Here is a 113,377-nt window from a genome sequence, read left to right as displayed (position 1 = left end):
CGCCGTACGCGTCCATGGTCTCGGTGTTGCGCTGCACCTGCCGGGCCAGGCCGACCACCGAGCGGTCCGCCTGGAACTGCGCGAACGACGACTCCAGCAGCGCCCGGGCCGGCTCCGCGCCGACGCTGCCGACCAGGTTCACCGCCATGTTGTACGACGGCCGGAAACTCGACCGCAGCGGGTACGTCCGGGTGGAGGCGAGACCGGCCACGTGCCGGGGGTCGGTCTCCGGCGACCAGACCACCACCGCGTGACCCTCGACGTCGATGCCGCGTCGGCCGGCCCGGCCGGTGAGCTGGGTGTACTCCCCCGGCGTGAGGTCGACGTGGGCCTCGCCGTTATACTTGACCAGCCGTTCCAGCACCACGCAGCGGGCCGGCATGTTGATGCCCAGGGCGAGGGTCTCGGTGGCGAACACCGCCTTGACCAGACCCCGGACGAACAGCTCCTCGACGACCTCCTTGAACGCCGGCAGCATGCCCGCGTGGTGCGCGGCGAGGCCGCGCTCCAGCCCGTCGAGCCACTCCCAGTAACCGAGCACGGAGAGGTCCTCGCTGGGGATGGCGGTGACCTTGCTCTCCACCACCCGGCGGATCTCCGCGCGTTCCTCGGGCGAGGTGAGCCGCAGGCCGGCCGCAAGGCATTGCTGCACCGCCGCGTCACAGCCGGCCCGGCTGAAGATGAACAGGATCGCCGGGAGCAGCCCCTCCCGGTCCAACCGGTCGACGATGTCCGGCCGCAGCGGACCCCGCCAGCGGGGTCCGCGCCGGCGGTCCGCGCCGGTGCCGCGTACCTCCCCGAGTTCCAGGCGGCGCAGCGTGTCGCGGGTGTAGCGCAGCAGCTCCGGGTGGACGTCGTGCTTGCGGGCCGCGTCGGCGTCGTGGAACAGGTCGAACATCCGCTTGCCGACGAGCATGTGCTGCCACAGCGGCACCGGCCGGTGCTCGCTGACCACCACGGCGGTCTCGCCCCGGACCGTGACCAGCCAGTCGGCGAACTCCTCGGCGTTGGAGACGGTCGCCGAGAGGGAGACCAGGGTGACCGAGGCGGGCAGGTGGATGATCACCTCTTCCCAGACTCCGCCCCGGAACCGGTCGGCGAGGTAGTGCACCTCGTCCATCACCACGTACGCCAGGCCCTCGAGGGTGGCCGAGCCTGCGTAGAGCATGTTGCGCAGGACCTCGGTGGTCATCACCACCACGGGCGCGTCACCGTTGATCGCGTTGTCGCCGGTGAGCAGGCCGACCTGGTCGGCGCCGTACCGGTCGACCAGGTCGTGGTACTTCTGGTTGGACAGCGCCTTGATCGGGGTGGTGTAGAAGCACTTCCGGCGGGGCTCGTCGGCCGACACCGGTCGGGCCGGGGTGCCGCGCAGCGCCAGGTGCACCGCAAACTCGCCGACCACGGTCTTGCCCGCGCCGGTCGGGGCGCAGACCAGCACCCCGCTGCCCCGCTCCAGGGATTGGCACGCCTCCCGTTGGAAGTCGTCGAGGTCGAACCCCAGGTCGAAGGCGAACTCGTCCAGGGCCGGGAAGAGGGAGGCCTGCGCGGCCCGGCGGCGCGCCGCGGCGTACCGCTCGGCGGGGCTCGACATGCCACCAAGATTAATGCGTCCCCGCCCGGCACACCCGCCAAGGCCGCCCAGCGCACCCGCACGGTCCCCCGGCGGGTCCGGCAAGGCCGTCCGCCGGGCCCGTCGGGGGCGGTCGGTAGGGTGCACCCGTGCCGGATCATGCCCATGCGCCCGACCCCCGTGCCAACCACGCCACCGACCCCGGGGAGGTTCCCCGCCGCCGGATCGAGGCGGTCCTGTTCGATTTCCACGGCACTCTGGCCCAGGTGGAGGACGCTCGGGAGTGGGTGCTGGCCGCCGCGACGAGTTGCGGGGCGACCCTGGAACGGATGCGTGCCACGGTGCTGGCCGACCGGCTGCTCACCGCTGGCCGGGCCGGCGGTCCGCTGCCGCACCGGGTGCCGCCCCGGCTGGCCGAGGTCTGGTCCGAGCGGGATCTCTATCCGCACGCCCACCGGGCGGCGTACACGGGGCTGGCCGCGACGGTCGACGCCGGGATCGAGGGCCTCGCCGACGCCCTCTACGACCGGGTGCTGAGTCCGGACGGATGGGTGCCCTACCCGGACGCCGCCCCCACCATGGCGGCGCTGCGGGCAGCGGGCGTGAAGGTGGCGGTGGTCAGCAACATCGGCTTCGACCTGCGGCCGTTGTTCGACGCGTGGGGGCTCACCGACCTGGTCGACGCCTTCGCGCTGTCGTACGAGGTGGGTCGCTGCAAGCCGGACCCGGGTATCTTCCTGCGCGCCTGCGGCATGGTCGGGGTCGACTCGGAACGGGCGCTGATGGTCGGCGACACCCCGGCGGACGCGGGAGCGGTCGGGGCCGGCTGTGCGGTGCTGGTGCTGCCTCCGGCGGAGGTGGGGCGACCGAACGGGCTCGGTGCCGTACTCGACCTGGTCCTGGGCGGCTGACCCGGCGGTCCTGGTGGACCCGACACGCACCACGGCTGGACGAACGCCGCTAACACGATCATGACAGCGGCGTTACCGAACATCGCTAACAGATCGGCGTTATCGTCGCTGTCATGACCAGCCCCGAGGTCCCGGCCCGTGACCGGATCGTCCGGGCGGCCGCCGCCCTGCTCGCCGAGGGCGGCCGGGAGGCCGTCTCCACCCGGGCGGTAGCCCGGGCCGCCGGAGTGCAGGCCCCGACCATCTACCGGCAGTTCGGCGACATGCGCGGACTGCTCGACGCGGCGGCCAGCTACCGCCTGGCCGCGTACCTGGACGCCCAGGCGTCCCGGGCACCCGCCGCCGACCCGGTCGACGACCTGCGGCGCGGCTGGGACATGCAGGTGGAGTTCGGATTGACCCACCCGGCCGTGCACGGCCTCATGTACGGCGACCCACGTCCCGACCCGGTCCCCACCGCCGCCCGGGTGGCCCGGGACATCCTGCGCCACCTGGTCACCCGGATCGCTGAGGCGGGACGGCTGCGCACCGACGTCGACCGGGCCGCCGACCTCGTCCACTCCGCGTGCTGCGGGGTCACCCTCACGCTGATCCGCACCCCGGTCGCGCAGCGGGATCCGGCCCTGTCCGCGCTGACCCGGGAGGCGGTCGTCGGCGCCGTGGCCACCGACACCGTCGCCGCCCGCGCGCCACGCCGGGTCGACCGGCCGGTACGGCACGCCGTGGCACTGCGGGCGGTCCTGCCCGAGGTGGCGGCCGACCTGACCCCGGCTGAGCGGGACCTGCTGGCCGAGTGGCTGGACCGGATCGTCCGCGCCGCCCCACCACCCTGACCGCCCGGGTGGGAACGTCGGCCACCCGCCGCCGGCGTGGTCGGCCTGACCCCTGCTCGACCTACGGTTTCCCGTCCGGCGGCTGGCCGCTCGCGCCACCGGTGGTGCCGGCCGGCCGTCCCGACGGCGACGTGTCGTGGAGTCCGGTCAGCGCAGCAGCCGCACCGCCGCCGGTACCGCGGTGACCGTCACCGGCAGGGGAAGCGCCCGCTCCCCGTCGGCGTACGTGGTGATGCCCTCGGCCGCCAGTTCGACGGTCCGCGCGCGGTAGGTGCGCACCAGTGGGTGGCGCACGTGGGTGCCCTGGTAGATGCGTGGCTTCACCCGCATCAGGGTGCGCCGGTCGAAACGGCCGCCGACCACCACGTCCAGCAGGCCGTCGGTCGGGTCCGCGTCCGGGCAGATCCGCATCCCGCCGCCGTAGCTGGCGCAGTTGCCGATCGCCACCAGCACCGCCTCGGTCTCCTGCGCCGCCCCGTCGAGGCGCAGCGTGTAACGGCGCGGACGCAGCCGGGCCAGCTCCACCAGGATCGCCAGGTCGTACCGGCGGGGACCCCGCGGCCAGCGCATCCGGTTGGCCCGCTCGTTGACGATCGCGTCGAAGCCGGCGGCCAGAACGGCGCCGTACCAGCGGTGGACCCCGTCGGCACCGGTCATCCGGGCCAGGTCGACCGGATGGCTCCGGCCGTCCCGAAGGGCGGCGACGACCACCTCCACGGCGGCGAGCGGATCGCCCGGGAACCCGGTGTCGACGGCGAAGTCGTTGCCGGTGCCGGCGGGCACCGCACCGAACGGCACCGTCGTCCCGGCCACCGCCTGCAGCGCGCGGTGCACGGTGCCGTCGCCACCGACGGCCAGCAGCGCCGACACGCCCTCGACGACCGCCGCCCGGCACGCCGTTTCGGCCTCCTCCGCGGTACGCGCCTCGAGCAGCCGGACCGGCCGTCCGGCGGTGGCCAACCGGTCCAGCAGTCGGGGCAGCATCCCTCGGTACCGCCCCCGGCCGGCGGTCGGGTTGGTCAGCACAGCGACGGGGCCGCCGGGCGACGGGGCGGCGGGCGGGTGATCGTCTGCGGTCACGGCGAGCACGGTAGCGCGACCGGCCCGTCGCCGGCTGACCCACCGATCAGACGGTGGGCACGGTGTCGGCGGTCTTCACGACCTCCGCTCGGGGTGGTTGCAGGGGTCCCCTGTTACGCAAAAAGCGGTAACAGGGGACCCCTGCTACCGCTTCAGCGTGGTGCGGACGGGTCAGGTCATGTCGTCGTACCGGCGGTCGATCGGTGCCGGAGCGGGGATCTGGTCCGGGGCGGCGATCGGCGCGCTCGCCTCCACGCGCTCACCGGCGGCGACCGGCTCCCGGTCGAACTCCAGCGGGGAGACCTCGTCGTCGTCGATGCCGGCGTAGACCTCCTTGCCCCGTCCCTTGCGCTTGTCGTTGAGGAACGCCACCCCGACCGCGGCGAAGTAGAGCAGGCAGAGGCAGAGCGCCAGCGCGGTCATGCCGAACGGGTCCGGTGTCGGGGTGACCACCGCGGCGAAGGCGAAGAACAGGAAGACCGCGATCCGCCACCAGCCCAGCAGCCGACGCGCGCTGGCCAGTCCGACGAAGTTGAGCATCAACACGATCAACGGGAACTCGAACGCCACCCCGAACAGCAGGATCAGGTTGGTGACGAAGGAGACGTACCGGGTGATGTCCAACGTCGTCTCGATCTCGCTGCCCGCGACGTTGAGCAGGAACTCCAGGCCCTTCGCGGTCACGAAGTACGCCAGCAGCGCGCCGGCCGCGAACAGCGGAGCGGCCAGCCCGGTGAAGACGTACGCGTACCGCCGCTCGTTCCGGTGCAGGCCGGGGGCGATGAACGCCCAGAGCTGGTAGAGCCAGACCGGGGCGGCGATGATCAGGCCGACCCAGAGACCGATCTTCAGGTTGAGCAGGAAGAGGTCCGCCGGACCGAGCTGGACGAAGTCGCAGCTCGCGCCGCTCCCCTGGAATTTCGGCAGGTCGCAGTACGGCTTGCGGAGGATGTTCAGCACCGGCCCGGCCAGCCAGAGACCGAAGCCGAAGCCGACCAGGATCGCCAGCGACGCCCGGAAGAGCCGGTTACGCAGTTCGCGGAAGTGCTCGACCAGCGTCATCGAGCCGTCGGCGGCCCGTTCGAAGTTGCTCGGACCGCGCTTGCGGAGGGCGAAGCGCACGATTGTCCGGCCTTTCGGTCAGTTCTCGCGGACGCGCTGCACCGGGTCGACGACCGGCTGCTGCGGCGGAGCCTGGTGGTACGGCTGGCCGGTGTGGGGCGCCTGCTGCGGGTGCGGGGCGTAGGGCGCCTGCTGGGCGGCCTGCGGCGGCAGCGGCTGGTAGCCGGCCTGGGCGTCCGCCTTCTCGGCGAGATCGCGGTCGTTGTCGTCGTGCAGGCTCTTGGTCTCCGCCTTGATGATGCGCAACGAACGACCCAGCGAACGGGCCGCGTCGGGGAGCCGCTTCGCGCCGAAGAGCAGGATCAGCACGACCACGAGTACGGCGATGTGCCACGGCTTGAGGGCACCCATGGGAAGCTCCAGTCGCTCTGTGTGTCGGGGTGGTGTGTCGCAGCCCATCGTACGTGCGCCGCGAGCTTCCGCCACCCGCCGGGCCACTGGCTGTGCGGTCCGGTCGGTGAAGTCTCGACCAACCCCCGGTGTCCCGTCAACCGTCCCGGGGAACCCTCCCGGCAGCTCACGACCGGACGACGAGTGGACGTCGAGTGTCGGTCAGCCGCCGCGCCGGGCCTTGATCAGCTCAAGTCGCTGCTGGGTGGTGGCGATCTGCCGCTGCAACCCCTCGGCCCGGTCCTGGAGCACCTCGGCGGTCGACTGGAGCGCCTCGGCCTGCGCCTGCCGCTGCTGCAGGGTCAGCGCCGCCCGACGCAGCCGGGGCAGACGGGCCAGCACCGGCCGGACGGCGAGCGCCAGCACGACCAGCGGGACGAGCACCACCGCGAGCACGATCCACTTCACCACGGCGGTCAGCCTACTGCCTGCCCGGGTGGCCCGCCGGGCTGGCCGCGCCCGGCACCCCCGCCACGACCGCCGGCCCGTCGACGGCGGCACCCGGTACTCCGACGGCCGGGTGCGGCACGTCGATGGCCGGGTCAGCGGCCCCGGCTCCGTCGTCCACCGGTCCGGTGGCGTACGCGTCGAGGGCGGCGAGGGCCTGGGCACGCACCTGCTCGGCCAGTTCCGCCGGGGCCACCACGGCCGCCTCCGGACCCAACCCGAGCACGAAACGACGGGCCCAGCCCAGGTCGGTGACGCGCAACGAGACCAGCCAGTGGTCCCCCTCGCCCGCCTCCACCCGCTCACACGGGTAGTACTCGGTGATCCACCGTTCCCGACGGCCGATCCGCAGGGTGATCAGCGGCAGGTCCGCCGTCGGACGGAAGACCCCTCCGGTGAGGTCGTACGGGCGGGCCTGGGGCGGCACCGCCACCGGCTCGTCCAGCTCGGTGACGGCGTCGATGCGGTCGGCCCGGAACAGCCGGACCGCCTCGGCCCGCCGGCACCACGCCTCCACGTACGCCCGACCGCCGACCATCAGCATCCGCAGCGGGTCGACGACCCGCTCGGTGGTCTCGTCCCGGGCCGCCGTGTAGTAGGTGATCCGCAGCGCCCGGCCACCCTCCACCGCCGCGCGCAGCGCCTCGACCCGCTCGCTGTCGCCGGGCAGCCGGACGGCGACCGGCGCGCCGACGGTGTCCCCGGCCGCATTCTCGATCTTGGCGAGGGCCCGCTCGACCGCCTCCCGGTTGGCCACCCCCGGCGTCTCGGCGAGCATCCGCAACGCCACCACCAGCGCCAGCGCCTCGTCCGGCGTCAGCCGCAACGGCCGGTCGATGCCGGCGTCGTAGGTGATGGTCACCCGGTCGCCGTCGAACGCCATGTCGATCAGGTCGCCGGGGCCGTAGCCGGGCAGCCCGCACACCCAGAGCAGCTCCAGGTCCTCCCTGAGCTGCCGCTCGGTCACCCCGAGGTCCCCCGCCGCCTCGGCGATCTCGATGCCCGGCCGGGCCAGAAGATACGGCACCAGGTTCAGCAGCCGGGCCAGCCGGTCGGCCGAGGCCCGCGAACCGGTCGGGCGGGTGGCGGCACGACTCACCGGGCACCTCCGCTCATCGCGACCTCGTCGTGCCGGGCCGCGACCTCCTTCAGTCGTTGGATGACCGCCTCCCGCACCTCCGGCGGGGCCAGCACCCGCACGTCCGGGCCGTACCCGACGAGCTGGCCGGCCAGCGACTCCGGGTCGGCGTACGGCAGGACCAGTCGGTCCCCGTCCGGCCCGGTGCTGCCGCCGACCGCCCAGCGGCGCAGCCCGGCGGCCCGGCCCGGAGTGACCAGGACGGTGGCCCGGCCGGTCCGCTCCACCGGCCCGGACCAGCGGGCGACGTGGCTGATCAGGTCGACCTCCGGCGGGGTGTAGGCACCGGGACGGCCGGTGACCCGGACCGCGCCGACCACCCGGGAGAGCCGGAAGCAGCGGGTGGCCCGCCGCTCCAGGTCATGGCCGACGACATACCACCGGCCCCGCCAGCAGACCACCCCCCACGGCTGGAGGCGGCGGGTGGCGGGCGCGTCACCGTCGGGGGTGCGGTAGTCGAAGCTGACCTCGCGCCGGTCCCGCGCGGCGGCGGTCAGCGGAGCGAACGCCGGATCCACCGTGACCATCGGCTCCAAGCCGAGGGTGGCCTGCGGGTCCACGTCCACGCCGGCGGCGCGCAGTTTCGCCAGCCCCGAGGAGGCGGCGGCGGCCAGACCGGCGTGCTGCCACAGTCGCGCCGCGATGCCCACCGCAGCGGCCTCGTCCGGTTCGAGCGGGATGTCGGGCAGCGCGTACTCACGGTGGGCGATCCGGTAACCCGGCTCGGTGTCGAAGACACTGGCGGTGCCGGTCTCCAGCGGCACGCCCAGCTCCCGCAACTCGGCCTTGTCCCGCTCGAACTTGCGCTGGAAGGCCTCGTGGTCACGGACGTCGTCCGGATCGTGTTCGTAGCCGGGCACCGTCGCGGCGATCTGCGCGGCGGTAAGGAACCGTCGCGTGGACAGCAGGCAGATCACCAGGTTGACCAGGCGCTCGGTACGGGTCCGCGACACGTGCAAGACGCTAGCAGCCCGCCGACCCCCGCAGACCGCGCACCCACACGCGCGGCGCGGCGCCGCCGGTCGCCCCGACCGGGTGCCGGCGGCGGTTCGGTGGTAACAGGGGACCCCTCCTCATCAAAAAGCGGTAACAGGGGACCCTTCCTACCGTCGCCGGCCGGCGACCGACGGCCGCCGATCATAGGGTGAGCCCATGGCGGAAGCCGCAGCCAGGACCGAGAGTGTCGGCACGGTTGTCGTGGCCGGGGCCGCGAACCTCGCCATCGCCGTGGCCAAGCTCGTCGCCGGGCTGCTCTCCGGCTCGGCGGCGATGCTCTCCGAAGCCGTCCACTCGCTCGCCGACACCACCACCGAGGTGCTGCTCTACACCGCGCTGCGGCGGGGCGCACGCCCCGCCGATCCCCGGCACCCCTTCGGGTACGGCAAGGAGAGCTACGTCTGGGCGCTGCTCGCCGCGTTGTTCACCTTCGTGGCCGGCGCCGGTTTCGCCGTCACCCACGGGGTCACCACGATCCTCGTCCACGAGCACCGCGGCAACTACCTCGCGTCGTACGTCGTGCTCGCCGTCTCGTTCGCCATCGAGTCGGTCTCGCTGGCCCGCGCGGCACGTCAGGTCCGCCGGGAGTCGCGCCGCTGGCGCACCAGCCCGCGCCACTTCCTGCGGATGACCGCGGACACCACCGTCAAGGCGGTCTTCCTGGAGGACAGCGCCGCGCTGGTCGGGCTGCTGCTGGCCGCCCTCGGCGTGGGCCTGTCCCAGCTGACCGGTGACGAGATCTACGACGGGATCGCCTCGATCCTGATCGGGCTGCTGCTCCTGGTCGTCGCCACCGTCCTGGCGTACAGCAACGTCTCCCTGCTGGTCGGTCGGGCGGTGCCGGGGCGGATCCGGCGCGAGATCGAGGACGAGCTCGCCGGCCTGCCCACGGTGCAGCGGGTCGACACCCTGCTCACCATGCAGCTCGGTCCGGACGACGTCCTGGTCGCCGCCAAGGTCGACTTCTCCGACGACGCGACCGGCGCGGACATCGAGGCCGCGGCGGACGAGGCCGAGCGGCGACTCACCGGCCGCTACCCCGAGATCCGGTACGTCTTCCTCGACCCGACCCGCTCGCGCCCCGCGACCGGCAGCCCCGCCCCGGACCACGACGACCCACCGCTCGCGACCTGACCAGCGGCGCGCTCGGACGACGGGTACCCGGACGCGGAGCCGGCCGGCCGGGCGATAGCGTGCCCGTCATGGTGCGATGGCGGACGGCGACGGTCACGGCACTGCGGCGCCGGTGGCACGGCGCGACGGAACTCGACGTGGTTCTGCCCGACGGGGCCACCATGCGGGCGCTGGCCTACCCGGAGCTGGTCGGCGATCCCGAGCCCGGCGACCGGGTGCTGCTCAACGTCGGCGCGCTGCTGATGGGGCTCGGCACCGGCGGGTACGCGCTCGTCGTCGCCCTCCCGGACCGGCTGCCCGAGGATCCGCCGCAGGCCGCCACCCGCGACGCCGGGCACCTGGTCAAGGCCCGCTACACCCCGCTGCAACCGATCCTGCTCGGCGTCGACGAGGAGGCCTCCCCGCACCACCCGCTGCTCGCCGACGCCGACGACCTGGCCGGCATGCCGGTGGTCACCGCCGACCTGCACTCCGCGCTCCCGGCGATCCTCGCCGGCGTGCACGCCGACCTTCCCGGCTGCCGGGTCGCCTACCTGCTCACCGACGGCGGGGCGCTGCCCGCCTGGTTCTCCCGCACCCTCGCCGGGCTGCGCGGGCACCTGGCCGGCACGGTCAGCGTCGGGCAGGCCTTCGGCGGCGACCTGGAGGCGAGCACCCTACACACCGGGCTGCTGGCCGCCCGGCACGTCCTGCACGCCGACGTCGCCGTCGTCGCCCAGGGGCCGGGGAACCTCGGCACCGGCACCCGGTGGGGCTACTCCGGGGTGGCCGTCGGCGAGGCGGTCAACGCGGTCGCCGTCCTCGGCGGCCGACCGGTCGGCTCGCTGCGGATCTCCGACGCCGACCCGCGCCCCCGGCACCGGGGGGTGTCCCACCACAGCCTCACCGCGTACGGACGGGTCGCGCTCGCCCCGGCAGAGCTGGTCGTCCCGGACGGCCTCGCCCCCGCCCTGGACGCCGAGGTGGACGCGGCACTGATGCCGCTGGCCGCCCGGCACCGGATCGTCCGGGTCGACACCGACGGGCTGGACGCCGCGCTACGGGCCAGCGTCGTGCCGCTGTCGACGATGGGACGCGGGCTGGACGCCGACCACGCGTACTTCCTGGCCGCCGCCGCGGCCGGCCGGTACGCCGCCCGCCTGGCCGCGTGACCGGCTGACCGTCTGACCGCGTCACCGGCTGGGCGCGTTTGACCGGCTGAGGGGCGGCTCAGGCCAGGAACACCAGGGCCAGCCAGCCGCCCACCATCGCCACCAGGGCGAGGGCGAGCACCCAGGTCGGCACGGTGTACTCGCCGCGCCGGTTCCGCTCGATCTCGTCGCGGATCTTCTGCCGGCGCCGCTCCACCCAGTTGAGGCGTTCGCGATCCGGCGGTGAGGAGTTGACCATAACCCGGCAAGCGTACCGGGGTGTCCCGGCGGCCCTGCGGGACCCGCCGGGACACCCACCCGGTCACATGCTGGCGATCAGACGCTCCACACGCTCGTCGTACGCTCGGAACGGGTCCTTGCACAGCACGGTGCGCTGCGCCTGGTCGTTGAGCTTGAGGTGCACCCAGTCGACGGTGAAGTCCCGCCGCTTCTCCTGGGCGTGCCGGATGAACTCGCCCCGCAGCCGGGCCCGGGTCGTCTGCGGCGGCGTCTCCTTCGCCTCGAAGATCTCCGGATCGGTGGTCACCCGGTCGACCTGGCCCCGCCGCTCCAGCAGGGCGTAGAGGCCCCGGCCGCGCCGCAGGTCGTGGTACGCCAGATCCATCTGCGCGACCCGGGGATGCGACAACGGCAGGTCGTGCTTGCGCTGGTACCGCTCGATCAGCCGGAGCTTGGTCACCCAGTCGATCTCCCGGGCGACCGGCTCCAGGTCACCGGTCTCCACCGCCCGCAGCACCCGGCCCCACAGCTCCACCACCCGCTTGGCGGTCTGGTCGCCGCCGCGCCGCTCGACGAACTCGGTCGCCCGGGCGAGGTACTCCTGCTGGATCTCCAGGGCGCTGACCTCCTTGCCCGAGGAGAGCCGCACCTTGCGCCGACCGGTGATGTCGTGCGAGACCTCCCGGATCGCCCGGATCGGGTTCTCCAGGGTGAGGTCACGCATCACCACACCGGCCTCGATCATCCGCAGCACGATGTCCGCCGACCCGACCTTCAGCAGGGTGGTGACCTCGTTCATGTTCGAGTCGCCGACGATCACGTGCAGCCGCCGGTACCGCTCGGCGTCGGCGTGCGGCTCGTCCCGGGTGTTGATGATCGGCCGGCTCCGGGTGGTCGCCGACGAGACCCCCTCCCAGATGTGCTCCGCCCGCTGGGACAGGCAGTAGACCGCCCCGCGCGGGGTCTGGAGCACCTTCCCCGCCCCGCAGATCAGCTGCCGGGTCACCAGGAACGGGATCAGCACGTCGGCCAGCCGACCGAACTCGCCGTGCCGGGAGACCAGGTAGTTCTCGTGGCAGCCGTACGAGTTGCCGGCCGAGTCGGTGTTGTTCTTGAACAGGTAGATCTCGCCCGCGATGCCCTCGTCGTGCAGCCGCTTCTCCGCGTCGACCAGCAGACCCTCCAGGATCCGCTCGCCGGCCCGGTCGTGGGCGACCAGGTCGACCACCGAGTCGCACTCCGGCGTGGCGTACTCCGGGTGCGAACCGACGTCGAGGTAGAGGCGGGCACCGTTTCGCAGGAAGACGTTGCTCGACCGGCCCCACGACACCACCCGACGGAAGAGGTAACGCGCGACCTCGTCAGGAGAGAGTCGCCGCTGGCCCCGGTAGGTACAGGTGACGCCGTACTCGGTCTCGATACCGAAGATTCGCCGCTCCATGATGAGACATTAGCCCCCCACGGCCCGAATTGGGCAGCGCTCGACGGCGGCGTTGTCGCACCCGGTCGTCGGACCGCCACCATCCGCGCCGATCACACCGGTCCGGTCACACCGGTCCGGTCGGCCCGGCACCGGGGCCGCACCGTCCCCGCCCGCCCGACCACGGTCGCGCGTAGAGTTGGCCGACCGTGAGGATCCTCGTCACCGGCGGCGCCGGCTTCATCGGTTCGGCCTACGTGCGGCGCCTGCTCCGCGGCGGCGAGCCGGAGATCACCCCGACCGCCCTGACCGTCCTGGACAGCTTCACCTACGCCGGTACGCGCGGCGCGCTCGCTTCCGTCCGTACCGACCCCCGCCTGCGGGTGATCCACGGCGACGTCCGGGACGTCGACCTCGTCGGCACCACCGTGGCCGGGCACGACCTGGTCGTGCACTTCGCCGCCGAGTCCCATGTGGACCGTTCCATCGTCGGGGCGGCGACCTTCGTCAGCACCAACGTGCTCGGCACCCAGACCCTGCTCGACGAGGCCCTGCGACACGGGGTCGAGCGGTTCGTGCAGGTCTCCACCGACGAGGTCTACGGCTCCGTCGACACCGGCTCGTGGACCGAGGACGCGCCGCTGGACCCCTCGTCGCCGTACTCCGCCTCCAAGGCCGCGGCGGACCTGCTGGCGCTGGCCTACCACCGCACCCACGGCCTGGACGTGGTGATCACCCGCGGCGCGAACACCTACGGCCCCTACCAGTACCCGGAGAAGCTGATCCCGCTCTTCGTCACCAACCTCGTCGACGGGCAGCCGGTGCCGCTCTACGGCGACGGCCGGAACGTCCGCGACTGGGTGCACGTCGACGACCACTGCCACGGCATCGCCCTGGCCCAGCGGCACGGCCGGGCCGGACGGGTCTACCACCTCGGCGGCGGTACCGAGCTGACCAACCGGGAGATCACCGAGCGGATCCTCGCCGCCTGCGGGGCCGACTGGAGTCGGGTGCGCCAGGTCGCGGACCGCAAGGGCCACGACCGGCGCTACTCGCTCGACACCACCCGCAGCCGCCAGGAGCTGGGGTACGCCCCCCGGGTCGACCTGACGACCGGGCTGGCCGCCACCGTCGACTGGTACCGGTCGAACCGGGCCTGGTGGCGGCCCCTGAAGCTTGCCCGGTGAACTGGTCTCGGCGGTGTGGCGGCTGAACCGCCGTCCCCGGGCGGGCCGTCGCCGGCCCGCCCAACTCGTCGACGACCGTCAGCCGCCGGGCCGGATCACGCCTCCGCCGGCCCGGTCGACCCCTCCGGAGGGGTCTCGGAGGGCTGCCCCTCCAGGTCCGCCGAGCCGGCCGAGGTGGTCGGCTTCCCCGCCGGGGCCGACGGCGGCTTCGGCGTCTCCGCCCGGGCCGACCCCGCCGGTTCCTCGCCACCGTCGAGCAGCGCGGTCAGCGCGGCCCCGGTGATCCGGCGGAAGGTCCGCCCGACCCGGCTGCGGTCCAGCACCGCCACCTCGAGCTGGTTCGCGGCGATGGTCCGTGCCGCGCCCCCCTCGCCACCGACGGTGCCGAGCGCCTTCACCGCGGCCTTGACCGCCTCGCCGAGCGACATGTCCGGGCGGTGCTCCGACTTGAGCACGCCGGAGATCGCCTCGGCCTGGCCACCCATCGCCATCCGGCCCGGCTCGTCGTTCACCGATCCGTCGTAGGTCAGCCGGTAGAGCTCGTCCTGCTCCGCCGTCGCACCCACCTCGGCCACGCAGATCTCCACCTCGAACGGCTTCGACTGCTCGGTGAAGATCGCGCCAAGGGTCTGCGCGAACGCGTTGGCCAGTGCCCGGCCGGTCACGTCCCGCCGGTCGTAGCTGAGGCCGTTGAGGTCGGCCATCCGCACCCCGGCGCGGCGCAGGTTCTCGAACTCGTTGTACCGACCGACCGCGGCGAAGCCGATCCGGTCGTAGATCTCACTGACCTTGTGCAGGGCGCTGGAGATGTTCTCCGCGACGAAGAGCACCCCGCCCGCGTAGCTCAGGACCACCGCGCTACGGCCCCGGGCGATGCCCTTGCGGGCCAGCTCGGAGCGGTCGCGCATGATCTGCTCGGGCGAGGCATAGAACTGCATGGCCACGACGGCGGTTCTCCTTCAGGCGCTGTGCTGACGGCTTCTGGTTGCTGCTGACGGCAAGCGGGGTCAGCCGCCCGGGTTCTCCATCCGGCCCGCCACGACGCTCTCGGCGAGTGCGGCGGTCTCCTCGGCGGTGAGCCGGTGCGTCCCCTCCGCCGTCGCGGTCATCACCACCGGATAGATCCGGCGGGTCAGGTCCGGACCGCCGGTGGCGGTGTCGTCGTCGGCCGCGTCGTAGAGCGCCTCCACCGCGAGCCGGGACGCGTCGGCGATGGAGAGACCGGCGCGGAACCGCTTCTTCAGGGCGGACCGGGCGAAGATCGAGCCCGAGCCGATGGCGTCGTAGCCGGTCTCCTCGTAGGGGCCGCCGGTGACGTCGAAGCTGAAGATCCGACCGGCCCGGGCCGGGTCCGGCGCGGCCAGGTCGAAGCCGGCGAAGAGCGGGATCACCGCGAGGCCCTGCATCGCCGCGCCCAGGTTGCCCCGGATCATCGCGGCGAGCCGGTTGGCCTTGCCGTCGAGCGAGAGCATCGCGCCCTCGATCTTCTCGTAGTGCTCCAGTTCCACCTGGAACAGTCGCATCAGCTCGATGCCGATGCCCGCGGTACCGGCGATGCCCACCAGCGAGTACGGGTCCGCCGGGTGCACCTTTTCGATGTCCCGCTGGGCGATCAGGTTGCCCATGGTGGCCCGCCGGTCGCCGGCCATCACCACGCCACCGTCGGCCACGATGGCCACGATGGTCGTCGCATGCGGCGCGAGGTCGGCGGCCATGCCCGGCGGCAGCGGCCGTCGGCCCGGCAGCAGCTCCGGTGCCACCCGACTCAGGAACTGGGTGAAGGAGGACGTCCCCGCGTTGGTGAACACATCTGGTAGACGCCCGGATGGATCAAAACCCGCTGCCACGTGGTTCCTCTCAGGTACGTGATCGCCCCGGCCAGCCGTGACTGGTCGTCACGGAACTGACCAAGACCACCGTTGCAGTTGAAGCAGAGTATCCCGCGTACCGACCCGTTGCGGTGATCGTGGTCCACATGTTGCGGCTCGGGGCTGCCGCAGATCGCGCAGACCCCACCCTGCTCGGCCAGAAGCTCGTCGAACTCCTTCTGCCCGATGCCGTACCGCCGCCGCAGGTGGTACTCGCGCGTTCCGCCGTAGAGCCGCTGCGCCGGCCGCTGGCCTTGGTAGAGGTGGTGGGAAAATCGTCCAGCGGCCTTGATCTGCTCGCAGTCCGGACACCACCTCAGCCCATCGCCCACCGGCGCGGGCGACCTTCGTTGCGGCGCGATGCCACGCTTGCGACGGCTCGCCACCGACCGGGCCGCCGCACATGCTTTGCAGTAGAAGGCGAGGCCGTCGACCCGGCGGCGATCCCGGTGGAAGTCCGTGAGAGGAAGTACCCGCTCGCACTGCGGGCACGGCTTGTCCGTCGCGCCCGGCGAATCGGACATATACCCTATTCTCCGCCCTTCTGGACGTAACCCCTCACGAACTCCTCGGCGTTCTCCTCCAGGACGGAGTCGATCTCGTCGAGCAGGTCGTCGACGTCCTCGGTGATCTCGGCGTGCCGCTCGGCGACCTCCGGGTTCGCCTCCGTGGTGACGTCCTCGATCTCCTCGCCCTGGCGCCCCTTGCCCGACTGGGACTGGCCGCCGCTGTCACGAGTAGCCATGTGGTGCCTCCTCCACGATCGCTTGCCAGAAACTTACCTCGCGGGAGCGACGAAAACCGGCCACGCGACCGGCTTTCGCCACCGACCGCCGACTCAGCCGCCGGTCAACGTCTCCAGCAGGTCCTTCGCGCTCTCACAGCGGTCGAAGAGTGCGCCGACGTGCCGCCGCGTGCCCCGCTCGGGCTCCATCATCGGCACCCGCACCAGGGACTCCCGGCCGACGTCGAAGATGACCGAGTCCCAGCTCGCCGCGACCACCTCGGAGGGGAACTGGGCCAGGCAGCGACCCCGGAAGTAGGCCCGGGTGTCCTCCGGCGGCTCGGTCATCGCCGCGCGGGTCTCCTCCTCGGTCAGCAGCGTCTTCATCGACCCACGGGACACCAGCCGGTGGTAGAGGCCCTTCTCCGGCCGTACGTCGGAGTACTGGAGGTCGACGAGCTGGAGCTTGTGCGACCCCCAGCCGAGCTTCTCCCGCTCCCGGTAGCCCTCCAGCAGCCGCAGCTTCGCCACCCAGTCCAGCTCGTCGGCGCAGAGCATGACGTCCCGGCCCAGCCGGTCCAGCACGCTCTCCCAGCGCTCCAGCACGTCGAGAGTCTGCGCGTCGGCGTCGGTGCCGTACCGGTCGTCCACGAAGGACCGTACCCGCTCGTAGTACGCCCACTGCAGATCCAGGGCGGTCAGCCGCCGGCCGTCACGCAGCCGCATCCGGTGGGTCAGCGACGGGTCGTGGCTGACCGCGCGCAGCTCGCTCACCGGGTCGGCGATGCCCAGGTCCGGGCCGAGCGCCTTCTCCTCGATCATCGTCAGGATCAGGGCGGTGGTGCCGACCTTCAGGTACGTGGAGGTCTCCGAGAGGTTGGCGTCGCCGATGATGACGTGCAGCCGGCGGTACTTGTCGGCGTCGGCGTGCGGCTCGTCCCGCGTGTTGATGATGGGCCGCTTGAGGGTGGTCTCCAGCCCCACCTCGACCTCGAAGAAGTCGGCCCGCTGGGAGATCTGGAACCCGCTCTGCCCGCCGTCCTGGCCGATGCCGACCCGGCCCGCGCCGCAGACGATCTGCCGGGTGACGAAGAACGGCGTCAGGTACGCCACGATGTCGGCGAAGGGCGTCTGCCGGCGCATGAGGTAGTTCTCGTGCGCGCCGTAGCTGGCGCCCTTGTTGTCGGTGTTGTTCTTGTAGAGGTGGATCGGGTGGGTGCCGGGGATGGTGGCCGCCCGACGGGCCGCCTCGGCCATCACCCGCTCCCCCGCCTTGTCCCAGCGGACAACGTCACGTGGGGTGGTCACCTCGGGGGTGGAGTACTCCGGGTGGGCATGGTCGACGTAGAGGCGGGCGCCGTTGGTCAGGATGACGTTGGCCAGGCCCAGGTCCTCGTCGGCGAGCGCCTCCGCCGGGTCGTAGGCGGCGCCGGAGTAGGTGAAGCCACGGGCGTCGCGCAGTGGCGACTCTTCTTCGTAGTCCCAACGCGCCCGGCCACCCCGGTTCAGTTCGGGGCGCGCGCCGTAGGCGTTGACCACCTGCGACGAGGTGACCATCGGGTTGGCTCCGGCCTGGCCGGGAACGGAGATCCCGTACTCGACCTCGGTGCCCATGATCCGTCGTACGCTCATCGACCTACCCGCTTCGCTCGCCAACGTGCTCCGGTGTCACGTTGAGCGTAGTCGGCGTCACCCGGGAAGTGGGCGTGGCGCATCACCCGGTTGCGGCGTGGTCGATCGTTCCGGAGCGTCGGCCGGGAACAGCGGGAGCCCGCGGCGTGTCGCGCCGCGGGCTCCCCTGGTCGACGGTCAGAGGTACTGACCGGTGTTGCTGGCGGTCTCGATGGAACGGCCGGACTCGGTGCCCTTGCCGCCGGAGACGAGCGTCCGGATGTAGACGATCCGTTCGCCCTTCTTGCCGGAGATGCGGGCCCAGTCGTCCGGGTTGGTGGTGTTGGGCAGGTCCTCGTTCTCCCGGAACTCGTCGACGCAGGCGTCGAGGAGGTGCTGGAGCCGCAGCCCCTTGCGCCCGGAGGTGAGGAACTCCTTGATGGCCATCTTCTTGCCCCGGTCGACGATGTTCTGGATCATCGCGCCGGAGTTGAAGTCCTTGAAGTAGAGGACTTCCTTGTCGCCGTTGGCGTAGGTGACCTCGAGGAAGCGGTTCTCCTCGGTCTCCGAGTACATCCGCAGCACGACCGCGTCGATCATGGCCGCGACGGTGGCCTGGGGGTCGCTGCCGTGCTCGGCCAGGTCGTCCGGGTGCAGGGGCAGCCCGGAGAGGATGTACTTGGAGAAGATGTCCTTGGCCGCCTCGGCGTCCGGACGCTCGATCTTGATCTTCACGTCGAGCCGGCCGGGTCGCAGGATGGCCGGGTCGATCATGTCCTCCCGGTTGGAGGCGCCGATCACGATGACGTTCTCCAGCCCCTCCACACCGTCGATCTCGCTGAGCAGCTGGGGGACGATGGTGTTCTCCACGTCCGAGGAGACGCCGGAGCCCCGGGTCCGGAAGATCGAGTCCATCTCGTCGAAGAACACGATGACGGGGGTGCCCTCGCCGGCCTTCTCGCGCGCCCGCTGGAAGATCAGCCGGATGTGCCGCTCGGTCTCGCCGACGTACTTGTTGAGCAGCTCGGGGCCCTTGATGTTGAGGAAGAAGCTGGTGTGCTTCTCCTTGCCCTCCCGCTCGGCGATCTTCTTCGCCAGCGAGTTGGCCACCGCCTTGGCGATCAGCGTCTTGCCGCAGCCGGGCGGACCGTAGAGCAGGATGCCCTTGGGCGGGCGGAGCTGGTGCTCACGGAACAGGTCGGCGTGCAGGAAGGGCAGCTCGACCGCGTCGCGGATCTGCTCGATCTGCGAGTGCAGGCCGCCGATGTCGGTGTAGCCGACGTCGGGCACCTCCTCGAGGACCAGTTCCTCGACCTCACTCTTCGGAATGCGCTCGTACGCGTACGCCGAACGCGGCTCGATCATGAGCGAGTCGCCGGCCCGGATCGGCGAGCCGATCAGGGTGTCGGCGAGGTGCACGATCCGCTCCTCGTCGGAGTGCGAGACCACCAGCGCCCGGTCGCCCGGTTCGCCCTCGGGGCCCGCCAGCACCTCCTTGAGCATCACGACCTCACCGACCCGCTCGTAGCCGAACGCGTCGACGATGTTCAACGCGTCGTTGAGCAGGACCTCCTGGCCGCGGCGGAGTTCGCTCGCGTCCAGTGAGGGTGAGACGGCCACCCGGAGCTTGCGACCGCCGGTGAAGATATCCACCGTGCCGTCGTCGTGCCGGGCGAGGAAGACACCGTAACCGCTGGGCGGCTGCGCCAGCCGGTCGATCTCCTCCTTGAGCGTCACGATCTGCGCGCGAGCCTCCTTGAGGGTGCTCACGAGCCGTTCGTTGTTCTCGGTCAGCCGCGCCAACTGTGCCTGGGTGGCCGCCAGGCGCTCTTCGAGCTGCCGGACGTGTCGGGGGCTCTCGGTCAACTTGCGCCGCACCAGAGCGAGTTCCTCTTGGAGAAACGCGACCTGCGTGGAGAGATCGTGGGCCTCCTTCTCCCACCGTGCGGCGCGCGAGTCCGCGTCGTCGCTGCGTGCCACGTCCCACCTCCCCGGGGGGCTTGAACGTTCTGCCCTAACACTAGCCGCTATGAGCCCGATTCGGTCCCACGCAACGCCCTGAACCTTGATCGCCGGGACGCGGACGAGGTCGGTCCGGGCGTTCGGGTACCGTCGGGGGCGGGACGCAAGAGCATGGGGGTGCAGCGATGCCGGAGGTCGCGACCGACCAGTTGCAGGTCTGGGTGGACCAGGACCTGTGCACGGGTGACGGGCTCTGCGTGCAGTACGCACCGGAGGTCTTCGAGTTCGACGTCGACGGCCTGGCGTACGTCAAGGGCACCGACGGCGAGTTGCGGATGGCTCCGGGTGACCGGGTGGACGTCCCCGCCCACCTGCGTCTCGAGGTGATCGACTCGGCGAAGGAGTGCCCGGGCGAGTGCATCCACGTCGTCCGGGACGACGGCGTCGAGGTCGCCGGCCCCGACGCCGACTGACCGCGCCCGCCGGCCGGCGCGGGTCGCCGGCCGGGACCAACCGCCGACCGCTTCCGGGAGGCGGACCGGCCGCGTGGCGCGGGGTCGAGCCGGTCTCCAGCGAGCCGCGAGGCGGCCACCAGCGCCCCACGAGCCGGTCACGCGCGACGGCGGACCGCCGGTCGGGCGCGGTCAGAGGACCGGACGACCGACCACCGAGGCGACGAGCCGGGCGAACTCCTCCAGGCGGGCGATCTGCCCCGCCCCGCCGTCGTCGAGCGTCTTGCCGAAGCGCAACGCGTCGTGCCGGGGTGCCCCCGCCACCTCGTCGCCGGGTGGCGCCTCGTCCATCGACGTCAGCAGCAGGTAGACGTCGATGCTGTCGACCCGGATCTCGCCGCTGTCGGAGCGGGTCAGCCGCCGGCGGCAGCCGACCTCGGTGACCGTGGAGACCGGCACCACCCGTAGGGACGACGTCATCGACCCGGGCGGCCCCTCCCCCGGTGGCACGTCCTCGCCGTGCCACAGGATCAGCCGACTGCCGTCGCAGACGACGACCTCCTGCCACACCCCGTTGACCTCGTTGACGAAGCGTTCCAGGGTGAAGCCCAGCACGGACGCGCCCCGCAGCACCCCGCCGAGCGCCTCCAGCGCCACGTCGGGGTCGCGCAGGTAGGCACGCGCCGCCGATTCGAGGTCCTGGTACGGCGACCAGTCCGGGAAGACCGCGGGCAGGTCACCGCCGCCGATGCCGGGCCGGCTCATCCCACCGCCTCCCTCCGCTCGGCGTTTCCGTTCTCCGTGACCGTCACGGGGCGTCCGTCTCCTCCGGGGCGACGCCGTCCGGCTCGGCCGGTCGGGTCGCCGCCAGTCGGGCCGCCTCGGCGTCGCGCAGCAACTGCCGACGCTGTACGTACGCCTCGGTGCCCTTGCTGGGCTTGCGCCGACGGGGCGGCGCGGTGACGCCGGGGGCGAGTTTACGGGCGGAGACCAGGAACGCGGTGTGCGCGATCATCCGATGGTCGGGTCGGACCGCGAGCCCCTCGGCGTGCCAGTCGCGCACCAGCGACTCCCAGGCGCGCGGCTCGGTCCAGCCGCCCCGCTCGCGCAGCGCCTCCACCAGCTCGGAGAGCTGCGGGGTGGTGGCCACGTACCCGATCAGGACCCCGCCGGGCACGAGAGCCCGCTCGACCATGTCGAGCATCTCCCACGGGGCGAGCATGTCCAGGATGATCCGGTCGAAACCCGTCTCCGGGCAGTCTGCGACGTCGCCGACGTGCAGCCGCCAGGCCGGGTGCGGACCGTTGAAGAACGCCTCGACGTTGCGGCGGGCGATCTGGGCGAAGTCGTCGCGCATCTCGTAGGAGTGCAGCTCTCCCCCGGTGCCCACGGCACGCAGCAGCGAGCAGCTCAGCGCACCGGAGCCGGCACCGGCCTCGAGGACCTTCGCGCCGGGGAAGATGTCACCCATCGCGACGATCTGCGCCGAGTCCTTCGGGTAGATGACCTGTGCGCCGCGCGGCATGGAGAGCACGTAGTCCGACAGCAGCGGGCGCAGGGCGAGGAAGGCGGTGCCGCCACCGGAGGTGGTCACCACGCTGCCGTCGGGCAGTCCGATCAGCGCGTCGTGTTCGAGGATGCCCCGGTGGGTGTGGAAGGCCTTGCCGGGTTCCAGGGTGACCGTGTGCATCCGCCCCTTCGGGTCGGTGAGCTGGACCCGGTCACCGGGGCGGAACGGCCCGCGGTGCACGGGGGGCAGCGCCGGCGGTGCGGCGGGCACCGGGGTGCCGTTCTCGGCCGGCAGGGCGGTGGGGTGTGCGGTCACGTGTTCATCTTCCGTTTGGGTTCCAGGAGCTGCGCCAGATCCGCGATGTGCAGAACGCCGACGACATCTTCGCCTGACGTCACGACGTACTGTGCGCCCGGGTGGGTCTGCACGGCCTCCACCACGCGTTCCCCGTCCAGCCCGACCGGCAGGGCGGGCACCCCGGCCAGCGACCGCGCCACCTCGTCCACCGCCAGCCAGGGCCGCCGCTCAGGTGGCACCGCCGCGACGCGGGCCGGGTCCACCAGGGCGACCGGGCGGCCGGCGGAGTCGGTGACGGCGAGCGCGGCACCCGGGGGTCCGTTCTCGGCCCGACGGCGCTGCGCCTCGGCCAGCGGGGTGCCGCTGGGCACCCCGAGCAGCGGGCGGGCCAACCGGGACAGGTCGACCAGCGGGAACCGTCGGCTCATCCGGGCGATCCGGATCGACTGGCCGGCGCCCCGCCAGAGGGTCGCCGCGACCAGCAGGACCAGCGGCAGCGCCAGCGGCGCCAGTACGTCCCACACGGTCAGCAGGGTGACCAGGAGCGCCGTGCCCAGGGCGACGACCCGCCCGACCCAGCCGGCGATCTCGGTGGCGAGGTGCCGGTCGCGGGTGGCCGACCAGATCACCGCCCGCAGCGCCCGTCCGCCGTCCAGGGGCAGGCCGGGCAGGATGTTGAAGATCGCGACGACGACGTTGCTCACCGCGAGCTGGAAGGCGAGCTGGTGCGCCAGGGTGCGGTCCGGCAGGGCGAGGGTGGCCGCCACGGCGGCGACGCCGAGCACCGCCGAGACCGCCGGCCCGGCGAGGGAGATCACCAGGTCGACCCGGGGGGACGGGGCGTCCCGCTCCATCTCGGTGTACCCGCCGAGCAGTTCCAGGGTGATCCCCCGCACGCCGATGCCGTACCGGCGGGCGGTCAGGGCGTGCCCGAGTTCGTGCAGCAGCACCGAGCCGAGCAGGGACACCACGAACCCGAGGCCGATGAGGTAGCCGGCGAACGGGGAGAGGCCGAGCTGTCGGCGGGCGAACACCGCGTACAGGACGGTGACCAGCAGGGCCAGCAGGACCATCGAGGTGTTGAGGTGCAGCGGCACCCCGAACACCCGGCCCACGGCCAGGCCGGGACGCCGGTCGGACCGGGGGCGCGGGCGGGGCTTCTCCTCCATCGGGTCGATGCTACGGACCCGGGGCGGGCCTCTTCTCGGGTCGGTCCGGCGCGGCGGCGACGGCACCGGAGCGGTGGGGGTGCCGGTGTCACACCGGTGCCCTAACCTTCCTGAGCATGACGGCGGAACCGGTGACCACGCAGCAGCAGACGGCTCCGACGCAGGTGCCGGCGACGGTCCGGGCGTCGCTGTCGCCGTCCCGGGCCGCCGACTTCAAGACCTGTCCGCTGCTCTACCGGTTCCGCAGCATCGACCGGCTGCCGGAGCGTCCTTCGGTGGAGCAGGTCCGGGGCACGCTGGTGCACGCGGTGCTGGAGCGGCTGTTCGACCTGCCGGCCGCCGGCCGGACCCCGACCGCCGCCGGCGACCTGGTCGCCCCCCAGTGGGACCGGCTGGTCACCGAGCAGCCGGAGCTGGCCGACCTCTTCCCCGGCGACGATCCGGCCGCCGTGGCCGACTTCCTCCGCTCCGCCACCGCCCTGCTCGACGGCTACTTCGCCGTCGAGGACCCGCAGCGGCTGGAGCCGGCCGAGCGGGAGAGTCTGATCTCGGCGGTGGTCGACGACGAGCTGCTCATCCGGGGCTACCTCGACCGCCTCGACGTGGCGCCCGACGGCGCGCTGCGGGTGGTCGACTACAAGACCGGCGGTGCGCCGCGCGAGGCGTTCGAGGCGCGGGCGCTGTTCCAGCTCAAGTTCTACGCCCTGGTGCTCTGGCGCACCCGGGGGGTGGTGCCTCGGGTGCTGCGCCTGCTCTACCTGCGCGACGCCGAGGTGTGCGACTACACCCCCGACGCCGAGGAGCTGGAGCGGTTCGAGCGCACGGTGGTGGCGCTGTGGCGGGCGATCGAGCAGGCCACCGAGCGGCGGGACTTCCGGCCGAGGCCCAGCCGGCTCTGCGACTGGTGCAGTCACCAGGCGCACTGCCCGACCTTCGGCGGGACCCCGCCGCCGTTCCCGGAGGCGGCGGCGAGCGCCGACCCGCTGCGGGACGCCCGCTCCCGGCCGGCCCCACCGCCGGGCGCGGACGAGTGAGGGGACGAGTCGTCCTCCTCCACGAGGATGAGGCAGGGTTCACCGTCGGCGACGATCACCGCGTCCCGGGGGCGGATAGCGTCGTGGTGTGACCGAGCTCCCCCACTGGCTGCGTCGACGCCCGCTCACCGCGGACGTGCTCTTCACCGTCGGCCTGGTGCTGGTGGATGTGGTGTTCACCCTGCTCACGCCCCGGGAGTTCTGGCCGCAGCAGCTTCCGGTGGCGATCGGGTGGAGCGTGCTCTGCGCCGCGCCGGTGGCGGTCCGTCGGGCGGCGCCCTGGTGGGCGGTCGGCGCGGCCGTGTTGACCCTGCTCCTGCCGGCCCTCGTCGGGTATGCCCCGGCCACGCAGAGCATCGCGTTCGTGGTGTTGACGTACACGATGGCGGCGAACCGCCCGACCCGGCCGGCGATCCTGGCCGCGCTGGCGCTCTGGCTGCCGGTCGCGGCGGTCAACGTGCTTGCACCGCCGACGGGTGTGTTCGAGTTGAACCCCACCTACCTGGTGCTGAACAACCTGCTGGTCGGTCTGGTGTCGTTCTCGGTCGGCCGGGCGGTGCACGCCCGCCGCGCCTCCACCGAGGCCCTGCGGGAGCGGGCCCGGGTGGCGGAGACGAACCAGCGTTCCCTGGCCGAGCAGGCGGTCGCCGACGAGCGACGCCGTATCGCCCGCGAACTGCACGACGTCGTGGCCCACCACGTCAGCGTGATGGGGGTGCTCGCCACCGGCGCCCGGCGGGTGCTGCGCCGGGACCCGGACGCCGCCGACGAGGCCATCGCCACCATCGAGGACACCAGCCGGTCCACGCTGCGGGAGATGCGCCGTCTGCTGGACGTGCTGCGCACCGACGAGCCGGCCGCCGAGTTGGCGCCGCAGCCCGGCCTGGCCGGCATCGAGTCGCTGGTCGAGCAGGTCCGCGAGGCGGGGCTGCCGGTGACACTGACCGTGGAGGGCACCCCCGGTCCGCTGGAGGAGGGGGTGACCCTGACCGTCTACCGGATCGTGCAGGAGGCGCTGACCAACGCGCTCCAGCACGCCGGCCCGGCCACCGCGCAGGTCACGCTGACCTTTGGCGACGTGTCGCTCGACGTGGACGTCACCGACACCGGCCTTGGCCCCGGGGCCGACGCACCCGACCGGATCGGACACGGTCTGGTCGGGATGCGGGAACGGGTCGGCCTCTACGGTGGGGTCCTGCGCACCGGCCGGCGACCCGGCGGCGGTTTCCAGGTCAGTGCGACGTTACCGATGGAGCAGCTCGCGTCCGGCGCGGGCACCCGGCACGGCAGGAGTGTGGCATGACCGAGGGCACGACACGGCCGGTGCGAGTGCTGCTCGCCGACGACCAGCCGCTGCTGCGTACCGGCTTCCGGATGGTGCTGGGGGCGGAGGACGACCTGGACATCGTCGCCGAGGCCGGTGACGGCGTCGAGGCGGTGGACCTGTCCCGCCGGCTCCTGCCGGACGTGGTGCTGATGGACATCCGGATGCCCCGGATGGACGGGGTGGCGGCGACCCGCGCGATCGTCGAGGCCCGACTGCCCGTGCGGGTGCTGATCCTGACCACCTTCGACCTCGACGAGTACGTGGTGGGGGCGTTGCGCGCCGGGGCCAGCGGCTTCCTCGCCAAGGACGTGCCGGCCGAGGACCTGGTCACCGCGATCCGGACGGTCGCGGCGGGCGAGGCGGTGGTGGCGCCCCGGATCCTCAAGCGGCTGCTGGACCGCTTCGCCGACCTGCTGCCCGACCCGTCGTCGACGCCGCCGAAGCGACTGGGCTCGCTGACCGAGCGCGAACGGGAGGTGCTGGTGCAGGTGGCCCGGGGACTGTCCAACGCCGAGATCGCCCGGGCCTTGTCGGTCAGCGAGACGACGATCAAGACGCACGTCGGTCACGTCCTGACCAAGCTGGGCCTGCGGGACCGGGTGCAGGCGGTGGTGCTGGCGTACGAGTCGGGTCTGGTCCGTCCCCGGGGCTGACCGCGCCGACCCACTCCCCGACTTGCCGGGGCCACGTAGCGTGACGCACGGGAACGGGTTGTCCGCTGCGTCGTTTGACCCTGACGTGACGTCAGCTCCTAACGTCAGCCACGCCGATCCGGGGCGGGCCACGCTCAGGGGTCACCCCGAGTACGGATCGGGGCCGACCCGCAGCGGAAAGTCCGCTCCCGTTCCGCCTTTGGGCGGACGGATCGTCCCGGCCGGGGGCCGAGGATGACACCATGCCGCACCGGCCAGCGGGGGCGGTGCGGCGGCAGAGGCTATTCGAGGGGGAACGGTGACCATAATGGTGGACCGCCACGCGCAGGTCGCGGCCCGCGCCAGTGAGGTGTGGAAGGTGTACGGCAGCGGCGAGGCCCAGGTCCTCGCGCTGCGCGGGGTCGACGTGGAGTTCGAACGCGGGCGCTTCACCGCGATCATGGGTCCGTCCGGTTCCGGCAAGTCGACGTTGATGCACTGCCTGGCCGGGTTGGACACGGTCACCCGGGGCAGCGTGTCGATCGGCGACACCACGGTGACCGGCCTGAAGGACGCCGGGCTGACGAAGCTCCGCCGCGACCAGGTCGGTTTCATCTTCCAGCAGTTCAACCTGCTGCCGACGCTGACCGCCAAGGAGAACATCCTGCTGCCGTTGTCGATCGCCGGCCGCAAACCCGACCCGGCCTGGTACGACACGGTGATCGACACGGTCGGCCTGCGGGACCGGCTGAACCACCGGCCGAACCAGCTCTCCGGCGGTCAGCAGCAGCGGGTCGCCTGTGCCCGCGCCCTGGTCTCCCGCCCGGACGTGATCTTCGCCGACGAGCCGACCGGCAACCTGGACTCCCGTTCCGGCGCGGAAGTGCTCCGCTTCCTGCGCGACTCGGTCCGGGAGCACGGGCAGACCATCGTGATGGTCACCCACGACCCGACGGCCGCCGCGTACGCCGACCGGGTGGTGTTCCTCGCCGACGGGCAGATCGTCTCCGAACTGATCGAGCCGACCGCCGACACCGTGCTGGACACCATGAAGAAGCTGGACGCCCCGGTGACCGAGGTGACCAACTGATGCTCCGGGCGACGCTGAAGAGCCTGTTGGCCCGGAAGGTCCGCCTGCTGCTGTCCGGCCTGGCCGTGGTGCTGGGCGTCATGTTCGTCTCCGGCGCGTTCGTGCTCACCGACACGCTCGGCCGCTCCTTCGACGCGATCTTCGCCGACGCGTACGAGGGGATCGACGTCAACGTCACCGCCAAGCCGAAGATCGCGGCCGACGAGACCCAGGGCGAGCAGGTCGCGCCCCCGTTCCCGGCCGCCGCCCTGGAGAAGGTCGACACGGTGCCCGGGGTGGCCGAGGCTACCGGCGTGGTCGCCGGGCAGGGTGCCCGGCTGATCGGCAGCAACGGCAAGGTGGTGCCCACCCTCGGCCCGCCGCAGCTGGGCGGCAACTGGCTCGGCGAGAGCGACCTGGTGCGGCTGCGCGAGGGACGCGAACCCCGCGCCGACGACGAGATCGTGGTCAACGCGGCCCTCGCCGAGGCCGCGAAGGTGTCCGTCGGGGACCGGGTCGGCGTGCTCACCCTCGAACCGAAGCGCGAGTTCACCCTGGTCGGTGTCTTCGGCTACAGCGGTGACCGGGACAGCATCGGCGGCGCGCACGAGGTCATGTTCACCACGCCGGTGGCGCAGCGGCTGATGCTGGGCCAGCCCGGCACGTACAGCAACATCGCCGTCCGCGCGGAGGAAGGCGTGCGCCCCGAGGCGCTGCGCGACGACGTGGCGGGCGTCCTCGGCGCCGAGTACGACGTGAAGACCGGCGAGCAGGCCTCGGAGGCCGCCTCGGCGGGGTTGAAGGAGGGGCTGTCGTTCTTCAACCAGATCCTGCTCGGCTTCGCCGGGGTGGCCCTTCTGGTCGGCACCTTCCTCATCCTCAACACGTTCTCGATCATCGTGGCGCAGCGCACCCGGGAGCTGGCCCTGATGCGGGCGATCGGCGCGAGCGGCCGGCAGATCATCGGCTCGGTGGTCCTGGAGGCGCTCGCGGTGGGGCTGCTCGCCTCGGTGCTCGGCCTCGCCGCCGGCATCGGCATCGGCGCGCTGCTGGCGTACGTCTTCGGGCAGTTCGTCGGCGGGCTCACCCTGGCCGGACTGGCCGTGCCCCCGGCGGCGGTGATCAGCTCCTTCGCGGTGGGCATGCTGATCACGCTGGTGGCGGCGCTGCTGCCGGCGCTGCGGGCGTCCCGGATCCCGCCGATCGCGGCGATGCAGGACGTGGCCACCCCCGACCGGCCGCTGACGAAGGTCACCGTCGCCGGGGCGGTGGTCACCACGCTCGGCGCGGTCCTGCTCGCGCTGGGCCTCACCGACAACGCCGGTGGGAACACCCTGGCCGCCATCCTCGGCGGCGTGCTGTTCGCGTTCGTCGGGGTGGCCCTGCTCACCCCGCTGATCAGCCGGCCGGTGGTCTCCCTGCTGGGCGCGGTCTTCGCCTGGTCCGTGCCGGGCAAGCTGGGCCGGCTCAACTCCGGGCGCAACCCGCGCCGCACCGCCATCACCGCCGCCGCGCTGATGGTCGGCATCGCCCTGGTCACCGGGGTGACCGTGGTGCTCGACTCGGCGAAATCGAGCATCTCCGACCGTGCGGCGGACACCATCAACGCCGAGTTGACGATCTCCGGGGCGCAGACCGGCCCCCGGCAGCCGACCTTCGACCCGGCGGTGGTCGACCGGGCCGCCGCGCTGCCCGGGGTGAGCACCGCCCTCGGGCTGTTCAACGACTTCGCCGAGGTCGACGGCGAACGGCGCTACGTCAACGCCGCCACCGACCTGGCCGCGGTCGAACGGATCTTCCAGGCGAAGGCCACCTCCGGCACCCTCGCCACCCTCCGACCCGACCAGATCGCGCTCAGCGAACCGGTCGCGAAGAACCGTGGCAAGGCGGTCGGCGACACCATCACCATCCAGTTCGCGCGCGGTGCCCGCCACACGTACACGGTCGCCGCGATCGTGCCCGAGGACCGGCTGCCCGGCTCGTACCTGCTGCCCCGGGAGAGCGCGGCGGACTTCACCGTCCCGCAGCCGTACCTGGCACTGGTGCAGCTCTCCGACGGCACCAGCATCGGGCAGGTGCAGCCTCGACTGGAGGAACTGGTCGCCGACAGTCCGGAGGTGTCGGTCGCCGACCGGGCGGCCTTCGTCGAACAGCAGACCGGCGCGTTCGACCAGCTGCTCACGATGATCCAGATCCTGCTCGCCCTGGCGATCGTGATCGCCGTGCTCGGCATCGTCAACACGTTGGCCCTGTCGGTGCTGGAACGCACCCGCGAGCTGGGCCTGCTGCGGGCGATCGGACTGCGGCGGTCGCAGACCATGCGGATGATCACGGTCGAGGCCGTGGTGATCTCGGTGTTCGGCGCGCTGCTCGGCGTGGTGGTCGGCACCGGCCTCGGCGCCGCCGTGGTCCGGGCCCTCGAACAGGAGGGCATCAACAAGCTGGTCCTGCCCTGGTCGCAGATGGGCGTGTTCCTGGGACTCGCCGCGCTGATCGGAGTGATCGCCGCAGCTCTGCCGGCGGCCCGCGCCGCCCGGATCAACGTCCTCGGCGCCATCGCCCACGACTGACGGATCGCGCTGCTTGGTAGGAGGGGACCCCTGTTACCGCTTTTTGCGGAGCAGGGGTCCCCTGCAACCACCTGACGAGCAGCAGGGGACGCCCGCTACCCGGCGGGCGGGACGGACGGTGGGCGGAGCAGGGCCGCCAGCACCGCCAGGTCCACGCCGTCAAGAGTCGTCCGCAGGTGCACCCCGCCGACCGCCTCGACCGGCACCTCCGCCGGCACCGCCAGCACCACCGCACCGGCGGCCAACGCGCTGGCCACCCCGGTCGGCGAGTCCTCGATCGCCACGCACCGGCCGATCGGCACGCCGAGCAGCCGCGCCGCCGTCAGGTACGGCTCGGGGTGCGGCTTCGGCGCCTCCACCTCGTCGCCGCAGACGACCACGTCGAAGCTGTCCCGCCCGAGGGTGTCCAGCGCGATCTCCACCAGCCGCCGACCGCTGGAGGTGACCAGCGCGGTCGGCAGGCCCGCGGCCCGGACCGCGCGGAGCAGATCCGACGCGCCGGGACGCCAGCGCAGGCCGGTCCGGAACAGTTCCACGATCCGGTCGTCGATCCAGGCCGCGCTGGCCGCCGGGTCACGCCACGGTTGCGCCAGGTCGGCGTGCAGGATCTCCATCGAGTCGGGCATGCTGGTGCCCACCATGGCGAGCCGGGCCTCCTCGGAGAGCGTGCCCCCGTACTCGGCGGCCAACTCGTAGAGGGCGACGTCCCAGAGCTTCTCACTGTCGACGAGGGTGCCGTCCATGTCGAAGAGCACGGCGGCGGGCGGCTGGCTGCTCAGCGGATCCTCCCGGGGTGCGGCGGTCCCGGCGATCCTCGCAGCCCCGCCCACCGCCGGCGGCACCGGTCCCCGGCGGGGAGACGTGGGTCAAAGCCGGTCAGCCCAGGCCGCAGGCGGACAGGGACCTCTCGTACCCGGCGAAGAACGCCTCGGTGCGCTGCCGGGCGGTGCCGTGCGCGCCCTCCGCGAACCACGGCTGGCCCGGCGCGTCGCCGACCGCGAGCAGGCCCTCCCGGAACTCCTCCAGGTCGCCCTCCTCCAACCGCAGCACCCCGGCCTGGACCGACCCGCCCAGGTACGCCCCGGCCATGCAGTCGGCCTGGAGTTCCTGCTCGACGGTGTACTGGTGGCGGACCCGGAGCCTGACCTGGACGCCGTGGGCGTACTCGTGGCCGAGCAGGTAGTACAGGAACGCGTCGCCGATCTGCCGGAACGCCGACACCGCCCAGGTCACGTCGTAGGCGATGAAGTCCCCCGCCGGGCAGTACACCGCGTTGTTACGGGGCACCGCCTGCCCACCGCAGGAGACCTCACCCTCCCGCTGGTACGGAACGATCCGCCGGATCGGCTGGAACCTCTGCCCGGAGGCCCGGAACTGGGCCGACCAGTACGTCTCCGCCGAGCCGACCGCGTCGACGATGTCCTCCTGGAACGCCTCGATGCTGGTCGGCGAGTCCGCCCGGGTGGTCCCGTCCCGCGAGGTCGTACCCGGCCCCGGCACCCCCGGCCCGGACCCACCGTCGTCGGCGACCGGACCGACCGCGCAGGCCGTCGCCGCGACCAGCGTCACGACCACGGCGACCAGGCGGCCCCGGGGCCGACCAGCGGTTCACGTCACGGTGCCCTCCCGGTGCCGGCGGTACGCCCAGAAGTACCCCGCCCCGGACACGTTGATGCCTGCCACCGGGCCGATCCCGGCGTGGGGGATACCGCTCACGGTGGCCACTGCGCCACGCTCCGCCACTCAGTCGAGCTGCGCCAGCGTCCGACCGATGTTGTGCTCCACGATCGCCAGCATGCCGGCACGGTCCGGGAAGGGGCCGTCGAGCAACCGCAACGGCCCCTCCACCAGCGACAGGTGAAGGGCCAGCCGGTAGAACCGCAGCCGGTCGACGTCCAATCCACCGACGGCGAGGTGGTGGTACCTCTCGCCGAAGCGCAACTCCAGGAAGGCGTGTTCCCACTCGATGTCGAGGTATCCGGCTCCCTCGACATCGATCAGCACCGGCTCGTCGTGGTCGTCGACGAGCACGTGGTCGGGTCCGAGTTCGCCGTGGATCAGCCCGAACCGAGCACGCGGAGCCAGCACCGCACACCGTTCACGGACCATGCCGGCCAGTCGATCCCGCACCTCGGCGATCCGGTCCACACGGCGGGCGACGACGGCAAGGTGGCGCAGCGCCCGATCCCGCACAACATGCTCGACCGGCCGGTCCGGCGACGACGCCCCGGCCCCGGGACGACCAGCATGGTCCCACGTCCGGCTGTGCATCGCCCGGACGGCCGCACCGAGCCGGCGCAGCACCGGATCGGCCCGGTCCGGATCCCGTACGGTCAGCCGTTCCAGGTTGCCGCCCCGGACGTCCTCGACCACCGCCACGTCGCCGGGAACCAGCCGCCGACTGCGGTCGAGCAGGACGATCCTGGGTACCCGCACCCCGGCCTCGGCGACCTCCCGGTGCGCGGCCACGAAGATATCGATGCCGGCACCGTCGGCGAAGAAGGTGCTCCGGTCCGGGTCCACGGCAGGGGGCCAGTAGCTCTCGTCGTCGTTCCACACGTACCCGATGCCGGTGTTTCCGTCGTCCAGGGTCAACCGGTAGACACCCTTGCGGGTGCCTCCGGTGAGCCGCTGCGCCGACCGTAGCCTCCGTCCGTACGCCTCCCACGCCACCGCGCCCAGACTCTCGGTCGTCAGATGCCTCTGTCCACCGGTCACCGGTGCATTCTGCCGAGGCGGTTCGGGACCGGGGCGCCGGGGCCACCCGCACACCCGCCTCCTGCGACGCGCTTCGCAACGGATAGCCCGGGCAGCCCACAGCGGGACGACGGAACTACCCTCGGCACCGGCACGACGGGACGGCGGCCGGCCGCCAGGAAGGAAGCACCATGACCATCGACCGCATCGGGCCACCGTTGACCGGCGGCGAACGCGAGACGCTGCGCGCCTTCCTCGACTACCAACGGGCGACGCTGGCGATGAAGTGCGAGGGCCTGACCGACGAGGAACTGCGCCGCCGCTCCATGCCGCCGTCGACGCTCACCCTGCTCGGACTGGTCCGGCACATGGCGGAGGTGGAACGCACCTGGTTCCGCCGGGCCATCGCCGCCGAGGACATCCCGCTGGTCTGGTCCGACCGCGGCGACTACCAGGTGGCGTACGACGCGCGCACGGCCGATCGCGTGGAGGCGTTCGACGTGTGGCAGACCGAGGTCGCCCACGCCCGCCGGATCGAACGGGACGCCGAATCGCTCGACGTCACCGGCCACCAGGCGCGCTGGGGCCAGGACGTGTCGCTGCGGCTGGTGATGGTGCACGTGACCCTGGAGTACGCCCGGCACAACGGGCACGCCGACCTGCTCCGCGAGGGCATCGACGGCGTCGTCGGGGCGTGACCGTCCGGCGGCGACCGCTGCTCCGACGGTGTCCGGGATCCGTGGCCTGTCCGGGTACGGATCAGCCGTCGGCGACCCCAGGGCTCGCCCGTACTCCTGCGTCCACTCCGCGTCCTGCTGGTCCGCCGGCAGGCTGCCCAGACCGGCGCGAAGACTGTCCGCCGCCGCCGACGTGTCGCCGAGCGCCAGGTAGGCCAGCCCCAGGTTCATCCGGCAGAAGGTCGGCGTCAGCCAGTACGCGTGTGCTGGCGGAGGCGCGGACCCGGCAGCCGTCGTAAGGTCGCTCGCCTCGCCGAGCAGGCGGTCGGCGGCGGCCCGGTCACCGAGCAGCGCGTACCCGTGGGCGGCCTGCGCCGCATCGCCGACCCGTTGCAAGACGGACGACCCGGGGGTCTGGTATGCGGCGAGGAAGTGCCGGACGATCCCGCGCGGGTTCCCGCGCTGCCGTTCGAGGTAGCCGCGGAAGTTCTCCACCTGCGCGGCGAGCGGGCCGCTGTCGACCGCGACGGCCTGCCCGCCGGCCTCGACCAGCACCCGCACCGCCGCGGCATCGTCACGGGCTTCAGCGTGCAGCCAACCGACGAACTGGGTCCACTCCGCCGCCACGGCGTGCAGCTCAGGCGCGTACGGTCCCCGGGCCCGCACCGCGAGATCCTGCACCGTGCGCCACTGCGGCACCGCCCACGACACCATCACCGACGCAGCGACCACGTCGTCGAGGCGGCGCTGATGAGCCAGCACGTCGGCCAGGAGGCGCACGGCCGGTGCGTCCAGACGCGCGGGGTGGGAGATCACGTACGCGATCCGCTGGTCATCGTCGCGGGTGGTCACGGCCGGGGTGTCGACGACCATGGCGGCGAGCGTCCCACCGGCCCACAAGGCGTCGCCCAGGTGCCGGACCACCTCACCCGTCGGCCGGGTACGACCGGTCTCGAGATCGTGCAGGTAGCTCTTGCCGTAGAAGACGCTCCGGGCCAGACCGCGCAACGACAAGCCACGCTCCCGCCGCAGCCGGGCCAACTCGGCGGCGAACCGTGGATCGACGACGGCACGGACCCGAGCCGGCATGGGTACTCCCAGGTAGCGGACTGGGCGGCGGGCTACCTCGCGACAGTAGCGGGCCCAACGGTGTGTCCGCAGTGACCCAGCCTGGATCGCGGACAGTGTCCGCGTCTGCGGACGCCGACCGCAGACTCGACGGCCGTACCAGACCGGGCGGCTGCGTCGCCCGTCTGAGCCCGTCGCCCGGCCTTACCGGTGGTCCACAGACGGGGCAGCTCCACCGTGTCAGGAAAGGGGAGTCGGGCCGCAGGGTTATCAAGACTCAATGATAAAGGTATCTTGATATGTATGAGCGCACCCGACGTTCCGGCCGAGCTGGTCAACCCAGTGGCGATGCGGGCCTTGGCCCACCCGCTCAGGTTGAAGCTGCTGCGCGAGCTGTCTCTTCATGGACCTGCGACGGCAACCCAGCTTGCCCAGCGGGTGGGGGTGTCGGTCCCGGCGGCCGGCTACCACCTGCAGCAGTTGGCGAAGTACGGCTTCATCGAGGACGCGGAGCGGCCCGAGCGCGGGCGGGACCGGCCGTGGCAGGCTCGGGCACGGGGACTGCGGTGGTCGGCAGGTACTGATCGGTCTCCCGACTTCGTCGCTGCGTCCCGCCTGCTGCGTGAACAGTTCACGGCGGAAGCACTGTCGGCACTGAACAGCTACTGGCAGAGCGAGGACGAACACTCTCCGCAGTGGAGAGAAGCGGCGTTCCTCCTCGGCGACACGGCATACATGGACCCGCACGACGTGCAGGAGTTCAACGAGCAGTTGCGGGCTCTCATCGCTCGGTTCCGTGATCGGCCGGCCCACAAGCAGCCGCCTGGTGCAAAGCCCGTGCGGCTCTTTGGATTCGGCGTACCAGAGCGGTCATGAAGGCGGCCCCGGCGCTGCCGGAGATTCGTCGTCGAACTCATGTCTACTGGGCCTGTCACCTGTTGCGCTGGCTGCCCCTCGGGCTGGTCACGCCGGTCCTGGCCCTGCTTCCCGCACAGAAGGGTCTCGACACCGCCGCGATAGGTCTGATCTTCGGTGTCTACACCGCCACAGCTGCCGTCCTGGAGCTACCTACCGGAACCCTGACTGATCTGGTCGGCTCCCGGCCGGTCCTCGTGATCGCCTCCGTTCTGGAGACCACCTGCTTCGCGGGGCTGCTGTTCGCCGACTCGGTAGGCGAGTTCTGCGTCGCGCTGGCGCTCGGTGGAGTCGGGCGATCCCTCAACTCCGGCGCACTGGAGGCCTGGTACGTCGAGGGTGTCTACGCCGAGCAGCCAAGCGCAAACGTACGACCCGCGATCGGTGTGGCCATGTTCCTGACCAATGCCGCCGTGCTGATCGGCTCCCTCACCGTCGCGGTGCTGCCGACGCTTCCGGACACCCTGACCGACAAGGTCAGCGAACCATCGGTTCTCCCGATCCTGGCCGCGCTTCCATGCGGCACCCTCCAGGTGCTCGCCGTTCTCCTGCTCATCCACGAACCACCACGACGCAGAGACACTCGGTCGGTCCTTCGTGCGCTCGCGTCCTGTCCAGCCGTCGCACGTGACAGCATCCGACTATCCCTGCGGCAGCGAAACCTACGTTGGCTCCTAATGGCGGGCATCGGCGTCGGAGTCGGCATCGGCGCCGTCGAAACCTTCTGGCAACCCGAATTCGCGCGAATGGTCGAGAATCCCGCCGCTGCAACCAGCATGCTGGGTCTCCTCGTCACAGCCTCGACGGTCGCCGGCAGCCTCGGCTCACTGCTCGCCGCCCGCGTTTCCGAGCGACTCCTCCGCCGCAAAGACCTAGTCTGCGCCAGCCTCCTCGTGCTCATCGGCTCCGCGATCGCAGGCATGGCCCTCGCCCCGTCACCACTCGTCGCCGCCGCCTGCTTCGTCGGCGTCTACCTGTTCCTCGAACTACGCGCCCCGCTAGCCCAGACGCTGCTGCACGCAGCCTGCCCGCCCGGACGCCGAGCCAGCATCCTCTCCGCCTACTCCATGAGCACGAACGCCGGCGCTGTCGTGGCATCACTCGGCCTCGGAACCATCCTCGGCGCGCTGGGAACCTCCACCATCTGGCTGGCAGCCGCCGCAATCGTCACCCTCGCCAGCATCGCCTACCTACGACTGCAACCCGAACGTCCCCCGACAGCGGACACCACGCCAGCGGCAACCTCCGCCCTCAGCCAGCCCTGACCATGTCGACACATCCCAGCGGCTGCTCCACGTCGTACGACAGATCAAGATCGTGCGGGGAAGGTTGGCTCTTTCGGCCACGGCCAGACAAGCCCCGACGGCCCGGCGGCGGCCCAACCGTCATCGGGACAGCATCGTGCAGCTCAGGCTATGCGCCCTCGCCGCAGTCTCCAACAGGACTCTCCACCGGCGCGGCCAGTAGCAACTGATCGACGTGCGAGGTCACGTCGGCGCCCGTCGCCGTGAGGCCACCATCGTCCAGACGCCAGGACCGCCCGGTCTCCTCGAACTCCAGCGTCACCGGGGTATATCCCAGCCACTGCTCGCTCGCGACCGCGAAGCGCTCCCCACCGGGCGGGGCGATCCGCATCCGACGGACGACACACGGCGGCACGTCCTCGATGCGCGCCTCTGCGACACGTCCGGACTCCAACGGGACCAGTAGCCGCATCCGCCGGAGCGGAACGGGCGAGCGATTCTGGATGTGCACATCCACGCCGGCCGGTTTGATGCTGCTGAAGTCGGTGCCGATCGTGGCCCAGAGGGCGACCCGCGAGCTGTAGACGCGCCGCTCACGGTCCTGGGTGACCCGGTTGAGCTCGATCTGCTGCTTGTTGAGGGTCTGCTGCCCCTCCCAGGCCTTGGCGGTGTAGAACAGGGCCACCCCGGACCCGATCAGTGCCAGCAGGGACACGACCACACCGGTCAACGCGGCCAGGGTCTGCCGACGCGTGTACTTCAGGCCCTCCTGCTCGTAGGACGAGGAGGCACCGGGGATGTCGTCGCGCTTCGGGACGTACAGCCCGGAGGGAGCTCGCTGCCACCCGGACCTCACCACGTCGGGCATGACCGGATGAAATCGCTGGTCGAGACGTTCTCGTACACGTACGCGCCCGTCGAGTCGACCTGTGACAGTCGCCGCCGGATGAGCCCGTAACGCTGCGCCTTGAGGCGTTGCACGTCGGCCTCGCTCAGCCGGGAGCGCATGCCGGGGCTCGGGCAGAGCGGAGTGGTGACCCGGAAGGGACCGTGCCGACGCCGCACGAGCTGGCTTCGGTTCTCCCCGGCGACCGAGTAGTCGATCGCGATGTCGAACTCGTACGCGAACCGGACCCCGCTCATGTCCATCGAGACGGTGGTCTGGTTCCCGGGCTCGACCTCGATCGCGTCATGGTTGAAGTACGGCTCAGTGCCCACCTCCCCGCTCTCCTTCCTCTCGCGGGCGACGGGGGCTGCGGCGTCGAGCGAGAAGACCAGGTTCACGAACCCGCCGCCCTCGTTGCCCTCCAGGAACAGCAGGCCGTCGGGGGGACACACGATCCGCTTGTTGACGACGCGGATGTCGTGGATGGTGAGACGAACCGACCGCTGGTTATACAGCGAGAGTTCGACGACGGCCCCGTCGTAGGAGAACGCGCCACCTTCATCGAAAACTCTGGCGTGGGAGTCGGAGAAATCTGACGCCTTGCCGTCGCCGGTGAACTCCGGAAAGGACTTGACCGAGGTCGCCGGCAGCGCGAGATCCCAGACCGAGCCGCCACCCTGCTGATGCAGGATCTTCACCTTCAGGTCGTTTCCTCCGCCCTTGGCGGGATTCGACAACACGCCGTCCTCGCAGTGCAGGGGCGGACTCACCGAAGCCGCAGGCGACGCGCTCGCCGCAACAGCCGAAGGCGTGCGTTCCGGAGCCGGGGACGGCGCATCGGCATTACAGGCCGCAGTCAGGACCATGCAGAGCACGGCGGAAACCAGACTGCGCCCGAGGGAAGGAAACCGCATCAGCTGAATGCTAGTGCGCACGCGACTGCGACCAGCGATCCTGTCACAAGCCGGACTGTCGGCCGAGGAGCCGGTCGGTGGCGGCCCGGTCACCGAGCAGCGCGTACCCGTGGGCGGCCTGCGCGGCGAGCGGGCCGCTGTCGACCGCGTCGGCCTGCCCGCCAGCCTCCACCAGCACCCGCACCGCCGCAGCATCGTCACGGGCTTCGGCATGCAGCCAACCGACGAACTGGGTCCACCCCGCCGCCACGGCGTGCGGCCCGGACGCGTGCGGCCCCCGAACGCGCACCGCGAGATCCTGCACCGTGCGCCACTGCGGCACCGCCCACGACACCATCACCGACGCAGCGACCGCGCTGATGAGCCAGCACGTCGGCCAGGAGGCGCACGGCCGGCGCGTCCAGACGCGCCGGGTGGGAGATCACGTACGCGATCCGCTGGTCATCGTCGCGGGTGGTCACGGCCGGGGTGTCGACGACCATGGCGGCGAGCGTCCCACCGGCCCACAAGGCGTCGCCCAGGTACCGGGCCACCTCACCCGTCGGCCGGGTACGACCGGTCTCGAGATCGTGCAGGTAGCTCTTGCCGTAGAAGACGCTCCGGGCCAGACCGCGCAACGACAAGCCACGCTCCCGCCGCAGCCGGGCCAACTCGGCGGCGAACCGTGGATCGACGACGGCACGGGAACGAACTGGCATGGGTACCTCCCCAGATGACGGACCGGCCCACGAGCTGCCACTGTCGACGGCAACGGCACCGACGGCGTGTGTGCAGTGACGGTGCGTCCACGGTCGCCAGCCCGGGTCGCGGACGGTGTCCGAGCTGAGGTCAGGCCGAGGCGGCGTGGAGGGGTGAGCGCCCAGTACGCCCGGCGCCCGCGCCGGCCCAGCGGTCGCACAGACGGGGCAGCTCCACAGTGTTCCCGACCCCCATCCGACCCGCCACGACCGACGTCAGGCTCCACTCGACCGCACGGTCCGCGTCCACACCTGGCCGCTCGGGACCCAGAGGTCAAGGTGACGGGGCGCTGTCCTGACGACAAAACCGCTCGAGACGGAAGCGCCCGCGCTCTAGGCTCGCACGGATGACCACCCTGGTGCGTTACCGATCCGAGGAGGAGGACAGCGGCCGGTGGCTCGCTTTCCCGTTCCGCCACGGTGACATCGTCATCAGTACCCGATCGAAGAGCGGCACCACCTGGATGCAGACGATCTGCGCGCTGCTGATCTTCCAGACCGCCGACCTGCCGGCACCACTGGCGCACCTGTCCCCCTGGCTCGACTGGCTGATCACACCCCAACAGCAGGTGTACGACCAGCTCGCCGCCCAGCAGCATCGACGCTTCATCAAGACCCACACCCCACTGGACGGGGTACCGATCGCGCCCCACGTGTCGTACGTCGTGGTGGCCCGGCACCCGCTGGACATGGCGGTGTCCCTCTACCACCAGGGCGAGAACATCGACCGGAAACGACTGCGCCAGCTCACCGGGGGACCGCCGTCCGACGACGCGCCGCCGGCACCTCCTCCCCTACGCCCCTGGCTGGTGCGCTGGACCGAGAGTCACCGGGACCCACGCGAGGCCATGGACTCGCTGCCCGGTGTGCTCTGGCATCTCACGGACGCCTGGCGACGCCGGCAGGAGCCGAACGTGCTGCTGGTGCACTACGACGACCTCCTGACCGACCTGGAAGGACAGATGCGACACATCGCCGCCTGGCTGGGCATCGAGGTGCCGGCCGAGCGGTGGGCGACGCTGGTGGAGGCCGCCACGTTCGGCGCGATGCGGGAGCGGGCCCAGATCCTGGTGCCCGATGCCGTCGGTGTGCTCAAAGACCGGCACGCCTTCTTCCGGCAGGACCGCTCCGGTGCGGGAGCAGCACTGCTGAGCACCGAGGAACTCCGCCGGTACCACCGACGTGCGGCCGAGCTGGCCCCACCGGACCTCCTGGCCTGGCTGCACCGACGAAGCTAGCCGCCGGACCAGCCTCGTCGTCACTTGGCGTTGAAGTAGTTCGCCTCCGGGTGGTGCACCACAATCGCGTCCGTGGCCTGCTCCGGCTCCAGCTGGAACTCCTCCGACAGCCGCACCCCGATCCGGTCCGCGCCGAGCAGGTCCACGATCTTCGCCCGGTCCTCCAGGTCGGGGCAGGCCGGGTAGCCGAACGCGAACCGGCAGCCCCGGTAGTCGGTGCGCAGCAGCCCGGCCAGGTCCGCCGGGTCGTCGTCGGCGACCGTACGCCCCGACGGCAGCGTCAGCTCGGACCGGACCCGCCGGTGCCAGTACTCCGCCAGCGCCTCGGTGAGCTGCACGGAGAGCCCGTGCACCTCCAGGTAGTCGCGGTACTCGTTACGGGCGAACATCTTCGCCGCGTACTCGCTGATCGGCTGGCCCACGGTGACCAACTGCAACGCCACCACGTCCAACTGCTCGCCACGTGGCCTGAAGTAGTCGGCCAGACAGAGCCGCCGCTCCTGCCGCTGCCGGGGGAAGGAGAACCGGGCCCGCTCGCTGTGCCCGTTCTCGTCCAGCACCACCAGGTCGTTGCCCTCGGAGTACGCCGGGAAGTAGCCGTACACCACCGCCGCCTCGAGGACCTTGTCGGCGGTCAGCCGGTCCAGCCAGTACCGCAGCCGGGGGCGGCCCTCGGTCTCCACCAACTCCTCGTACGACGGCCCGTCGCCGCCCCGCGCACCGCGCAACCCCCACTGGCCGAGGAACGTCGCCCGCTCGTCCAGCAGCGCCGCGTACTCGGCCAACGGCAGACCCTTGACCACCCGGGTGCCGAAGAACGGCGGGGTGGGCACGTCCACGTCGGTCGCCACGTCGGAACGGACCGAGGCGTCGTCCAGCTCCGGCAGCGACTCGTTGACGATCGCCCGCTGCCGCTCCCGCCGCGCCCGCCGGGCCGCCAGCGCCGCCTCCCGCTCCGGGTCCACCACCGGCGCGCCGCCACGCTTGGCCGCCATCACCCGGTCCATCAGGCTAAGCCCCTCGAACGCATCCCGGGCGTAGTGCACCTCGCCGGGGAACATCGCCCGCAGGTCGTCCTCGACGTACGCGCGGGTCAGCGCCGCACCGCCCAACAGCACCGGCCACCGCTCGGCGACGCCACGGGTGGCCATCTCGCCGAGGTTCTCCTTCATGATGACCGTGCTCTTGACCAGCAGCCCGGACATCCCGATCGCGTCCGCCCGGTGCTGCTCGGCGGCCTCCAGGATCGCGTTGATCGGCTGCTTGATGCCGATGTTCACGACCTCGTAGCCGTTGTTCGACAGGATGATGTCGACCAGGTTCTTGCCGATGTCGTGCACGTCGCCCTTGACCGTGGCCAGCACGATCCGGCCCTTGCCGCCGTCGTCGGCCTTCTCCATGTGCGGTTCGAGGTACGCCACCGCGGTCTTCATCACCTCGGCGGACTGGAGCACGAACGGCAGCTGCATCTGGCCGGAGCCGAACAGCTCGCCGACCACCTTCATGCCGTCCAGCAGGATGTCGTTGATGATCAACAGGGGCGCGGTGCCGGCGGCCATCGCCGCCTCCAGGTCGGCCTCCAGGCCGTTGCGCTCACCGTCGATGATCCGCCGCTTGAGCCGCTCGTTCAGCGGCAGCGCGGCCAACTCCTCCGCCCGCGACGCCCGCGCCGAGGCCGCGTCCACCCCCTCGAAGAGGTCGATGAACCGCTGGAGCGGGTCGTAGCCCTCCCGACGGCGGTCGTAGACCATGTCGAGGGCGACCTCGCGGTGCTCGTCCGGGATCTTCGCCATCGGCAGGATCTTGCTCGCGTGCACGATCGCGCTGGTCAGCCCGGCCTGCACGCACTCGTGCAGGAAGACCGAGTTGAGCACCTGCCGGGCCGCCGCGTTCAGCCCGAACGAGACGTTCGAGATGCCCAGCGTGAAGTTGATCCCCGGGTACCGGCGGGTGATCTCCCGGATCGCCTCGATGGTCTCGATCGCGTCCCGGCGGGTCTCCTCCTGACCGGTGGAGATCGGGAAGGTCAGCGTGTCGACCATGATGTCCGGCAGCCGCATGCCCCAGCGGCCGGTCAGGTCGTCGACGATGCGCGAGGCGATGCGGACCTTGTCCGCCGCCGTACGGGCCTGCCCCTCCTCGTCGATGCACATCACCACCACCGCGGCGCCGTGCTCCTTGATGACCGGCATCACCCGGCCGAACCGGGACTCCGGCCCGTCGCCGTCCTCGTAGTTCACCGAGTTGACCACGCACCGACCGCCGAGCATCTCCAGGCCGGCCTCGATGACCTGCGGCTCGGTCGAGTCCAGCATGATCGGCAGCGTGGAGGCGGTGGCGAAGCGCCCGGCCAGCTCCCGCATGTCCTGGGTGCCGTCCCGGCCGACGTAGTCCACGCAGAGGTCCAGCAGGTGCGAGCCGTCCCGGGCCTGCCCCCGGGCGACCTCCACACAGGACTGCCAGTCACCGGCGAGCATCGCCTCCCGGAACGCCTTGGAACCGTTGGCGTTGCTCCGCTCCCCCACCATCAGCACCGACGCGTCCTGCGCGAAGGGCACGTGGTGGTAGATCGAGGAGACGCCCGGCTCCTGCACCGGCTCCCGCGACGCCGGCCGGACACCGTGCAGGCGCTCGGAGACCACCCGGATGTGCTCCGGGGTGGTGCCGCAGCAGCCACCGATCAGCGAGACGCCGTACTCGGTGACGAACCGCTCCAGCGCGTCGGCCAACTCCTCCGGAGTCAGCGGGTAGACGGCCCCGTCGGCGGTCAGCTGCGGCAGGCCGGCGTTCGGCATCACCGACAGCGGCACCCGGGCGTGCTGGGAGAGGTAGCGCAGGTGCTCGCTCATCTCCGCCGGGCCGGTGGCGCAGTTCAGCCCGATCAGGTCGATGCCCAGCGGCTCCAGGGCGGTCAACGCCGCGCCGATCTCGCTGCCCAGCAGCATCGTGCCCGTGGTCTCGACGGTCACGTGACAGATCAGCGGCACGGTCGTCCCGCTCTCGGCCATCGCCCGGCGGGAACCGACCACGGCCGCCTTGACCTGCAACAGGTCCTGGGAGGTCTCCACCAGCAGCGCGTCCGCGCCGCCGGCGATCAGGCCGGCGGCGTTCTGCTGGTAGGCGTCACGAAGGGTCGCGTACGCGGCGTGGCCGAGGGTCGGCAGCTTCGTGCCGGGCCCGATCGAGCCGATCACGAACCGGGGACGCTCCGGGGTGCTCCACGCGTCGGCCGCCTCCCGGGCGATCCGCGCGCCGGCCTCGGAAAGCTCCCAGATCCGGTGCTGGATGTCGTACTCGCCGAGGTTCGCGAGGTTCGCGCCGAAGGTGTTGGTCTCGACGCAGTCGCTCCCGGCGGCGAGGTAGGCCTCGTGGACCGACCGCACGACGTCCGGCCGGGTGACGTTGAGGATCTCGTTGCAGCCCTCGTAGCCCTCGAAGTCGTCGAGGGTCAGGTCAGCCGCCTGGAGCATCGTCCCCATCGCGCCGTCGGCGACGAGGATCCGGTCTGACAGCTCATTCAGCAACGAGGTCCGCACCCGTTCAGGTTAGTGCGGAATCTCGCGTCGTGGTGGAGCGGTACTCGTCGCTCCCACATTCTGCCGGCCACCGCCCGGGTTGCCCCGATCCGCGCCGGACGCCGACCGGTCCCGCTGTGCCCACGCGGCCGGCGACGGCCACCGACCGGCGCGGCCGACGGGCCGCATGCGACGCCGGGACGTAGGCTGGCGACGTGAGGGACAACAGGGACGCCACCGCGCGGGGCCGCCACACCACCACGCATGGTGCCGGCGCCGGCCGGGACGAGCAGGGTGAGGTGACGGCGTGACCGAGTTCGACGGGCTGCCGGTGCTGCGCTCTCCGGTGGCCATCGCCGCCTTCGAGGGCTGGAACGACGCCGCGGACGCCTCCACGGCCGCCGTGGAGCACCTGGAGCAGGTCTGGCAGGCCCGCCAGGTCACCGAACTTGACCCGGAGGACTTCTACGACTTCCAGGTCAGCCGGCCGACGATCACGATGGCCGACGGTGCCACCCGACGGGTCGAGTGGCCCACCACGCGCTTCATGGTGGCCAGCCCGGAGGGGACCGACCGGGACGTGGTGCTGATCCGGGGCATCGAGCCCAGCATGCGCTGGCGCACCTTCTGCGAACAGGTGCTGGAGCTGTGCCACAGCCTGGAGGTCGAGCGGGTGGTGCTGCTCGGCGCGCTGCTGGCCGATGTGCCGTACACCCGGCCCCTGCCGATCAGCGGCAGCGCCTCGGACGCCGAGGCCGCCCAGCGCTACCAGCTCACCCCCACCCGGTACGACGGCCCGACCGGCATCGTCGGGGTGCTCCACGACGCGTGCACCCGGGCCGAGGTCGACGCGGTCTCGTTCTGGGTGCACGTGCCGCACTACGCCAACAACCCGCCCTGCCCGAAGGCCACCCTCGCGCTGCTGCACCGGGTCGAGGAGGTGCTCGACCTGCCGGTGCCGATGGCCGACCTGGCCGAGGAGGCCGCCGAGTGGGAGCAGCGGGTGCGCAGCGCCGCCGAGCAGGACGCCGAACTCGGTGAGTACGTCCGGGAGTTGGAGGAGCGGGTCGGCGACGCCGGCATCACCCCGTTGACCGGGGACGAGATCGCCCAGGAGTTCGAGAAGTACCTGCGTCGGCGGGGTGGTTCCGCCGGACCGACCGCCGGCTCCTGGTAGGCCCCTCCCACCCGACCACTCGCAACGGGCCCGGGACGTCACCTCGACGTCCCGGGCCCGTTGTCGTCCACGCCCTGTCGTCCCCGCGCGCGGATGACGGGTAGCTGGCGAGGGAGGTGGCCTGACGGGAGAGGCATCGAGGAAGGGGCGTGCCGGGGTGGCGGAAAGCACACCCCGTAGGGCATCCTAGGAACCTAGCTGTTCGAGGCCGGGAGGAGCCGCGTCGTGCAGATCAACCCGGGAGCCGCCGAGTTCCCGCACCGCCAGATCGCCGACCAGCTGAAGACGCGGGTCCGGCGCGGGGACTGGGCACCCGGCGAGCGACTACCGTCCATCCCGGCCATCGCCGAGATGTTCGGGGTGGCGAAGCAGACCGTCCAGCGCGCCGTCGACCAGTTGCGGGTCGAGGGCGTCCTGATCACCAAACCCGGCTCGGGTACGTACGTCCGGGGCACCCGGCGGCGACTCAACCGGCTCTCCCGGGGACGCTATGGCGGCTTCCGCGGATACCACGCCGACCTGGCCGCCCGGTACCGGCAGCAGCTGGTCGCGGTGGGCCGTGCCCCCGCCCCGCCCGAGGTGGCCGACGCCTTCGGCGTACCGGACGGCACCGAACTGCTCGTCCGGCGACACCTGGTCCGCACCGAGGACTCCCCGGTCGAGGTGGGGGCGTCCTGGTTCCTGCCGGCCGACACCGCCGGCACCTCGCTGGAGCGGGCCGAGGCGTTCGGCCGTCCGCTCTACCAGGAGGCGGAGGAGGCCACCGGCCGGCGGTACGTGACCGCCGCCGACACGATCAGCGCGCGCCAGCCCAGCCGGGAGGAGGCGGAGACCCTCCAGATCCGGCCGGACACACCGGTGCTGCACCTGCTGCACGTGGCGTACGACGCCGCGCGCAAGCCGATCGAGGTGGCCCAGGCGACCTGGCCGGGGCCGATGACCACGCTGACCGAGGAGTACCGGGTCCCCGGTCCGACGCCGGAGCCCGACCCCGACCCGGGCCTCGTGCTCGGCTGAACCGACAGCGCGTTGAACCGACGGTGCGGGCCGCCGGGCGCGACCGACGGTGGCGACACGCGCGACTCGGCCGGTTTCGGCGACGGCCGACGGGCAGGGCGAGCTGGTCGCGCGGCGGCAGCCGTCAGAGGCGGATACCGAGCAGGGCGTCCACCGTCGCGGTGACCAGTGCCGGGGCGTCCGGGTCGTCCGCCGTACCGGCCAGCGTCTCCTCGGCCCACCGGTCGACCAGCGCCAACGCGCCCGGAGTGTCGAGGTCGTCGGCGAGGTGTCGGCGTACCCCGGCCAGCAGCGCCGCGCCGGACGGCCCGGCGGGGGCGGCGGCGGCCCGACGCCAGCGGGCCAGGCGCTCCCCGGCGGCGGCGAGCAGGTCGTCGGTCCAGGACCGGTCGCTGCGGTAGTGCCCGGCCATCAGGGCGAGCCGCACCGCCATCGGGTCGACCCGGTCGGCCCGCAGCCGGGACACGAAGACCAGGTTCCCCCGGGACTTGGACATCTTCTCGCCGTCCAGGCCGATCATGCCGGCGTGCACGTAGTGGGTGGCGAACGGGGCCTGCCCGGTGAGCCGCTCGGCGTGCGCCGCCGAGCACTCGTGGTGCGGGAAGATCAGGTCGTTGCCGCCACCCTGGACGTCGATCCGCTCACCGAGCAGGTTCAACGCGATCACCGTGCACTCGATGTGCCAGCCGGGACGCCCCGGGCCCAGGTCACCGCCGGGCCAGGACGGCTCCCCCGGCCGTTCGCCACGCCAGAGCAGCGGGTCGAGGGGGTCCCGCTTGCCGGGCCGCTGCGGGTCACCGCCACGCTCCGGGAAGATCTCCAGCATCTCCTCACGGGAGAGGTTGGACTCGTAGCCGAATCGGCCGGTGGCGGCGACGTCGAAGTAGACGTCCCCGGTGCCGTCGTCGAGCCGGTACGCCGCACCGTCCTTGAGTAGCAGCAGCACCCGGTCGGCGATGTCCGGGATCGACTCGACCGCGCCGACGTAGTGCGCCGGCGGGATCATCCGCAGCGCCTCCATGTCCTCGCGGAACAGGGCCGTCTCCCGCATGGCCAGGACCTTCCAGTCCTCGCCGTCGCGCTCGGCCCGTTCCAGCAGCGGATCGTCGATGTCGGTGACGTTCTGCACGTACGCGACCTCGCGGCCGGAGTCCCGCCACATCCGTTGGACGAGGTCAAATGTGATCATGGTCGCGGCGTGCCCGAGGTGGGTGGCGTCGTACGGCGTGATGCCGCAGACGTACATGGTCGCCGTGCCCTCCGGATCACTCCGGTGTGCACCGCGACGCGCCGAGTCGAACAATGTCAGCGGCTCGCCCCTGCCCGGCAGCCGCGGCACCTCGTGCCCCGCCCATGACTCCATGCCGTCAGCCTAACGAGCGTTACGACAGCGGGGACGACCCGTGTTGGTGATCAACCCGACAGCCTCCGGTGGAATCGGGCCACCGGAACGGGCGGCGCACCGCGATCCGGGGCGATGCCGCAGGTCAGATGGGCGGCCAGGGCACCGCCGGCCAGTCCTGCGATGGCAGGGGGAAGCGGCCGGTCTCCCGCAACACGGCGATCCGGTCCGCCAGGCGGCGGATCTCGGTCAGCGTCAGGTGCGCGGAGAGTTCCTCGCCGAGCGGGCCGTCGACCTGACCGGCGAGCGCGTCGAGCATCCGCAGCGCGTCCCCCGGGAGCTGTCGGCCCGACCAGCCCCAGAGCACCGTCCGCAGCTTCTCGTCCACGTGGAAGGTCACCCCGTGGTCCACGCCGTGGATCCGGTCCTCCGGGCCGATCAGGACGTGTCCGCCCTTACGGTCGGCGTTGTTGAGCACCACGTCCAGCACCGCCAGCCGGGCCAGGCGCGGATCGTCGGCGTGCGCCAGGGCGTACGGCGTGCCGTCGTCGTCCCGGGCGGCGGCGATCGGGAACCAGCGGGGTGGCACCGCGTCCGCCGGCACGAAGCCGACCAGCGGTTCGGCGTCGTCCGGCTCGTCGATCCAGAGCTGACACGAGCCGAGGCCGAACGGGCCGTCCCGCAGCACCGTCGGGGGGACCAGGTCCCAGCCGGTGGCCCGGGAGACCAGGTACGCGGCGACCTCCCGGCCGGCGAGCGTGCCGTCGGGAAAGTCCCAGAGCGGACGCTCACCGCGAACCGGCTTGTAGACGCAGCGGACGGTCACCCCGTCCAGGGTGAGCGTCCCGCGCAGGGTCGTGTTGGAGGCGTCCACGAGCCGCCCCTCCAGGGCGAACTCACCCTCGCGGAGCAGCCGCAGTGCGGCGCTCTCCTCCTCGGCGGGACGAGTGTCCGACAACGTCACCGGTGGTAGCCGTTGTGCCGGGGACAGAGGTGACCGGCGGGATCGAGGGGCTGGCCGCAGAGCGGACAGGGCTGCCGGCCGGCGTTGACCACCCGACGGGCCCGCTCGATGAACCGCCGGGTCTCCTGGGGGGTCAGCCGCACCCGGAGCCGGTCCAAGTCCTCGTCCGGCTCGACCACGTCGTCGTCATCGTCGTCGTCGTCATCCTCACCGAGCGCGACCTCGACCTCGGTCTCGCCTGCGGCGATCGCCTCGATCACCACGGTCGACGTGTCGACGTCGAACGCCAGACCGAGCGTGCCGACCCGGAACTCCTCGTCCACCGGAGTGTCCAGGGGGTCGTTGTCGGCGGTGCCGGTGGCCGGTAGCTCGGGCAGCTCGACACCGAAGCGCCGCTGCGCCTCGGTGAGGAGTTCCTCCAGCTTCTCGGCCAGCAGGGAAACCTGGACCTTCTCCAGCGCGACGCTGACCACCCGGCCACCGCCGCGCGCCTGGAGGAAGAACGTCCGCTCCCCCGGCGGCCCCACGGTCCCAGCGACGAACCGCTCCGGCGGTTCGAAGGCGTGCACCTGGTGGGTCATACCCCCGACCCTATCCGGCCGTCGGAACGGACGCGCACCCCACCGACGCAGAATCGTCGTCCTGGCCGCCGGGACCGGGCCGGACGGCCGGGCACGCCGGTCGCCACCGAACCGGGGACGGTCACCGACCGGCTCCCGCGCCGCCGCCCACCGCGGCGTCCGAGTCCGTCGCCCGGGCCGCCCGGCGTCGCCGCTTCCGCGCCGGGGGGACGAGCCCGGCCAGGTCACCGCCGGTGTCGTTGAGCCGCAGCAGGAACGGCCGGATCGGGGTGTACCGGATCGCGGTCACCGACGCCGGGTCCGCCACGATCCGCTGGAACAGGTCCAGGTGCACGCCGAGCGCGTCCGCCACGATGGCCTTGATCACATCGCCGTGGCTGCACGCCAGCCAGACCGCCTCCGGGCCGTGCTCAGCGGTGAGCCGGGCGTCCCAGGAGCGCACCGCCGCGACCGCACGGGCCGCCATCCCGGCCATCGCCTCTCCCCCGGGGAACACCACCGCGCTCGGGTGCTGCTGCACCACCGGCCAGAGGGGGTCCTTCGCCAGCTTCTTGAGCGGCTGCCCCTCCCACTCGCCGTAGCCGCACTCGATCAGCCCGTCCTCGACGACCGGGGCCACCCCGGGCAGGGCCAGGTCCAGGGTCTGCCGGCAGCGGACCAGAGGGCTGGTCACCACGGCGGCCAGTGGCAGGGCACGCAGCCGCTCACCCACCGCGCGGGCCTGGGATCGACCCGTCTCGTCCAGCTCGACCGGTTGCCGACCGGCCAGCCCTCCGTCGGCGTTCGCCGTCGTCCGGCCGTGTCGTAGAAGCAGAAGGGTCGCCACGCTGACCACCCTATGGCCTGACCCGGCGTTCCTCGCTCCCCGCCCGTCCGCGCTCGGCCACCGGTGAGTCGCCGCGCCACCGCCCCGTCGTCCCAGGTCGCCATGGTCGACTCCGTTTCGGCGATGTGGGACGGTCCGGAATGATGGAGGGCGCCGTTTCGGCGTGATGGAGTCGATCAGGGGCCGGATTCGGCTCTGCGCCGCAGTGGGGTGGGTGTCCGGTTCCCGGATGCGTCCGGCCCGGCTGGGCTGCGGCTGGAATGCCGGGCGGCCGGTGGTCGTTACACCCTCTGGACGACCGAGGTAGCAGCCCCGTGCCCCCCGATCCGCTGGCGGAGCGGTCGGGTGGAATGCCGGGCGGCCGGCGGTCGTTACATCTGGACCCGGCGTGGTGGGCCCCGCTCCCCGCCGAGGACCTCCGAACTTCTTTTCCCCCTCCCGGGCGCCGGACGGTGCTCGCACACCCCCACCCCCGGGTGTGCCGACCCCCGAATGGAGTACCCCCATGAACACGAAGCTTCTGCGTAAGACTGTTCTCGGTGTCGCTGGTCTGGCCTTCGCCGGTGGTGTCGTCGGTGGCCCGGTCGGCACGGTGCTGGACAACCCCGCCCACGCCGCCCCGACCACCCCCGTGGCCGCTGTCCAGGCGGAGAAGCCGGACGCCGGCAAGCTGATCCCGAACGGTGTGCAGGGTGACCAGTCGCGGATCCCGCTGGACGCCGAGCAGACCGCGAACGTCAAGGCGATCATCGAGGCGACGAAGAAGGCCGGTATGGACGAGCGGGCCGCCGTGGTGGCGATCGCCACCAGCCTGCAGGAGTCGAAGCTGGAGAACCTGGGTCATCTGGGTGACCGCAACGACCACGACTCGCAGGGTCTGTTCCAGCAGCGTCCGTCGTCGGGTTGGGGCACGGTCGAGCAGATCACCGACCCCGAGTACTCGACGACCGCGTTCCTGAAGGGTCTGAAGCAGGTCGACGGCTGGAAGGACATGCCGCTGACCCAGGCCGCCCAGACGGTGCAGGTGTCGGCGTACCCGGACCACTACGCCCAGTGGGAGAAGCAGGCCGCCGACCTGGTCGCCGAGCACTGGAACAGCTGACCCTGATCACACGTGTGGGCCGGCACCCCCAACCGGGGTGCCGGCCCACACGCATGCCCGGGATCAGGTGGCCGAGATGGTTCCGGTCATCAGCAGCGCCAGCACGAGGGTGCCGAGCGCGACCCGGTAGAGGACGAAGACGTACAGCGTGTGGTGCGCGACGTAGCGGAGCAGCCAGGCGATCGCCGCGTAGCCGATGGCGAAGGCGATCACGGTCGCCACCACCATCTGGGCCACGCTGGGGACCGACGTGCCCGGCGCGGCCGGCTCGAAGACGTCACCCAGGCTGAACACGCCGGACATCACCACGGCCGGGATGGCCAGCAGGAACGAGTAGCGGGCCGCCGCCTCCCGGGTCAGGTTGAGGAAGAGGCCGGCGGTGAGCGTGCCGCCGGAGCGGGACACCCCCGGGATCAGCGCCATCGCCTGGGCGAGACCCATGACGACGCCGTCCTTCATCCGGAAGTTCTCCAGGGTGCGGGTCTGCCGACCCCAGTACTCGGCGAAGGCGAGCACGAACGCGAAGACGATCAGCGTGGTGGCCACCAGCCACAGGTTGCGGGCGGCGGTCTGGATCTGGTCCTTGAACAGGAAGCCGAAGGCACCGATCGGGATCGAGCCGACGATCACGTACCAGCCCATCCGGTAGTCGAGGCTGGCGCGGACCGACTTGTCCCGGATGCCGACCACCCAGACCCGGGTGATCCGCCAGATGTCCTTGGCGAAGTAGAGCAGCACGGCCGCCTCGGTGCCGAGCTGGGTGACCGCGGTGAATGACGCGCCGGCGTCCCGCTCGAAGAAGATCGCGGACGTGATCCGCAGGTGGCCGGACGAGCTGACCGGGAGGAATTCGGTGAGTCCCTGGACGATGCCGAGAACGATCGCCTCGATCCAGCTCACTCGCCCACTCCCGCGAGCTCCAGGGCCTCGGCGCAGGTACGCAGGGTCTCCACACCGCTCTCCCGGTCGGCGACGAAGAGGGTCAGCGACAGCGTGGTGACACCGGCGGCGGCGTACTCGCGCATCCGCTCGGCGATGCGCTCCTTCGGTCCGAGCAGCGAGGTGCGGTCGATGAACTCCATCGGAACCGCGGCGGCGGCGTCCCGCTGCCGCTTGGCGAGGTAGAGGTCCTGCACCTCGCGGGCCGCGTCACCGTAGCCCATCCGGGTGGCGAGCTGGTTGTAGAAGTTCTGCTGGCGGCTGCCCATGCCGCCGACGTAGAGCGCGGCATACCAGCGGACCAGCTCGGCGCAGGCGGCGACGTCGTCGCCGACCACCACCGGCACCGACGGTACGACGTCGAAGCCGGCCAGCTCCCGGCCGGCCTTCGCCCGGCCGGCGCGGACGGCGGCGAGCTGCTCCTCGGCGAACTCGGGCGCGTAGAAGACGGCCAGCCAGCCGTCGGCGATCTCCCCGGCCAGTTCCAGGTTCTTCGGACCCACAGCGGCGAGGTAGATCGGGATGTGCTCGCGCGGCGGGCGGAAGCCGAGCCGGAGCGCCTTGCCCGGGCCGTCGGGCAGCGGAAGTGTGTAGTGGTCGCCGGCGTAGGCGACCTCCTTACGCGCGATGGCGAGCTTGACGATGTCCACGTACTCGCGGGTACGGGCGAGCGGCTTGGCGAACCGGACGCCGTGCCAGCCCTCGGAGACCTGCGGGCCGGAGACGCCCAGCCCGAGCCGGAACCGGCCCCCGGAGAGCGCGTCGATGGTGGCCGCGGTCATCGCGGTCGCCGCCGGGGTCCGCGCCGGGATCTGCATCACCGCGCTGCCCACGTCGATCCGTTCGGTCTGCCCGGCGATCCACGCCAGCATGCTCGGCGAGTCGGAGCCGTAGGCCTCCGCCGCCCACACCACCGAGTAGCCGAGCCGGTCCGCCTCCTGTGCCAGAGCCAGATGGTCGGCCGGCGTGCTCCACGCCGTCTGGTATCCGAGGCTGAGCCCGAGTCGCACTGGTCCTCCCCCATCCCGCACCACGAGTCGCATCAGGTTACGCAATGCCGGTGGCGGGGCCGACCACCGCCTCGCTCCCGCAGGACGGACCACATCGCCGCCCTGGGACGGCCGGATGGTCGGAGAGATGACGGAGGCGAGGATATCGGTCGGGCCTCGGTTCGAAATAAGGTTCACCCATGCAACAGCGACCGCTCGGCCGAAGCGGGCTGGCGGTTTCCCGGCTCGCGCTCGGCACCATGACCTGGGGTCGGGACACCGACGCCGACGACGCGGCCGCCCAGCTGAAGAGCTACCTCGACGCGGGCGGCAACCTGGTCGACACCGCCGACGTCTACGGGGACGGGGACGCCGAGTCGGTGATCGGCTCCCTGCTGGGCACCCTCGTGCCCCGCGACGACCTGCTCATCGCGACCAAGGCAGGGCTGCGACCGGGCACCCGGCGTCGCCGGGACAACTCCCGGGGGCACCTGCTGCGGACCCTGGACGCCTCGCTGCGCCGGCTCGGCACCGACCACGTCGACCTGTGGCAGGTGCACGGATACGACCCGGACACCCCGCTGGAGGAGACCCTGTCGGCGCTCGACCACGCGGTCACCAGCGGCCGGGTCCGGTACGTGGGGGTGTCGAACTTCTCCGGCTGGCAGACCGCCCGGGCCGCCGCCTGGCAGGCGGCCTATCCCGGCCGTGCGCCGGTGGTCGCCGCACAGGTCGAGTACTCGCTGCTCGAGCGGGGGGTCGAGCGGGAGGTGCTGCCGGCCTGCGCGGCCATGGGGCTCGGCGTGCTGCCCTGGTCGCCGCTGGGCCGGGGGGTGCTCACCGGCAAGTACCGGCACGGCCGTCCCGCCGACTCGCGGGCCACCTCGGCGCACTTCGGCCCGTTCGTCGCCACCTACCTGGAGCCGCGCTGCTCCAGCATCGTGGAGGCGGTGGTGATCGCCGCCGGCGGGCTCGGGGTGTCACCGCTGGAGGTGGCACTGGCCTGGGTCCGGGACCGTCCCGGCGTGGTCGCCCCGATCCTCGGCGCCCGTACCGCCGGGCAGCTCCAGGGCGCGTTGCAGGTGGAGCGGATCACCCTGCCGGAGGAGATCACCACCGCCCTCGACGACGTCTCGGCGGTGGAGGTCGGCTACCCGGAACGCGACGGCTGACCACCCCGGGCCGGGAACGGGACGCCGACGCCGGAACCCGGCCGGGGTGGCGCGGGTCTCCCGACGGGGGTGGCGCCACGTCGCCGGGCTGGGCAGCATAGGCCCCATGGACTACGAGTACGCACCGCTGCGGCTACCACCGAACGTCGACCGGGTGACCGCCGCGGTGCAGTTGGCGATCCAGGCCGAGTACGCCGGCTGGGAACTGGCCCGGGTACGGCTGTACCGGGACGGCACCCGACAGGTGGTGCTGCGTCGCCGCCGGGTCAACCAGCCGCAGCCGGGCCTGTCCTACTGACGCCGGCCCCGGGCCGACCGACGGACACCGGGCCGGTTCGGGGCCCGGCGTCCGTCGGGGCGGTCAGTGAGTGTGCCCCAGTTCGTCCTCGTCGAGGTCGAGGAAGGGGTGCTCGTCGAGCCGGCCGACCAGGCGGTCGTCGGCGGCCGGCTGGAACGGGCCGACCGGGTCGTCGTCGTCGAACGACTCCAGGTCGACCGGGGTGCCCACCTCGCTGACCATCACGACCCCGTCGAGCGGCTCCAGCTCGGGGACGTCCAGCGCGCTGAGCGAGCCGTCACCGCTCTGCAGCAGTTCCAGCACCGCCTCGCCGACGCCCTCGACCGGGGCCGGCTCGTCCTCGGCCGGGGTACCCTCCCGACGGGCTGCCTCCGCGGCGCGGATCAGCGCCGACACGCTCGGCACCCGGTAGTCGCGGCGCTGGCGTACGGAGATCACCTGCGGGTGCGGATCGGTGGGCTCGACGCCCTCGCCGCCCGGGCCGAAGTGCGCGTCGGCCTCGTTCGGGTCGATCGACTCCACGTCCCACGGGGTGACCTCGCCGAAGGCGTCGAGGAGCTGCTCGTCGTAGGCGAAGGAGGCGTTGTTCAACTCGACGTACGCCTGCCAGACGTCGTCGTCGTCGACCCGGCCCTGGGCGGCGCGTACCGCGGCCAGGTGCCGGCGGGCCGCGTCGATAACCCGCTCGAGGGCAGCGTCCAGCTCAGCGTGCTGGTCGGTCATGTGAGGAAGTCCCTTTCGCGATGGGGGAAGAAGCCGTACCGGAGGCGCGTCGCGGCGCGGCGCCGGTCAGCAGGTGCGGAGGAACCGGTCGAGAACCCGCACGCCGAACTGTAGTCCGTCCACCGGAACCCGCTCGTCGATGCCGTGGAAGAGCGCCGAGAAATTCAGGTCGGGCGGGAGCCGGAGCGGAGCGAACCCGAAGCAGCGGATGCCGAGCTGGGCGAACGCCTTGGCGTCGGTGCCGCCGGAGAGCATGTACGGCACCGGCCGGGCGCCCGGGTCCTCGGCGCGCAGGGCGGCGGACATCGCCTCCACCAGCGCCCCGTCGAAGGTGGTCTCCAGGGCGGGCTGGCGCTGGACGTACTCGATGTCGATGCCCGGACCGACCAGCTCGCGCAGCTGCTGTTCCAGCATCTCGGACTGGCCGGGCAGGCTGCGGCAGTCGATGGTGGCGGTGGCCCGGCCGGGGATCACGTTGTCCTTGTAGCCGGCGGCCAGCCGGGTCGGGTTGGCGGTGCTGCGGACGGTGGCGCCGATGATGTTGGCGATCGGGCCCAGCCGGGCGATCGCGGTCTCCGGGTCGTCCGGGTCGAGTTCGACGCCGAGCACCTCGGAGACCTCCTCCAGGAAGGCCCGCACGGTGGGGGTGATGGTCAGCGGGAAGCGGTGCCGGCCGATCCGGGCGACCGCCTCGGCGAGCGCGGTGACCGCGTTGTCGTCGTGCACGAACGAGCCGTGCCCGGGACGCCCCTTGGCGTGCAGCCGGAGCCAGTCGATGCCCTTCTCGGCGGTCTCGATGAGGTAGAGCCGGGTGGCGTCGTCGACGGTGTAGGAGAAGCCGCCGACCTCGCCGACCGCCTCGGTGCAGCCGTCGAACAGGTCCCGGTGCTGTTCGGCGAGGAAGTGCGCGCCGTAGTCGCTGCCCGCCTCCTCGTCGGCGGTGTAGCACAGCACGATGTCGCGGGGTGGCCGGACCCCGGTGCGCTGCCAGTGGCGGACCACGGCGAGCACCATCGCGTCGAAGTCCTTCATGTCGATCGCGCCGCGCCCCCACAGGTACCCGTCGCGGATCTCGCCGGAGAAGGGGTGCACCGACCACTCGTCGGCGTCGGCGGGGACGACGTCGAGGTGGCCGTGCACCAGCAGGGCGCCCCGCCCCGGGTCGGCGCCGGGGATCCGGGCGACCAGGTTGGCCCGGCCGGGGGCGGACTCCAGCAGGGTGGCGTCGACGCCGACCTCGGCCAGCTTCTCCGCGACGTACTCGGCCGCCTGCCGTTCCCCGGCGCTGGTGGTGTTGTCGCCGGTGTTGGTGGTGTCGATACGCAGCAGGTCGCGGCAGAGGTCCACGACCTCGTCGGTGGGGTCGGGCACGGCGGGTACGGGGTGGGTCATCGGATTCCTTCCGTGGATACCTCCGCCGACCGGCGGAGAGAAAACGGAACCCCTGGGAAGCAGGACAGGGAGAGCCTAGCCGTCGCCACGATCCGACCCGGACGCTCCACTGCGACTGTTGGCCCCGCCGGACCCGACGGGCCGGTTTCGGCCGACGGGCGGTCGGGTACCGCCGCTGGGGTCCGCACCGTCCGGCGTCGGCGCAGCTCGCCGCCGGACGCGTCCGCCCCCGTGCGAGGAGGCACCCATGAGCGTCCCGCTGCCCCCGTTGCCGCCCGCCGACGGTGACGAGGGGTACCGTCCCGGCGGCCGGAGCGTGGTCGACGTCGTCGGCGAGGAGCACCGGCGGCTCACCGCGCTGGTCGAGGAGCTGGCCGACCCGGCCACCGACGCCGACCGGCGGCGGGCGGTGGCCGACGTGTTCACCGCCGAGGTTTCCCGGCACCTCTCCGGCGAGGAGCAGTATCTCTACCCGGCGCTGCGCGGCGCGCTGCCCGACGGCGCGGAGCTGGCCGACCGGGACGTCGAGACCGACGCGGCGCTGCGGCGGGCGGTCCGGGCGGCCGACCCGGAGCACGTCGCCGAGGTACGCCGCCGCTGGCGGCAGCATGTGGCGGCGGTCGAACCGGCCCTTCACCGGCTGCGCGGGGTGGCCACCGAGGAAGAGCTGATCCGGCTCGGCAACCGGTTCGCCATCGCCGAGGAGGCGGCCCCGACCCGTCCGCACCCCGGGACGCCGACCGCTCCACCGTGGAACCGGATCGTCGAGCCGGCGGTGGGCGTGGTCGACAAGATCCGCGACGCGGTCACCGGTCGCCGGACGTACCCGGCGGACCTCGATCGGGACTGACCTTGGGCCCGCTGTCACATTCCGGCCATCCATCGGCACTCTTCGAAACACGAAAGGTCTTCCGGAAGTCCCGACTCGGTCATACCGTCACGTCATGAACCTGGAGTTGCGACACCTCAGGGTGGTCTGCGCGATCGCGGAGACCGGCAGCGTGACGAAGGCGGCCTCGACCCTCGGACTGGCACAACCGGCGCTCACCGCGCAGCTCCAGCGGATCGAACGGGCGCTCGGTGGTGCGCTGTTCGACCGCGACCGGCGCGGCGCGCGGCCGACGGCACTGGGCGAGCTGGTGCTCGCCCGCGCCCGGGTGCTGCTGCCGGCGATGAAGGGCCTCCAGGACGAGGCGGCCCGGCTGGCCAGTGCCGGGGACGCGCTGAGTCGGTACCGGTTCGGTGGGGTGAACAGCCCGATCCTGGGTCGGCTGGTGCACCGCATCGCCGCCGAGCAGCCCGCCGCGCCGATCAGCACCTACGCCTCGTGGTCCGTCGACGAACTGTCCCAGCTGGTCTTCAACGGCCGGCTGGACTACGTGCTGACCGGGGTGTGCGGCGACGCCGCCCCGTCGGCGGAGTTCGGACTGAGCTGGCGGGAGGTGGCCGTCGACCCGGTCTTCGTGCTGCTGCCCGAGTCCCACTCGCTGGCCGACGGCGACGAGGTCCCGCTGGAGGAACTGCGGCACGAGCAGTGGGTGGCCGCGCCCGGCGACGGCTGCTTCGGCGACTGCTTCGCCGCCGCGTGCGCACGGTCCGGCTTCACCCCCCGCAAGGTGTACGAGACGGACGTACGCGTCTGCATGGACCTGGTCGAGGCGGGCGTGGCGGTGGCGCTGTGCCAGGCCACCTTCCGGCCGGTGCCCGGTCTGGTGACCCGGCGGCTGGCCGGCAATCCGCTGCGCTGGCGCCTGCTGCTCGGCTGGCACCCGGAGTCCCCGGCGGCCCGGTTCGCCGACGGGGTGCTGGCGACGGCGATGGCCGCGTACACCGACTCCCTCGCGCCGCACCCGGCGTACCTGGAGTGGCTGTTGGACCACCCCGAGTTCGGCGCGCGGCGGCGTACCCCGGTGTGAGCCGGCGGCCCGGTCGGGGCCGCCGGAGCCGGGTGTCCGGCCCATCCGGGCCGGCGGGTGCGAAGTCCCGGCGAACGGGTACAGGGTGGACATGACCGACACCGACCGTCCCGGCGACGACCGGGAGACCGCCCGCCGGGCCGCCGCCGCGCACACCGCCGCCGCCCGTGACGTGGAGTCCTTCGTGCGCACCCTGCCGGCCACCCCCGGTCCGGAGCACGTCGCCGAATACGCCACCCTGCTCAGCCGGGAGGAACGCGCCCGCGCCGACCGGCAGGCCGCGGTGGACGCGCTCGGCCTGACCGTGGGCAGCATCGAACCGGAGTGACGCCCGGTCGGGCGGTGCGCCTCAGCGCTCCACGAGCGGGTCGTGTCCCAGGTCGAGCAGGGTGTGCCGCCACCCGTCGTCGGCGTTGCCGCCGGGCGGCTTCTGCGCCGTCAGGGCGTCGATCCGGTCCACGGCGTCCTGCATGATCCGGATGTCCTCACCGGTCAGGTCCACCTTGCGCTTGCGGAGCACCGCGAGGATGTGCCGGCCCGGCTCGGGCAGGTCCAGGTCGGGGTTCGGGCCGAACGCCTCCTCCCCCGAGCCACGGGTGAGCAGCCACTGCCGCAACTGCTCCGAGGGCATGTTCACCCGGGCGTGGAAGTCCTCCCAGAGCAGCTCCACGTCCGCGTCGAGTCTCGCCTCGCGTACCATCACGCCTCCTCTCCGGGTCCGGACTCAGCCGGCCGCACGTCGTCGGTCAGGGCCCCGGGCCCCTCCGGCGGAACCTGGACCCGGGCCGGGTTCGCCGTCGGCGGGGCCTTGATCGGTTCGGTCCGCACCTCGTCGTCCGGGTTCTCCTCGACCTCGCTCACCGCCGGCCTCCGCTCGTCGGGACGGTCATCGGGGATGGGTGGTCGTCGCCGGCCGGTGCCCGCCCCGCTCACCGGCGGCGACGTCGAAGGCGAGCGCGTCGTCGCGGACGTTCACGGTGACCCGCTGGCCGGGCGAGATCTCGCCCTCGAGCAGCATCCGGGACAGCCGGTTGTCCAGCTCGCGCTGGATCGTCCGCCGCAGCGGACGCGCCCCGAACTCGGGCTGGTACCCGTGCTCGGCCAGCCAGTCGACGCCCGCCTCGGTGACCTCGACGGCGATGTCCTGCGCGTGCAGCCGGCGGCGGGTCTCCTCCAGCAGCAGGCCGGTGATCTGCCGCAGCTGCGCGGACTCCAGCCGGCGGAAGATGATGGTCTCGTCGATCCGGTTGAGGAACTCGGGACGGAAGTTCTCCTGGAGTCGGCGCATCAGCCGGTCCCGCAGCTCGTCGGTCTCCTGCGCGGTGCCGGGCTCCCCGGCGCCGAAGCCGACGCTGCGGGCGGCCCCGGTGATCAGCTCGGAGCCGAGGTTGCTGGTCATGATCAGCACGGTGTTGCGGAAGTTCACCGTCCGGCCCTGGCTGTCGGTGAGCCGCCCGTCGTCGAGCACCTGGAGCAGGATGTTGAACACGTCCGGGTGCGCCTTCTCGATCTCGTCCAGCAGCACCACCGCGTACGGGCGACGCCGGACCGCCTCGGTGAGCTGGCCCGCCTCCTCGTACCCGACGTAGCCGGGGGGCGCGCCGACCAGCCGGCTGACCATGTGCCGTTCCTGGAACTCGCTCATGTCCAGCCGGACCATCCGGTCGGCGTCGCCGAACAGCGCCTCCGCCAGGGCCCGACCCAGCTCGGTCTTGCCGACGCCGGTGGGGCCGAGGAAGAGGAAACTGCCCATCGGCCGGTCCGGGTCGGCCAGCCCGGTCCGGGAGCGGCGGACCGCCTCGGCGACCGCGTTGACCGCGTCCTCCTGGCCGACCACCCGCTCGTGCAGGTGCCCCTCCAGGCGCAGCAGCCGGTCCCGCTCCTCCTCGGTGAGCTGACTGACCGGGATGCCGGTGGCGCGGGAGACCACCTCGGCGATCTCCGGCGGCCCGACCTGGGGCACCTGCGGGGCCTCGGTCTCCCCCTTGGCCACCCGGATCTGCTCCTCGACCTCGTGCAGCCGGTCGCGCAACGCGGAGGCGCGCTCGTACTGCTCGTCGGCGACGGCCTGCTCCTTGTCCCGGCGTACCTCGTCGAGCTGGCGTTCCAGCTCCCGCACGTCCGCAGCCGGGGTCCGGGTCCGCAGCCGCACCCGCGCGCCGGCCTGGTCGATCAGGTCGATCGCCTTGTCCGGCAGGAAGCGGTCGGTGACGTACCGGTCGGCGAGTTCGGCGGCGGCGACCAGCGACTCGTCGGTGAACCGCACCTGGTGGTGGGCCTCGTACCGGTCGCGCAGGCCGCGCAGGATGGCGACCGTGTCCTCCACGGTGGGCTCCGGCACGAGCACCGGCTGGAAGCGGCGGGCCAGCGCGGCGTCCTTCTCGATGCTGCGCCGGTACTCGTCCAGCGTGGTCGCGCCGATCACCCGCAGCTCGCCCCGCGCGAGGGCGGGCTTGAGCATGTTGGACGCGTCCATACCGCCCTCGCTGCCGGCCCCGCCGGCACCGACCAGGGTGTGGATCTCGTCCAGGAAGATGATCAGCTCGTCCCGGTGGGCGCGGATCTCGTCGACCACCTTCTTCAGCCGCTCCTCGAAGTCACCCCGGTAGCGGGTGCCGGCCACCAGTCCGGCCAGGTCGAGCTGGATCACCCGCTTGCCGAGCAACGTCTGCGGCACGTCGCCGTCGCAGATCCGCTCCGCCAGCCCCTCGACGATCGCGGTCTTGCCGACCCCGGCCTCGCCGATCAGCACCGGATTGTTCTTGGTACGGCGGGAGAGGATCTCCACGGCCTGTTCGATCTCGTCGCTGCGGCCGATCACCGGGTCGATCCGGTCGGCCTTGGCGAGGTCGGTCAGGTCCTGACCGTACTGGTCCAGGGTGGGTGTGCCCCGGTCCGGTCGCGCTCCCGTCATCGGTCCCCGCTCCGCCCCCGCCGCCTGCAGGGACTCCGGTTGGATCCGCCCGGCCGCCAGCATCCGCCCGGCCGGCGACTCCGGGTTCAGCGGCAGGGCCATGAGGATGTGTTCGGGGCCGATGTAGTTCGCCCCGATCGCCCGGGCGAGCTGGTGGGCGTCGAGCAGCGCCCGCTTGGCCGCCGGGGTCAGCGAGAGGTTCGGTGGCACCTCGCCGCCGGGTGCCCCGTCGCCCCGGCCACCGAGCGCGTTGAGCAGGGTGTCCGGTTCCGCGCCGGCCCGGCTCACCAGGTCGCGCAGCGCCTGGCGTTGCAGGGCGGCCCAGAGCAGGTGGTCGGTGTCCAGGTCGTTGCTGCGCCGCTGGGCGGCCCGGCGGGCCGCGTCGGCCAGCAACTCCCGCGCGTCGGCGGTCATCAGGCGGGTGATGTCGACCCGGTGCGCGGGCCGACCACCGCCCTCCCCCCGGCCGAAGTAGCGGGCCAGGAACTCGTCCCACGGGTCGGCGCCGAAGTCAGCGGGTCCCCACATGAGCAGTCCTCCCGGTTCGGCGGCGACAGGATCGACACGCAGGGCTACCCGAGGGTGGCCCCGACAAACGCGTCCGGATGGCAGGGTGGGGGCATGGAGACGACCCCGCTGCTGATCGTGGACGCCGCCAACGTCGTCGGGAGCCGTCCCGACGGCTGGTGGCGGGACCGGGTCGGCGCGACCACCCGGCTGCGGGACCGGCTGGTGCCGGTCGGCGGTCGGGGCGTACCACCGGAGCTGCCCGCGCCGGCCGAGGTGGTGCTGGTGGTGGAGGGGGTCGCGCGGGACGTGCCGGCCACCGACGGGGTGCGGGTGGTGGCCGCCGCCGGGTCGGGTGACGACGCGATCGTCGACCTGGTGGGAGCCGAGGCCGGACGGCGGCGCCTGGTGGTGACCGCCGACCGGACACTGCGGGACCGCGTCCGGGCGCTCGGCGCGGAGGTCTACGGGCCGCGCTGGCTGCGCGGCGAACGCGACACGCCAGGGCGGGAACCCGCCGCCCCGGTGGTGCCGGATCCGACCCGGCCCTCGTGACCCCGGTCGGCCCGGCCGGTGCCGATGCCCAGGCCGGGACGGCAAGCGGACAGCGGGGCGGTAACACCCACAGGGCGGATGTTCTCTCCCACACCGGAATAGGCTCTAATGGAGTCCTCCCCGCCCCCAGGAGGTTTCGCCGTGGCGAGCGTCGCCGAGCTCAAGGCCGCCATCGATGTCGCGCTCCAGCAGATCGGTGAAGGGCAGACAGCGGTGCAGGCGGCCGGCGAGAAGCTGGCCGAGGCACAGCAGACCCTGGCCGGTGCGCTGGAGGGCAGCGGGCACGAGACCGTCGAGGCCGCCCAGGCGTCGCTGACCCAGGCCAGCCAGGAGCTGGAGGAGTGTCTCGCCGCGACACTGGTCGCGGTGGAGCAGGCGCAGCTCTACGTCTCGACGCTCTGAGCCGATGTCGATCATCGAGGACGTCGGGGCCCAGGTCCGCGCTGCCTCCGACGAACTGCCACTGGCCCCGCTGGCCCAGGCGCTGGAGAAGTTCGCCCTGGCCACCGAGCGGCTGCGCTGGGTCCGGCAGGAATCGTCCAACCCGATGGGGGTGCCGGAGCTGTCGGCCGCCGTCGAGCACGCCGAGTCCGCCGGGCACGCCCTGCGGGTGGCACAGGAGCAGCTCGCCAGCTATCTGGCGGCGATCGGGCTCGGCGCGGACGGCGCTCCGGCCGGGAAGCCGCAGCCCCGCCAGCCGGCGCACGACGCGCCCCGGGACGTCCCGCCGCCGGGTGGTGGCGACGACAGTGGCGAGCCGGAGCCCGCCCCGGCGGTCCGTCGCTGGTGGGCGGTGCGGGTGGCGGAGCTGACCGGCGGTTCGGAGGGCGAGCCGACCGGCCCGGACGAACAGGTCGCCGACGCCCGGGAGCTGCTGCGCCGGGTGGTCGGCGGGGTGAAGGCCGGCGACCGGACCCGACTGCACACCGAGTTGCGCCGGGCGCACGCCGATGTCGGGCTGGGCCTGGCGACGGTGACCCCGCCGCTGCTGCGGGAGCTGGCCGGAGAATTGCTGGGACACCCACCCAAGGCCCCTGACCTGCCGAAACTGCGCAACGAGCTGGACGGGCGGGTGCGTGACCTGCTGCCCGGCCTGCCGCCGCCGGTGCTGGAGACCGTGCTGACCCGGGTCTGCCGGATGCCCCCGCCCCGGCAGCGCTCCGACGACGAGCAACCGCACCCGGCCGACCCGGCGGTGACCGCCGGGGTGGTGACCGGCCTGCTGCTGGCCCGGCTCGGCCGGGACCTGCCGCCCGAGCGCACCGACGACGAGCAGGCACCGGCCGGGGCCGACCGGGCTTCGGACACGCCGCCCCGGACCGACCGGGCTACGGGCGCACCGCCCCGGGCGACCGACCCCACACGCGGCAGGCCCGGTCCGCATGGCTGACCGTCGGGCCCAGTTGGTGGGGCGGGTCCGGGGGATGCTCTCCGAGGCGTTGGGCTCGGCCCGGGGCCGGCTGACCGCCGCGCGGACCGAGTGGGAGAACGGGCAGGACCGGCTCACCCGGGTGCGGCGGGCCGCCGCGACGGTGCCGCAGCGGGTCGGCGCCGAACGGGACCGCCGACTCGCCGAGATCGACTCCCGGTACGCCGCGCGGATCGAGGAACTGGCCCGGCGGGCCGCCGCCGCCGCCGAGCGGGAGGCCCCGGGTGCGGCGTCGGCCGACTGGGCGCGGTGGACGCCCACCCCGGCCGGACGGGCCGAACCGCCCGGCGCGGTCCGGATCGGCACCGTCCGGATCCCCGGCGCGGAGCCGGTGCCGGCGCTGGTGCCGCTGCTGGACGCCGGGCACGTCCACCTCACCGGCGGCCACCATCCCGGAGGCGACGCGGTGGTCTCGGCACTGCTGCTGCGCAGCATCGGCCGGGCCGAGCCGGGCACGGTCCGGTTGATCGGGTACGACCCGGAGCACCTCGGCGGCGGCCTGGCCGGGTTCGCCCCGCTCGGCACCGCCGGACTGCTCACCTTCGTCGGCCCGGGTGGGCTGGCCCGGCTGCTGGACGACCTGGTGGAGCAGATCCGCCGGATCAACGAGACCGTGCTGGCCGGGGAGCACTCCTCGCTGCGGGAACTGGCCGTGGCCACCGGGCGGCGGCCGGAGCCGTGGCGGGTGGCCGTGCTGCTCGGCGGGGACGAGCTCTCCCGGCACGAGCGCGGCCAACTCGACCGGGTGGTCCGCACCGGGGCGGCCTGCGGCGTGCACCTGGTGGTCCGGGGCATTCCGCTGCCGGACGACCCGACCGTGCAGCGGGTGCTGGTCTCCCCGGGCGACGTCCGCATCGGCGGTCCGTCCGGCCTGCCGGTACGCCTCGACCCGCCGCCCCCGGCGACCCTGGTCACCGAGACCTGCCGGCAGGTGGCCGGCACGGTCGCCGCCGGGCCGGCCCCCACCCCGTTCACCGAGCTGCTCCCGCCGCCCGAGCAGATGTGGAAGGAGGACTCGTCGACCGCGCTGGTCGCGCCGATCGGCGAGGGGCCCAGTGGCCGTTCGGTGCTGCTGACCCTCGGCGACTACCCGCCGCACGCCCTGATCGGCGGTCCCTCCGGCACCGGCAAGACCAACCTGATCTTCGCCTGGATCGGTGCGCTGGCCTCCCGCTACTCCCCGTCCGAGCTGGAGTTCTACCTGCTGGACTTCAAGGAGGGGGTGTCCTTCGCCCGGTTCGCGCAGGGGCGGCGGGATCCGAGCTGGCTGCCGCACATGCGGCTGGTCGGGATCAACGTCAACACCGACCGGGAGTTCGGCCTGGCCCTGCTGCGCTTCCTCGCCGAGGAGCTGCGCCGTCGGGCCGACGCGGCCAAGCAGCACGAGGTCACCAAGCTCTCCGAGCTGCGGGCGGTCGACCCGGAGGGGCACTGGCCCCGGATCGTCGCGGTGGTCGACGAGTTCCAGATGCTGCTCGCCGGCCGGGACGTGGTCGCCCGGGAGGCCGCCGACCTGCTGGAGGACCTGGCCCGGCGGGGCCGCTCGCAGGGCATCCACCTGGTGCTCGCCTCGCAGGACGTCCGCGGCATCGAGGCGCTGTGGGGCCGTCCGGCGCTGGTCGCCCAGTTCACCCTCCGGATCGCGCTGCCGAAGGCGCTGCGGATCCTCGCCGAGCGCAACGACGCCGCCCAGTCCCTCCCCCGGCACCACGCGGTGATCAACGCGGAGTCCGGCATGGCGGAGGGCAACCAGGTGGCCCGCATCCCGTCGGCCAGCGAGTGGGAGACCTGGAGCGAACTCCAGCACCGGCTGTGGCGGATGCGCCCGCCGGACGCCGCCCCGGCCCGCCTCTTCGACGGCGACGCGATCCCGCAGCTCGCCGACGCGCCCGACTACCGCGCCCTGACGCCCGCCCGGCAGCCGGGCGGACCGCGCGGGCCGGTCGCCCTGCTCGGAGAGATCATCGACGTGCAGGCCCGGTCGGCGGCGCTGCGGCTGCCCCGGGCACCCGGCCGCAACCTGGCGGTGCTCGGCACCCGGGTCGACGAGGCGTGCGCGGTGCTCGACGCGGTCGGCCGGTCGCTGGCCCGCCAGCACGAGCCCGGCTCGGCCCGCTTCTCCATCGCCTGTCTCGACCCGGACGCCGACCACGCCGCCCGCGCCCTCTACTCCGACCTCGCCGACGACGCCGCCTGGTACGACGAGGAGACCGTGCCGGAGCTGGTCGCCGAGACGGCCGAGGCGCTGGCCGCACCGGGCACCCCGGCCACCCCGCACTACCTGCTGCTCTACGCGGTCGACGCGGCGGCGGGTCGGCTGGGCGCGCGGGTCGGCCGACGGACCGGATTGGAGCACCTGCGGCAGATCCTGCACGACGGGCCGGAACGGCGTACCCACGTGCTGGCCTGGTGGCGGGGCGTCGCCCGGATGCGCATCGACCTGGGTGGGCCGGCGTCGCGGACCGACCAGATCGGGGCGTGGGTGGCCCTGGACGTGCAGGGCGGCGAGTTGGGCTCGTCGCTCTACCCGGGCAGCGGTGGCCCGGACTGGTACCCACGCCCGTGGCGGGGACTCTTCTTCGACCGGGCGGTGCACCGCACCGGGCAGACGATCATCCCCTATGGACTCCCCCGATGAACGAACCGGTCACCAGTGAGTCGTACGCCGCCCATCTCCGCCGGCTGGCGGAGCTGACCGCGCGGGCGGCGACGCAGCGCGCCGAGGCGGTGGCCTGGCACGAGCGGCAGTGCGCCGCCGCCGAACAGGCCGTGCGGGAGGCCGCCGAGCAGCTCCGGCGGGCCGAGGCGGAGGTCGCCGAGGCGACCGAACTGGTGGAGCGGGTGGACGCCGAGGCGGCCCATCTGTGGCAGGTTCTGCGCGGCCGGGTGGGCGCCGGGGCCCGTCGCCTCGGTGACCCGCCGGGGCCGGCACGGGGTGCCTCGGGCGATCCGGTGGTGCTGCTGGAGCGGGCGCGCGAACTGCTGGACCGCACCCGGCAGCCGGGTGACCTGCCCGGGTCGGTGAACCCGCTGCTGGCGCTCTGCGGGGTGTTCGGCGCGGTGGTGGCATACGCGGTGGGGACCGGGGCGCGGGCGCTGGGTGAGCGGTACGGTGGCGACCTGGCGGTGGGGATGCCGGTGATCGCGTTGGTGGTCTCGCTGCTCGGGCCGCTGATCGGGCTGGGGCCGGCGAAACTGCTCGCCGACCGGCGGCACGCCCTGCTCGGCCCCCGCCCGATGACGATCGTGATCGCCGCCGGTCTGGTCACCACCGTGCTCCTGCTCGCACTCCCCCGCTGACGGTTCCGCCCGCCACCGCCGCCCGTTGCTGTCGATCAAGAAGTTGGCGTCAGGAGTCGGCCGTACACCGACGCGAACCTCTTGATCAACGCGACGAGGGGGTGGGGGTGGGGGTGGGGACCAGGATGGCTTCGCGGAGCAGGCGGCGGGTGAGGACGAGGCGGTCGGCGTCGTCGTCGAGGCCGGGCAGGTCGCCGACCCGCCCTACGGCGCCGGTGAGCAGTGCCCGTACCGCCTCGGCGCACTGCGCCGGCAGCGAGACGGTGCGGTCGAAGACACGCAGCGCGACCCGCTCGGGGCCCTCGGGGACGAGCTGCCAGCGCAGTCCGGGCCGGACGGTGAGGGTGCTCTCGACGGTCAGCTCGCGGATCGCGGCGGCCTGGGCCAGCGGGCGGATCGGCGCGGGGCGCGCGGCGGGCCAGGCCCGCTGCCGCAGCCGGCCGGCGACCGCCGCCGGGTCGGCGCGCAGCAGCCAGTCCCGCAGCGCCTCGACCGTCTCGGTCAGTTCGGGTTCGATCGCGTCGGGGTCGGCCACGTCGACGCCGAACGGGAGGGTGGCGCGCAGGCGCGGGTCCTCGGCGGCGAGGGCGAGCAGTTCCTCGACCATCGCGTAACGGGTGAGCGCCCGGACGCCGATGGTCAGGTGCAGCGAGCTGGACTCCTGCGCCTGGGCGCTGTGCAGCCAGCCCCGGGGCAGGTAGAGCGCGTCACCGGGGGCGAGCACCACGTCCAGCGCGGCGGCCCCCTCGGCGGTGGCCGTGACCTCGTCGGCCCGGCCGCCCCACGGCTGCCGTTCGAGCGGGTCGGGCAGCACCGGCGGGTGGATCCGCCAGCGCTTGCGCCCGTCCACCTGGAGCACGAAGACGTCGTGGGTGTCGTAGTGGGTGGCGAAGCCCTGGTTGCCCGGCGGGGTGAGGTAGGCGTTGACCTGCAACGGCTGGCCGACGGCGAGGCCGAGGTCGCGGGCGAGGTCGATCAGCGCCGGCCAGGTGCGGTGCAGCCCCTGGAGGACCAGGGTGGCGCCGTCGGCGTACTGCTCGAGGACCCGTTCGTCGAGGACCTGGTCGCCGATCTCGGCACCGGCCCCGCCACCGCCGGTCCACCGCGCCGCCGGCACGAGCTGCCCGTCGCGGGCGATCCGGAGGAACGGGGTACGCAGCCCGCGCCGGCTGAGCAGTTCGTCGGCGTCGGCGGGGCTGAACAGGTCGGTGAAGCCGGCCGGGTTGGGCAGTTCGTCGGCGCGGGACAGCAGCGGGATACGTCCCCAGTGGGCGGCGGCGAACTTCGCCGGCTCGACGGCCACGCAGCGGGCGAGCGCCGCGAGGGCGGCGGACGGCACCGCCGGGCGGCCGTGGCCGCCCGGCGGGTCGATGATCGTCACCGCGGTTACCGGGCGCCGCCGTCGGCGCCACCGTCCTGCTGACCCGGCGTGGCACCGCCGTCCGCCGGACCCTCCGCACCGCCGTCCGCGCCACCGTCCTGCCTGCCGGGGGTGGCACCGCCGTCCGCCGGACCCTCCGCGCCACCGTCGGCGCCACCGTCCTGCTTGCCGGGGGTCGCGCCGCCGTCGGCCGGACCCTCCGCACCGCCGTCCGCGCCACCGTCCTGCCTGCCGGGGGTGGCACCGCCGTCGGCCGGACCCTCCTGGCCGCCGCCGCCGGTCGTGGTGATGTCGTCGTCGTTCAGTGCCATCGGTGCTCCCTCGGGATGTGCCGCCCCCCGTCGTGGGTCGGGGGTTCGTCGTGCAGCCGGTGGTACCCGCCGCGCGATCTTCTCTAACCACACGGTAGGCGGCACCTTCCGGGCATACCGGCGGTTCCGGACAACCGGCGGCCATCCGGTGGACGGAAAGACCCTGCCCGGCGGCCCGGGTGGTCACCTCGCCCGTCGATCATGGACTTCGGGCACCGCCCCAACCCGCACATCCGCCACAAGTAGTGGCGCCGCGACTCCATGATCGACGACGTGGGATCCCGGATCGGAACGACCGACGGCCCGCCGGGGTCGGCGGGCCGTCGGTCGGTCGAGGTCGCTCAGGGAATCATCCGGGCCAGGTCGCGCGGCATGGTGGCGCGCACGTCGTCCCACTCGCCCTGGGTGACGTGCCGGCGCAGGGTGTCCAGCACCACCTGCACGACCTGTTCCGGGCCACCGTCCGTCTCGTACGGGAAGCCCCGCCGGACCTCGTAGAGGAAGTCGTCCCGGTTCAGTTTCACCGGCACGTTCGACGGATCCCAGCCGTCGAAGTAGACCCCCCGGACCAGCACCGGCAACTGCGCGGAGAACTCCACGCTCTCCTGCACCGGCATCCGGTCGCGCAGCAGGTGCAGCACCGTGCGCAGCGCCGCGAAGGACTGGTTGCGGCGGTCCTTCGACCAGCCGTAGGCCTGCTCGATGTCCTTGAGGATCAGATTGGTCTTGTCCAGCGATGACTCGAACACCGAGTTCGGTTCGTTAGCCATGTGCCCACCCCCGTCCGTCGGTCTCCCACCGTCGATGGTCGTCGCGTCGCGGCGGCGCGGCCGGACCCCGCCACTGCCGGGCCGGACCGACCCGGTGCGGCCGGGCCGCGCACCTGGACGGGTGCGTTCGCGTTCCGGCCACGTGCACCACACGCCGGTGGTCCGGTACGACCCGAACCGTCACCTCGGCCACCCCCGTCCCCGCGTCGTCGCGACGTGCGCGGCGGTAACCGCACACCAACGCCACCATCGCCGGGGGCCGGGTGAGCCGGCGTCATCCCGACCGGGTGAATCACGTCCCGGGTCCGGCCTTCGGCCGGCGAGGCGGCGGAGGTCGGTCGACGTCGAGCAGCCCGGCCAGCGTGGCCGCGTTGGTCTGCGCGAAATCGCGGAAGCAGTTGTTCATGAGCACGTGCGTACGCTCGGCCCCACCGGCCAACTCCCGCAGCTTCGGCGCCCACGCGCGCAGTTCCCGGTCGGTGTAGTGGTAGCCGAACTTCTCGTGGATGTCCCGGCTGGTCCACCTGTCACTGTGGCCGTGGAACCGGACCACGGCCAGGTCGGTGGTGGCCGCCAGCACCGGCGGAACCGACGAGCGGTGTCCCTGGGGCATGTCCACGCAGACGTACGTCAGCCGGTGCCGACGGAGGAAGTCGAGGGTCTCGTCGGCGTTGTCGCCGGCGAACCAGGAGGCGTGCCGGAACTCGAAGGCCGGCAGCAGCGGAGCACACCGCCGCGCCACCTCCAGCAGGTACTGCTTGTTCTCCCGCCGGAGGGTGAACCAGGGCGGGAACTGGAACAGCAGCGCGCCGAGCTTGCCTGCGGCGACCAGCGGGTCCAGGGCGGTGAGGAACCGGCTCCAGACCTCCTCGTACGTCTGGGCCGGCAGGTCGCCGGGGTAGAGGTTCCGCTTCTCCGTCTCCGGGCGCAGATCCCGGTGCAGGGCGGCCACCCTGGTCGGGTGTCCGGTGAGGAGGCTGAACGCCTTGACGTTGAAGACGAACCCGGGCGGGGTGCGCTCGGCCCAGAGCCGGGCCGTCCGCTCGGCCGGGGGCGCGTAGTAGGTGGCGTCCACCTCGACCAGGGGGAACCGGCTGGCGTAGTGGGCCAGGCGCTTCTCCGGGGTGTCCGCGTCGGGCGGATACCACCCCGACTCGAGCAGGGTGGCGTCGGTCCAGGAGGCGGTGCCGACCAGGATCGGGCCGACGGCGGTCAACTCCACCGCCCCGGCGGTGCGACCGGGGCGGTGGATGGCGTACCGGAAGTCAGGCGGCCCGCCGTTCCCGGGACTGCTTGCAGGTGACGCAGGTGGTGGCGGAGGGGAAGATCTCCAGCCGTTCGACCGGGATCGGGTCGGAGCAGCCCTCGCAGTGGCCGTACGTACCCTCCGCCAGACGGGCCAGGGCGTGCTCGAACTGGGCCCGCCGGTCGAGGATGGTCCGCAGCAGGGACTGCGCGGTGTCCCGTTCGGCCGTCTTGGTGCCGCTGTCGGCCTGGTCGTCGCCGGCGGTGTCACCGACCTCCACCAGCCGGAGCACCTGGCTCTCCTGCATCGCCTGCTCGTACTCGCCGGAGAGTTCGTCGTAGCGGGCCTGCAGGGCGAGGCGGATCCGGTCGATCTCCTCCTGGGAGCGCCCCGTACCGACCGTGTCGTGGACGAGCATCGCTGTCTGCCTTTCCTCGGGCTCGATTGGACCCCGGGTAGCCGGGCATACACCCGGCGATGGTCCGCTTGTGAGCCGGGCGAATACCCACGCCCACCGGTGATCAAACCGGCGACTTTTCCGGCGTCGGCTTCCCCGGCCCGTGCGACGGCCGAAGCGTTCCCCGCCGGCTCCCTGTCCCGGCTGCCCCGCCGCGACGGCCCCTGTCCCGGACGGCCCCGCCGTGACGCTTCACCCCACCGGCGCGGCCTCGACCAGCGCCGGATGCCGGGGGTCGTCGACGCGGACCACCACGTCGGCGAAGGACTCCGGGGAGACCTCCTCGGCGTAACGGGCGAAGGCGGGCAGGATCCACGCCTGCTCCGGGTCGGTGCGGCGGCGCAGCGCGGCCGGCGAGAGCACCAGGTGGACGGTGAGGTCGAAGGGCAACCCGCCGCCGAGCAGCAGCGGGCCGCTGACCAGGACCACCCCGCCGGGTGGGAGACGCACGTACCCCGCCCGGCTGGCCCGGTCTGTGCCGGCGTCCCAGAGGGACGGCAGCAGACGGCCGGTGCCGTCCGGACCGGCCGGGTCCAGCACCTCGCGGCGCAGCCCCACCTCGTCGAACCAGCCGAGGTAGTACGTGTCGGGGTTGGTTCGGCCGTGTTCCAGGCGGACCGAGGCCGGCCGGAGGAAATCGGCGGTGCGGACGTGCAGCACCGGGCGACCGGCGGCGCGCAGCGGTTCGATCAACGCTTCGGCCAGGGCGCCCGGGTCGGCGGCGGGCGGGCCGTCCACCGCGACCCGCAACCGTCCGGCGACCGGGGTGCCGACCATCCGGTCGGCCAACGCGACGACGAGCCGTTCGGGCGAGATGGGTCGGATCCGCATCGGCCCATGGTGCCGGACCGGGTCGGGGCACACCCACGGACCGCGCGACGGGGCCGGCCGGCGTCGGTCACCACCGCCGATCGGACCGCGTCGGCCGATGCGGTCCGAAGCAGGCCGAGGGCGCCAGGGACATCGGTCGGCCGGTGCGGACGGCGGTCAGCCGGTGCGGTCGACGGTGACCCGGGCGTCGTCGGCGAGCCGGTAGCCGACACCGTAGACCGTGGTGACCAGGGGAACGTCCACGCCGACCTTGCCGCGCAGCCGCCGGACGTGCACGTCGACGGTGCGCACCCCGGCGTGCTCGTACCCCCAGACGGCATTGAGCAGTTGCAGCCGGGTGAAGACCCGGCGGGGATGGGCGACCAGGTGCAGCAGCAGGTCGAACTCGAGCCGGGTCAGCGGCAGCGGTTCCCCGTCGCGCAGCACCGACCGGGAGGCGGCGAGGATGTGCAGCGCCGGCACGGTCGGTGCGGCCGGCGGGCGGGACGACGACCGGCCGGCCGGAACGGGATCCGGCCGCCGCTCCGGCGCGGGGCCGGTGGTGACGATCCCCTCCCCCCGCTCCAGCAGCTCCCGGGCCGCCTCGAGCAGCCGGCGGGCAGGCGGGGTCAGCGCCTCCTCGGAGGCCAGCGGGATGGACAGGGTCACGGTGAGGACCGGGGCCGCTGTGCTGGAGGGACGACGTTGGCCGGCGGGAGGGCGACCGGGGACCACGGGCTGGGACGTATGCCATCCGGCGCGCGACGAGGCGGGGCTGACCGACATGGTCCTCCTTGGCTGGTCCAGTGTCTCCCCACGGCCCGGGAACGCTCTTGTGATCGATATTTCCCGGTCCCTGTACGAGAATCAAGGGCGGCCGTGTTGCTGGAATGTGACAATCAACGAACGCATCGGAGCCGACCGCTCGCTCTGCGTACGGCGCTTGATGATTACAGCAGAAGCACCGGGATGAGCCGATGCGGGGGTACCTCGTGGCTTTCACATCCTTCTGACGGCGCTTGGGGGAGATCCGGCCCGCCCGGAAGGGCTCAGTGGTCACGGTCGATGAGCACCGGGGCGTCGTCGGCGAGGCGGTAACCGACCCCGTGCACGGTGGTCACCAGCGGGACGTCGTCGCCGACCTTGGCACGCAGGCGGCGGACGTGCACGTCCACCGTTCGGGTGACGGAGTGTTCGTGGCCCCAGACACCAGCCAGCAGTTGCCGCCGGGTGAAGACCCGGCGCGGGTGCTCGGCGAGGAAGAGCAGCAGGTCGAACTCGATGCGGGTCAGGCCGAGCAGCCGGGAGCCCCGGCGCGCGTTCCGCGCGGCGACCGAGAGGACCAGGGTGTCCGGCCCGAACGGGCGGGGTCGGGGCGCCGGTTCCGGACGGGACGCCACGACGGCGGGGGCGGCCGGCGCCGGACGGTCCGCGTCGTGCACCCGCAGGACCCCCTCGCCGGTGGCGGCCAGTTCGTTGAGGAGTTCGACCAGTCGGGGGGTCACCGCACCGGGTGCGACGTCGACGGTGATGGTCACGACCGGCGTCGCCCGGGGTCGCGGCGGTGCGACCAGGCGTGGCGCCGGATACGGATGCGCGGACGTGGCGAAGACGGACATGCTGCCTCCCGGTTCGGGGTGCCGCGCGACGCGCCGGGGTCGGCGGTCAGGACGGCGTGGGTCGGACTGCCACCGGCGCGACGGATGACGCCGGGGAACGCAGGACGGTCGGGCCGAGCGTGGGTAGCCCGGCGATGGACCAGGCGGCGAAGCCGCCGACGACGTCGGTGGCGCGGTGCAGGCCGATCTCCTGCAACGCGGCCGCGGCCAACGACGAGGTGTAGCCCTCCTGGCAGAGGACGACGACCCGCAGGTCGTAGTCGACGACCTGCGGCAGCCGCGCGGCGCACCGCGGGTCGAAGCGCCACTCGAGGACGTTGCGTTCGACGGCCAGCGCGCCCGGGACGGTGCCGTGCGCGGCCCGCTGGGCGGCCGGCCGGATATCGACCAGCAGCGCGCCGCGCCGGTGGGCCAGGTGGGCCCGCTCCGGGTCGAGCCGGTGCAGCCGCGTCCGGGCGTCGGCGAGGATCTGGTCGATCCCCCGGGAACCCGGGGGCGCGGGGACGGACGGGCCGGCGGGCACGATGGCGGCTGGTCCGGCAGGCACGGTGGTGGACGGGCCGGGACGCGTCGTGGCGGACGGGCCGGGGGGACAGGAACGGGTCAGGTGCATCGTGGGTCCTCCGGTACGGGGGTCGCGGACGCCGGGGCGGACGACGGGGCGGACGACGGGGCTCAGGGCCTTACCAGGCGACGCCGGCAAGGGCGACCTCGGCGACCCGGAGTCGGCCGTCGGTGAGGTGGTAGCGGGTCATCCGGTGCAGGGCGGGGCGGTAGACGTGCAGGCTCACCGCCGGCTGGTCGCCCCGGTTGGTCACCCGGTGCACGTGTCGCGGACCGAACCGGCGGCCGCTGCCCGCGGTGAGCGGATCGGCGCGCAACCTCCCACCGGAGACGACCTCCTCGGTCAACGTGCCGACGGCCACCAGGAGTGCGCCGGCGGAACCGCCGTGGTCGTGCAGGTCGGTGCCCTGCCCGGGGAGCCAGGTGAGCAGCCAGACCTCGTGGTCCGGCCCGGACGCCAGCCGGGTGTACCACCGCTCGACCGGATCGAACCGGACCGGCGGTCGCGACGCGGCGTGCCGCCGGGCGACGGCGAGCAGGTCCGGTTCGTACGGATGGTCCATGGCGGGTCCTCGTGACGCTCGGCGACGGAAGTGGACCCAGGATAACCGCTAAAACCTAGCGGATTAGTATGCTTTCCCAAGTGTTGGGACACTGGTCGCGGGGGGCTGAGGTGTTTGCAGGGGTCCCCTGCTCGACAAGAAGCGGTAACAGGGGACCCCTGCTACCACCGCACCCCGTCGAGGTCAGCGTTGGACCGGCGGCTCCACCCGGTAGCCGGGCACCGAGGGCCAACGGACGGTGACCAGCACCGACTCCCGCTCGGCGTACCAGGAATGGTCGACGCCCCGCCCCCAGAGCACGTAGTCACCGGGCTCGGCCAGCCGGACCGTCCGATCCGGCAACTCCACTCGGAACGCTCCGCTGACCAGCACCAGCAGGGCGGTACGGCACTCGTCGGTCGCCCACCGGGACCGGCTCTCCCCCGCCGCGTGCACCCCCCACTTGACCTCCACGTCGGTGCTGTGGCGCGGATCCCCGGCGGGCATGAAGTGGCCCAGCAGCCAGCCGCCGTTCCCGGCCCCGTCCACCCCCGCGTTGCCCACGTACACGCTCTCGTCCATGTCCTCCCCGTCCGTCGAGCGCAGCAGGTTAACAGCCCGGCGTGACTAGGCTGGCGGGGTGACCGACGAACTCGACGACGAGACCCTCGCCTTCGCCCACCGGATGTTCGACCTGGCTCGGGGCGGCGCCACCGGGGAGTTGGCCGGACAGGTCGACGCCGGGTTGCCGGTCAACCTGACCAACGACAAGGGCGACACGCTGCTCATCCTGGCCGCGTACCACGCCCACCCGGAGACGGTGGCCGCCCTGCTGGCCCGGGGCGCCGACCACGGCCGTACCAACGACCGGGGGCAGACCGCGCTCGCCGCCGCCGCGTTCCGGAAGAACGCCCCGGCCGTCCGGGCGCTGCTCGACGCGGGCGCGGACCCGGACCACGGCAGCCCCTCGGCGGCGGAGATCGCCCGCTTCTTCGACCTGCCGGAGATGCTGGCGCTGCTCGGTCGCGGGTGAACCGCCGCGACAGCGGCACGGCGGGGCGCCTACCCGGTATACAGGAGACCGTGGAGGATCCCCTGCCCGAACAGATGCGCGTCGCCGCCGGGGCGCTGCTGGCCGCCCTCGACGGCCCGACCCGCGCCCACGTCACCCACCCCTTCGACGACGACGCCCGCCGCCGCCTGGAGTACCGGCCGCGGCCCCGGGCCGGGGTCTGCCTGGCCGACCTGGACCGGACCGGCCGCAAGGCCACCCACCGCCTGCTCGCCACCGCGCTGAGCCCGCACGCGTACGCCCAGGCCATGGCGATCATGGCTCTGGAGGAGGTGCTCGACCGGGCGGAGGGATGGCGCCGGGGCCGGCACAGCGACGACTACTGGGTGGCCGTCTTCGGCGACCCGGCGCGCGACGACCGGTGGTCCTGGCGGGTGGAGGGACACCATCTGTCGGTCGGCATGACCGTGGTGGACGACCAGGTCGCCGCCGCGCCGGTCTTCCTCGGCGCGAACCCCGCCGCCGTCCGACATGCCGGACGTACGATCTCCCGGCCCCTCGCCGCCGAGGAGGACCTGGCGCGGGCCCTGCTGGACGCGATGGGCGCGCCCGCCCGCGCCGCCGCGATCGTGGACGAGCACGCCCCCGACGACATCATCAGCGCCACCCGCCCGACCGCGCCCGGACGCATCGACCCGCTCGGCGTGCCCGCCGGTCGGCTCGGGCCGACCGGACGGGCGCTGCTCGACCAACTGGTCGCCCGCTACCTGGACCGGCTCCCGCCGGAGCTGGCCGCCCGGGAGGCCCGCCGGCTCGACGGCGGGGAGCTGCACTTCGCCTGGGCCGGCCCGACCGGCCCCGGGCACCGCCACTACTACCGCGTACAGGGCGACGACCTGCTGATCGAGTACGACAACACCACCGCCGACGGCAACCACGCGCACACCGTGCTGCGCCGCCCGTCGGCCGACTTCGGCGCGGACCTGCTCGCCGCCCACCACGCCGAGGCCCACCCCCGCACCGGCTGAGCCGGGCGGGGCGCTCAGTCCGGTTTGACCGCCTCGATCAGGAAGCGTCGGGCATGGGCGACGAACGCCCCCTCGGCCTCGATCCGCTCGTGCAGGCGACGCAGCTGCGGGCGGTACCGGTCCACGGTGAAGTCCGGGACCGTCCAGACCACCTTGCGCAAAAAGTAGACCACCGCCGCGATGTCGTGGAAGACCGTCCGCAGGGTGGCCGTCCGCAGGTCGACCACGCGCAGCCCGGCGGCCCCGGCCGCCGCGGCCGCACCCTCCGGTCGTTGGGTCTCCCGCAGCGGACGGGGGCCCACGAGCGCCTCGGACAGTTCCCGGACCGTGCCGGCGCCGATCTGCTGGGAGAGGTACCGTCCGCCGGGGCGCAGCACCCGGGCCACCTCCGGCCACCAGGTGTGCACCGGGTGCCGGCTGGTCACCAGGTCGAACGCGGCGTCCCGGAAGGGCAGCGGCGGCCGGTCGGCGACGGCGACCACGGTCGCGCCCAGGCCGCGCAACGTGCGGCGGGCGACCTCGACGTTCGGCGGCCACGCCTCGGCGGCGACCAGCAGGCGGGGCGGGCGGGGGATCCCGGCGAGCACCTCACCGCCGCCGGTGTCCAGGTCGAGTGCGGCCCCGGCGCCCGCCATCCGGTCGGCCAGCAGGCCGGCGTAGCCCCAGGGGGCGCGTTCCTCGCTGGCCCGGCCGTGCAGCCAGGAGAAGTCCCATCCCTCGACGGGGACGGCGGCCCCCTCGGTCACCAGCTCGTCGAAGTCGGTGGTGGACACCCGGGCAGTCTCGGCCATCCGGGTGTGTCCCGACAACGGGTTTCCGCACCCCGGCGTGGTGGAGGGTGCTCAGTTGACCGGACGGGCGGCGGGGCGAGTGATCTCCACGGTGGACCCGGTCACGGCGCCGAGCGACTCCAGACCGCCCGCCTCGACGCGACCACGGTCGAAGACCCGCACCAGGTGCGCGCCGAGGGTCACCCCGACCGCGCCCACTCCGAGCGCGAACACCTCGGTGACGAACAGCGCGGCGGAGGCCCCGCGCTGTGCCGCGTCGGCCCGGACCAGGCAGGTCACCACGAAGATCGCCGCCATCGCGACGTTGACCACGTTGAAGCTGATCGCGGCGCGCCGGGTGCGACCGGCCGGCACGTCCCACAGGTCGACCATCCCGGCGACCCCGGCCATCGCGGCGGCGACCAGCCCCGCCACCGACGTCCAGTAGCCCACCTCGCCGAGGAAGGCCGGCCCGCCGACGAGGTCGAACAGGTCGAAGAGGGTCGCGCAGACGAAGAGTCCGAACGGGAACGTCACCAGCATGGGTTGGATCGGGTGGCCGTGCACCCGCAGTCGGCTCTGCATGTCCCCTCCCCCGGCTCGGCTGCGACCCCGGGTTGCTACCCGGGGCGCCGCACGACGAAACGGTCAGGCCCCCCGGGACCGGGAGACGGTGACCACCAGCCGCTCGGCGACCTCCCGTAACGGGATGGAGAGCGCCGAGGCGGCGCTGCGCAGCACCTGGAGTGCCTCCGGCGCGGGACAGCCCCGCTGGGTCATGATGACACCGATGGCCTGCCCGACCACACCCTCCTGGAGGAGAGTTTCGTCGATCTCGTCGGCCAGTGCCGTCCGCTTCGCCCGGCCGCGTACCCCGGCCAGCAGCAACCCGGCGTGCTCGGCCAGGAGCATGGCGGTGAGCTGACGTCGTGCGGTCAACGCGTCCGGCGTGTCGGCGTACAGGTTGATCGCGCCGATGACGTGGTCGTCGACGTCCACCGGCGCGGCGAGCACCCCCCGGACGCCGAGGGACCGGGCCCGCGCCGACCAGGACGGCCAGCGCTCCTCCGTCAAGAGATCGGCGGAGAGGACCATCTCCCGGCGGTGGATGGCGCTCATCGCCGGGGACTCGGGGCCGTGTCCGAGGTCGTCCAGCTCGGCCAGGCTCGGGTCCGAGGCGGCCACGCCGGCCGGTTCACCGGCCCGCAGCGCGGTGAACCCGCACCAGGTAACCCCCGGCACCGCGTCCCGGGCGACCGTGACCAGCCGGTTCAGCGCCTCGTCGAAGTCGGTGGTGTCGAGCAGGGCGGCGGTCAGTTCGCGCAGCAGTGCCGCGGTCTCCAACACGCCCAGGTTCTCCTCGACCGGTTCGTGCGTCTCCAGGTTCACCGGGGCGAAGCCTCCGTCGCCACCGCGCCGGACGCGGCTCCCCGCACCGCCAGCATCCTCATGTTTCCTCGTCTCCCGACTCGACGGACCCGCCCTACTACCCCGGGGAACCCGCCCCGAAACGGGGTGAAGCGGGCCCCTCCCGGCAGCGGGTACGCGCCGGGAGGGGCCCTGGGGTCAGCGGGAACCGCTGCTCAGCCGCCGTCCCACCGAGGCGATCAGCCGGTCCAGCTCGGAGCCGAACGGGTTGTCGTGCACGAGGTAGGTCCAGGTGGCGCTGGGCCGGACGAGCTGTCCGCCGTCCGCCTCCCAGTCCTCGTCGAACTCGTCCTCGGTGAAGGTCGCGATGGTCCGCGCCTCGATCTCGGGGATCAGCGCGTTGAAGGCCGGCACGGCGGCCCGGTGGAACTCGTCGAGCGGGTCCAGCCGCCCCAGCGCCCGCAGGTGCACGCCCTCGCGGACCTCGGAGAGCTCGGCGAGGTGCTCCGCCCAGAGCCGGTCGGTGTGGTACAGGGCGATCGACCGGGCGACCCGGGTGAGCAGGTCCTCGTCCATCTCGCCGGCCTTCTCCGGCACCCGGTCCAGCAGCATCAGCGCGGCGACCTCGCTGGTCAGCAGCCGCTCGCGCCGCTCGGCGAGCGCCTTGCGCTGCTGCTCGATCACCACGCTGTACCGCCAGGTGTTGCGGTGGATCTCGTGGTTGACGCCCTCGGCGACCCGCTGGGCGTGCTCCACCGCGTAGTCGACCTGGGTGTCGGTGACCAGACCGTCGGCGTTCATCCGGGGCGACGCCGGGACGCTGTCGCCGGCGTGCCGGACGACCAGGTCGTCCTCCAGGCTGACGAAGAAGACCGACCCGCCCGGGTCGCCCTGCCGGCCGGCCCGGCCCCGGAGCTGGTCGTCGACCCGGCGGCTGTCGTGCCGGCCGCTGCCCATGACGTAGAGACCGCCCAGCTCGGCGACCCGCTCCCGGTCGGACTGGTCGCTGCCGCCGAGGCGGATGTCGACACCCCGGCCGGCCATCTGGGTGGAGACGGTGACCGCGCCGTACGCGCCGGCCTCGGCGATGATCGCCGCCTCCTCGTCGTCGTTCTTGGCGTTGAGCACCACGCACGGCACGCCGGCCGCGTTGAGCCCGGCGGCGAGCTGCTCGGACTCCTTGACGTCCAGGGTGCCGACCAGCACCGGCCGTCCCGCCTCATGGCAGCGCCGGATCTCGTCGATCAGCGCCTCCTCCTTCTCCGCCCGGGTCGCGTAGATCCGGTCCGGTTCGTCCTCGCGCACGCACGGGGTGTTCGAGGGAATCACCGCGACCTCGAGGGAGAAGAACTCGCGGAGCTGGTCGCCGACCAGCACGGCGGTGGCGGTCATCCCGCAGACCTTCGGGTAGAGGCCGATGAACCCCTGCACGGTGACCGTGCCGAGCACCTCGCCCTCGGCCGTGGCGTCCAGCCCCTCCTTCGCCTCCACCGCCGCCTGGAGCCCGTCGGGCCAGCGGCGACGCTGGGCGACCCGGCCGCGCATCTCGTCGATCAGCTCGACCGTGCCGTCGCGGACGATGTAGTCGACGTCCCGGTGCAGCAGGGCGTGCGCGTGCAGCGCCACGTTCACCGCGGACAGCTGCGCGACGTTCTCCTCGGCGTAGAGGTCGATCTCGCCCAGCCGGGCCTCCACTGCGGCCAGGCCGGCGCTGGTGAAGGCGGCGCTGCGGCCGTCGTCGGCGACCGTGTAGTGCTTGCCCCGGCGCAGGCCGCGCACGATCGCCGCGGCGGTGTGCACCGGGTCCTGCTCGCCGGGTACGGCGCCGGCGAGCACCATCGGCACCCGGGCCTCGTCGATCAGGATCGAGTCGGCCTCGTCCACGATCGCGGTGCGCAGCGGCGGCTGCACCCGGTCGTCGATGTCCGTGACCAGCTGGTCACGCAGGTAGTCGAAGCCGGCCTCGCTGACCGAGACGTAGGTGACGTCCCGGGCGTACGCCTCCTGCCGTTCCTCACGGGTCGAGGCCTCGTTCACCCAGCCGACGGTCAGGCCGAGCAGGGTGTAGACCGGTTCCATCCACTGGGCGTCCCGGCGGGCCAGGTAGTCGTTGACGGTGAGCACGTGCACCGGGCCGTTGCCGAGCCGGACGTGGCCGTACGCGGCGACGGTCGCGGTGAGCGTCTTGCCCTCACCGGTCGCCATCTCGGCGACCTTGCCGGACAGCAGCGCCATCGCGCCGAGCAGCTGCACGTCGTACGGGCGCTGGTCGAGGCCCCGGCGGGCGGCCTCGCGGCCGATCGCGCAGATCTCGACGTACCCGGAGGCGGCTTGCGCGGCCTCGGTCAGCTCGCCGTCGTCGAGCGCGGCGAGCTCCTCCTCCCGCGCCTCGATCTGTGGCAGCAGTTTCTCCAACGGAGCCAGGTCAACCGTGCTGCCCGGACGCTGGAGGAAGCGCCGGAACCTGCTCTTCAACCGTTGCGACACACCCATGAGCGGCAACGGTACGCGACCCGGGCCGGCTCGTGCGGCCCGGTCGCCACGCCCGGCCCCGGAGTGTCGCCGCACCGACCCTCGGCGTGGAGATCGACGCTGGTCGTCGCCGGTGCCGGACGGCGCGCTCAGCTCACCAGGAGCTGGTGGGTGGCGAGCTCACGGTAGAGCGGGCTGCTGCCGGTCAGCTCGTCGTGGGTGCCGGCGGCGACCACCCGCCCACCGTCGAGGACCACGATCTGGTCGGCGTCGACCACCGTCGAGAGCCGGTGCGCCACGATCAGCAGGGTCCGCCGGACGGCGACCGCGTCGATCGCCCGGCGCAGGGCCGCCTCGTTGCGGGCGTCGAGGTTGCTGGTCGGCTCGTCCAGCAGCAGCACCGGCGGCCCGGCCAGCAGTGCCCGGGCGATGGCCAGCCGCTGCCGTTCCCCGCCGGAGAGCAGCACCCCACCCTCGCCCACCGGCACGTCCAGCCCCTCGTCGGTCCGGGTCACCAGGTGCTGGAGGTTGACCTCGTCCAGGACGGCGAGCAGCCGCTCGTCGGTGGCGTCCGCGGCAGTGAGCAGCAAATTCTGGCGCAGCGTGCCGGCGAGCACCGGGGCCTCCTGCTCGACGTAGCCGAGCCGGGACCGCAGCGCGTCGCGGGGCAGGTCACGCACGTCCACCCCGTCCAGCCGAAGGGTGCCGGCGCTGACCTCGTAGAAGCGCTCGACCAGCGCCAGCAGGGTGGACTTGCCGGCGCCGGAGGGGCCGACCAGGGCGGTCCGGGTCCCGGCGGGCACGGTGAAGCTGACCTCGTGCAGCACCGGCGGTCCGCCCGGGTAGCCGAAGCCGACCCGGTCGAACTCGATCGCCGCCGGAGCCGGTCGGCCGTTCCCACCAGCCGCCGGGCCGGGACCACCACCGGCGGCCGGAGCGGCCAGGACCGGTTCGGCCCGGCGGCGCGCGTCGGTGGCACCCTCGACCGGCACGGTGAGGATCTCCTCGATCCGCTGGAGCGCGCCGAGACCGGTCTGGAGCTGGGTGAACGCGCTGAGCGCCTGCCCCAGCGGCAGGACCAGGAAGAAGAGGAACATGATGAAGGCGACCAGGTCCCCGACGCTGAGCGCGCCGGCGGCCACCCGGGCCCCGCCGACCCCGAGCACCAGCAGGAACGCCCCCTGGATGGTGATCGAGCCGGCCGGGCCGACCACCGCCTGCACCCGGGCGACCCGCAGCCCCGCCGCGTACGCCTGCTCCGCGCTGGCCACGACGGTGCCGGTCTCCCGCTCCTCGGCCCGGCTGGCCCGGATGGTCCGGGCCGCGGAGATGGCCCGCTCGACGGCGGAGGTCATCTCGCCGATCCGTTCCTGGGCGGCGCGGGCCAGGTCGCGCACCCGCCGGGCCACGGTGAGGGCGAAGCCGAGCCCGAGCGCCACCCCGGCGAGGGTGACCCCGAACAGCAGCGGGTCCAGCAGGACCATCGCGACCGCCGCGCCGACCACGGTGACCACCCCGGTCACCAGCTCGAACAGGCCCGAGGTGACCACCGCCCGCAGCAGGGTGGTGTCCGCGCCGACCCGGGAGAGCAGGTCGCCGGTACGGCGCTGGTCGTACTCGGCGATCGGCAGCCGCAGCAGGTGGCCGGCGAGCCGGCGGCGGGTGGTGAGCACCAGCCCCTCGGCGGTGCGTTGCAGCAGGTAGTCGCGGAACCCGCTGAGCACCGCTCCGGCCACGAGCGCGGTGACGAGCACGCCGACCAGGGAACCGATCGGCCGGGACGCGGAGACCGCGTCGAGCAGCGCCCGGGTGAGCAGCGGCTGGGCGAGGGCCGACCCGGCACCGAGCAGCGACAACACCCCCACCACGACGAGGGTCCCCCGGTGGGTGCGCAGGTACGGCAGGAGGGCGGCGAGTCCGACACGCGGAGCGGCTCCGGTGGTCACCGGACCACGGTAGCCGCCACGCGCATCCGCCCCGCGCTGCCCTGCCCGGGTGGTTGCAGGGGACCCCTGCTCGGCAGAAAACGGTAGGAAGGGTCCCCTGCAACCACCTCAGCGCGCGCGGGATGCGGGATGCGGAGCGGGTGGGATGCCGGGCGGGGCGGATGGGGTGGGGCGGGGTGTCAGCAGGCCAGCACGACCTGGAGTTCCTGGCGGCGGCGTTCGGCCAGGTCGGTGAGGAGGGTCGGGGCCTCGTCGAAGGGGATCGTCGCCGAGACCAGGTGCTTGCGGATCAGGTCACCGTGGGATCGCAGCAGGTCGACCGTCTCGGCGGAGAGCCGCTCCCGGTCCCAGGTCGGGGCGAGTCCGCGCGGCACCCGACCGATCTGCGCGCAGCGCAGCGAGAGCCCGTTGTGGTGGAACTCCTCGCCGAGCCGCACCTCGTCCGCCCCGGCCTGGTAGAAGGCCAGGTCGACGACGGTGCCCTGGGGGCGCAGCAGGCGCAGCGCGAGGTGCAGCGCCCAGGCCTGTCCCCGGCACTGGAACACCACGTCCGCGCCCCGGTCCCCCGGGCCGTGCGCCCAGCGGGTCTTGAGCACCACCGCCGGGTCGTCGGCGTCCGGGTCGAGGGTCTCCAGGCCGAGCGCCTCGGCGACCCGCCGGCGCTGCGGGGTCGGGTCGAGCACCACCACGGAGGCGGCCCCGCTCCGCTGGGCGAACAGGGCGGTGAGCAGGGCCACCACGCCGCTGCCGACCACCGCGACCCGGCGGCCGGCCACCCCGTCACCGAGCGACCGGACGTCGGTGCCGTGCAGGTCGGCGGCGGCGTGCAGCAGGCCGTTGGCGCAGATCGGCCCCATGTGCGCCACGTAGACGCCGAGCAGCGGGTCGAGGTCGTCGGGGAGCGGGACGAACCGCTCGGCGACCGGGTCGGCCAGATGGCCGGTGCGGTGGCCGTACGTCATCGCACCGACGGTGCCGACCTCGACCGCCGGGGTGGCGCTCTCCACCACCCGACCGACCTGCATGTAGCCCAGCCGCTCCACCGGGTACGGGGTGCTCGCCCCGCCGGGCTGGAACAGGCCGAGGTCCGCGTTCCAGGTGACGTGCAGGTACGGGTTGGTGCCCTTGACGTAGCTCAGCTCGGTGCCGGCCGAGACGCCGCTGTAGAGCGTCTCGACCCGGAAGGTGCCGTCGCGCAGTTCGGCGGCGTCCTGCTCGACCAGTTCGACCCGCCCGGGGCCGCTGACCACCACGACCCTGTCACGCACCGACGGTCACCCCCATCCGGTCCGGCGCGGGCAGGGCCACCGGGCGTCCAGTGCGCGCGCTCTCGGCGACCGCGCAGGCCAGCCGCTGGGTGCCGAGCGCCTCGGCGTACGGGACCCGGACGTCGTCGCCGACGCCCCGGACCGCGTCGACGAAGGCCCGGTCGACGGCGGCTCGGGCCCCGTCGGGATCGGCCTCGAACCGGCGTTCCCCGTCGGCGTCGCACACCGTCAGGCCGTCCTCGGCCAAGGTCAGCGCCAGCCCGTCGGCGAGGATCTCCAGCCCGGCCCGGTGCTTCCAGCCCAGCACGCAGGCGGCGGTGAGGGTGCCGACCGCGCCGCTGGCGAAGCGCGCCGCCGCCACGGTGACCGAGTCGATGTCCGCCTCGTCGACCGGCGGCGGCGTGCCGTCGCCGTACGCGGTGACCTCGGTGACCTCACCGACCAGGACCCGGATCAGGTCGAGTACGTGCGCCGCCTGCTCGACGACCGGCCCGCCGGAGCGGTCACGCCGGGTCCACCAGGCCACCGGTGGCACCTTGTCCAGCCAGCTGCCGCTGACCATCCGGACCGGGCGGTCGGCGAGCAGTTCGCGGGCCTGTTCCACCACGTGCAGGTAGCGCCAGTGGTGGCCGACCGCGGTGAGCAGTCCACGCCGGGCGACCAGCTCGGCGATCCGCTCGGCGGTGTCCAGGTCGACCGCGACGGGTTTCTCGACGAACATCGGCACCCCGGCGTCGATCACCGCCTCCTCCACCGGCCCGTGGGCGAACGGCGGCACGCAGACGTACACCGCGTCGCATCCCGCGGCGAGCAGGTCCCCGACGTCGGGGAAGGCCCGGGCGCCGTACCGGCCGGCGAGGTCGCTCGCCGCCCCGTGGGCGACATCGGTCACCCCGACCAGTTCGACGTCCTCGAAGCCGCTGAGCACCCGGGCGTGCCGCTGCGCGACCCCGCCGGCACCCACCAGTCCCACCCGACACCCACCCATCCCGACCTCCCGCCGCGTGTCCCTGCCGCAGGGACTGCCCGGGTGCTCGGGGATACAAACGTTCACCCGGGGAAATCGGGACGGTTGGGCCCTCTGATCAAGATGGTGGCGGGAATGCGGTTAGTCGGCGGTCGGGATTGGGAAACTCGACGCCACGTCCCGCGCACGACCTTGAGCGGACGACATCGGATATGGGGGTGTGCCCGTGCGGGATACGCAAGCGGTGGTCTCACCGGTAGTCGAGGCATGGGCCACCTACCGGACCACCTCGGCGCAGGAGTGGACGGCGCAACGGCTCGTCCGCGCGAAGGGTGACTGCCGGGTCAGTGTGGTGCTGCCGGCCCGCAACGAGGAGGCCACCGTCGGCGCGATCGTGTCGACGATCCGGGAGCACCTGGTCGACCGGGTGTCGCTGGTCGACGAGTTGATCGTGGTGGACTCGCGGTCCACCGACCGGACCGCCCGGGTGGCCCGCGCCGCCGGGGCGGAGGTGGTCGGCCAGGACGAGATGACCCGGTCGTTGCCCCGGCTCACCGGCAAGGGGGACGCGCTCTGGGCGGGACTGGCCGCCGCGCGGGGGGACGTGGTGGCGTTCATCGACGCCGACCTGCGGGAGTTCCGCCCGCACTTCGTGACCGGGCTGCTCGGGCCGTTGCTCACCGACCCCGGCGTCGACTTCGTCAAGGGCTTCTACCACCGGCCGTTGGTCGGCCAGGCGAGCGTCGAGCCCGACGGGGGCGGCCGGGTCACCGAGCTGATGGCCCGCCCGCTGCTCAACCTCTTCTGGCCCGAGCTGGCCGGCTTCGTCCAGCCGCTGGCCGGGGAGTACGCCGGGCGGCGGGAGGTGCTGTCCCGGGTGCCGTTCGTCTCCGGCTACGGCGTGGAGACGGCCATGCTGATCGACCTGCTGGAGCTGGTCGGACTGGACGCGCTGGCCCAGGTGGACCTGGGCGAACGCAAACACCGCCACCAGGACACCGCCGCCCTCGGGCGGATGTCGGCGCAGATCATGCTCACCGTCTGGTCCCGGCTGCAACGACGCGGCTGGGCCAACCCCGACGCCCGGCCGGCCGACCTGCTCACCCAGTTCCGGCGGGGCGGCTCGGACACCCTGCCGAACCTCGACCGGGAGATCGTGGTCCACGACGTCTCGGTCGAGGAACGTCCGCCTCTGGCGGACCTGCGCCACCTCGTCCCCCGTCGCCGCGTGGCCGCGGCGTGACCGCCCGCCGAGCCGGCGCGCTGGAGAGGAAGACCACATGAGCCTCACCGTCCTGATGAACGCCGGTCCCTGGCTGTCCGTGCCGCCCCCGGGGTACGGCGGGATCGAGAACGTGGTCGCCACGCTCGTGCCGGAGCTGCGCCGGCTCGGGGTGCGGGTGGTGCTCGCCTCGGTCGGCACCAGCACCCTGCCGGTCGACGAGCTGGTGTCGGTCTACCCCGACGGGCAGTTCTCCGCGCTGCAACGCCCGTACAACCAGGTGTGCGGGGTGGCCCAGGCGCACCTGGCCGGGGTGGCCCGCGAGCTGCACTCCCGCGACGACATCGACCTGGTGCACGACCACGTGGAGGCGGTCGGGCTGGCCACCCTGGCCGCGATGGGCCCGGACGCCCCACCGGCGCTGCACACGCTGCACTGGGACCTCACGAAGCACCCCGCGCTCTACGGTCACCTCGACGGCGGGGACCGGGTCCGGGTCAACGGGGTCTCCGCCTCGCAGCTCGCCCGGGCTCCACAGGCGCTGCGCGACCACTCGGTGGGGCATGTGCACCTGGCCACCCCGCTGGCCGTGGACACCCACCGCCGACCCCGTCCGCTCAAGGGCGACCACGTGGTCGTACTGGGCCGGATCAACCCGGGCAAGGGGCAGGACGTCGCCGCCCGGCTGGCCCACGAGTGTGGCTTCCCGCTGGTGCTGGCCGGCCCGGTCGGGCCGTACCACCGGCCGGAGGACCTGGCGGCGGTGGGTGACGAGGCCCGGCAGAACCCGGACGTGCGGTTCTTCCTCGACGAGGTGGCCCCGCACGTCGACGGCGACCGGGTGCGCTGGGTGGGCACGGTGGCCGGCCGGGACCGCGACGACCTGGTGGCCTCCGCCCGCGTCACCCTCTTCCCGCTGCGCTGGGAGGAGCCGGGTGGCACGGCGGTGGTGGAGTCGCTGGCGCTGGGCACCCCGGTGGTCGCCACCGGGCGGGGCTGCCTGCCGGAACTCATCGACGACGGGCGCACCGGACTGCTCACCGACGACGAGGAGCGGCTCGGCGAGCTGGTGCTCGCCGCCGGTCGGATCGATCCGGAGGAGTGCCGACGGGAGGCCGCCACCCGGTTCACCCCGGCGATGATGGCGCAGCGGTACGTGGAGTTGTACGACCGGGTCCGACAGCTCGCCTCGGTTCGGTTGCAACCGGCCTGACCCGGTCTCCGGCCCCTGCGGTGTGGGGGGGTACCCCCGGGCCGGCGTTTCGTCGCGCCGGCCGGGGGTACTTGGTCGATCACCGAACAACGGACCCCAGGCACGTACGGAGCGAGCCCATGTCGAGCCGGATCACCTGCCAGGTGCGCGATAACTCGCCCGTGACGGAGGTCCGGCTCGCCGGCACCCTCGACGTGGAGACCATGCGGTCGGTGCACACCGTGCTCCACCGGTGTCTCACCGCCCAACCCGACGCGCTCGTCGTCGACCTGGCCGGGGTGACCGTCCGGGACCCGCTGGCGCTCGCCGTCTTCGCCGCCGCCGCCCGCCAGGCGGCGGACTGGCCGGCCGTACCGATGGTGCTCTGCGCCCCACCGCCGGAGACGGCGACCTGGCTCGCCGAGTCCACCGCCTGCCGGGTGCTGCCGGTCTGCCGGGACCGCGCCGAGGCCAGCCGGGAGGTCGACGCGAGCGCCGCGCCCCGACTGCGGGCGCGGCTCCAGCCGGTCGCGGACGCCTGTCGCCGGGCCCGGGAACTGGCCCAGGACGCCTGCGGGCGGTGGAACCTGCCGGAGCTGGTCGGTCCGACCACGCTGGTGCTCAGCGAGCTGGTGGGCAACGTGGTCCGGCACGCCGGCACCCCGATGCAGGTCACCCTGACGCTGCGCCGGCCGTACCTGCACGTCGCGGTGGTGGACGGCAGCCGGGCCGCCGCCCGGCCCGCCGACCCGGACCACTGCGCCGAGGGCGGGCGCGGGTTGCTGCTGGTCCGGGAGCTGGCCCAGCGCTGGGGCAGCTCCCCGGCCGGGGACGGCAAGGTGGTCTGGGCGATGCTTCCCGCCATGTAGCATTACGCCTAATTTTTACCTTCTCGCCTGGTTTCATAGGGGGTGCGACGGGTAGCCACGCCCGTCCTATCCGGTGCGCGGGCGGGGTGAGAAACGGCATGACGAGATCGACCACCACGGGGCCGGGTCGCGACCGGGGACCGGCGATCCTCGCGCCGGCACGGTTCGGCGGCTACCCGGGGCCGGTCCGACCGGCGCTGCCGGGCGGAAAGCTGACCCGCTTCCTCGCCACCACCGACCACAAGCAGATCGGGCTGCTCTACCTGCTCACCTCGTTCGGCTTCTTCCTGGTCGCCGGGGTGCAGGCCATGCTCATGCGCGGCGAGCTGGCCCGGTCGGGCATGCAGTTCCTCTCCCCCGAGCAGTACAACCAGCTCTTCACCGCGCACGGCACGATCATGCTGCTGCTCTTCGCCACCCCGGCCGCGTTCGGCTTCGGCAACTACCTGGTGCCGATCCAGATCGGCGCGCCGGACGTGTCGTTCCCCCGACTGAACGCGCTGGCCTACTGGCTCTACCTGCTGGGCGGACTCATGGTCCTCGGCGGGTTCTTCAATCCCGGCGGCGCGGCGGACTTCGGCTGGACCGCGTACACCCCGCTGAGCCGGGTCGAGCACTCCCCCGGGATCGGCGGGAACCTGTGGGTGATCGGGCTGGTGATCTCCGGCCTCGGCACCATCCTCGGCGCGGTCAACCTGATCGCCACCGTGCTCACCCTGCGCTCCCCGGGCATGACCATGTTCCGGATGCCGATCTTCACCTGGAACATGCTGCTCACCAGCGTCCTGGTGATCCTGGTCTTCCCGCTGCTGGCCGCCGCGCTGCTCGCGCTCGCCGCCGACCGCATCCTCGAGGCCCACGTGTACGACCCGGACACCGGTGGCCCACTGCTCTGGCAGCACCTGTTCTGGTTCTTCGGTCATCCCGAGGTGTACATCATCGCGCTGCCGTTCTTCGGCATCATCACCGAGATCATCCCGGTCTTCGCCCGCAAGCCCATCTTCGGCTACAAGGGGCTGGTCGGCGCGACCATCGCGATCACCATCCTGTCGATGACCGTCTGGGCGCACCACATGTTCGGCACCGGCCAGGTCCTGCTGGCGTTCTTCAGCATCCTGAGCTACCTGATCGCGGTGCCCACCGGGGTGAAGTTCTTCAACTGGATCGGCACCATGTGGAAGGGGCAGATCACCTTCGAGACGCCGATGCTGTTCGCGATCGGGTTCCTGGTGACCTTCCTGCTCGGCGGCCTGACCGGGGTGCTGCTGGCCTCCCCGCCGGCCGACTTCCACCTGCACGACACGTACTTCGTGGTGGCCCACTTCCACTACGTGCTCTTCGGCACGGTGGTCTTCGCGCTCTTCGGCGGCTTCTACTTCTGGTGGCCGAAGATGACCGGGCGCCTGATGGACGAGCGACTGGGCAAGGCGCACTTCTGGACGATGTTCGTCGGTTTCCACGGCACGTTCCTGGTACAGCACTGGCTGGGTGCCGAGGGCTTTCCCCGCCGGTACGCCGACTACCTGCCCACCGACGGCTTCACCGCGCTGAACACCACGTCGACGATCTTCTCGTTCATCCTCGGCCTCTCCACCCTGTTCTTCATGTGGAACGCCTGGAAGTCCTGGCGGTACGGGGCGATGGTCACGGTCGACGACCCGTGGGGCTTCGGCAACTCGCTGGAGTGGGCCACCACCTGCCCTCCCCCGCTGCGCAACTTCGACCGGATGCCCCGGATCCGCTCCGAGCGTCCCGCGTTCGACGCCAAGTACGGTCCACTCGTCGCCGACCTCGGCCGGGACCTGCCGCAGCGCTCCACCCGCCCACCGCAGCACCTGCGGGAGGAACTGCACCACGAACGGCACGCGCCGGAGTCCCCGAGCGCCGCGGGCGCGCAGGGAGCGCGGGAGGCGGCCGCCTACCAGCCGGCGCCGCAGTCCGGTGCCCGGCCGGTGGAGGTGCCGGATCCGGACGAGGTGCTCCGGCCCAGCTTCGAGGGGACCGAGGAGCCGGAGAACCCCTTCGGCTCCCAACAGGAACCCGACGGCAACGTCCGCTGGCAGCACCCGCGCGGCCACGGCGAGCAGCCACCGTCGGAGCGCTGACCCCCCGCAAGCGACGAGCGGCGGTCAGGCAACGGCACAGCCGATCAGCGGCGGTCGGGGCAACGACACGGCCGATCAGCCGCGGTCGGTCAGCGGCGGCCGGTCAGCGGCGGCCGGTCAGCGGCGGCCGGTCAGCGGCGGTCGGTCAGCGGCGGTCGGTCAGCGGCGCGGCGCAGCGGCGGGCGCGAGGCCGGCGGCGGTGAGCGAACGCCGTACCGCCGGCTGCGCCCCGGTCAGTCGCAGCGGCACCCCGCTGCGCTCGGCGGCGTCCCGGCCGGCCATCAGCGCGGCGACGCCACCGGCGTCGAACCCGCCCGCGCCGTCCAGGTCGACCACCACCTCGCGGGGCTGGCCGGTCAGCGCCCCCAGCACGGCGCGACGCAGCTGGTCCGCGCCGTCCCGGTCCACCTCGCCGCCGACCTCCACCACCACCCGGTCACCGGCGTGCCGCACCGCGATGCGGGCCCGTCCACCCTCCGCCTCCGCGCCGTTCTGCCACGGGGGCGGGGCGTCGGCGAGCATCGCCTGGCGCAGCCAGGTCAGCGCACGCGACAGCAGGCGGGAGACGTGCATCTGGGAGATGCCGAACCGCGCGGCGATCTCGGCCTGGGTCTGGTTGCCGTAGAAGCGCATCGCCAGGATCCGCCGCTCCCGCCAGGGCAGCCGGTGCAGCAGACCGCTGACCGTGACCCGGTCGTCGACCGACTCGAGCGCGTTGTCCGACTCGCCCACCAGGTCGCCGAACTCCGCCGAGCTCTCCCCGCCGACCGGCGCGTTCAGCGAGGCCGGACTGTACCCGGCTGCCGACTCCAGCGCGGCGAGGATCTCCTCCTGCGGCGTCTCCAGCCGCTCGGCCAGCTCGGCCACCGTCGGGGTACGGGACAGTTCGCTGGTCAGGGCGGCGGTGGCCTGGCCGACCTCGAGGATCAGGTCGCGCAACCGGCGGGGCACGTGCACTCCCCACGTGCGGTCGCGGAAGTGCCGTTTGATCTCTCCCACGATGGTGATGGCCGCGTACGCGGTGAACGAACCGCGCTCCGGGTCGTACCGGTCGACGGCGTTGACCAGCCCCAGCCGGGCGACCTGTTCCAGGTCCTCCAACGGCTCACCCCGGCCCCGGTACCGCCGGGCCAACCGGCCGGCGAACGGCAGGGCGAAGCGGACCAGGTCGTCCCGGGCCTCCTGCCGCCGTTCGGGCGGAAGGCCCTCGATGCGCGCCGCGTAGGCCAACGCCGCCGCGTCGAGGTCCTCCAGGCCCCGGTCGGTCGGTGACGGGGTGGTTGTCGTGGGCTGTCCGAACATCCGCGCCTCCCTCGGGAAGGTCCCCGCCCCGTCCGCACGCCGGTCACCGGCGCGACGAGGCGCCGCACCGGGTGCGGAAAGGGCGGAAGGTAGGAATGCCGACGGGCGACAACAGCACGCCGCGCGGCCGGTGCCGACCGGGCCGTCGCAGCCAGCGGTGTTCCCGCTCTCTAGGTACTCAACCACGGCACCACCGGGTCACGAGGATGTTTCGCCAGGCTGGCCCGGACCGGCCGTACGCCGGGGCGGCGACCGGCACCGGGGCGCGTGGTGGACGTGACCACCGGCGACCGGCGGGGCGCGGGAGGCGGACGGGACGTGGGGCGGTCAGGCCACCAGCAGGCCCTGGGCGGTGCCGCCGTCGCGCAGCGCGGCCAGCGCGGCGTCCACCGCCAGCGGCGGTGGGACCGGAAGGTCGTACGGCTGGTTGCGGAGCACCTCGGTGGCCCGGCGGGTGGGCACCGAGGTGACCGGGTAGCCGCGCGCGGCGGTACGGTCCAGAGCCCGGCGGCGGCGACCGAACGCGGCGACCGCGAGCCACTGGGGCAGCCCGGCCAACGCCGGTGAGGGCACCCCCGGCGGTTCCGGCAGGACGTCCACCGAGGTGAACGGCTGGCTGCCGGCGAGCCACCACTCGGCGGCGGCGACGCTGCGCCGGGTGGCGTTCTCGCACCAGTACGGCACCAGCCCGGCCCGGACCACCTGCCAGGGGTCGAGCAGCCGGCCGCACTCCACCACCAGCCGGTCACCGGTCTTGCCGGCGGCGCGCAGCCACCCCCGGTACAGGTCGGCGGTCGCCGCGCTGAGCACCTCGGGCTGCGGGAAGAGCACCCGGTGCAGCGGGTGACCCCGGCGGCCGGTCCACTCCCGGGCCCCGAGTTCGAACCCGGCCTCGACGCCGTTCTCGGCCTGCGCCCGGGCGCAGGACACGTCCGGCGGGTCCCAGCGGGAACGGTCACCCCCGGCGGAACGGAGCACCTGACGCAGCGCGGGGCTGTCCGCGTGGAAGTCGACCGGGTCGAGGCCGCTGGCCGGGCAGCCCACCTGGAAGCTGTGCCCACGGCCGTCGTCGCGGACCGGCCAGGTGCGGGCGTCGCGCAGCAGCAGCACGGACGCGTCCGGCTCGAGCCGGGCGGCCAGGAACCGGGCGTACGCGCGCGGCAGGCGCTGCCAGCGCACCCCGAGCGCCACCGTCGCCCCGGCCAGCGCGCCCCGGCTGGCCGGGCAGTGGACCTGCCGGACGTGCACGTCGGTGTTGCCGCGCAGCAGCCGACCGGCCAGCGCCGCGCCGTGGTCGCGGGCCGCCCGGGGATCCTCCACCGCGCCGTCGGTCCAGCGGACGGTCATCTCGAAGCCGGCCGGCAGCCACGGCACCCCCAGCGCGATCGCGAGGTGCACGGCCGCGCCGTGCGCCGAGCCGAGCACCACGCCCGGGTACCGCCGCCGGGGGTACTGGTCGACGAACCAGCGGGCCACCCGTTCGGCGTCCACCTCGACGGCCTGCTCCACCGGCAGCGCCACCCGACCGGCGGTCCGGGCGACGGCCGCGCGGCGCACCGGTTCCGGCGCGCCGGGAAACCTCGCCAGCGTGGGCGGGTGACCGAGGTCGGCGCAGTCCACCCCGCGCAGCGCCCGGGCGGCAGCCGCCACCAGGACCCGGGCGGTGCTGCCCGCCGCCACCACCCGTTCACCGGCGGGACCGGTGCCGTCAGCCCGCACCCCGGTTCGCGTCCCGCGTCCCGGCCCGACCGTCCCTCGTTCACTCACCACGCGGCCCGGCTTCCCGTCCGGATGGGGTTCAAACGGGGTGTCCGCCACCGGGCGGGGGGATTCAACGGGTGCTGGCCCTTCGGTGTCCGCCGGCCCCGGACGGGCCCGACGCACCCGCCGTCCCCCACGGCGACCCGGGCTGGTCCGGGACGGTTCCGGCGGGTTTCGGGCCGTCCGGGGCGGGCATCCCCGGGCCATGGCCGATGACCCGACCACCGCTGCGGCGGGCGCCACCATCACCGCCTATCCGGACGGTCCGCTGCTGGTGCGGGGGGACTTCGTCCTGGTCACCCCCGAGGGGCGCACCATCGAGACACGGCGGGGGACGGTGGCACTGTGCCGGTGCGGACAGTCGGCGTTGAAGCCGTTCTGCGACGGCACGCACAAGGTGGTCGACTTCCGTACCGACTGAACGGCCGGGAACACGGGCGGCGCCGGGGCCGGTCAGGCCGCCAGTGGCACCGGGCCGACCGAGGTCGGACGCAGCGAGCTGCGTCCGTCGGCCCACCTGGTGAGCAGGTGCCCGGCGAAGAGCCGATCCACGGCCAGGCAGGCCGCCGCGCCGAAGAGCACGTCGCCGGTGAGGTCCGGCTCGGCCCGGGCCAGCCCGCCGCAGAGGTCGTACGCGGCGATCTGCTCGTGCACGGCGTCGGCCTCGACGTGTTCGTCGTAGAAGCGGGTGGCCACCTCGTCGAAGCCGAGCCGGCGCAGTCCGTTGCCGTACCGACGGTTCGGCAGCGAGGAGGTCATCTCGAAGGCGGCGAGGTGTCCCACCAGCGCACCCCGCAACCGGCGGTGCAGCCCGAACAGGGAGATCACGTTGCTGGTCGCCAGGGTCACCCCGGGCACCGCGTCGAGGTGGGCGGCGTACCCGGTGTCCAGGCCGAGCCGGTCCAGGGTGAGCCGGAACAGTTCGGCGTGCATGCGCTCCGGCCGGCCGCCGCCGTACTCGTCGGCCTGGATCTCCACCAGGGCGGCCTTGACCGCACCGCCCAGCCGGGGGATCGCCCAGGTGTGCGGGTCGGCCTCCTTGAGGTGGTAGATCGAGCGGTGCGTGACGAACTCCCGGAACTGCGCCAGGGTGGCCTGCCGGTGCAGGGTGGCGGCCAGCGACGGACCGTCGTCGGCCCGGGCCAGCGCGGTCAGCGCCACCGGCAGGTCGGCCGGCTCCACCGGCGGCAGCGGCCCGACCAGTCGGCGCAGCGCGGCCTCGAACCGTCGTTCGACGCGGGCCCGCAGGGCCAGCAGCGACGGCTGCCATTCCCAGGCCTCGTCCACCCCGCCCCAGCCCCGGTAGTGCAGCTCGTAGCAGAGGAACAGGGTCAGTTGCAGGTCCTCGTCGGTGAGCGGGTCGGCCGGGTCGCAGTCGAGGTGCGCCGGAAGGTCGTGCGGCGGTTCACGCCACGCGTCGACCAGGGCGGCCGAGACCGGGCCGCGCGGCCCGGGCAGCGGCGCGGGGCCGTGTGCGCACGCGGCGGGGTCGGACATGGTGCCTCCCTGATCGACTGCGCGGTAGATGCCCCGGCCGCTGCGGCCTAAACGGGGTCGCCGGCCGCCGCACGCGACGCGTCCGCCCCGGTCCGCCCGGCCGGCGACGGGGTGGTCAGGCCCCGCCGCGTCCCGGCGTGCCGGTGTCCACGTAACGCAGCACCGCGCCGACGCCGTCGGTCAGTCCGGGGGCCTCCTCCGGCCCCAGCACGGCCACCGCCGCGTCGGTGCCGACCAGGGCCCGCACCAGCGCCGCGTCGGCGCGTACCCGCTGGGGTTCGTCGACAGCCATGGCGGTGAGCTGCCCCGGGTCGGTGGCGATCTCGATCGGTTCCGGACCGATCCAGAGTTCGTCCGTGGAGGACGGGTCGTCCACGATCAGCATGGTGTCGACCTGGTTGCGTTGCAGCGCGCCGACCACCGCGTCCAGGCCCGCGCCGACGTCCTCCTGGACGCCGAAGCGGTCCAGCGTCTCCTGGATCCGCCGGTCAGCCACCTCGGCGACGGCCTGCACCGTGACGTCCTCCATGGCGGCCGGGTCCGCGCCCCCGGCCCGCTTGCCGGCGTCGGTACGGACCAGCCGGTCCTGCCAGCGAGGGGGCAACTGTGCGGCGATCACGCCGGTGGCCCGGACGTCCCCGGCGAGGACCACCACCTCCGCGCCGACCCGCTCGGCCAGCGTGACCGTGGCCGCCGCCGCGTCGCCCGCGTTGTGGTGCCAGGCCTCGGTGGCCGCGCGCTGGTAGCGGGACTGGGACCAGCCGCCGGGCTGCACCCGCCGGAGCTGGTGGCTCTCCCGCCCCCGCACGTGGGCACGACGCGGCACCCCACCGGCACTGACCGCCACCGCGTCGGCACCGGTCCGGTCGGCCAGCACCCGCACCCAGGCGACCTGCTCACCCCGTTGGGCGACCAGCGGCATGGTGTGCGGCAACGGACCGTACGCGGCCAGGTCCCGGATCGGCGGCGCGTGGAGGTATTCGGTGAGCGCGACCCGGCCCCGACGGGCGAAGAGGGCCAGTCCGTAGTCCCCGGGCAACGGGGCGTGGCCCCGGACCATCCGGTCCAGTGCCGCGACGGTGTCCGGGTCCGCCCCCTGTTCGGCGAGGCGGCCCGCCAGGTCCCGCCACCGCAGGTCCAGGGCGGGACGTGCGTCCTGGGTGTCCCGGGAGGCGTCCAGGTAGACCGAACACCACGGTCCGGGACGCTGGTAGAGCGGGCGCAGGAAGGACAGCTCCATGCTCGACCCCTTTCCGGCTCGGCCCCGCGCTTACCCGCACCGGTCGGGTTGTCACCTCGTCCGCCGTCCGGCGCCACGATGACGGACGGACGCGCCGTGATCCCGTTCACTCATGTCGTTCAACCCACCCGGCCGATACCATCGGTGCACAGAACAGGACTTACGGTGGTGATGATGGACAGCGACCTCCGACGCCCGCGGATCCTCCGCCCGACCGGCAGGATCTTCACCGGGCGGGTGGTGCGCTTCATGGACGGCTACACCCGCGAGATGCGGGTGGGGCAGCCGATCCTGGTGGCGGTGATGGCTGCGGCGAGTCTGACCCAGGTGCTGACCCTGCTGGTGCGATTGCTGCTCAAGGCCGGTGGCGCCGGCGGGCCCGCCCGGCGCAGCTTCAAGGACCTCAAGAAGGGGCCGGAGTTCCTGGTCACACCGATGCGCCTGCGCGACGCCGAGGGGCAGCTCTACGAGGTCGAACTGCACGGCCACCTGGCCCAGAGCGCGGTGCACCCCGGCGATCACGTCCAGCTCACCCTCCGCGACCAGGGCGACCCGGATCTCCCGCCCCGGATCGAGCGGATCGTCAACATCACCACCACCCAGTGGCTGACCCCTCGGCCACCGACGGTCTGGTCCCACTTCGGGCCGCCGCTGCTGCTCCAGGCGTTCGTCGGGATGCTGACGGTGGTGCTGGTGGTCGCCTGGGTGATCGTCGTCTGAGCCGGACAGGTTTGCCGACCGGGGACGGTGGGCAGGCAACCGGAGCATGTTCCCCGGTTTCACGCTGACCGACGTCGACGTCGGGCCGGTGCGCCTGCGGGTCCGGCACGGCGGGTCCGGCCCGCCCGTGGTGCTGCTGCACGGCCATCCCCGTACCCACGCCACCTGGCACCGGGTGGCTCCCCTGCTCGCCGACCGGCACACGGTGGTCTGTCCCGACCTGCGCGGCTACGGCGGGTCGGGCAAGCCGCCGACGACACCTGACTCCACGCCGTACGCGAAGCGGGCCATGGCCGGCGACGTGGTGGCGCTGATGCGGCGACTCGGACACGAACGCTTCGCCGTGGTGGGCCACGACCGGGGGTGCTACGTGGCGATGCGCACCGCGCTGGACCACCCCGAGCGGGTGACCCGGCTCGGGGTGCTCGACGGGGTGCCGATCGGTGAGGCGCTGGCCCGTTGTGACGCCCGGTTCGCCGCCCGCTGGTGGCACTGGTTCTTCCTCGGCCAACGGGAGAAGGCGGCCGAGCGGGTGATCAACCTCGACCCGGACGCCTGGTACGGCGGCTCGCCGGAGCAGATGGGCGCGGAGGCCTACGCCGACTACCGCCGGGCCATCCACGATCCGGCCACGGTGCACGCGATGTGCGAGGACTACCGGGCCGGCCTCGGTCCGGATCGGGCCGCCGACGACGCCGACCGGGCGGCGGGACGGCGGATCACCTGCCCGGTGCTGTTCGTCCACTCGGAGCGCGACGACCTGGCCGACCTCTACGGCGACCCGGCGGCGATCTGGCGGGACTGGGCCGACCACGTGTCCGCCACCTCGATCGACTGCGGGCACCACATGGCCGAGGAGGCGCCGGAGCGGCTCGCCGCCGAACTGGCCGCCTTCCTGGCCCGCTGAGCGCCGCGCCGGGTCACCGCGCCGCCGGCGTCAGCCAACCGGAGCCGGGGTCAGCCCAACCGGAGCCGGGCCGCAGCCGGGCTCAGCCAACCGGAGCCGGGGTCCGGGCCGGTCCGGCGGCCGGCGCGAGCCGGCCCCGGCGGCGGGCCCACCGCTCGAAGGCCAGCGTCGCGAACGGCGGGACCGCGCAGGCCAGGGCCACCAGCGTGATCCCCCAGCCCCACCGCCGCAGGCCGGCGACCAGCAGCGTCAGCAGGCCGTACGCCATGAAGAGCACGCCGTGCACCGGTCCGAAGACCTGCACGCCGATCTCGTTGCCGGGTGGCCCGTACTTGACCGCCATCCCGACCAGCAGGCCCAGCCAGGAACACGCCTCGGCGACGGCCACCACCGCGAACCACCGGGTCACCTTCTCGCGCACGTGCTCTCCCCTCTCGCGCGGGCCATGTTAGGTGCCGCAGTGGGTACAACGACACGCAGGTGGCCGTGGCGCGAGCCGGATCACGCCGAACGGCGGTGGGCGGGTAAAGGAACCTCCGACCTCTTCCCCGTACCGCCGGGACGTGCGAGGTTGAAGACACCAGGGGTGACAGGGTGGTGACCATGGGCGAGGACGTCGGGATTCGGACCTTCACACGGGAGGACCGGGCCCGGTACCGGGAGAAGGTCCGCCGCTGCCTCGACGTCTTCGCCGAGATGCTGCGGGAGTCCCGGTTCGAGTCGGAGCGCCCGACGACCGGGCTGGAGATCGAGCTGAACCTGGTCGACGAGGAGTCGATGCCGGCGATGCGCAACGCGGACGTGCTCGCCGCCGTCGCCGACCCGGACTTCCAGACCGAACTGGGCCAGTTCAACGTGGAGATCAACGTCGCGCCCCGGCGGCTCGCCGGCACCGGCACCGCCGAGTTCGAGGAGAACGTCCGGGCCAGCCTGAACGCGGCGGAGGAGAAGGCCCGCACGGTCGGCGCGCACATGGTGATGATCGGGATCCTGCCGACGCTGCGGCCGGAGCACCTCACCGCCGGGACCCTCTCGGCGAATCCGCGCTACCGCCTGCTCAACGAGCAGATCTTTGCCGCCCGGGGCGAGGACCTGCGGATCGCGATCAGCGGTGTGGAGCGGCTGGTGGCCACCGCCGACACCATCACCCCGGAGGCCGCCTGCACCAGCACCCAGTTCCACCTCCAGGTCAGCCCGGCCCGCTTCGCCGACTACTGGAACGCCGCCCAGGCCGTCGCCGGGGTGCAGGTGGCGCTGGGGGCGAACGCGCCGCTGCTGTTCGGCCGGGAACTGTGGCGGGAGACCCGGATCCCGCTGTTCGAGCAGGCCACCGACACCCGGGCCGAGGAGATCAAGGCCCAGGGCGTACGCCCCCGGGTCTGGTTCGGGGAACGCTGGATCACCAGCGTCTTCGACCTGTTCGAGGAGAACGTTCGGTACTACCCGGCGCTGCTGCCGATCTGCGACCCGGAGGACCCGGCCGAGACACTCGCCGCCGGGGACGTGCCCAAGCTGGCCGAGCTGCGGCTGCACAACGGCACCGTCTACCGCTGGAACCGACCGGTCTACGACGTGGTGCGGGGCCGGCCGCACCTGCGGGTGGAGAACCGGGTCCTGCCGGCCGGGCCGACCGTCCTGGACACCGTCGCCAACGGCGCGTTCTACTTCGGCCTCGTCCGGGCGCTGGCCGAGTCGGACCGGCCGCTGTGGTCGCAGATGTCGTTCAGCGCGGCCGAGGAGAACTTCCAACGCTGCGCCCGGCACGGCATCGACGCCCAGGTGTTCTGGCCGGGGCTGGGCTACCTGCCGGTCACCGAGTTGGTGCTGCGCCGGCTGCTGCCCCTGGCCCACCACGGCCTGGACCGGTGGGGGCTGGACCCGGCGGAGCGGGACCGGCTGCTCGGCGTGATCGAGGGCCGCTGCCTGACCGGGCGTAACGGCGCGTCCTGGCAGGTGGCCACCCTGCACCGGTTCGAGGGCGAGGACCACGTCGACCGGCCGGAGGCGCTGCGCCGGATGCTCGGCCACTACGTCGACCTGATGCACAGCAACCGGCCCGTCCACGAGTGGCCGCTGCCCTGAGCCCGACCGGGCCGGGATCAACGGCGGGAAGCCGGGCGGCGGGACGCCGTTGCTGGCGACTCGGTCGTCACCAGGGCGACGGGTCGTCGCGAAGCCGGCTGTAGAGGTATCCGTCGCGCCACCGCCCGGCCCGGAACTCGCAGGAGCGGACGACACCCTCGAACTGGAAGCCCGCCCTGGTCAGCGCCCGCTGCTCGGCGACGTTCTCCGGCTGGGTGCCGGCCTGGACGCGCTGGACCGGGGTGTGCGAGAACAGGTAGTCGCAGAGCATGGCCTGCGCCCGCCAGCCGACGCCGCGTCCCCGCCACTCGGGCAGCAGGGCGATGCCGATCTCCCAGTGCCGGGCGGACCCCCCGTACGAGCCCGCCAGGTAGCTGACGAGCCCGGCCGCAACCCGCCCGTCGTCGCCGGGTCCGCCGGCGTGCGGAGGCGGGTCGTCCGGCTGGCCGTCCGGCGCGCCGTCGGATCCGGTGTCGACAGGTTCCCGGTCGGGCCGTCCACAGTCGACCTCGACCATCAACCGGCCGTCGTCCGCGCCGAGGTAGCCGTCGGCGGCGAACCGCCGGGCCGGCGCCCCCGCGTCCCGGAATCCCGCCCAGTCCGGGCCGATCAGCCCCGGCTCGGTGAGGAACCGGCGGAACATGGCCAGGTCGGCCTCGACGACCGGGCGGAGCCGGACGCCGAGCCAGCCGGAGCCGCTCACCGGGTGTCGCCGTCGGTCGTCCTGGTGTCCCGGCTCCAGTGTGCTCGGGCCACGGCCCGGACCTCGGTCAGCAGCAACGCCATGCCGCCCATCCTCGCATCCGGCAAGATCGGACTGATACCCGGCGATCTCTTCGGTCAGCGGACGGGAGTGAACGGGTACGTCAGGGCGTCCGGCGGAGGTCGCTCGTCCCGGCCGTTGGGGACCACCGGGCGACCGCACGACACGAAGAGGTCGGCGAAGATCTCGCGATCCCGGTCGAGGTAGCCGGGGCCGGACCGGGCGACCAGCCGGACCACCTCCTCGGCGAGCAGCAACTGGTACCGGCAGGACTCCTCGTTGAGGACGTTGAGGTCCCCGGTCGCCACGACGTTCTCCTGACGGCATCCCCCACCGCACAGGTAGCGCGCCCAGCACGCGCCGCAGATTGGGTGGTCGTCGACCGACCGTCGCCACTCCGGGTGCGACCGGGTGAGTCCACTTTCGCCCGTACCGACGTCGAACGACTCGTCGCCCACCAGCCGGTGGCACGGGCTGACGGTGCCGTCCGGCGAGTGGGTGTAGTAGGTACGCCCTCCGGAGCAGAACGACAGGGCGGTCAGACCCTCGACCATCATCTGGACGGTGCGCTCGTACTCGAGCACCCCGGCGAAGCGGTTCTCCGGGGTGAAGAACGACGGGTAGGCCCGGAGGAAGTCCCGGAACTGCTCGATCATGCCGGGTCGGAGGAAGTGGTTGACGTAGGTGATCTGGCGCGGCTCGCTGAGCACCCTGTCGCCGAGGGTGAGGGTCAGCGCGACGCTCCGGCCCCGCCGGTCGACGGGGTAGACGCCGGGGTAGATCTGGAAGAAGTCGAAGAGGTTGAGGCTCCACAGTTCGCGGACGCTCTCCAGCAGCGTCGGCTCCTCCGTCGCCACCGTCATCCGGGCGACCAGGACGACGTCGTCCCCGGCTTCGCCGCGCAGCGTCCACAGGTTCCGCATGATGCGGTCGTACGACCCCCGGCCGTTCTTCGCGGGGCGGGTGCGGTCCTGCACCTCGCGGGGGCCGTCGAGGGAGACCGAAACGATGAAACGGTGCCGGCGGAACAGTTCGACGGCCCCCGGGGGAAGCAGGGTGAGATTCGTGGAGATCCGGTAGACGAACCGCAAGCCCCGCTCGGCCGCCACCCGCTCGCTCCGTGCGCAGATCGCGCGGATCAGGGCGAAGTTCGCCAGCGGTTCACCGCCGAAGAACTCGAAGCGCACCCGCTGCCCGGGTGCCGCGTTCTCGTCGATGAACCGGAAGATCCAGGCAACGGAGTGCTCCCCCATGGCCTCTTTCATCCGGCCGTAGTCGCCGCCCTCGGCGAAGCAGTACGTGCACGCGAGGTTGCAGATGTTCGTCAGGTTGACGTTGACCGCGAAGTCCGCGCCGTCCGTGGCCGAACTGCGGCGTAGTGCCTCGCGGTTGCGGTCCGCGTCAGCGGTCCGCGTGAACGCCGCCCAGGACGCGGCCTCCTCGGGACGCAGGTGCTCGACCCCCTGCCGCAACCGGTCACCCACCTCCCGCGGCATCCGCGCGACCCGGTGGTTCCCGGTGAGCAGCACCGCGGACTCCCCGTCGGCGAGGTCGGTCACGACGTAGTCCGTACCGCTACGCACGGCTGCCGCCCTGAAGCCGGATCGCCGCCTCCGGGACCGCGTCACTGGAGTGCTCGATCTCCAGGATCGTGTTCGTCGGGAAGTGCGCCCGGTCGTACACCTCGTAGAGGTTGGCGTGGACATCCGGTGCGAGCTGCACACGGACCCCCCGGTCGTCGGAGGCGGACTTGCACGCGATGAAACGGTACTGGGCGCCGGGCAGCACCGGCACCCGCTTGATCTCGCGCCCGTCGGACGCGCCGCCCAGGACCCGGACGACCACCTCGTACGTCGCCGACGCCGCGCTCGTCACCTCGACGTGCACGGCCTTGACGTCGCCCCGCCACTCGTGGTCGACGACGGGGCGGTCGCGGTCGTCGACGTCGACGACGGCGAGAGCGGCATTGTCGGGCCGGGCCAGCAACCGGAAGGGCAGCGCCTCGTCGCAGGTCCGGCACCGGGCGTCGGCGGTGAGCCCGACGGGGGACGCGACCAGCCCGTACCGCTCGACCGCCAACGAGCCGCAGCGCGGACAGTAGGAATTCGTCGCCGCGTGGTCGTAGACGTTGCCGAGGTAGCAGTACCGCACTCCCTCGGCCAGCGCGATCGCCCGCGCCCGTTCCAGCCGGTCCACCGGGGTCCGCTCGACCTGGGTGTACTTGTAGTCGGGGTGGAACCGCACGAAGTGCACCGGCACGTCGGGCCCCAGCCGGTCGAGCACCCAGCGGGACAACCGGTACGCGTCCTCCTCACGGTCGTTGGCGTCGGTGACCAGCAGGCTGGAGACCTCCACGTGCTTGCCCCGGTCGAAGACGTAGGCCGTCGCGTCGAGGACGGGTTGGAGCTGGCCCTTCGTCACCCGCTTGTAGAACGTCGGGTCCATCGACTTCAGCGAGATGCTGAAGATGTCGATGACCTCGCACAGCTCCTTCGCTCCTTCGAGTGAGATGTAGAACGCCGACTTGAAGAGGTTGACCAGGCCGTGCCGGCGGGCGAGCCGGGCCGTGTCGAGGACGAACTCGTGCCAGACGACCGGGTCGTTGTACGTCCACGAGATGACCTGGATGCCCCGCTCGACGGCGCTCTCCACGACCTGTTCCGGCGTGTAGTGGTGCACCGACCGGTCTTCCACGTACCGCGCCTGCGAGGTCTGCCAGTTGTGGCAGTAGTCGCAGTTCATCATGCAGCCGATGTTTCCCATCGACAGGATGCGCGCGCCGGGAGCGTAGTGGTAGACCGCTTCGGTCTCGATCGTCTCTTCCGTCATGGCGACCGACTTGCCGTAGTTGAGCGTCACCAGTTCGCCGCCACGATTGGCCCGGACCCGGCAGAATCCCACCGCTCCCGGCCGAATGACACAGTTGCGTGGGGAAAGATGACACTGGACCGTCCCGTCGGGCCGGGCGCTGTACAGGGCGGCCGGCCTCCCGGCCTGTTGCCAGTTCCATTGTTGCTGGTCCCTGGGCAAGGTTGCCTCCCGTGGTGGCCGGAGGTCTCGGGATCGGGTGAGAAAGCCCGACATTCGTGCAGGGCGAGTTTCACAGGATCGGCGGAATTCACGCCGGCTCATGGATGGCGCCACCATTGCCCACCCACACGCAATTCGGTTGCGGTGAGTCACCACCGCACTCCGGTCAGTATATTCAGGTGTGTCTTGGTGTCAATGCCTGAGATAGCCGTACGTCACGGGCAGCCACCGCCTTGACCGGATCCCGACGCCGGCCAGGTCGAGCGCGGCGGCCCGGATGAACGCCTCCAGCGCCGCCTTCGTCTCGGCCGGCAGGTGGTGCAGCCCCAGCCGCGCCCCCTGGGCGCGGAAGGCGCGGGCGATCGCCGCACCGATTCCGCCGGTCACGCCGGTGACCAGGACGACCCGACCGGCCAACCCGGTGTCGATCACGAGGACACTGCCCGGTCACCGCGTAGTCGCGTCACGACCCGCTGCCGGAGCAGGCCACGATCGCCGCCGTCTCCGCCGGCAGCTCCACGCCGTCCCGCATCACGGTCACCCCCGTACCGGTGGCGAGCAGGACCTGGCGGACCACCCCGGGCAGGTTGACCCGCTGCGCCTTGTCGGCCAGGTTCGCCACCACCAGGCAGTTCCCGCGCCGCACCACCAGGAACCGGTCACCGTGGCGCACGTCGACCCGGTCCAGCCGGGGATCGGAGAGGTCGGGCCGGGCCTTGCGCAACGCGATCAGCCGGCGGTGGAACTCCAGCGTCTCCCGGTGCTCGGGCTTGTCCAACTCGGCCCAGTCCAGCCGGGACCGGGCGAAGGTCTCCGGGTCCTGCGGGTCGGGGACCTCCCCCTCCGGCCAGCCGTGCGCGGCGAACTCCCGCCGCCGGCCGGTGACGACCGCGGCGGCCAGTTCGGGCTCGGGATGGCTGGTGAAGAACTGCCACGGCGTGGTCGCCCCCCACTCCTCCCCCATGAACAGCATCGGGGTGAACGGCGCGGTCATCAGCAGCGTCGCGCCGACCCGCAGCAGCCCCGGGGACAGGGTCGCGGAGATCCGGTCACCGGTGGCCCGGTTGCCGATCTGGTCGTGGTTCTGCAGATACGCCACGAACCGGTGCCCGGGCGTCCGCTGCCGGTCGACGGGCCGGCCGTGGCTGCGGTGACGGAAGCTCGACCAGGTGCCGGCGTGGAAGAACGCCCCGGTGAGCACCGCCTCCAGGCAGTCGAGCGAACCGAAGTCGGCGTAGTAGCCCTGCCGTTCCCCGGTGAGGAGGGTGTGCAGGGCGTGGTGCGCGTCGTCGTTCCACTGCGCGTGCAGGCCCATCCCGCCGGCCTCGCGCGGGGTGACCAGCCGGGGGTCGTTGAGGTCGGACTCGGCGATCAGCGACAGCGGCCGGCCGAGGTGGGTGGCGAGCGACTCCACCTCGACAGCCAACTCCTCCAGCAGCGGCGTCGCCCGGTCGTCGGCGAGCGCGTGCACCGCGTCCAGCCGCAGGCCGTCGACGTGGTAGTCGCGCAGCCACATCAGCACGCTGTCGGTGATGTAACGGCGCACCTCGTCGGAGTGCGGCCCGTCCAGGTTGACCGAACGCCCCCAGGTGTTGCTGCCCTCGGTCAGGTACGGCCCGAAACGCGGCGCGTACGCCCCGGAGGGGCCGAAATGGTTGTAGACGACGTCGAGGATCACCCCCAGTCCCCGGCGGTGCGCCGCGTCGACCAGCCGTTTCAGGCCGTCCGGGCCCCCGTAGGCGTGGTGTGGGGCAAACCAGCAGACGCCGTCGTAACCCCAGTTGTACTCGCCGTTGAACGCGTTGACCGGAAGCAGTTCGATCATGTCGACGCCGAGGTCGACGAGGTGGTCCAGGCGGTCGATCACCGCGTCGAAGGTGCCCTCCGGGGTGAACGTGCCGACGTGCAGCTCGTACAGGACACTGCCGGGCAGTGGGCGGCCGGTCCACCCCTGGTCCCGCCAGGCGAAGGCGGCGTGGTCGTAGACCCGGCTCGGTCCGTGCACGCCCGCCGGCTGCCAGGGCGATCGTGGGTCCGGCAGGGCGCTCTCGTCGTCGTCGAGCAGGAACGCGTAGTCGGTGCCGGGCCCGGCGTCGGGCACCTCGGCCCGCCACCACCCGCCCGACGCGGGGGTCATCTCCCGGTCGGCGTAGCCGTCGATCCGCAACCGGACCCGTTCGGCCTCCGGTGCCCACACGGTGAACTCGGTCATGACGCCTCCACGGACTCGGTGGGAGCGAGCAGCGCGACGGGATAGGTGCCGAGCAGGTCGGCCAGCGGCACCCGTCCGCCAGCGTAGACCCGCCCGGTGAACACCTCGGTCATGTCGTGAACGGGAAGCGACACACTGGTGTCGCCCCAGCCGCCCCGCCGGTCCAGCCCCACCGGCAGGCGGGTGGCGACCGCGAGCGCGCCGCCGGTGTCGAAGCAGACGGCGTGGTCGGCGGCCGGCCCGTGTGCCGGCACCGGGCGGTGGTCGGCGAAGAGGTCCGGCCGGTCCCGGCGCAGCCGCAGGGTGCGGGAGACCACCAGCAGCTTCGCCGCGCCGCCCACGTCGACCGGGGGCCGCCAGCCGGCGTCGAGGCGGGCCAGCAGCTCCCGGCGCAGTGCGAAGTCGACCGGGCGGCGGTTGTCCGGGTCGACCAGGGAGTCGTCCCACAACTCGGTGCCCTGGTAGACGTCGGGGACACCGGGCATGGCGAGCTGGACGAGCTTCTGCCCGAGCGCGTTCGACCAGCCGGCCCCGGTGATCTCGTCGGCGAAGGCGGTGATCGAGGCGTGCAGCCCCGGGTCGTCGTAGAGCCGGTCGACCAGGGCGTGCAGGGCCCGCTCGAAGACCGGGTCCGGATCGGCCCAGCTCGTCGAGGCGGCGGCCTCCCGGGCGGCCTTCTCCACGTACCCGTGCAGCCGCTCGCGTTCGATCGGCCAGGCGCCGACGACGGTCTGCCAGAGCAGGTGGGCGAAGGCCGGGTCGGGCAGCGGCGCCTCGGCCGTCCACCGGCCGACCTGCTCGGCCCAGCGGTCCGGCAGTTCGCTGAGCACGGCGAGCCGGGCCCGCACGTCCTCGCCGCGCTTGGTGTCGTGGGTGGAGAGCGTGGTCATCGCGGCCGGCCAGCGACGCTGCCGGGCGGTGGCGAAGCGGTGGAACTCCTCCGGCGGGGTGCCGAAGTGCGCCGGGCTCCCGCCGACCTCGTTGAGCGCCACGAACCGGCTCCACCGGTAGTAGGCGGTGTCCTCCACCCCCTTGGCCATCACCGCGCCGGTGAGCTGCGGGAACCGCTGGCCGAGTTCGTCGTCCGGGTCGCGCAACCGGGCGGTGACCGCGTCCAGGGCGGCGGTCAGGTCGGGCCGGCGGCGGCCGGCCTCGGCGCGGGCGGCGGCCAGGTGCCGGGCCCCCTCGGGCGGGTAGCCCCGGTAGACCGGGAAGCAGGCGGCCAGCTCGGCCAGGGCGGCCCGGGCGTCGGAGCGGTCCACCTCGGGGGCGAGGGCGGCCAGTCGGGTCAGCTCGGCGGCGAGCAGCCGGGTGGCGGCGGCCAGTTTGGTGGCGTGGATCAGCTCGGACCAGGAGGTGGCGGTGCCGGTCAACCGGGTGTCCAGGGCGGTGAAGTCGCCCTCCGCACCCCGGTCGACGAAGAGACCGCAGACCGGGGCGAGCGCCTCGTAGCCGGTGGTGCCGTCGACCGGCCACTCCGGCAGTTCCTCGCCGTACTCGAGGATCTTCTCCACCACGAGCCAGGCGGCGGGGGCGGCGGCCCGGAGGCGGGCCAGGTAGGCGGCCGGGTCGCGCAGCCCGTCGGGGTGGTCGACCCGGATGCCGTCGACCTCCCCGGCCGTCACCCAGCGCAGCACCTCCGCGTGGGTGGCGTCGAAGACCTCCGGGTCCTCCACCCGCAGTCCGGCGAGGTCCGAGACGGCGAAGAACCGGCGGTACGTCAGCTCGGCGTCGCCGCGCCGCCAGGAGACCAGCTCGTAGTGCTGCCGGTCGTGCACCTCGGCGGGGCTGCCGTGGCCGGTGCCGTCGGCGACCGGGAAGCGGTGCTCGTGGTAGCGCAGCTCCCCGTCGACCAGTTTGAGGTCGCCGAGGGCGTCCGGGGTGTCGGCGAGCACCGGCAGCAGCAGCCGGCCGGCGTCCCAGTCGATGTCGAACCAACGCGCGTACGCCGAATCCCGGCCCCGGCGCAGCACGTCCCACCAGGCCGGGTTGGCCTCCGGCCGGGCCACCCCGGCATGGTTGGGGACGATGTCCACGACCAGGCCGAGCCCGGCGGCGCGCAGCGCGGCCACCAGCCGCCGCCGGGCGGCCTCGCCGCCGAGTTCCGGGTTGACCGCGCGGTGGTCGACCACGTCGTAGCCGTGCGCGGAACCGGGGGTGGCGGTCAGCAGCGGCGCGCTGTAGAGGTGGGAGACGCCGAGGTCGGCGAGGTAGTCGACGAGGTCGGCGGTGGCGTCCAGGTCGAAGCCGGGGCGGACCTGCACCCGGTAGGTGGCGCCGACCCGACGGCCGGGCGGCGGTACGCGGGGATCGCTGCTCGCCGGCATCAGACCGCCCTCTCCAGGACCACCAGGGAACGGTCCGGCACCCGCAGGGTGCCGCCCGCGCCGACCACCGTCGCGTCGTCCGGGTTCGGGTCGGCGGTGCTGATCACGCACTGCCACTTCTGGCCGAACTCCCCGCCGGGGAGGGTGAAGTCCAGCGGGGCGTCGTGGGCGTTGTAGCAGAGCAGGAACGAGTCGTCCCGGTGGCGCTGGCCGTACTGGCCGCGCTCGCGGATGCCCTCGCCGTTGACGAAGAGGGTGACCGCGCGGCCGAAGTCGTTGCCCCAGTCGTCGCCGTTCATCTCCCGCCCGTCCGGGGTGTACCAGGCCAGGTCGGGCAGGGGCTGCTCGGCGCTCCGGCCACCGACCGGCAGGCCGGTGAAGAAGCGGCGGCGGCGGAACACCTGGTGCCGGGCCCGGAAGTCGGTGAGCGTACGGACGAAGTCCAGCAGTTGCTCGTCGACGTTCTCCCAGTCGACCCAGGCCAGCTCGCTGTCCTGGCAGTAGGCGTTGTTGTTGCCGTGCTGGGTGCGGCCCAGCTCGTCGCCGTGGCCGATCATCGGCACGCCCTGGGAGAGCATCAGGGTGGCCAGGAAGTTGCGCCGCTGCCGGGCCCGCAGGGCGAGCACGCCCTCGTCGTCGGTGGGGCCCTCGACGCCGCAGTTCCAGGACCGGTTGTGGCTCTCGCCGTCCCGGTTCTCCTCGCCGTTGGCCTCGTTGTGCTTGTCGTTGTATGCCACCAGGTCGGCGAGCGTGAACCCGTCGTGGCAGGTGACGAAGTTGATGCTGTGGAACGGCTTGCGACCGTCGTCCTGGTAGAGGTCGGCGGAGCCGGAGATCCGGGAGGCGAACTCGGCCAGGGTGGCCGGCTCGCCGCGCCAGAAGTCCCGGACGGTGTCCCGGTACTTGCCGTTCCACTCGGTCCACACCGGCGGGAAGTTGCCGACCTGGTAGCCGCCGGGGCCGACGTCCCACGGCTCGGCGATCAGCTTGACCTGGCTGACCACCGGGTCCTGCTGGACCACCTCGAAGAAGGTGGAGAGGCGGTCCACCTCGTAGAACTCCCGGGCCAGGGTGGCGGCGAGGTCGAACCGGAACCCGTCGACGTGCATCTCCTGCACCCAGTACCGCAGCGAGTCCATGATCAGCTGGAGCGAGTGCGGGCTGCGGACGTTGAGGCTGTTGCCGGTGCCGGTGTAGTCGACGTAGTAGCGCCGGTCCTCCTCCGACAGCCGGTAGTAGCTGGGGTTGTCCACTCCCTTGAAGCTCAGCGACGGCCCGAGGTGGTTGCCCTCGGCGGTGTGGTTGTAGACCACGTCGAGGATCACCTCGATGCCGGCGGCGTGCAGCGCGCGGACCATCCCCCGGAACTCCTGCACCTGCTGTCCCAGCCGGCCCAGCGCGGAGTAGCCGTGGTGCGGGGCGAAGAAGCCGATGGTGTTGTAGCCCCAGTAGTTGCGCAGACCCATGTCGGCCAGGCGGTGGTCGTGCACGAACTGGTGCACCGGCATCAGCTCGATCGCGGTCACCCCGAGCCGGGTCAGGTGCTCGATCATCGGTGGGGAGGCGATGCCGGCGTACGTGCCGCGCAGTTCCTCGGGGATGTCCGGGTGCCGCATGGTCAGGCCGCGCACGTGCGCCTCGTAGATCACCGAGTGGTGGTACGGGGTGCGGGGCGGCCGGTCGTTGCCCCAGTCGAAGTACGGATTGACCACGACCGACTTGGGCATGAACGGCGCGGAGTCGGCCTCGGACATCCGGTCCGGCTCGCCCAGCACGTAGTCGTAGACGGCCGGATCCCACTGCACGTCCCCGTCGATCGCCTTGGCGTACGGGTCGAGCAGCAGCTTGTGCGGGTTGCAGCGCAGCCCGTTCGCCGGGTCGTACGGCCCGTGGACCCGGTAGCCGTACCGCTGCCCCGGCTCGACGCCCGGGATGTACCCGTGCCAGACGTGGGCGTCGACCTCGCGCAGCCGGACCCGCCGCTCCGCGCCGGTGTCCCACTCGTCGAAAAGGCAGAGGTCGACCGCCTCGGCCACCTCCGAGAAGATCGCGAAGTTGGTGCCCATCCCGTCGTAGGTGGCCCCCAGTGGATAGCGGTCCCCCGGCCAGACCTGCATGTCGCTCCTTCGGGCATGGTTCGTCGGCGGCGTCGCCGGGGCGGAGCCCGCCGACGCGCACGCCGGTATTGCCCCGCCACCCCTCGCGCCAATCCCCCCGATCGGCGGGTGTCCCGAAATACACCCCGATGGACGACTTAAACCTCCGGGTGTCTCTCATCACCTTCGGCCCCGCTCGGGATGCGGGTTTCCGGTTGATGCCTTTTCCTTGGTGCGGGCGCACGTGTGCGCGTCCGCACCCGGCCGTTCGGCCCACCACCACCCACCTTCCGCCGCCATCGACGTCGGCGCGTGCCACCCTGCCTGGACGGAGATTCACTGTGACGACCCCGCGGGTCGGCGAGCACCTCGCGAGCCCCTCGGACCGGCCCTGCCGGCCCACCCTCACCTCCCGCCCCCAGATCCCGCAGCCCGCCGGGTCGACATCCCGCCCGCGCCGGATCCTGATGCTCTCCTGGGAGTACCCGCCGGTGCTCGTCGGCGGGCTCGGTCGCCACGTGCACGCCCTCTCGCTGGCCCTGGTCGCCGCCGGGCACGAGGTCACCGTGGTCACCCGGCACGCCGAGGGCGCCCCGCTGGAGGAGTACGCCGACGGCGTGCGGATCGTCCGCGCCGCCGAGGACCCGGTGACCTTCCCCCTGGCCACCGGTTCGCTGCTGGCCTGGACGATGGCGTTCAACCACACCCTCACCCGGGCCGCGCTGCGCGCCGCCGAGTCCGGCGGGTACGACGTCGTGCACGCCCACGACTGGCTGGTCGCGCACACCGCGATGACCCTGCGCGACCACCTGGACGTGCCGCTGGTGAGCACGATCCACGCCACCGAGGCGGGCCGGCACCAGGGTTGGCTGCCGGAGGAGATGAACCGCACCATCCACGGGGTCGAGCACTGGCTGAGCAACGAGTCCGGCCGGGTGATCGTCTGCTCCGGGTACATGCGCGACGAGGTGACCGGGTTGTTCGGCGTGCCCGCCGGGCGGGTCGACGTGGTGCCCAACGGGGTCGAGCCGCACCGCTGGAAGGCCCCGGTGGCGGCGGTCGCCGCCGCCCGCCGCCGGTTCGCCGGGGACGGGCCGCTGGTCACCTTCGCCGGCCGGCTCGTCTACGAGAAGGGCGTGCAGCACCTCCTCGCCGGTCTGCCCCGGCTGCGGGACCGGCACCCCGGGCTGCGTGCCGTGATCGTCGGCGACGGCCCGTACCGGGGTGAGCTGGAGGCCGAGGTGCACCGGCTCGGCCTGGCCGGCGCGGTCAGCCTGCCGGGCTTCCTCGGCGGCACCGACCTGCCCGCCGTAATGGCCGCCTCCGACTGCTTCGCGGTGCCGAGCATCTACGAGCCGTTCGGCATGGTGGCCCTGGAGGGGGCGGCGGCCGGCGCGCCGCTGGCGGTCTCCGCGACCGGTGGCCTCGCCGAGATCGTCGAGCCCGGCGTGACCGGTATGACCTTCCGCCCGCAGGACCCGGAGGGGCTCAGCGAAGCGGTCCACGCGCTGCTCTCGGACACCGAACGTGCCCGGACGCTCGCCCGGCGCGCCCGCGCCATGGTGCACGAGCAGTACGGCTGGGCGGCCATCGCGCAGCGGACGGTCGCCAGCTACGCCACCGCCATCGCCGGCTCCTCGTCGTTCACCACGGCGCAGGCGGCACAGCGGATGGCGCACGGCCGTCCCGCCTCCCCGGTCGTCGGGGAGGGCAACCTGCTCGCCGCCGCCGGCCTGCGCTGAGGTGGTAGCAGGGGTTACCTGTCACCGCTTTCTGCCGAACAGGGGACCCCTGCAACCACCCAGCGCCCCCCGCAGCCACCCAGCGACTCCTGCGACCACCCAGCGAACCCTGCAACCACCGAACGACTCCGGCAACCACCCGGCGCGGGGCCAGCCGCGTGGGCGATGGGCCGATCGTCGCGCGGCCGATTCCGTCCGGGCACCTTGATCTGCCGTTACGATCTTGCATCCGCACTGGTCAGCGCAGGTATGCATCGGACAGACTCGCAGCATCCGACCGGGACTAGGTCCGAGGAGGGTTCGGGTGCGGGTGCTCCTGGTGGAAGACGACCTGCGCGTCGCAGCGGTCCTCGCCGCGGCGCTGCGGCGGCGGGGGCACGAGGTGGTCCAGGCGCTGACGGCGGCGGAGGCGGTCCGGGCGGAGCCGGTCGATCTCATCCTGCTCGACATGAACCTGCCCGACCGCGACGGCCTGGAGGTGTGCCGGCGGATTCGCCAACTCAGCGAGGAGGTCGCCATCATCGCGGTGACCGCCCGGGGCGAGGAGCACGACCGGGTGGCCGGGTTGCGGGCCGGCGCCGACGACTACGTGGTGAAGCCCTTCTCGATGGTCGAGTTGCAGGCGCGCATCGAGGCGGTGATGCGTCGCACCGGCCGCGCCGCCCGTACCGCCCGCACCACCACCGCCGCCCTCCAGGTCGGTGACCTGCGCGTCGACGTCGACGCCCGGCGGGTCTGGCTGGCCGGCCGGGAGGTCGGCCTGTCACGTAAGGAGTTCGACCTCCTGGTGGTGCTGGCGCGGCAGGCCGGCACGGTGGTGTCCCGGGACCGGTTGCAGATGGAGGTCTGGCACACCACCTGGGCGACGCGGCACAATCTCGACGTCCACGTCGCGGCGCTGCGCGGCAAGTTGGACGAC

Annotated in this window: 107 protein-coding genes and 1 pseudogene (2 of these 108 running past the window's edge); 40 read left to right on the top strand and 68 right to left on the bottom strand. The window is 72.9% G+C overall.

Going from position 1 to position 113,377, the window contains the following annotated elements; translation table 11 throughout:
- On the bottom strand, positions 1-1,594 hold the 5' portion of the coding sequence (locus ACIBJE_RS08625) for a DEAD/DEAH box helicase (protein WP_396745040.1). Its footprint begins 1,190 nt before the window's first position; only the first 1,594 of its 2,784 coding nucleotides appear in the window; it begins with the start codon at positions 1,592-1,594; the stop codon falls past the left edge of the window.
- Positions 1,595-1,722: 128 nt separating this feature from the next.
- On the opposite strand from ACIBJE_RS08625, the gene ACIBJE_RS08620 reads away from it, so the two are divergent.
- Both ACIBJE_RS08620 and ACIBJE_RS08615 read left to right on the top strand, forming a co-directional pair.
- Positions 1,723-2,484, top strand: coding sequence for an HAD family hydrolase (locus tag ACIBJE_RS08620; protein ID WP_396745037.1), 762 nt, complete (start codon positions 1,723-1,725; stop codon positions 2,482-2,484).
- A gap of 113 nt (positions 2,485-2,597) precedes the next feature.
- Positions 2,598-3,317 (top strand): TetR/AcrR family transcriptional regulator, encoded by a 720-nt coding sequence (locus tag ACIBJE_RS08615; protein ID WP_396745034.1) that lies wholly within the window; start codon positions 2,598-2,600, stop codon positions 3,315-3,317.
- 147 nt (positions 3,318-3,464) lie between these two features.
- On the opposite strand, the gene ACIBJE_RS08610 is transcribed toward ACIBJE_RS08615, so the two are convergent.
- From ACIBJE_RS08610 to ACIBJE_RS08585, 6 genes are all read right to left on the bottom strand, one after another.
- Complete coding sequence (locus ACIBJE_RS08610) at positions 3,465-4,406, bottom strand: diacylglycerol kinase (RefSeq protein WP_396745031.1); 942 nt, start codon at positions 4,404-4,406, stop codon at positions 3,465-3,467.
- Between the two features lie 162 nt (positions 4,407-4,568).
- Positions 4,569-5,519, bottom strand: coding sequence for a twin-arginine translocase subunit TatC (tatC, locus tag ACIBJE_RS08605; RefSeq protein ID WP_396745028.1), 951 nt, complete (start codon positions 5,517-5,519; stop codon positions 4,569-4,571).
- 18 nt (positions 5,520-5,537) lie between these two features.
- The gene (tatA, locus tag ACIBJE_RS08600) at positions 5,538-5,870 is read right to left on the bottom strand and encodes a Sec-independent protein translocase subunit TatA (RefSeq protein WP_396745025.1); all 333 of its coding nucleotides are present in this window, start codon (positions 5,868-5,870) and stop codon (positions 5,538-5,540) included.
- A 201-nt stretch (positions 5,871-6,071) separates the two neighbouring features.
- On the bottom strand, positions 6,072-6,320 hold the full coding sequence (locus tag ACIBJE_RS08595) for a hypothetical protein (protein WP_396745022.1): 249 nt from the start codon (positions 6,318-6,320) through the stop codon (positions 6,072-6,074).
- A gap of 10 nt (positions 6,321-6,330) precedes the next feature.
- On the bottom strand, positions 6,331-7,455 hold the full coding sequence (locus ACIBJE_RS08590) for a helix-turn-helix transcriptional regulator (protein WP_396745019.1): 1,125 nt from the start codon (positions 7,453-7,455) through the stop codon (positions 6,331-6,333).
- Positions 7,452-8,447 carry a helix-turn-helix transcriptional regulator gene (locus ACIBJE_RS08585; protein WP_396745016.1) on the bottom strand — a complete coding sequence of 332 codons (996 nt, stop codon included), beginning with the start codon at positions 8,445-8,447 and terminating at the stop codon, positions 7,452-7,454. The genes ACIBJE_RS08590 and ACIBJE_RS08585 overlap by 4 nt, the downstream gene beginning before the upstream one ends.
- A 199-nt stretch (positions 8,448-8,646) precedes the next feature.
- On the opposite strand from ACIBJE_RS08585, the gene ACIBJE_RS08580 reads away from it, so the two are divergent.
- Together ACIBJE_RS08580 and ACIBJE_RS08575 are read left to right on the top strand one after the other, a co-directional pair.
- Complete coding sequence (locus ACIBJE_RS08580) at positions 8,647-9,624, top strand: cation diffusion facilitator family transporter (protein WP_396745013.1); 978 nt, start codon at positions 8,647-8,649, stop codon at positions 9,622-9,624.
- Between the two features lie 68 nt (positions 9,625-9,692).
- Entirely contained in the window at positions 9,693-10,775 is a 1,083-nt protein-coding gene (locus ACIBJE_RS08575; RefSeq protein WP_396745010.1) for a DUF3866 family protein, read from the top strand.
- A 58-nt stretch (positions 10,776-10,833) separates the two neighbouring features.
- On the opposite strand, the gene ACIBJE_RS08570 is transcribed toward ACIBJE_RS08575, so the two are convergent.
- Both ACIBJE_RS08570 and pafA read right to left on the bottom strand, forming a co-directional pair.
- A complete protein-coding gene (locus ACIBJE_RS08570) occupies positions 10,834-11,013 on the bottom strand; it encodes a hypothetical protein (RefSeq protein WP_396745007.1) in 180 nt (59 codons plus the stop codon).
- Between the two features lie 63 nt (positions 11,014-11,076).
- Positions 11,077-12,435, bottom strand: coding sequence for a Pup--protein ligase (pafA, locus tag ACIBJE_RS08565; RefSeq protein ID WP_088984669.1), 1,359 nt, complete (start codon positions 12,433-12,435; stop codon positions 11,077-11,079).
- Positions 12,436-12,623: 188 nt separating this feature from the next.
- Between pafA and rfbB the strand changes: the two genes are divergently transcribed.
- Positions 12,624-13,601 carry a dTDP-glucose 4,6-dehydratase gene (rfbB, locus tag ACIBJE_RS08560; RefSeq protein WP_396745004.1) on the top strand — a complete coding sequence of 326 codons (978 nt, stop codon included), beginning with the start codon at positions 12,624-12,626 and terminating at the stop codon, positions 13,599-13,601.
- Positions 13,602-13,696: 95 nt separating this feature from the next.
- Here the strand turns inward: rfbB and prcA are convergent, their stop codons facing one another.
- From prcA to arc, 6 genes are all read right to left on the bottom strand, one after another.
- Positions 13,697-14,545: a proteasome subunit alpha gene (prcA, locus tag ACIBJE_RS08555; RefSeq protein WP_396745001.1), complete on the bottom strand. Its 849-nt coding sequence runs from the start codon at positions 14,543-14,545 to the stop codon at positions 13,697-13,699.
- A 63-nt stretch (positions 14,546-14,608) separates the two neighbouring features.
- Positions 14,609-15,448 carry a proteasome subunit beta gene (gene prcB, locus ACIBJE_RS08550; protein WP_396744998.1) on the bottom strand — a complete coding sequence of 280 codons (840 nt, stop codon included), beginning with the start codon at positions 15,446-15,448 and terminating at the stop codon, positions 14,609-14,611.
- A complete protein-coding gene (locus ACIBJE_RS08545; protein WP_396744995.1) occupies positions 15,367-15,993 on the bottom strand; it encodes an endonuclease VII domain-containing protein in 627 nt (208 codons plus the stop codon). Before ACIBJE_RS08545 ends, prcB begins: the two co-directional genes overlap by 82 nt.
- 5 nt (positions 15,994-15,998) lie before the next feature.
- Complete coding sequence (locus tag ACIBJE_RS08540) at positions 15,999-16,214, bottom strand: ubiquitin-like protein Pup (protein ID WP_145818640.1); 216 nt, start codon at positions 16,212-16,214, stop codon at positions 15,999-16,001.
- 93 nt (positions 16,215-16,307) lie between these two features.
- Positions 16,308-17,825, bottom strand: a complete 1,518-nt coding sequence (gene dop, locus ACIBJE_RS08535) for a depupylase/deamidase Dop (protein WP_396744992.1) — start codon at positions 17,823-17,825, stop codon at positions 16,308-16,310.
- A 177-nt stretch (positions 17,826-18,002) separates the two neighbouring features.
- On the bottom strand, positions 18,003-19,784 hold the full coding sequence (arc, locus tag ACIBJE_RS08530; protein WP_396744989.1) for a proteasome ATPase: 1,782 nt from the start codon (positions 19,782-19,784) through the stop codon (positions 18,003-18,005).
- Between the two features lie 167 nt (positions 19,785-19,951).
- Between arc and ACIBJE_RS08525 the strand changes: the two genes are divergently transcribed.
- Entirely contained in the window at positions 19,952-20,239 is a 288-nt protein-coding gene (locus tag ACIBJE_RS08525) for a ferredoxin (protein ID WP_396744986.1), read from the top strand.
- A 171-nt stretch (positions 20,240-20,410) separates the two neighbouring features.
- Here ACIBJE_RS08525 and ACIBJE_RS08520 read toward each other — a convergent pair whose 3' ends face one another.
- Genes ACIBJE_RS08520 through ACIBJE_RS08510 form a run of 3 tightly spaced genes read right to left on the bottom strand, consistent with a single transcriptional unit; the run spans position 20,411 to position 23,194 of the window.
- Positions 20,411-20,983 (bottom strand): hypothetical protein, encoded by a 573-nt coding sequence (locus ACIBJE_RS08520; RefSeq protein WP_396744983.1) that lies wholly within the window; start codon positions 20,981-20,983, stop codon positions 20,411-20,413.
- A gap of 43 nt (positions 20,984-21,026) precedes the next feature.
- On the bottom strand, positions 21,027-22,043 hold the full coding sequence (locus ACIBJE_RS08515) for a tRNA (adenine-N1)-methyltransferase (protein WP_396744980.1): 1,017 nt from the start codon (positions 22,041-22,043) through the stop codon (positions 21,027-21,029).
- Positions 22,040-23,194 (bottom strand): M50 family metallopeptidase, encoded by a 1,155-nt coding sequence (locus ACIBJE_RS08510; protein ID WP_396744977.1) that lies wholly within the window; start codon positions 23,192-23,194, stop codon positions 22,040-22,042. Before ACIBJE_RS08510 ends, ACIBJE_RS08515 begins: the two co-directional genes overlap by 4 nt.
- Positions 23,195-23,310: 116 nt before the next feature.
- On the opposite strand from ACIBJE_RS08510, the gene ACIBJE_RS08505 reads away from it, so the two are divergent.
- The 5 genes from ACIBJE_RS08505 (at position 23,311) to ACIBJE_RS08485 (ending at position 29,826) form a co-directional block, all read left to right on the top strand.
- Positions 23,311-24,228: a RecB family exonuclease gene (locus ACIBJE_RS08505; RefSeq protein WP_396744975.1), complete on the top strand. Its 918-nt coding sequence runs from the start codon at positions 23,311-23,313 to the stop codon at positions 24,226-24,228.
- 88 nt (positions 24,229-24,316) lie between these two features.
- On the top strand, positions 24,317-25,531 hold the full coding sequence (locus ACIBJE_RS08500; protein WP_396744972.1) for a sensor histidine kinase: 1,215 nt from the start codon (positions 24,317-24,319) through the stop codon (positions 25,529-25,531).
- Positions 25,528-26,208, top strand: a complete 681-nt coding sequence (locus ACIBJE_RS08495) for a response regulator (protein ID WP_396744969.1) — start codon at positions 25,528-25,530, stop codon at positions 26,206-26,208. Before ACIBJE_RS08500 ends, ACIBJE_RS08495 begins: the two co-directional genes overlap by 4 nt.
- 298 nt (positions 26,209-26,506) lie before the next feature.
- On the top strand, positions 26,507-27,277 hold the full coding sequence (locus ACIBJE_RS08490) for an ABC transporter ATP-binding protein (protein ID WP_396744966.1): 771 nt from the start codon (positions 26,507-26,509) through the stop codon (positions 27,275-27,277).
- Positions 27,277-29,826 carry an ABC transporter permease gene (locus tag ACIBJE_RS08485; protein ID WP_396744964.1) on the top strand — a complete coding sequence of 850 codons (2,550 nt, stop codon included), beginning with the start codon at positions 27,277-27,279 and terminating at the stop codon, positions 29,824-29,826. Before ACIBJE_RS08490 ends, ACIBJE_RS08485 begins: the two co-directional genes overlap by 1 nt.
- Positions 29,827-29,921: 95 nt before the next feature.
- On the opposite strand, the gene ACIBJE_RS08480 is transcribed toward ACIBJE_RS08485, so the two are convergent.
- The 3 genes from ACIBJE_RS08480 to ACIBJE_RS08470 all read right to left on the bottom strand — a co-directional run bounded on the left by ACIBJE_RS08480 (position 29,922) and on the right by ACIBJE_RS08470 (position 32,544).
- Positions 29,922-30,581: an HAD family hydrolase gene (locus ACIBJE_RS08480; RefSeq protein WP_396745600.1), complete on the bottom strand. Its 660-nt coding sequence runs from the start codon at positions 30,579-30,581 to the stop codon at positions 29,922-29,924.
- 121 nt (positions 30,582-30,702) lie between these two features.
- The gene (locus ACIBJE_RS08475; protein ID WP_396744961.1) at positions 30,703-31,401 is read right to left on the bottom strand and encodes a neutral zinc metallopeptidase; all 699 of its coding nucleotides are present in this window, start codon (positions 31,399-31,401) and stop codon (positions 30,703-30,705) included.
- A 168-nt stretch (positions 31,402-31,569) separates the two neighbouring features.
- The gene (locus ACIBJE_RS08470) at positions 31,570-32,544 is read right to left on the bottom strand and encodes a phosphotransferase family protein (protein ID WP_396744958.1); all 975 of its coding nucleotides are present in this window, start codon (positions 32,542-32,544) and stop codon (positions 31,570-31,572) included.
- Positions 32,545-32,714: 170 nt separating this feature from the next.
- Between ACIBJE_RS08470 and ACIBJE_RS08465 the strand changes: the two genes are divergently transcribed.
- On the top strand, positions 32,715-33,221 hold the full coding sequence (locus ACIBJE_RS08465) for a DinB family protein (protein ID WP_396744955.1): 507 nt from the start codon (positions 32,715-32,717) through the stop codon (positions 33,219-33,221).
- A gap of 918 nt (positions 33,222-34,139) precedes the next feature.
- On the opposite strand, the pseudogene ACIBJE_RS08460 reads toward ACIBJE_RS08465, so the two are convergent.
- A pseudogene (locus ACIBJE_RS08460) lies at positions 34,140-34,289 on the bottom strand (helix-turn-helix domain-containing protein); the annotation flags it as partial.
- A 282-nt stretch (positions 34,290-34,571) separates the two neighbouring features.
- On the opposite strand from ACIBJE_RS08460, the gene ACIBJE_RS08455 reads away from it, so the two are divergent.
- Positions 34,572-35,144, top strand: coding sequence for an ArsR/SmtB family transcription factor (locus ACIBJE_RS08455; protein ID WP_396744952.1), 573 nt, complete (start codon positions 34,572-34,574; stop codon positions 35,142-35,144).
- Positions 35,141-36,448 (top strand): MFS transporter, encoded by a 1,308-nt coding sequence (locus ACIBJE_RS08450; protein ID WP_396744949.1) that lies wholly within the window; start codon positions 35,141-35,143, stop codon positions 36,446-36,448. Before ACIBJE_RS08455 ends, ACIBJE_RS08450 begins: the two co-directional genes overlap by 4 nt.
- A gap of 148 nt (positions 36,449-36,596) precedes the next feature.
- Here ACIBJE_RS08450 and ACIBJE_RS08445 read toward each other — a convergent pair whose 3' ends face one another.
- Genes ACIBJE_RS08445 through ACIBJE_RS08430 form a run of 4 tightly spaced genes read right to left on the bottom strand, consistent with a single transcriptional unit; the run spans position 36,597 to position 38,925 of the window.
- Positions 36,597-37,295: a hypothetical protein gene (locus tag ACIBJE_RS08445; RefSeq protein WP_396744946.1), complete on the bottom strand. Its 699-nt coding sequence runs from the start codon at positions 37,293-37,295 to the stop codon at positions 36,597-36,599.
- Positions 37,280-38,227 carry a hypothetical protein gene (locus ACIBJE_RS08440; protein WP_396744943.1) on the bottom strand — a complete coding sequence of 316 codons (948 nt, stop codon included), beginning with the start codon at positions 38,225-38,227 and terminating at the stop codon, positions 37,280-37,282. Before ACIBJE_RS08440 ends, ACIBJE_RS08445 begins: the two co-directional genes overlap by 16 nt.
- 43 nt (positions 38,228-38,270) lie before the next feature.
- On the bottom strand, positions 38,271-38,411 hold the full coding sequence (locus ACIBJE_RS08435; protein ID WP_396744940.1) for a hypothetical protein: 141 nt from the start codon (positions 38,409-38,411) through the stop codon (positions 38,271-38,273).
- 13 nt (positions 38,412-38,424) lie between these two features.
- Positions 38,425-38,925 carry a multiprotein-bridging factor 1 family protein gene (locus ACIBJE_RS08430; RefSeq protein ID WP_396744937.1) on the bottom strand — a complete coding sequence of 167 codons (501 nt, stop codon included), beginning with the start codon at positions 38,923-38,925 and terminating at the stop codon, positions 38,425-38,427.
- Positions 38,926-39,311: 386 nt separating this feature from the next.
- On the opposite strand from ACIBJE_RS08430, the gene ACIBJE_RS08425 reads away from it, so the two are divergent.
- Complete coding sequence (locus ACIBJE_RS08425) at positions 39,312-40,202, top strand: sulfotransferase domain-containing protein (protein WP_396744934.1); 891 nt, start codon at positions 39,312-39,314, stop codon at positions 40,200-40,202.
- Positions 40,203-40,222: 20 nt separating this feature from the next.
- Here ACIBJE_RS08425 and metH read toward each other — a convergent pair whose 3' ends face one another.
- Positions 40,223-43,726: a methionine synthase gene (gene metH / locus ACIBJE_RS08420; RefSeq protein WP_396745597.1), complete on the bottom strand. Its 3,504-nt coding sequence runs from the start codon at positions 43,724-43,726 to the stop codon at positions 40,223-40,225.
- A gap of 298 nt (positions 43,727-44,024) precedes the next feature.
- Here metH and ACIBJE_RS08415 point away from each other — a divergent pair, with 298 nt between their 5' ends.
- Together ACIBJE_RS08415 and ACIBJE_RS08410 are read left to right on the top strand one after the other, a co-directional pair.
- The gene (locus ACIBJE_RS08415; RefSeq protein ID WP_088984690.1) at positions 44,025-44,894 is read left to right on the top strand and encodes a PAC2 family protein; all 870 of its coding nucleotides are present in this window, start codon (positions 44,025-44,027) and stop codon (positions 44,892-44,894) included.
- A gap of 225 nt (positions 44,895-45,119) precedes the next feature.
- Positions 45,120-45,911, top strand: a complete 792-nt coding sequence (locus ACIBJE_RS08410; protein ID WP_396744930.1) for a GntR family transcriptional regulator — start codon at positions 45,120-45,122, stop codon at positions 45,909-45,911.
- 124 nt (positions 45,912-46,035) lie between these two features.
- Here the strand turns inward: ACIBJE_RS08410 and mshC are convergent, their stop codons facing one another.
- The 4 genes from mshC to ACIBJE_RS08390 form a co-directional block, all read right to left on the bottom strand.
- Positions 46,036-47,274, bottom strand: coding sequence for a cysteine--1-D-myo-inosityl 2-amino-2-deoxy-alpha-D-glucopyranoside ligase (gene mshC, locus ACIBJE_RS08405; protein WP_396744927.1), 1,239 nt, complete (start codon positions 47,272-47,274; stop codon positions 46,036-46,038).
- 124 nt (positions 47,275-47,398) lie between these two features.
- Positions 47,399-48,211, bottom strand: a complete 813-nt coding sequence (locus tag ACIBJE_RS08400) for an SCO1664 family protein (RefSeq protein WP_396744924.1) — start codon at positions 48,209-48,211, stop codon at positions 47,399-47,401.
- 2 nt (positions 48,212-48,213) lie between these two features.
- Positions 48,214-48,798: a DUF3090 domain-containing protein gene (locus ACIBJE_RS08395; RefSeq protein ID WP_396744921.1), complete on the bottom strand. Its 585-nt coding sequence runs from the start codon at positions 48,796-48,798 to the stop codon at positions 48,214-48,216.
- A 121-nt stretch (positions 48,799-48,919) separates the two neighbouring features.
- Positions 48,920-49,633 (bottom strand): histidine phosphatase family protein, encoded by a 714-nt coding sequence (locus ACIBJE_RS08390; protein WP_396744918.1) that lies wholly within the window; start codon positions 49,631-49,633, stop codon positions 48,920-48,922.
- 496 nt (positions 49,634-50,129) lie between these two features.
- Here ACIBJE_RS08390 and ACIBJE_RS08385 point away from each other — a divergent pair, with 496 nt between their 5' ends.
- A complete protein-coding gene (locus ACIBJE_RS08385; RefSeq protein WP_396744915.1) occupies positions 50,130-50,726 on the top strand; it encodes a hypothetical protein in 597 nt (198 codons plus the stop codon).
- A gap of 63 nt (positions 50,727-50,789) precedes the next feature.
- Here the strand turns inward: ACIBJE_RS08385 and ACIBJE_RS08380 are convergent, their stop codons facing one another.
- Positions 50,790-51,626 carry an undecaprenyl-diphosphate phosphatase gene (locus ACIBJE_RS08380; protein WP_396744912.1) on the bottom strand — a complete coding sequence of 279 codons (837 nt, stop codon included), beginning with the start codon at positions 51,624-51,626 and terminating at the stop codon, positions 50,790-50,792.
- Complete coding sequence (locus ACIBJE_RS08375; protein WP_396744909.1) at positions 51,623-52,675, bottom strand: LLM class F420-dependent oxidoreductase; 1,053 nt, start codon at positions 52,673-52,675, stop codon at positions 51,623-51,625. The genes ACIBJE_RS08380 and ACIBJE_RS08375 overlap by 4 nt, the downstream gene beginning before the upstream one ends.
- 179 nt (positions 52,676-52,854) lie before the next feature.
- Between ACIBJE_RS08375 and ACIBJE_RS08370 the strand changes: the two genes are divergently transcribed.
- Both ACIBJE_RS08370 and ACIBJE_RS08365 read left to right on the top strand, forming a co-directional pair.
- Positions 52,855-53,826 carry an aldo/keto reductase gene (locus ACIBJE_RS08370; protein WP_396744906.1) on the top strand — a complete coding sequence of 324 codons (972 nt, stop codon included), beginning with the start codon at positions 52,855-52,857 and terminating at the stop codon, positions 53,824-53,826.
- Between the two features lie 106 nt (positions 53,827-53,932).
- The gene (locus ACIBJE_RS08365) at positions 53,933-54,124 is read left to right on the top strand and encodes a DUF5703 family protein (RefSeq protein WP_088984700.1); all 192 of its coding nucleotides are present in this window, start codon (positions 53,933-53,935) and stop codon (positions 54,122-54,124) included.
- Between the two features lie 63 nt (positions 54,125-54,187).
- Here the strand turns inward: ACIBJE_RS08365 and ACIBJE_RS08360 are convergent, their stop codons facing one another.
- Entirely contained in the window at positions 54,188-54,847 is a 660-nt protein-coding gene (locus ACIBJE_RS08360) for a hypothetical protein (RefSeq protein WP_396744903.1), read from the bottom strand.
- A 66-nt stretch (positions 54,848-54,913) separates the two neighbouring features.
- Positions 54,914-56,239 carry a M20/M25/M40 family metallo-hydrolase gene (locus ACIBJE_RS08355; protein WP_396744900.1) on the bottom strand — a complete coding sequence of 442 codons (1,326 nt, stop codon included), beginning with the start codon at positions 56,237-56,239 and terminating at the stop codon, positions 54,914-54,916.
- Between the two features lie 247 nt (positions 56,240-56,486).
- Here ACIBJE_RS08355 and ACIBJE_RS08350 point away from each other — a divergent pair, with 247 nt between their 5' ends.
- From ACIBJE_RS08350 to ACIBJE_RS08340, 3 genes are all read left to right on the top strand, one after another.
- On the top strand, positions 56,487-57,089 hold the full coding sequence (locus tag ACIBJE_RS08350; RefSeq protein WP_396744897.1) for a hemerythrin domain-containing protein: 603 nt from the start codon (positions 56,487-56,489) through the stop codon (positions 57,087-57,089).
- Between the two features lie 94 nt (positions 57,090-57,183).
- Positions 57,184-58,155 (top strand): LysR family transcriptional regulator, encoded by a 972-nt coding sequence (locus tag ACIBJE_RS08345; protein ID WP_396744894.1) that lies wholly within the window; start codon positions 57,184-57,186, stop codon positions 58,153-58,155.
- A gap of 91 nt (positions 58,156-58,246) precedes the next feature.
- Positions 58,247-58,483 carry a hypothetical protein gene (locus ACIBJE_RS08340; RefSeq protein ID WP_396744891.1) on the top strand — a complete coding sequence of 79 codons (237 nt, stop codon included), beginning with the start codon at positions 58,247-58,249 and terminating at the stop codon, positions 58,481-58,483.
- Between the two features lie 21 nt (positions 58,484-58,504).
- Here the strand turns inward: ACIBJE_RS08340 and ACIBJE_RS08335 are convergent, their stop codons facing one another.
- Genes ACIBJE_RS08335 through ACIBJE_RS08325 form a run of 3 tightly spaced genes read right to left on the bottom strand, consistent with a single transcriptional unit; the run spans position 58,505 to position 61,597 of the window.
- Positions 58,505-58,855 (bottom strand): DUF3140 domain-containing protein, encoded by a 351-nt coding sequence (locus ACIBJE_RS08335; RefSeq protein WP_396745594.1) that lies wholly within the window; start codon positions 58,853-58,855, stop codon positions 58,505-58,507.
- The gene (locus tag ACIBJE_RS08330; RefSeq protein ID WP_396744889.1) at positions 58,855-59,016 is read right to left on the bottom strand and encodes a hypothetical protein; all 162 of its coding nucleotides are present in this window, start codon (positions 59,014-59,016) and stop codon (positions 58,855-58,857) included. Before ACIBJE_RS08330 ends, ACIBJE_RS08335 begins: the two co-directional genes overlap by 1 nt.
- Positions 59,017-59,041: 25 nt before the next feature.
- On the bottom strand, positions 59,042-61,597 hold the full coding sequence (locus ACIBJE_RS08325) for an ATP-dependent Clp protease ATP-binding subunit (RefSeq protein ID WP_396744886.1): 2,556 nt from the start codon (positions 61,595-61,597) through the stop codon (positions 59,042-59,044).
- 93 nt (positions 61,598-61,690) lie between these two features.
- On the opposite strand from ACIBJE_RS08325, the gene ACIBJE_RS08320 reads away from it, so the two are divergent.
- The 5 genes from ACIBJE_RS08320 (at position 61,691) to ACIBJE_RS08300 (ending at position 66,860) form a co-directional block, all read left to right on the top strand.
- Entirely contained in the window at positions 61,691-62,131 is a 441-nt protein-coding gene (locus tag ACIBJE_RS08320) for a hypothetical protein (RefSeq protein ID WP_396744883.1), read from the top strand.
- Between the two features lie 141 nt (positions 62,132-62,272).
- A complete protein-coding gene (locus ACIBJE_RS08315) occupies positions 62,273-62,533 on the top strand; it encodes a hypothetical protein (RefSeq protein WP_091462511.1) in 261 nt (86 codons plus the stop codon).
- Between the two features lie 4 nt (positions 62,534-62,537).
- Positions 62,538-63,521, top strand: coding sequence for a hypothetical protein (locus ACIBJE_RS08310; protein ID WP_396744879.1), 984 nt, complete (start codon positions 62,538-62,540; stop codon positions 63,519-63,521).
- Entirely contained in the window at positions 63,514-66,198 is a 2,685-nt protein-coding gene (locus tag ACIBJE_RS08305) for an FtsK/SpoIIIE domain-containing protein (protein ID WP_396744876.1), read from the top strand. The genes ACIBJE_RS08310 and ACIBJE_RS08305 overlap by 8 nt, the downstream gene beginning before the upstream one ends.
- Positions 66,195-66,860 (top strand): hypothetical protein, encoded by a 666-nt coding sequence (locus ACIBJE_RS08300; RefSeq protein ID WP_396744873.1) that lies wholly within the window; start codon positions 66,195-66,197, stop codon positions 66,858-66,860. Before ACIBJE_RS08305 ends, ACIBJE_RS08300 begins: the two co-directional genes overlap by 4 nt.
- Before the next feature lie 85 nt (positions 66,861-66,945).
- Here the strand turns inward: ACIBJE_RS08300 and ACIBJE_RS08295 are convergent, their stop codons facing one another.
- The 11 genes from ACIBJE_RS08295 to ACIBJE_RS08245 form a co-directional block, all read right to left on the bottom strand.
- Entirely contained in the window at positions 66,946-68,241 is a 1,296-nt protein-coding gene (locus tag ACIBJE_RS08295) for a cupin domain-containing protein (RefSeq protein WP_396744870.1), read from the bottom strand.
- 5 nt (positions 68,242-68,246) lie between these two features.
- Positions 68,247-68,552 (bottom strand): hypothetical protein, encoded by a 306-nt coding sequence (locus ACIBJE_RS08290; protein ID WP_396744867.1) that lies wholly within the window; start codon positions 68,550-68,552, stop codon positions 68,247-68,249.
- A gap of 341 nt (positions 68,553-68,893) precedes the next feature.
- Complete coding sequence (locus ACIBJE_RS08285) at positions 68,894-69,322, bottom strand: DUF2267 domain-containing protein (protein ID WP_396744864.1); 429 nt, start codon at positions 69,320-69,322, stop codon at positions 68,894-68,896.
- 292 nt (positions 69,323-69,614) lie between these two features.
- Positions 69,615-70,544 (bottom strand): DUF72 domain-containing protein, encoded by a 930-nt coding sequence (locus ACIBJE_RS08280; RefSeq protein ID WP_396744861.1) that lies wholly within the window; start codon positions 70,542-70,544, stop codon positions 69,615-69,617.
- A 43-nt stretch (positions 70,545-70,587) separates the two neighbouring features.
- Complete coding sequence (locus tag ACIBJE_RS08275) at positions 70,588-70,986, bottom strand: TraR/DksA family transcriptional regulator (protein WP_396744858.1); 399 nt, start codon at positions 70,984-70,986, stop codon at positions 70,588-70,590.
- Positions 70,987-71,217: 231 nt separating this feature from the next.
- Entirely contained in the window at positions 71,218-71,856 is a 639-nt protein-coding gene (locus tag ACIBJE_RS08270; protein ID WP_396744855.1) for a uridine kinase, read from the bottom strand.
- Between the two features lie 156 nt (positions 71,857-72,012).
- Complete coding sequence (locus ACIBJE_RS08265; protein ID WP_088984718.1) at positions 72,013-72,621, bottom strand: winged helix-turn-helix domain-containing protein; 609 nt, start codon at positions 72,619-72,621, stop codon at positions 72,013-72,015.
- Positions 72,622-72,884: 263 nt separating this feature from the next.
- A complete protein-coding gene (locus ACIBJE_RS08260) occupies positions 72,885-73,454 on the bottom strand; it encodes a winged helix-turn-helix domain-containing protein (RefSeq protein WP_396744852.1) in 570 nt (189 codons plus the stop codon).
- Between the two features lie 46 nt (positions 73,455-73,500).
- On the bottom strand, positions 73,501-74,001 hold the full coding sequence (locus ACIBJE_RS08255; protein ID WP_396744849.1) for a rhodanese-like domain-containing protein: 501 nt from the start codon (positions 73,999-74,001) through the stop codon (positions 73,501-73,503).
- 136 nt (positions 74,002-74,137) lie between these two features.
- A complete protein-coding gene (locus ACIBJE_RS08250; RefSeq protein ID WP_396744846.1) occupies positions 74,138-74,581 on the bottom strand; it encodes a cysteine dioxygenase in 444 nt (147 codons plus the stop codon).
- Positions 74,582-74,764: 183 nt separating this feature from the next.
- The gene (locus ACIBJE_RS08245) at positions 74,765-75,142 is read right to left on the bottom strand and encodes a signal peptidase I (protein WP_396744843.1); all 378 of its coding nucleotides are present in this window, start codon (positions 75,140-75,142) and stop codon (positions 74,765-74,767) included.
- A 58-nt stretch (positions 75,143-75,200) separates the two neighbouring features.
- Between ACIBJE_RS08245 and ACIBJE_RS08240 the strand changes: the two genes are divergently transcribed.
- Both ACIBJE_RS08240 and ACIBJE_RS08235 read left to right on the top strand, forming a co-directional pair.
- Positions 75,201-75,593 (top strand): ankyrin repeat domain-containing protein, encoded by a 393-nt coding sequence (locus ACIBJE_RS08240; protein WP_396744840.1) that lies wholly within the window; start codon positions 75,201-75,203, stop codon positions 75,591-75,593.
- Positions 75,594-75,643: 50 nt separating this feature from the next.
- On the top strand, positions 75,644-76,600 hold the full coding sequence (locus tag ACIBJE_RS08235) for a DUF3500 domain-containing protein (RefSeq protein WP_396744838.1): 957 nt from the start codon (positions 75,644-75,646) through the stop codon (positions 76,598-76,600).
- Between the two features lie 14 nt (positions 76,601-76,614).
- Here ACIBJE_RS08235 and ACIBJE_RS08230 read toward each other — a convergent pair whose 3' ends face one another.
- From ACIBJE_RS08230 to ACIBJE_RS08200, 7 genes are all read right to left on the bottom strand, one after another.
- Complete coding sequence (locus tag ACIBJE_RS08230) at positions 76,615-77,373, bottom strand: class I SAM-dependent methyltransferase (RefSeq protein WP_396744835.1); 759 nt, start codon at positions 77,371-77,373, stop codon at positions 76,615-76,617.
- A 69-nt stretch (positions 77,374-77,442) separates the two neighbouring features.
- Positions 77,443-77,955 carry a DUF2231 domain-containing protein gene (locus tag ACIBJE_RS08225; protein WP_396744832.1) on the bottom strand — a complete coding sequence of 171 codons (513 nt, stop codon included), beginning with the start codon at positions 77,953-77,955 and terminating at the stop codon, positions 77,443-77,445.
- A 63-nt stretch (positions 77,956-78,018) separates the two neighbouring features.
- Positions 78,019-78,759, bottom strand: a complete 741-nt coding sequence (locus ACIBJE_RS08220; protein ID WP_396744829.1) for a GAF and ANTAR domain-containing protein — start codon at positions 78,757-78,759, stop codon at positions 78,019-78,021.
- A 177-nt stretch (positions 78,760-78,936) separates the two neighbouring features.
- On the bottom strand, positions 78,937-81,231 hold the full coding sequence (secA2, locus tag ACIBJE_RS08215; RefSeq protein WP_396744826.1) for an accessory Sec system translocase SecA2: 2,295 nt from the start codon (positions 81,229-81,231) through the stop codon (positions 78,937-78,939).
- A 128-nt stretch (positions 81,232-81,359) separates the two neighbouring features.
- Positions 81,360-83,156, bottom strand: coding sequence for an ABC transporter ATP-binding protein (locus tag ACIBJE_RS08210; protein WP_396744823.1), 1,797 nt, complete (start codon positions 83,154-83,156; stop codon positions 81,360-81,362).
- Between the two features lie 179 nt (positions 83,157-83,335).
- Positions 83,336-84,424 carry a zinc-binding dehydrogenase gene (locus tag ACIBJE_RS08205; RefSeq protein ID WP_396744820.1) on the bottom strand — a complete coding sequence of 363 codons (1,089 nt, stop codon included), beginning with the start codon at positions 84,422-84,424 and terminating at the stop codon, positions 83,336-83,338.
- Positions 84,417-85,412 carry a Gfo/Idh/MocA family protein gene (locus tag ACIBJE_RS08200; protein ID WP_396744817.1) on the bottom strand — a complete coding sequence of 332 codons (996 nt, stop codon included), beginning with the start codon at positions 85,410-85,412 and terminating at the stop codon, positions 84,417-84,419. The genes ACIBJE_RS08205 and ACIBJE_RS08200 overlap by 8 nt, the downstream gene beginning before the upstream one ends.
- A 205-nt stretch (positions 85,413-85,617) precedes the next feature.
- On the opposite strand from ACIBJE_RS08200, the gene ACIBJE_RS08195 reads away from it, so the two are divergent.
- From ACIBJE_RS08195 to ctaD, 4 genes are all read left to right on the top strand, one after another.
- Entirely contained in the window at positions 85,618-86,634 is a 1,017-nt protein-coding gene (locus ACIBJE_RS08195; protein WP_396744814.1) for a glucosyl-3-phosphoglycerate synthase, read from the top strand.
- Positions 86,635-86,671: 37 nt separating this feature from the next.
- Positions 86,672-87,826: a glycosyltransferase gene (locus ACIBJE_RS08190; protein ID WP_396744811.1), complete on the top strand. Its 1,155-nt coding sequence runs from the start codon at positions 86,672-86,674 to the stop codon at positions 87,824-87,826.
- 119 nt (positions 87,827-87,945) lie between these two features.
- The gene (locus tag ACIBJE_RS08185) at positions 87,946-88,674 is read left to right on the top strand and encodes an ATP-binding protein (RefSeq protein ID WP_396744808.1); all 729 of its coding nucleotides are present in this window, start codon (positions 87,946-87,948) and stop codon (positions 88,672-88,674) included.
- 98 nt (positions 88,675-88,772) lie between these two features.
- Positions 88,773-90,779 carry a cytochrome c oxidase subunit I gene (gene ctaD, locus ACIBJE_RS08180; protein ID WP_396744805.1) on the top strand — a complete coding sequence of 669 codons (2,007 nt, stop codon included), beginning with the start codon at positions 88,773-88,775 and terminating at the stop codon, positions 90,777-90,779.
- Positions 90,780-90,938: 159 nt separating this feature from the next.
- On the opposite strand, the gene ACIBJE_RS08175 is transcribed toward ctaD, so the two are convergent.
- Together ACIBJE_RS08175 and ACIBJE_RS08170 are read right to left on the bottom strand one after the other, a co-directional pair.
- Complete coding sequence (locus ACIBJE_RS08175; RefSeq protein WP_396744802.1) at positions 90,939-92,081, bottom strand: SigB/SigF/SigG family RNA polymerase sigma factor; 1,143 nt, start codon at positions 92,079-92,081, stop codon at positions 90,939-90,941.
- Between the two features lie 327 nt (positions 92,082-92,408).
- On the bottom strand, positions 92,409-93,800 hold the full coding sequence (locus ACIBJE_RS08170) for a hypothetical protein (RefSeq protein ID WP_396744799.1): 1,392 nt from the start codon (positions 93,798-93,800) through the stop codon (positions 92,409-92,411).
- 247 nt (positions 93,801-94,047) lie between these two features.
- On the opposite strand from ACIBJE_RS08170, the gene ACIBJE_RS08165 reads away from it, so the two are divergent.
- Complete coding sequence (locus ACIBJE_RS08165) at positions 94,048-94,263, top strand: CDGSH iron-sulfur domain-containing protein (RefSeq protein ID WP_396744796.1); 216 nt, start codon at positions 94,048-94,050, stop codon at positions 94,261-94,263.
- 32 nt (positions 94,264-94,295) lie between these two features.
- Here ACIBJE_RS08165 and ACIBJE_RS08160 read toward each other — a convergent pair whose 3' ends face one another.
- Positions 94,296-95,339 (bottom strand): iron-containing redox enzyme family protein, encoded by a 1,044-nt coding sequence (locus ACIBJE_RS08160; RefSeq protein WP_396744793.1) that lies wholly within the window; start codon positions 95,337-95,339, stop codon positions 94,296-94,298.
- A gap of 115 nt (positions 95,340-95,454) precedes the next feature.
- Positions 95,455-96,579, bottom strand: coding sequence for a Vms1/Ankzf1 family peptidyl-tRNA hydrolase (locus ACIBJE_RS08155; RefSeq protein ID WP_396744791.1), 1,125 nt, complete (start codon positions 96,577-96,579; stop codon positions 95,455-95,457).
- A gap of 165 nt (positions 96,580-96,744) precedes the next feature.
- Here ACIBJE_RS08155 and ACIBJE_RS08150 point away from each other — a divergent pair, with 165 nt between their 5' ends.
- Together ACIBJE_RS08150 and ACIBJE_RS08145 are read left to right on the top strand one after the other, a co-directional pair.
- Positions 96,745-97,299, top strand: coding sequence for a hypothetical protein (locus ACIBJE_RS08150; protein WP_396744788.1), 555 nt, complete (start codon positions 96,745-96,747; stop codon positions 97,297-97,299).
- 46 nt (positions 97,300-97,345) lie between these two features.
- A complete protein-coding gene (locus ACIBJE_RS08145) occupies positions 97,346-98,206 on the top strand; it encodes an alpha/beta fold hydrolase (protein WP_396744786.1) in 861 nt (286 codons plus the stop codon).
- 82 nt (positions 98,207-98,288) lie between these two features.
- Here the strand turns inward: ACIBJE_RS08145 and ACIBJE_RS08140 are convergent, their stop codons facing one another.
- A complete protein-coding gene (locus ACIBJE_RS08140; protein ID WP_396744783.1) occupies positions 98,289-98,627 on the bottom strand; it encodes a DUF3817 domain-containing protein in 339 nt (112 codons plus the stop codon).
- Positions 98,628-98,809: 182 nt separating this feature from the next.
- On the opposite strand from ACIBJE_RS08140, the gene ACIBJE_RS08135 reads away from it, so the two are divergent.
- Positions 98,810-100,288: a glutamate--cysteine ligase gene (locus tag ACIBJE_RS08135; protein ID WP_396744780.1), complete on the top strand. Its 1,479-nt coding sequence runs from the start codon at positions 98,810-98,812 to the stop codon at positions 100,286-100,288.
- Positions 100,289-100,355: 67 nt separating this feature from the next.
- Here the strand turns inward: ACIBJE_RS08135 and ACIBJE_RS08130 are convergent, their stop codons facing one another.
- The 7 genes from ACIBJE_RS08130 to glgX all read right to left on the bottom strand — a co-directional run bounded on the left by ACIBJE_RS08130 (position 100,356) and on the right by glgX (position 110,737).
- Entirely contained in the window at positions 100,356-100,991 is a 636-nt protein-coding gene (locus ACIBJE_RS08130; protein ID WP_396744777.1) for a GNAT family N-acetyltransferase, read from the bottom strand.
- 137 nt (positions 100,992-101,128) lie between these two features.
- Positions 101,129-102,634, bottom strand: coding sequence for a radical SAM protein (locus tag ACIBJE_RS08125; protein ID WP_396744774.1), 1,506 nt, complete (start codon positions 102,632-102,634; stop codon positions 101,129-101,131).
- Positions 102,627-104,135 carry an AmmeMemoRadiSam system radical SAM enzyme gene (gene amrS, locus ACIBJE_RS08120; RefSeq protein ID WP_396744771.1) on the bottom strand — a complete coding sequence of 503 codons (1,509 nt, stop codon included), beginning with the start codon at positions 104,133-104,135 and terminating at the stop codon, positions 102,627-102,629. Before amrS ends, ACIBJE_RS08125 begins: the two co-directional genes overlap by 8 nt.
- A 138-nt stretch (positions 104,136-104,273) precedes the next feature.
- Complete coding sequence (locus ACIBJE_RS08115; RefSeq protein ID WP_396744769.1) at positions 104,274-104,513, bottom strand: hypothetical protein; 240 nt, start codon at positions 104,511-104,513, stop codon at positions 104,274-104,276.
- A gap of 31 nt (positions 104,514-104,544) precedes the next feature.
- Positions 104,545-106,293, bottom strand: coding sequence for a malto-oligosyltrehalose trehalohydrolase (treZ, locus tag ACIBJE_RS08110; protein ID WP_396744766.1), 1,749 nt, complete (start codon positions 106,291-106,293; stop codon positions 104,545-104,547).
- Positions 106,290-108,620, bottom strand: a complete 2,331-nt coding sequence (treY, locus tag ACIBJE_RS08105; RefSeq protein WP_396744764.1) for a malto-oligosyltrehalose synthase — start codon at positions 108,618-108,620, stop codon at positions 106,290-106,292. Before treY ends, treZ begins: the two co-directional genes overlap by 4 nt.
- Positions 108,620-110,737, bottom strand: coding sequence for a glycogen debranching protein GlgX (gene glgX, locus ACIBJE_RS08100; RefSeq protein ID WP_396744761.1), 2,118 nt, complete (start codon positions 110,735-110,737; stop codon positions 108,620-108,622). Before glgX ends, treY begins: the two co-directional genes overlap by 1 nt.
- Positions 110,738-111,057: 320 nt before the next feature.
- Here glgX and ACIBJE_RS08095 point away from each other — a divergent pair, with 320 nt between their 5' ends.
- Entirely contained in the window at positions 111,058-112,458 is a 1,401-nt protein-coding gene (locus ACIBJE_RS08095) for a glycosyltransferase family 4 protein (protein WP_396744758.1), read from the top strand.
- A gap of 304 nt (positions 112,459-112,762) precedes the next feature.
- On the top strand, positions 112,763-113,377 hold the 5' portion of the coding sequence (locus tag ACIBJE_RS08090) for a response regulator transcription factor (RefSeq protein WP_396744755.1). It continues 54 nt past the right edge of the window; only the first 615 of its 669 coding nucleotides appear in the window; its start codon is at positions 112,763-112,765; its stop codon lies off the right edge, out of view.

Source organism: Micromonospora sp. NPDC050187, assembly GCF_044459745.1.
Taxonomy (GTDB): Bacteria; Actinomycetota; Actinomycetes; order Mycobacteriales; family Micromonosporaceae; genus Micromonospora.
This window is presented reverse-complemented; position numbering and strand designations above follow the sequence as displayed.

What these genes read in the sequence shown, in the direction of transcription:
- dop (WP_396744992.1), bottom strand. Translation starts at nt 17,825, where the DNA reads ATGAGCGTACGACGGATCATGGGCACCGAGGTCGAGTACGGGATCTCC.
- ACIBJE_RS08335 (WP_396745594.1), bottom strand. Translation starts at nt 58,855, where the DNA reads ATGGTACGCGAGGCGAGACTCGACGCGGACGTGGAGCTGCTCTGGGAG.
- mshC (WP_396744927.1), bottom strand. Translation starts at nt 47,274, where the DNA reads ATGGAGTCATGGGCGGGGCACGAGGTGCCGCGGCTGCCGGGCAGGGGC.
- ACIBJE_RS08245 (WP_396744843.1), bottom strand. Translation starts at nt 75,142, where the DNA reads ATGGACGAGAGCGTGTACGTGGGCAACGCGGGGGTGGACGGGGCCGGG.
- treZ (WP_396744766.1), bottom strand. Translation starts at nt 106,293, where the DNA reads ATGACCGAGTTCACCGTGTGGGCACCGGAGGCCGAACGGGTCCGGTTG.
- ACIBJE_RS08355 (WP_396744900.1), bottom strand. Translation starts at nt 56,239, where the DNA reads ATGACCCACCCCGTACCCGCCGTGCCCGACCCCACCGACGAGGTCGTG.
- secA2 (WP_396744826.1), bottom strand. Translation starts at nt 81,231, where the DNA reads ATGGGTGTGTCGCAACGGTTGAAGAGCAGGTTCCGGCGCTTCCTCCAG.
- ACIBJE_RS08545 (WP_396744995.1), bottom strand. Translation starts at nt 15,993, where the DNA reads ATGTCCGATTCGCCGGGCGCGACGGACAAGCCGTGCCCGCAGTGCGAG.
- glgX (WP_396744761.1), bottom strand. Translation starts at nt 110,737, where the DNA reads ATGCAGGTCTGGCCGGGGGACCGCTATCCACTGGGGGCCACCTACGAC.
- ACIBJE_RS08345 (WP_396744894.1), top strand. Translation starts at nt 57,184, where the DNA reads ATGAACCTGGAGTTGCGACACCTCAGGGTGGTCTGCGCGATCGCGGAG.
- ACIBJE_RS08185 (WP_396744808.1), top strand. Translation starts at nt 87,946, where the DNA reads ATGTCGAGCCGGATCACCTGCCAGGTGCGCGATAACTCGCCCGTGACG.
- ACIBJE_RS08275 (WP_396744858.1), bottom strand. Translation starts at nt 70,986, where the DNA reads ATGCTCGTCCACGACACGGTCGGTACGGGGCGCTCCCAGGAGGAGATC.
- ACIBJE_RS08340 (WP_396744891.1), top strand. Translation starts at nt 58,247, where the DNA reads ATGACCGACACCGACCGTCCCGGCGACGACCGGGAGACCGCCCGCCGG.
- ACIBJE_RS08445 (WP_396744946.1), bottom strand. Translation starts at nt 37,295, where the DNA reads ATGCCCGACGTGGTGAGGTCCGGGTGGCAGCGAGCTCCCTCCGGGCTG.
- ACIBJE_RS08135 (WP_396744780.1), top strand. Translation starts at nt 98,810, where the DNA reads ATGGGCGAGGACGTCGGGATTCGGACCTTCACACGGGAGGACCGGGCC.
- ACIBJE_RS08350 (WP_396744897.1), top strand. Translation starts at nt 56,487, where the DNA reads ATGAGCGTCCCGCTGCCCCCGTTGCCGCCCGCCGACGGTGACGAGGGG.
- ACIBJE_RS08155 (WP_396744791.1), bottom strand. Translation starts at nt 96,579, where the DNA reads ATGGAGCTGTCCTTCCTGCGCCCGCTCTACCAGCGTCCCGGACCGTGG.
- treY (WP_396744764.1), bottom strand. Translation starts at nt 108,620, where the DNA reads ATGCCGGCGAGCAGCGATCCCCGCGTACCGCCGCCCGGCCGTCGGGTC.
- ACIBJE_RS08285 (WP_396744864.1), bottom strand. Translation starts at nt 69,322, where the DNA reads ATGGCTAACGAACCGAACTCGGTGTTCGAGTCATCGCTGGACAAGACC.
- ACIBJE_RS08525 (WP_396744986.1), top strand. Translation starts at nt 19,952, where the DNA reads ATGCCGGAGGTCGCGACCGACCAGTTGCAGGTCTGGGTGGACCAGGAC.
- ACIBJE_RS08370 (WP_396744906.1), top strand. Translation starts at nt 52,855, where the DNA reads ATGCAACAGCGACCGCTCGGCCGAAGCGGGCTGGCGGTTTCCCGGCTC.
- ACIBJE_RS08455 (WP_396744952.1), top strand. Translation starts at nt 34,572, where the DNA reads ATGAGCGCACCCGACGTTCCGGCCGAGCTGGTCAACCCAGTGGCGATG.
- ACIBJE_RS08160 (WP_396744793.1), bottom strand. Translation starts at nt 95,339, where the DNA reads ATGTCCGACCCCGCCGCGTGCGCACACGGCCCCGCGCCGCTGCCCGGG.
- ACIBJE_RS08190 (WP_396744811.1), top strand. Translation starts at nt 86,672, where the DNA reads ATGAGCCTCACCGTCCTGATGAACGCCGGTCCCTGGCTGTCCGTGCCG.
- ACIBJE_RS08320 (WP_396744883.1), top strand. Translation starts at nt 61,691, where the DNA reads ATGGAGACGACCCCGCTGCTGATCGTGGACGCCGCCAACGTCGTCGGG.
- ACIBJE_RS08310 (WP_396744879.1), top strand. Translation starts at nt 62,538, where the DNA reads ATGTCGATCATCGAGGACGTCGGGGCCCAGGTCCGCGCTGCCTCCGAC.
- ACIBJE_RS08385 (WP_396744915.1), top strand. Translation starts at nt 50,130, where the DNA reads ATGAACACGAAGCTTCTGCGTAAGACTGTTCTCGGTGTCGCTGGTCTG.
- pafA (WP_088984669.1), bottom strand. Translation starts at nt 12,435, where the DNA reads ATGGAGCGGCGAATCTTCGGTATCGAGACCGAGTACGGCGTCACCTGT.
- tatA (WP_396745025.1), bottom strand. Translation starts at nt 5,870, where the DNA reads ATGGGTGCCCTCAAGCCGTGGCACATCGCCGTACTCGTGGTCGTGCTG.
- ACIBJE_RS08365 (WP_088984700.1), top strand. Translation starts at nt 53,933, where the DNA reads ATGGACTACGAGTACGCACCGCTGCGGCTACCACCGAACGTCGACCGG.
- ACIBJE_RS08265 (WP_088984718.1), bottom strand. Translation starts at nt 72,621, where the DNA reads ATGTCGGTCAGCCCCGCCTCGTCGCGCGCCGGATGGCATACGTCCCAG.
- ACIBJE_RS08440 (WP_396744943.1), bottom strand. Translation starts at nt 38,227, where the DNA reads ATGCGGTTTCCTTCCCTCGGGCGCAGTCTGGTTTCCGCCGTGCTCTGC.
- ACIBJE_RS08495 (WP_396744969.1), top strand. Translation starts at nt 25,528, where the DNA reads ATGACCGAGGGCACGACACGGCCGGTGCGAGTGCTGCTCGCCGACGAC.
- ACIBJE_RS08260 (WP_396744852.1), bottom strand. Translation starts at nt 73,454, where the DNA reads ATGTCCGTCTTCGCCACGTCCGCGCATCCGTATCCGGCGCCACGCCTG.
- ACIBJE_RS08520 (WP_396744983.1), bottom strand. Translation starts at nt 20,983, where the DNA reads ATGAGCCGGCCCGGCATCGGCGGCGGTGACCTGCCCGCGGTCTTCCCG.
- ACIBJE_RS08175 (WP_396744802.1), bottom strand. Translation starts at nt 92,081, where the DNA reads ATGTTCGGACAGCCCACGACAACCACCCCGTCACCGACCGACCGGGGC.
- ACIBJE_RS08325 (WP_396744886.1), bottom strand. Translation starts at nt 61,597, where the DNA reads ATGTGGGGACCCGCTGACTTCGGCGCCGACCCGTGGGACGAGTTCCTG.
- ACIBJE_RS08465 (WP_396744955.1), top strand. Translation starts at nt 32,715, where the DNA reads ATGACCATCGACCGCATCGGGCCACCGTTGACCGGCGGCGAACGCGAG.
- ACIBJE_RS08485 (WP_396744964.1), top strand. Translation starts at nt 27,277, where the DNA reads ATGCTCCGGGCGACGCTGAAGAGCCTGTTGGCCCGGAAGGTCCGCCTG.
- ACIBJE_RS08250 (WP_396744846.1), bottom strand. Translation starts at nt 74,581, where the DNA reads ATGGACCATCCGTACGAACCGGACCTGCTCGCCGTCGCCCGGCGGCAC.
- ACIBJE_RS08360 (WP_396744903.1), bottom strand. Translation starts at nt 54,847, where the DNA reads ATGACCGACCAGCACGCTGAGCTGGACGCTGCCCTCGAGCGGGTTATC.
- ACIBJE_RS08540 (WP_145818640.1), bottom strand. Translation starts at nt 16,214, where the DNA reads ATGGCTACTCGTGACAGCGGCGGCCAGTCCCAGTCGGGCAAGGGGCGC.
- ACIBJE_RS08575 (WP_396745010.1), top strand. Translation starts at nt 9,693, where the DNA reads ATGGTGCGATGGCGGACGGCGACGGTCACGGCACTGCGGCGCCGGTGG.
- ACIBJE_RS08225 (WP_396744832.1), bottom strand. Translation starts at nt 77,955, where the DNA reads ATGCAGAGCCGACTGCGGGTGCACGGCCACCCGATCCAACCCATGCTG.
- ACIBJE_RS08430 (WP_396744937.1), bottom strand. Translation starts at nt 38,925, where the DNA reads ATGCCAGTTCGTTCCCGTGCCGTCGTCGATCCACGGTTCGCCGCCGAG.
- ACIBJE_RS08425 (WP_396744934.1), top strand. Translation starts at nt 39,312, where the DNA reads ATGACCACCCTGGTGCGTTACCGATCCGAGGAGGAGGACAGCGGCCGG.
- ACIBJE_RS08505 (WP_396744975.1), top strand. Translation starts at nt 23,311, where the DNA reads ATGACGGCGGAACCGGTGACCACGCAGCAGCAGACGGCTCCGACGCAG.
- ACIBJE_RS08395 (WP_396744921.1), bottom strand. Translation starts at nt 48,798, where the DNA reads ATGACCCACCAGGTGCACGCCTTCGAACCGCCGGAGCGGTTCGTCGCT.
- ACIBJE_RS08580 (WP_396745013.1), top strand. Translation starts at nt 8,647, where the DNA reads ATGGCGGAAGCCGCAGCCAGGACCGAGAGTGTCGGCACGGTTGTCGTG.
- ctaD (WP_396744805.1), top strand. Translation starts at nt 88,773, where the DNA reads ATGACGAGATCGACCACCACGGGGCCGGGTCGCGACCGGGGACCGGCG.
- amrS (WP_396744771.1), bottom strand. Translation starts at nt 104,135, where the DNA reads ATGTCGGGCTTTCTCACCCGATCCCGAGACCTCCGGCCACCACGGGAG.
- ACIBJE_RS08510 (WP_396744977.1), bottom strand. Translation starts at nt 23,194, where the DNA reads ATGGAGGAGAAGCCCCGCCCGCGCCCCCGGTCCGACCGGCGTCCCGGC.
- ACIBJE_RS08615 (WP_396745034.1), top strand. Translation starts at nt 2,598, where the DNA reads ATGACCAGCCCCGAGGTCCCGGCCCGTGACCGGATCGTCCGGGCGGCC.
- ACIBJE_RS08290 (WP_396744867.1), bottom strand. Translation starts at nt 68,552, where the DNA reads ATGGCACTGAACGACGACGACATCACCACGACCGGCGGCGGCGGCCAG.
- ACIBJE_RS08145 (WP_396744786.1), top strand. Translation starts at nt 97,346, where the DNA reads ATGTTCCCCGGTTTCACGCTGACCGACGTCGACGTCGGGCCGGTGCGC.
- ACIBJE_RS08305 (WP_396744876.1), top strand. Translation starts at nt 63,514, where the DNA reads ATGGCTGACCGTCGGGCCCAGTTGGTGGGGCGGGTCCGGGGGATGCTC.
- ACIBJE_RS08570 (WP_396745007.1), bottom strand. Translation starts at nt 11,013, where the DNA reads ATGGTCAACTCCTCACCGCCGGATCGCGAACGCCTCAACTGGGTGGAG.
- ACIBJE_RS08200 (WP_396744817.1), bottom strand. Translation starts at nt 85,412, where the DNA reads ATGGGTGGGTGTCGGGTGGGACTGGTGGGTGCCGGCGGGGTCGCGCAG.
- ACIBJE_RS08270 (WP_396744855.1), bottom strand. Translation starts at nt 71,856, where the DNA reads ATGCGGATCCGACCCATCTCGCCCGAACGGCTCGTCGTCGCGTTGGCC.
- ACIBJE_RS08300 (WP_396744873.1), top strand. Translation starts at nt 66,195, where the DNA reads ATGAACGAACCGGTCACCAGTGAGTCGTACGCCGCCCATCTCCGCCGG.
- ACIBJE_RS08165 (WP_396744796.1), top strand. Translation starts at nt 94,048, where the DNA reads ATGGCCGATGACCCGACCACCGCTGCGGCGGGCGCCACCATCACCGCC.
- ACIBJE_RS08450 (WP_396744949.1), top strand. Translation starts at nt 35,141, where the DNA reads ATGAAGGCGGCCCCGGCGCTGCCGGAGATTCGTCGTCGAACTCATGTC.